The sequence below is a fragment of the Acanthopleuribacter pedis genome (assembly GCF_017377855.1).
In the GTDB taxonomy this organism is placed as follows: domain Bacteria; phylum Acidobacteriota; class Holophagae; order Acanthopleuribacterales; family Acanthopleuribacteraceae; genus Acanthopleuribacter; species Acanthopleuribacter pedis.
In genome coordinates this window covers 403700-493473 of record NZ_JAFREP010000004.1, presented here as the reverse complement: position 1 = coordinate 493473, position 89774 = coordinate 403700, and the positions used below count along the sequence as shown (strand labels likewise).

General features: G+C 56.7%; 65 protein-coding genes and 12 tRNA genes (1 of these 77 cut by a window edge). 32 read left to right on the top strand and 45 right to left on the bottom strand.

What is annotated here, in order from left to right:
- Positions 1 to 1459 precede the first annotated feature (1459 nt).
- The 5 genes from J3U88_RS06760 to J3U88_RS06735 all read right to left on the bottom strand — a co-directional run bounded on the left by J3U88_RS06760 (position 1460) and on the right by J3U88_RS06735 (position 7439).
- Positions 1460 to 3376: a hypothetical protein gene (locus tag J3U88_RS06760; protein WP_207857759.1), complete on the bottom strand. Its 1917-nt coding sequence runs from the start codon at positions 3374 to 3376 to the stop codon at positions 1460 to 1462.
- A gap of 748 nt (positions 3377 to 4124) precedes the next feature.
- Entirely contained in the window at positions 4125 to 4817 is a 693-nt protein-coding gene (locus J3U88_RS06755) for an HPF/RaiA family ribosome-associated protein (RefSeq protein WP_207857758.1), read from the bottom strand.
- Between the two features lie 371 nt (positions 4818 to 5188).
- On the bottom strand, positions 5189 to 5629 hold the full coding sequence (locus J3U88_RS06750; RefSeq protein ID WP_207857757.1) for a globin family protein: 441 nt from the start codon (positions 5627 to 5629) through the stop codon (positions 5189 to 5191).
- A gap of 166 nt (positions 5630 to 5795) precedes the next feature.
- Positions 5796 to 6815: a DUF3179 domain-containing (seleno)protein gene (locus tag J3U88_RS06745; protein WP_279382484.1), complete on the bottom strand. Its 1020-nt coding sequence runs from the start codon at positions 6813 to 6815 to the stop codon at positions 5796 to 5798.
- Positions 6816 to 6899: 84 nt separating this feature from the next.
- On the bottom strand, positions 6900 to 7439 hold the full coding sequence (locus J3U88_RS06735) for an LOG family protein (protein WP_207857753.1): 540 nt from the start codon (positions 7437 to 7439) through the stop codon (positions 6900 to 6902).
- 839 nt (positions 7440 to 8278) lie between these two features.
- Between J3U88_RS06735 and J3U88_RS06730 the strand changes: the two genes are divergently transcribed.
- The gene (locus J3U88_RS06730; RefSeq protein ID WP_207857751.1) at positions 8279 to 10939 is read left to right on the top strand and encodes a putative bifunctional diguanylate cyclase/phosphodiesterase; all 2661 of its coding nucleotides are present in this window, start codon (positions 8279 to 8281) and stop codon (positions 10937 to 10939) included.
- A gap of 49 nt (positions 10940 to 10988) precedes the next feature.
- Complete coding sequence (locus tag J3U88_RS06725; protein WP_207857749.1) at positions 10989 to 12266, top strand: ATP-binding protein; 1278 nt, start codon at positions 10989 to 10991, stop codon at positions 12264 to 12266.
- Positions 12267 to 12272: 6 nt separating this feature from the next.
- Here J3U88_RS06725 and J3U88_RS06720 read toward each other — a convergent pair whose 3' ends face one another.
- Positions 12273 to 12989, bottom strand: coding sequence for an RluA family pseudouridine synthase (locus J3U88_RS06720; protein WP_207857748.1), 717 nt, complete (start codon positions 12987 to 12989; stop codon positions 12273 to 12275).
- A gap of 551 nt (positions 12990 to 13540) precedes the next feature.
- Here J3U88_RS06720 and J3U88_RS06715 point away from each other — a divergent pair.
- From J3U88_RS06715 to J3U88_RS06705, 3 genes are all read left to right on the top strand, one after another.
- Positions 13541 to 14650, top strand: a complete 1110-nt coding sequence (locus J3U88_RS06715; RefSeq protein WP_207857746.1) for a hypothetical protein — start codon at positions 13541 to 13543, stop codon at positions 14648 to 14650.
- Positions 14651 to 14676: 26 nt separating this feature from the next.
- Complete coding sequence (locus J3U88_RS06710; protein WP_207857744.1) at positions 14677 to 15807, top strand: hypothetical protein; 1131 nt, start codon at positions 14677 to 14679, stop codon at positions 15805 to 15807.
- A 439-nt stretch (positions 15808 to 16246) separates the two neighbouring features.
- Positions 16247 to 18016 carry a tetratricopeptide repeat protein gene (locus J3U88_RS06705; protein WP_207857742.1) on the top strand — a complete coding sequence of 590 codons (1770 nt, stop codon included), beginning with the start codon at positions 16247 to 16249 and terminating at the stop codon, positions 18014 to 18016.
- Here the strand turns inward: J3U88_RS06705 and J3U88_RS06700 are convergent.
- The 10 genes from J3U88_RS06700 to J3U88_RS06655 all read right to left on the bottom strand — a co-directional run bounded on the left by J3U88_RS06700 (position 18010) and on the right by J3U88_RS06655 (position 29074).
- Positions 18010 to 18531, bottom strand: a complete 522-nt coding sequence (locus J3U88_RS06700) for an acyl-CoA thioesterase (RefSeq protein WP_207857741.1) — start codon at positions 18529 to 18531, stop codon at positions 18010 to 18012. The genes J3U88_RS06705 and J3U88_RS06700 overlap by 7 nt on opposite strands.
- A 525-nt stretch (positions 18532 to 19056) precedes the next feature.
- The gene (gene cobA, locus J3U88_RS06695) at positions 19057 to 19827 is read right to left on the bottom strand and encodes a uroporphyrinogen-III C-methyltransferase (protein WP_207857739.1); all 771 of its coding nucleotides are present in this window, start codon (positions 19825 to 19827) and stop codon (positions 19057 to 19059) included.
- A gap of 67 nt (positions 19828 to 19894) precedes the next feature.
- Positions 19895 to 20599, bottom strand: coding sequence for an NAD(P)-dependent oxidoreductase (locus J3U88_RS06690; protein WP_207857738.1), 705 nt, complete (start codon positions 20597 to 20599; stop codon positions 19895 to 19897).
- Between the two features lie 67 nt (positions 20600 to 20666).
- Positions 20667 to 22511, bottom strand: a complete 1845-nt coding sequence (locus tag J3U88_RS06685; RefSeq protein ID WP_207857736.1) for an assimilatory sulfite reductase (NADPH) hemoprotein subunit — start codon at positions 22509 to 22511, stop codon at positions 20667 to 20669.
- Between the two features lie 183 nt (positions 22512 to 22694).
- Complete coding sequence (cysN, locus tag J3U88_RS06680; RefSeq protein WP_207857734.1) at positions 22695 to 24527, bottom strand: sulfate adenylyltransferase subunit CysN; 1833 nt, start codon at positions 24525 to 24527, stop codon at positions 22695 to 22697.
- 73 nt (positions 24528 to 24600) lie between these two features.
- Entirely contained in the window at positions 24601 to 25596 is a 996-nt protein-coding gene (cysD, locus tag J3U88_RS06675; protein ID WP_207857733.1) for a sulfate adenylyltransferase subunit CysD, read from the bottom strand.
- 42 nt (positions 25597 to 25638) lie between these two features.
- On the bottom strand, positions 25639 to 25932 hold the full coding sequence (locus J3U88_RS06670; RefSeq protein WP_207857732.1) for a DUF2061 domain-containing protein: 294 nt from the start codon (positions 25930 to 25932) through the stop codon (positions 25639 to 25641).
- Between the two features lie 273 nt (positions 25933 to 26205).
- Positions 26206 to 26982, bottom strand: coding sequence for a phosphoadenylyl-sulfate reductase (locus J3U88_RS06665; protein ID WP_279382483.1), 777 nt, complete (start codon positions 26980 to 26982; stop codon positions 26206 to 26208).
- 824 nt (positions 26983 to 27806) lie between these two features.
- Positions 27807 to 27992, bottom strand: a complete 186-nt coding sequence (locus J3U88_RS06660) for a hypothetical protein (protein WP_207857730.1) — start codon at positions 27990 to 27992, stop codon at positions 27807 to 27809.
- Between the two features lie 14 nt (positions 27993 to 28006).
- Positions 28007 to 29074, bottom strand: coding sequence for a tetratricopeptide repeat protein (locus J3U88_RS06655; protein WP_207857729.1), 1068 nt, complete (start codon positions 29072 to 29074; stop codon positions 28007 to 28009).
- Positions 29075 to 30365: 1291 nt separating this feature from the next.
- On the opposite strand from J3U88_RS06655, the gene J3U88_RS06650 reads away from it, so the two are divergent.
- Both J3U88_RS06650 and J3U88_RS06645 read left to right on the top strand, forming a co-directional pair.
- On the top strand, positions 30366 to 31133 hold the full coding sequence (locus tag J3U88_RS06650; protein ID WP_207857728.1) for a 3',5'-cyclic-nucleotide phosphodiesterase: 768 nt from the start codon (positions 30366 to 30368) through the stop codon (positions 31131 to 31133).
- A 192-nt stretch (positions 31134 to 31325) separates the two neighbouring features.
- On the top strand, positions 31326 to 33329 hold the full coding sequence (locus J3U88_RS06645) for a M23 family metallopeptidase (RefSeq protein WP_207857727.1): 2004 nt from the start codon (positions 31326 to 31328) through the stop codon (positions 33327 to 33329).
- Positions 33330 to 33342: 13 nt separating this feature from the next.
- On the opposite strand, the gene J3U88_RS06640 is transcribed toward J3U88_RS06645, so the two are convergent.
- Complete coding sequence (locus tag J3U88_RS06640) at positions 33343 to 37341, bottom strand: sensor histidine kinase (RefSeq protein WP_207857725.1); 3999 nt, start codon at positions 37339 to 37341, stop codon at positions 33343 to 33345.
- A gap of 683 nt (positions 37342 to 38024) precedes the next feature.
- Between J3U88_RS06640 and J3U88_RS06635 the strand changes: the two genes are divergently transcribed.
- Positions 38025 to 38552: a hypothetical protein gene (locus J3U88_RS06635; RefSeq protein ID WP_207857724.1), complete on the top strand. Its 528-nt coding sequence runs from the start codon at positions 38025 to 38027 to the stop codon at positions 38550 to 38552.
- 425 nt (positions 38553 to 38977) lie between these two features.
- Here the strand turns inward: J3U88_RS06635 and J3U88_RS06630 are convergent, their stop codons facing one another.
- The 11 genes from J3U88_RS06630 to J3U88_RS06580 form a co-directional block, all read right to left on the bottom strand.
- Complete coding sequence (locus tag J3U88_RS06630; protein ID WP_207857722.1) at positions 38978 to 41293, bottom strand: DUF5916 domain-containing protein; 2316 nt, start codon at positions 41291 to 41293, stop codon at positions 38978 to 38980.
- Between the two features lie 620 nt (positions 41294 to 41913).
- Complete coding sequence (locus J3U88_RS06625) at positions 41914 to 42528, bottom strand: hypothetical protein (RefSeq protein ID WP_207857720.1); 615 nt, start codon at positions 42526 to 42528, stop codon at positions 41914 to 41916.
- 3 nt (positions 42529 to 42531) lie between these two features.
- Positions 42532 to 42933, bottom strand: coding sequence for a type II secretion system protein (locus tag J3U88_RS06620; RefSeq protein WP_207857718.1), 402 nt, complete (start codon positions 42931 to 42933; stop codon positions 42532 to 42534).
- A gap of 11 nt (positions 42934 to 42944) precedes the next feature.
- A complete protein-coding gene (locus J3U88_RS06615; RefSeq protein ID WP_207857716.1) occupies positions 42945 to 43400 on the bottom strand; it encodes a prepilin-type N-terminal cleavage/methylation domain-containing protein in 456 nt (151 codons plus the stop codon).
- The gene (locus tag J3U88_RS06610; RefSeq protein ID WP_207857714.1) at positions 43397 to 45709 is read right to left on the bottom strand and encodes a cohesin domain-containing protein; all 2313 of its coding nucleotides are present in this window, start codon (positions 45707 to 45709) and stop codon (positions 43397 to 43399) included. Before J3U88_RS06610 ends, J3U88_RS06615 begins: the two co-directional genes overlap by 4 nt.
- A 15-nt stretch (positions 45710 to 45724) precedes the next feature.
- Complete coding sequence (locus J3U88_RS06605) at positions 45725 to 46333, bottom strand: hypothetical protein (protein ID WP_207857712.1); 609 nt, start codon at positions 46331 to 46333, stop codon at positions 45725 to 45727.
- Positions 46330 to 46890 (bottom strand): type 4a pilus biogenesis protein PilO, encoded by a 561-nt coding sequence (pilO, locus tag J3U88_RS06600; RefSeq protein WP_207857711.1) that lies wholly within the window; start codon positions 46888 to 46890, stop codon positions 46330 to 46332. Before pilO ends, J3U88_RS06605 begins: the two co-directional genes overlap by 4 nt.
- Positions 46887 to 47474, bottom strand: a complete 588-nt coding sequence (locus J3U88_RS06595) for a hypothetical protein (RefSeq protein ID WP_207857709.1) — start codon at positions 47472 to 47474, stop codon at positions 46887 to 46889. The genes pilO and J3U88_RS06595 overlap by 4 nt, the downstream gene beginning before the upstream one ends.
- Positions 47471 to 48277 carry a hypothetical protein gene (locus tag J3U88_RS06590; RefSeq protein ID WP_207857708.1) on the bottom strand — a complete coding sequence of 269 codons (807 nt, stop codon included), beginning with the start codon at positions 48275 to 48277 and terminating at the stop codon, positions 47471 to 47473. The genes J3U88_RS06595 and J3U88_RS06590 overlap by 4 nt, the downstream gene beginning before the upstream one ends.
- A 34-nt stretch (positions 48278 to 48311) precedes the next feature.
- Entirely contained in the window at positions 48312 to 49895 is a 1584-nt protein-coding gene (locus J3U88_RS06585; protein WP_207857707.1) for a GspE/PulE family protein, read from the bottom strand.
- A gap of 27 nt (positions 49896 to 49922) precedes the next feature.
- Positions 49923 to 51125, bottom strand: coding sequence for a type II secretion system F family protein (locus tag J3U88_RS06580; protein WP_207857706.1), 1203 nt, complete (start codon positions 51123 to 51125; stop codon positions 49923 to 49925).
- A gap of 432 nt (positions 51126 to 51557) precedes the next feature.
- On the opposite strand from J3U88_RS06580, the gene J3U88_RS06575 reads away from it, so the two are divergent.
- Positions 51558 to 51630, top strand: a tRNA-Thr gene (locus tag J3U88_RS06575).
- 1018 nt (positions 51631 to 52648) lie between these two features.
- Here J3U88_RS06575 and J3U88_RS06570 read toward each other — a convergent pair.
- Positions 52649 to 52918 carry an RNA recognition motif domain-containing protein gene (locus J3U88_RS06570; protein ID WP_207857705.1) on the bottom strand — a complete coding sequence of 90 codons (270 nt, stop codon included), beginning with the start codon at positions 52916 to 52918 and terminating at the stop codon, positions 52649 to 52651.
- A gap of 1263 nt (positions 52919 to 54181) precedes the next feature.
- Here J3U88_RS06570 and J3U88_RS06565 point away from each other — a divergent pair.
- Entirely contained in the window at positions 54182 to 54667 is a 486-nt protein-coding gene (locus tag J3U88_RS06565; RefSeq protein ID WP_207857704.1) for a hypothetical protein, read from the top strand.
- A gap of 145 nt (positions 54668 to 54812) precedes the next feature.
- Here J3U88_RS06565 and J3U88_RS35235 read toward each other — a convergent pair whose 3' ends face one another.
- The 5 genes from J3U88_RS35235 to J3U88_RS06545 form a co-directional block, all read right to left on the bottom strand.
- Positions 54813 to 55034, bottom strand: a complete 222-nt coding sequence (locus J3U88_RS35235) for a pentapeptide repeat-containing protein (protein WP_423842037.1) — start codon at positions 55032 to 55034, stop codon at positions 54813 to 54815.
- A gap of 68 nt (positions 55035 to 55102) precedes the next feature.
- On the bottom strand, positions 55103 to 55810 hold the full coding sequence (locus J3U88_RS06560; RefSeq protein ID WP_341535174.1) for an NAD-dependent epimerase/dehydratase family protein: 708 nt from the start codon (positions 55808 to 55810) through the stop codon (positions 55103 to 55105).
- A gap of 600 nt (positions 55811 to 56410) precedes the next feature.
- The gene (locus J3U88_RS06555) at positions 56411 to 56872 is read right to left on the bottom strand and encodes a hypothetical protein (RefSeq protein WP_207857702.1); all 462 of its coding nucleotides are present in this window, start codon (positions 56870 to 56872) and stop codon (positions 56411 to 56413) included.
- Positions 56873 to 56898: 26 nt separating this feature from the next.
- Positions 56899 to 57870, bottom strand: coding sequence for a 6-bladed beta-propeller (locus J3U88_RS06550; protein ID WP_207857701.1), 972 nt, complete (start codon positions 57868 to 57870; stop codon positions 56899 to 56901).
- Between the two features lie 174 nt (positions 57871 to 58044).
- Complete coding sequence (locus J3U88_RS06545) at positions 58045 to 58764, bottom strand: helix-turn-helix transcriptional regulator (RefSeq protein WP_243435806.1); 720 nt, start codon at positions 58762 to 58764, stop codon at positions 58045 to 58047.
- Between the two features lie 345 nt (positions 58765 to 59109).
- Here J3U88_RS06545 and J3U88_RS06540 point away from each other — a divergent pair, with 345 nt between their 5' ends.
- From J3U88_RS06540 to J3U88_RS06480, 13 genes are all read left to right on the top strand, one after another.
- Entirely contained in the window at positions 59110 to 60099 is a 990-nt protein-coding gene (locus tag J3U88_RS06540; protein ID WP_207857697.1) for an alpha/beta fold hydrolase, read from the top strand.
- A gap of 268 nt (positions 60100 to 60367) precedes the next feature.
- A tRNA-OTHER gene (locus tag J3U88_RS06535) sits at positions 60368 to 60453 on the top strand.
- Between the two features lie 7 nt (positions 60454 to 60460).
- Positions 60461 to 60535: transfer RNA gene (locus tag J3U88_RS06530), tRNA-Pro, on the top strand.
- A gap of 187 nt (positions 60536 to 60722) precedes the next feature.
- Positions 60723 to 60799: transfer RNA gene (locus J3U88_RS06525), tRNA-Asp, on the top strand.
- Positions 60800 to 60805: 6 nt separating this feature from the next.
- Positions 60806 to 60880 (top strand) — tRNA-Asn (locus J3U88_RS06520).
- Between the two features lie 4 nt (positions 60881 to 60884).
- A tRNA-Glu gene (locus tag J3U88_RS06515) sits at positions 60885 to 60958 on the top strand.
- A gap of 187 nt (positions 60959 to 61145) precedes the next feature.
- A tRNA-Arg gene (locus J3U88_RS06510) sits at positions 61146 to 61217 on the top strand.
- 46 nt (positions 61218 to 61263) lie between these two features.
- Positions 61264 to 61389 (top strand) — tRNA-Arg (locus J3U88_RS06505).
- A gap of 5 nt (positions 61390 to 61394) precedes the next feature.
- Positions 61395 to 61469 (top strand) — tRNA-Gly (locus J3U88_RS06500).
- 29 nt (positions 61470 to 61498) lie between these two features.
- Positions 61499 to 61575: transfer RNA gene (locus J3U88_RS06495), tRNA-Lys, on the top strand.
- A 43-nt stretch (positions 61576 to 61618) separates the two neighbouring features.
- Positions 61619 to 61690: transfer RNA gene (locus J3U88_RS06490), tRNA-Gly, on the top strand.
- Positions 61691 to 61721: 31 nt separating this feature from the next.
- Positions 61722 to 61798: transfer RNA gene (locus J3U88_RS06485), tRNA-Lys, on the top strand.
- A 441-nt stretch (positions 61799 to 62239) separates the two neighbouring features.
- Complete coding sequence (locus tag J3U88_RS06480) at positions 62240 to 63361, top strand: hypothetical protein (protein ID WP_207857695.1); 1122 nt, start codon at positions 62240 to 62242, stop codon at positions 63359 to 63361.
- A 167-nt stretch (positions 63362 to 63528) separates the two neighbouring features.
- Here J3U88_RS06480 and J3U88_RS06475 read toward each other — a convergent pair whose 3' ends face one another.
- From J3U88_RS06475 to J3U88_RS06465, 3 genes are all read right to left on the bottom strand, one after another.
- Positions 63529 to 64488 carry an FG-GAP-like repeat-containing protein gene (locus tag J3U88_RS06475; protein WP_207857694.1) on the bottom strand — a complete coding sequence of 320 codons (960 nt, stop codon included), beginning with the start codon at positions 64486 to 64488 and terminating at the stop codon, positions 63529 to 63531.
- Between the two features lie 468 nt (positions 64489 to 64956).
- On the bottom strand, positions 64957 to 66645 hold the full coding sequence (locus J3U88_RS06470) for an amidohydrolase (protein ID WP_207857693.1): 1689 nt from the start codon (positions 66643 to 66645) through the stop codon (positions 64957 to 64959).
- A gap of 57 nt (positions 66646 to 66702) precedes the next feature.
- Positions 66703 to 67167 (bottom strand): DUF6265 family protein, encoded by a 465-nt coding sequence (locus tag J3U88_RS06465; protein WP_207857692.1) that lies wholly within the window; start codon positions 67165 to 67167, stop codon positions 66703 to 66705.
- A 165-nt stretch (positions 67168 to 67332) separates the two neighbouring features.
- Between J3U88_RS06465 and J3U88_RS06460 the strand changes: the two genes are divergently transcribed.
- The 4 genes from J3U88_RS06460 (at position 67333) to J3U88_RS06445 (ending at position 70565) form a co-directional block, all read left to right on the top strand.
- Entirely contained in the window at positions 67333 to 67758 is a 426-nt protein-coding gene (locus J3U88_RS06460) for a hypothetical protein (protein ID WP_207857691.1), read from the top strand.
- Positions 67759 to 68108: 350 nt separating this feature from the next.
- Positions 68109 to 68594, top strand: a complete 486-nt coding sequence (locus J3U88_RS06455) for a CesT family type III secretion system chaperone (RefSeq protein WP_207857690.1) — start codon at positions 68109 to 68111, stop codon at positions 68592 to 68594.
- A gap of 94 nt (positions 68595 to 68688) precedes the next feature.
- Complete coding sequence (locus J3U88_RS06450; RefSeq protein WP_207857689.1) at positions 68689 to 70212, top strand: hypothetical protein; 1524 nt, start codon at positions 68689 to 68691, stop codon at positions 70210 to 70212.
- A gap of 77 nt (positions 70213 to 70289) precedes the next feature.
- A complete protein-coding gene (locus tag J3U88_RS06445; protein WP_207857688.1) occupies positions 70290 to 70565 on the top strand; it encodes a hypothetical protein in 276 nt (91 codons plus the stop codon).
- 202 nt (positions 70566 to 70767) lie between these two features.
- Here the strand turns inward: J3U88_RS06445 and J3U88_RS06440 are convergent, their stop codons facing one another.
- Together J3U88_RS06440 and J3U88_RS06435 are read right to left on the bottom strand one after the other, a co-directional pair.
- The gene (locus J3U88_RS06440; RefSeq protein WP_207857686.1) at positions 70768 to 71688 is read right to left on the bottom strand and encodes a M28 family peptidase; all 921 of its coding nucleotides are present in this window, start codon (positions 71686 to 71688) and stop codon (positions 70768 to 70770) included.
- Between the two features lie 90 nt (positions 71689 to 71778).
- Positions 71779 to 74010, bottom strand: coding sequence for a carbohydrate binding family 9 domain-containing protein (locus J3U88_RS06435; RefSeq protein WP_207857684.1), 2232 nt, complete (start codon positions 74008 to 74010; stop codon positions 71779 to 71781).
- Positions 74011 to 74173: 163 nt separating this feature from the next.
- On the opposite strand from J3U88_RS06435, the gene J3U88_RS06430 reads away from it, so the two are divergent.
- Positions 74174 to 74515, top strand: coding sequence for a metalloregulator ArsR/SmtB family transcription factor (locus J3U88_RS06430; protein WP_207857682.1), 342 nt, complete (start codon positions 74174 to 74176; stop codon positions 74513 to 74515).
- Between the two features lie 16 nt (positions 74516 to 74531).
- Complete coding sequence (locus tag J3U88_RS06425) at positions 74532 to 74855, top strand: hypothetical protein (RefSeq protein ID WP_207857680.1); 324 nt, start codon at positions 74532 to 74534, stop codon at positions 74853 to 74855.
- Positions 74856 to 74882: 27 nt separating this feature from the next.
- Here J3U88_RS06425 and upp read toward each other — a convergent pair whose 3' ends face one another.
- Entirely contained in the window at positions 74883 to 75509 is a 627-nt protein-coding gene (upp, locus tag J3U88_RS06420; RefSeq protein ID WP_207857678.1) for a uracil phosphoribosyltransferase, read from the bottom strand.
- Positions 75510 to 75637: 128 nt separating this feature from the next.
- On the opposite strand from upp, the gene J3U88_RS06415 reads away from it, so the two are divergent.
- Positions 75638 to 77002 carry an MFS transporter gene (locus J3U88_RS06415; RefSeq protein ID WP_207857676.1) on the top strand — a complete coding sequence of 455 codons (1365 nt, stop codon included), beginning with the start codon at positions 75638 to 75640 and terminating at the stop codon, positions 77000 to 77002.
- Here the strand turns inward: J3U88_RS06415 and J3U88_RS06410 are convergent.
- Entirely contained in the window at positions 76989 to 78188 is a 1200-nt protein-coding gene (locus tag J3U88_RS06410) for a Bcr/CflA family efflux MFS transporter (RefSeq protein ID WP_207857675.1), read from the bottom strand. The two genes, J3U88_RS06415 and J3U88_RS06410, sit on opposite strands and share 14 nt — an antisense overlap.
- Positions 78189 to 78303: 115 nt before the next feature.
- On the opposite strand from J3U88_RS06410, the gene J3U88_RS06405 reads away from it, so the two are divergent.
- Positions 78304 to 79224, top strand: coding sequence for a LysR family transcriptional regulator (locus J3U88_RS06405; RefSeq protein WP_207857673.1), 921 nt, complete (start codon positions 78304 to 78306; stop codon positions 79222 to 79224).
- Here the strand turns inward: J3U88_RS06405 and J3U88_RS06400 are convergent.
- Complete coding sequence (locus J3U88_RS06400) at positions 79217 to 79888, bottom strand: TVP38/TMEM64 family protein (protein ID WP_207857671.1); 672 nt, start codon at positions 79886 to 79888, stop codon at positions 79217 to 79219. The two genes, J3U88_RS06405 and J3U88_RS06400, sit on opposite strands and share 8 nt — an antisense overlap.
- A 473-nt stretch (positions 79889 to 80361) precedes the next feature.
- On the opposite strand from J3U88_RS06400, the gene J3U88_RS06395 reads away from it, so the two are divergent.
- Positions 80362 to 84837: a S8 family peptidase gene (locus J3U88_RS06395; protein WP_207857669.1), complete on the top strand. Its 4476-nt coding sequence runs from the start codon at positions 80362 to 80364 to the stop codon at positions 84835 to 84837.
- A 43-nt stretch (positions 84838 to 84880) separates the two neighbouring features.
- On the opposite strand, the gene J3U88_RS06390 is transcribed toward J3U88_RS06395, so the two are convergent.
- The 3 genes from J3U88_RS06390 to cmr5 form a co-directional block, all read right to left on the bottom strand.
- Positions 84881 to 87886, bottom strand: coding sequence for a PepSY domain-containing protein (locus J3U88_RS06390; protein WP_207857668.1), 3006 nt, complete (start codon positions 87884 to 87886; stop codon positions 84881 to 84883).
- A gap of 355 nt (positions 87887 to 88241) precedes the next feature.
- Complete coding sequence (cmr6, locus tag J3U88_RS06385; protein WP_207857667.1) at positions 88242 to 89372, bottom strand: type III-B CRISPR module RAMP protein Cmr6; 1131 nt, start codon at positions 89370 to 89372, stop codon at positions 88242 to 88244.
- Positions 89369 to 89774: the 3' portion of a type III-B CRISPR module-associated protein Cmr5 gene (gene cmr5, locus J3U88_RS06380; RefSeq protein ID WP_207857666.1), read on the bottom strand. It continues 23 nt past the right edge of the window; only the last 406 of its 429 coding nucleotides appear in the window; its start codon lies beyond the right edge, outside the window; its stop codon occupies positions 89369 to 89371. The genes cmr6 and cmr5 overlap by 4 nt, the downstream gene beginning before the upstream one ends.

Sequence of the window (89774 nt, the reverse complement as noted above, 5' to 3'; positions counted from 1 at the left end):
GAGGCATCGAATTCATAGCTGTAGCCGGTATAGCCGCCGTTGGCGTGTTGGATGGCCGACACGCGGCCAAGCGCCTCGTAATTCAGGGAAACCCGGTATCGCCGTGAGCCACCCAGGTCACGGTAAGGCACGCTGCTGAAATCGGTGTGTTCGATTTGGGGGATGAACACCTGGTATGTCTGTACCCGGTTGGCGCTGTCGAACGCGTCGTAGGTGATGGTTACCGGGTATTGGTGGTTGTTGAATTGGGTGGCCTCAATCAAACGACCGAGCGGGTCAAAGGTGAACGAAGAGAGCGGCTGTAAAACACCGGGTGCTTCCAGCGTGGAACCCAACTTCTCAACCAAACGCCCTGCATCGTCGTAACGAAACACCCGCCGCATTTTTTTGTCATTGATCCCGCCGTGGTATTGCTCCTCAAGCAGGCCGTCCGCATCGTAGTCGTAATGAATCGGGTGTTCGATTTCGGGATGGTTTTCGGCGACCAGGTCACCCAAGAGATTGGTGACCGTGACACGTTCCATGGATGGGTCGTCATAAGGCCGCGTGGTGATTTCCACACCGTTGGTGTGCGGCGCATAGTCAAAAATCACCGGTTGTCCGTTGGTTTCGGCACGCACCAGCCGTGTGGCGAGATCCGTTTCACTGGTCCTGGTTACCGTGGAAACCCGCGTCCCTGGGAGCCGGGGTTCAATCGGCAGGCTGCTGTAATCTCGGGTCCGCGCCACGGTCGTTTCGGTCACGACCGTGGCCCCGTCTGCCTTGGTTGCGTATTGGAAATCCGTTTGCAGCAACACCAAACCGTCCCGTATATCCTCGTGCTCGGCGCGGGTTGGTCGTCCATACACGTCAAGGTGGTAGGTCCAACGGCCGTTTTCCGCTTCCAGGGCTTCCTTGGTTCCGAGCGGTGAATAGCCATGGGTACGGGTGTAGATGTGGCTTGGCGAAGTTTGGCGCGTTTCCAGATGAACGCGGCCCCAATCATCCAGGGTCACCGTCTCAACCGGAACCCGTTCCGCGATGGTTCGCGTCGCAATCGGGAAAGGCTGATCCTCGGCCAGGCGGAGCCCTTGGCCCAATTCGTAAAAGGTCGCCGCCGTGGCGGGCAACGTCCCCGGCGGCGAGAACTCGGTCATCAACGGCGCGGTCGCGGGGACCTGAACGCTGGTCAAGCGAAGGTCGGCGTCGTAGCCGTAAACGGTGGTGACGCCGTTGATGGTTTCGTTGGCGATGGTCCCATCAAAATCGACGGTTCGCGAAATCGACTCACCCTCGGGCAAGCTAATGCTTGCCGCCTGGCCGTATTGGTAGCTGTTGTAGGTCGTCAGCCCACGTTGACCGAGGCGTTTGGCGGTGCGCAAACGCCCGCGATTGTTTCCCTCCTGGATGTAGCTGTAGCGCTCGGTGCGATAGGTGGTGCTGTCTTGCCAGTGTTCAACTTTGGTGGGGAAGGGGACGTTTACGCCCTCGTAGCGGTAGCTTGTTCGGCCAAGCAAGGTTTCGCGGTCGACCTCAACCAGCGTTTGTTGGTCGCTGGTGAGCAGGGCCAAGGCATATTGATGAAGGGTGGTGTTGTCATCCCAGCCGAAATTGGCGACAAAGCGGTGGTCATAATCGAATTCACGCACCAATGAAACGTTGCCACCACGGGCCTGGCGGGTGATCTTGACCGGTTGGAGAAATGCCTCGCGGAAGTTACCGGGTTGCCAATTCCCGCTTTCGAACCAGGAATAATCGTAGTTGGTGTCGAGCCATTGACCGTAATCTGTTGCGCGTATTGGCGAACGGCGCTGACCGAGACGTTGTCGCCCCCCGCGTGCGCGGCGATGCTCAGTTCCGGGGTGTAACGCCAGGATTCGTTGAGGGTCGTGCCACGGTATGAGGTTTGCTTGGCGCGCGGACGGCCAACCAGGTACCCATCCGTGAAAACCCGGTAGTTGGTTTCAAGAAGTGGGGTGTTGATGTAGGTGGTGGTGCGCTGGAAAGCATGGGCGCCGTTCGTTTGGGTAACGGTCACGTCCAGTGCGCCTTGACCGGTTGCGCTTTGCCGTTCTTCCTCAACCGACCACTGGCGGTAATCAAAAGCGTAACGGCCGCCACCGTGGCTGATCCCACTGATTCGGGTAAAAAACCGGTAGCGAGGTTCCAGCGTCACGCAATCATCAACACGGCGGTTTGTGCAATCACGCGCATCCGGTTGGAGGTACTCAAAACGTTGGGTGTCGTATTGGTAGTGAACGGTGCCACCGGTTGGCAGGGTCAAAGCCGTAAGTAGGGGCTTGCGCTCACCGACGTCTTCCATGGTGAAAACCGTTTCGTAACCCTCGGGCGTGATCACCTTGTGAAGCGTGGTGTGGGAAGTACCGCCCGCTGAGATCTGGCGGTAGGTGAACCGCTTCAGCAGCTTGGTGTTTTGTCCGGCTGCCAACGTAATGCGCTCAAGAAGATTGCCCTGGTAATGGAACACCAAACTTCGGCCGTTTTCGTCCGTGACCCTCTCTATGCGGGGAAAGTCGGGGAGCGTACCGTCTGGATCGGTTCCACCAACGTAATCAATGCGCAGCAACCGGCCGCTCGGCGACCAAATCTGTGTGGGGTAAAAGGTCACACTGCTTGCATTGGCTGGGTTGGTGACATAACGGGTTGCCCGATATTCGGTTTTCTGACCGTTCGGGTCCGAAAGCACATAGGGAAAATACGAAAACCCCTGCAAACTGGAGCCGTCCGAGCGTCGCCCGCGGCTGATTCGGCGAAGTTGGTCATCGATGAAGTGGACGTCGGCTTGGTTGGGCACGCAGCCACCTGCCGCGCAGTGATCCGAGGCGCCGCCGTCTTGCGGGTCTGCTTGGAATACGCCGTCGCGGCCGAAGGTGGTGACATTCCCGGCGGTGTCCACAAAACGAACCCGCTCCCAATCGCTCGAACCGGGGGCACCGTAGATTGCGTTGCGCGCGATGATATACCCGAAATGAAGGTTCCAACCCTCGCCGATCACGGAACCGGTGTCGGGTTCGTTCATCGGACAGAGCCGGAAACCACTTTCGTCATTGCAGACCTTTTGCTGGTAGGCCTTGTAAATCGGGCGAATGCTCAGCTCGGGAACACCGATTGGGTCAAGGCTAACCTGAAGTTTTCCGGTGAATTCGTTGACACTGGAATAGGGCGCGGCGATGTTAAGGCCCAGGTGATCCGCGTCGGAAGAAAGCGGAATCACGCCGGCCACGGTTCCGGTAACGGCGGGGTTCAGATGTTGGGTTTCCTCCTGAAACGCCAGATTAAATTGAAAAGGGCAAACAAAAAACAAAAGGCCCAACAGCAAACGAACGCGCGTACATGAGGCGGCACAGCGACGTTCAAAAATGAAATCGCGGGTCATAAAGGCTCCTAGCAGGTATAGGAAGATTTAGCTTAAGAAAGAAAAATAGAGGGGTGACCCATCGCTGGTTTGCCGGAGAAGCAGCCTAATGGATCAGAATCAAAGCCGGCCGGTGTGCCCACGGCGAACGATGGGTGGAAGCGAAAGGAAAAATGCGAGGCCTTCCAGTAGGCTGGGCGCAACGCGAGCGCGCACCTGACCGGGAAAAAGGACAAGGGCTTTGGCGTGTGATCTCCTTGGGAGAGATCGTTCTTTCCTTTGGGTGATTCCGAATATTAAACCCAAACAGAAAATAAACAGGCTAAGAATTTCGCAAAAAGATTGCCGATAGAAATTCGCAGCAAACAAAATAAATCTTTAAAACTGCTGCTTAATCGATCAGACCAACCACTAAAGTTGGATTATTTTCACCGCCCCATTCGTTTGCCGACCGAGCCCTTTTCGTGACAGCATCTATGGCCGACAAGGAGCCCTCATACAGGATGTCACGAATGATCGTCTCCTTGAGGGAGCCGACACGTTTTGGCCCCTCGCCGATTCATGGTTCGCGCCGTGCGGTGATGGAAAATCGCTTGAAACACTGCAAGCGAACGGATGCGTTGGCAACCGGGCACAAAAAAAGCGGGTTGTTCCTACCCATCATAGGGACAACCCGCGAGCGTCGAGAATACCGCGGCGTCATGCTGCTTTCATGACGCCCGGAGGAGCAATGCAAAAGGTTGGTGGCAACGCACGCCGGCGTCGCGGCTTAGCGCATCACTTCGATGCGATGGCGTTCAAACTTAGGGTCGGCGACCAATTTGCCAAAAGACGTGTCAATCAGGTCCTGCAACCACAGATCCAACTTGTTGCGACCGCGCTCGCTGTATTGCTCGAACGCGTTAAGCACCACTTCTTCCAGCAAATGACTTTGGTTAAAACCATGGCCGATCATGAGCGCGGCATGGGTGTCGTTTTCACAATAACGGGCGACCGCGGCGCCCAATTCCGGCTCCCAGGGCGTCAGCCCTTCGCGAAATGCACGGTAATCACCGGCTTCCACGGCCTGGTCCAAACGTTCCAATGACGCCGCATCCGGGGTTACCACCGGAACCTCGCCCATTTCAGGCGTTTTGTGGTAACGATGCTCGCCTGATAATTTGGCTTTGTAGGTTTTGACCTTCAACATCAACTTGCGGATGCAACGCAGGTAGGCACTGTGCATGTCCAGGTGCCGGTCACCGGTAAACAAGGTGTCGTTTGGCAAACGCAAAGCTGTTTTTACGTGGAACCCGCCCTTGGGATATTCGTGGATGTCAACGTGGAGGTCGGCAACGGGAAAATCGGCGACAAGATCTTCAAGCTTGCCGGCTTCGCCTTCAAGGCGCGTGCGATTGCGGCCGCCTAATTCGTAGTTGTGTGTGCGGAAAACAACCGTCATGTTGGTTTTGGTGGTGTTCATAGGGTCCCCTTTCTTGGTCGACGGATCGGCCGGTTGGTGTTCATCGCCGTAGCGGAGTGTTCACCCACCCATAGAGCACAGGCCGTGCCGGCTTCTCCTCACCAAATACAAACCCTTTATTTGTATATGCTTAAAGAAAAATCTCACGCTTTCCTCTGCTTAGGAAACCACGTTCAAGCCCGGTCCGCTTGGTAATTTTCCGCGATCAGCGTCATTTTCCGCACCCTACCACGGCAGGCGGATTCCTACGCATCCCATGGGTACCCTCCTGATTCACTCGGAACACCTAAGGAAAAAACCCAAAAAAAGGAAACAGAAAACACTTTAACAATCACAAACAATACTATTAAAGATAAATCATTTAGCCTAATTCATTCGAAAACACGAGATTCTCCGGCAACCCCGGATAGTCGCACCATGTAATCAATTCCCGTTTGTAATGCATGCCGCCATGCCTTCATGGTTCGGCTGTCGCAGTCAGGATCGAGCTCTTCAACCGTGGCCAGAAAACAGTTCATCCACATGTGAAAATGACGAACTTGCACATTGAGTCCATCCGGCCCGTGTTTTTCTGCAAGCTCTTCAAAACCAATGGGTATATCGGACTGAGAACCAACGTGAAGAATGGCCTGGAGCGAAATCTGAAGCATCTGGATTTGCCGCTCGATATCAATCCCATCGAACATATCGCGAATTTCCGGCGATTCATTCATAAAGCGGCTATAGAAGGTCCCCAGAAAAAATCGCCAACCGGCGTGACTTTCATTGGTAATACGTATCAAACTTTCATAAACGGGATGAGGTGGCCTCATGGCTTTTCCTTTTTGAAAAACCTTATCGAAGCACTATCCAAGAACCCTTAATTTTGTGGATATACCAGTATGGTCAGGCCCACAAACACCAAACAAGCCCTGAGACGCAGACGCCGAACCCGTTGGTTGCGGGTTCGGCGCTCCCATCCATTGAGCCCATGACGGATTAGCGACCGAGCAACGTCACCCCTTTGTGGTATTCGCTCCAGATGTACCAAAAGGTATCCATGCCGCCCAAGGGCGCCAACACCGTTTTGCCGTCGGCAAACCGACCCGTCGTTGGATCCAAGGCACCGTATTGGGGCGAAACCCAATCGACACCCTCTTTCTTGAGCTGAACGGCTTGACCCTGAACGACCAGCCGGTAGGCACGGGTCGACCGGTAAACAACGTCGTCGTCATGGCGAAACAAGACCACCGCCACCTTACCTGCTTTGCCAACCCAACCCCCCGCCAAGGTCTTGTGGCGAAGCGCGAAGACGGTTCCGTCCAATTTGAAACCGTATACCGGTTCTTTCAGTGGTAAACGTTTGTCAGGGTCTTTTACCGGTCGGAAGGGTTTGTCGTTGTGGAAGTAGTTGTCATAGGGATTGTCGGCGGAATGTACCTTGCCGTCGACCTGAAGGAGCATCGTCGCCGGATATTTTTCCAGCCAGGCATCCCAACGGGTTTTTTGCGAAATCGGTAATTCGATGAGGCCGCGCCCTTGCATGGGTCCGCCGACGGCCTCGGACGAAATCACCGCCCAAAACGAGTCTGTTTGGTCGTCCATCATCACCAGCGCGTTGTGGTAGAGCGCCCCGGACGTATTGAACTCAAGTACTTTTCCATCCACCTTGCGGTCGTACACGACGGCCGTATTGGCGAGGGGTCACCAGGTGGTGGCAATGGGTTTATCGCCGACGAAATCGTTAACGATTTCGTGTTTGTTGAGTAAGTTGATTGAATAGGCCTTGGCTTCGCCGCCGTGATACACACCGATCACCCACGCATCCGCGGGCATGTCGGCGTCTTTGCCCTGAACGAAGGTAGGCTGGTACACGGCGGGAATTTTGCCGCGATCCAACAGCTTGCTAAAGCCGGGTTGCTGCTTGAGATCTTCCAGGGTTCGAAAACCCGCTTCTTGCGCGGGAAGCGGCAACCCGAAAAAGGCCCCGACCAACAGCAGCGTCAGGTACTTCAACATAAAATTCTCCTCGGTTTGTGCCATTGAGGTCCAGACGGAAAACGCCGGCTCCCAGCGGTTTATTCCTCGCGGCGAAAAAAAACGTCACAAAGCAGCAATTCGCTTGGCCAATGCCGCGGGGGACGCAACGATTTCGTACATCGGCCGTTCGCTCTGGTACAAGAAGCCGGCCTGTTGCAGTTGGTCGAAAAAGGCCAGCAAGGTATCGTAGAAGCCGTCGGTGTTGACGAACCAAATGGGTTTGTCGTGGTAGCCGAGCTGACGCAAGGTGATCACTTCCAGCACCTCGTCCAGGGTACCCATCCCCCCGGCAAGCGTAATAAAGGCGTCGGAGCGTTCGATCATTTCGGTTTTTCGGTCGGCCATGCCGGTGGTAATGATCATTTCGTCGGCACCCTCAAAGGCAACCTCACGGGCGCGCAAACGCTCGGGAATCACACCGATCACCTCACCACCGCGGCGTTTCACCTGATCGGCAACCCGACCCATCATGCCCACGCGACCCCCGCCCCACATTAATCGGCACCCCTGATCCACAATCAGGTCACCGGTCTCATCAGCGGATTGAACATACTTGGCATCCAGGTTATTGCTCGAAGAACAAAAGACACATAGGGTTTTCATGTTGCGTGGTTCCTTCTCAGCCAAACGGGCTAACTGCTTTTTTGTCAAACACGCACCCAACCGCAAGGCCGGTGCGGCGGGGTCCTTGATGTGGGTTGATTCAAGCAAAAAGCAGGAATTGGGGCAAGCGGGGAAGCGCTTGCCGATGGGAGCTGCCCCAACCCTAGCCCGCAATTCTCACAAGAATTCGTCGCGAGAAACAGAACGCCTAGTGGGTACGAAGATTACGACCAAGAGACGGCACAGGGGTCCGACCCTTCGCGGGGCCGACCTTTCGCGGGGCCGACCTTTCGCGGGGCCGACCTTTCGCGGGGCCGACCCTTCGCGGGGCCGACCTTTCGCGGGGCCGACCTTTCGCGGGGCCGACCTTTCGCGGGGCCGACCTTTCGCGGGGCCGACCTTTCGCGGGGCCGACCTTTCGCGGGGCCGACCTTTCGGCGTAGCAGCTGAGGCGAAGACGGTTCGGCCGAGTAAGGCGGATGGCCGCCCCGCGGATGGCCGCCCCGCGGATGGCCGCCCCGCGGATGGCCGCCCCCTCCTAAACGCATGGCTTTCGGCTTCGTAGCAGAATTCCTTGTGAGAATTGCGGGCGAACCGGTTTTTCCGCCCATAAGTTAATGCACCAAGCCAAAATGACGACAGACATTACATGACCTGAAACCGAGAAGTTCGCACCCATGGGCATCACGCGAAATTTTCGGGCCGCGCGTTAACCCGCGTTTCCAACGCGATCCCCCATGGGTTCCCCCGGCGAACCATGTCGGTACCCATCGGTGAAAACCGTCGCGCGAATTTGACTCCGCCGCCGTGCAACCACGGCCTAAAAAGGGGCGTCCCGCTTGCTCTGGCGTTCAATTTCCAAAAAAACCCTGCTGTTGTTGCTCCTCCTGGTTTCCTTTCCGTTTATCGAGTTGGCGATCAGCCGCCATCACGGCCCCAAACTGTCGGATACCATGAGCCACACCTTGACGCAAAAGCGCCAGTGGAACGACATCCTCAATCGCATCTCGGACAACGCCGCCCAAATGGAACTCCATTACCGCCACGCGCTGCACCACGGAGACAAGGACACCGCCGAGGAGGCCCGGGACTTCTTTACCAAAATGGATGCCGCAAGCGTGGAACTCAACCAAATCACGCCCATGCCGGAACTGCGCCGCTTCCGTGATGCGGCCCGTCGCTACAACGACATGAACCGCGAAATGGTGCTGCGCCTTCAGGAGGTTCGCGCTCGGGACGTCGTTCCTCGCGAACAAGAAACAGCACTCGTGGAAGCACAAACCCGTTATGAACGCGAGCACCGGGCTTGGCTGGAAGCACGCAACGCGTTCATGGACGCGCAACGACGTGCCTTCCAAAAAGAGGTGGGTAACTGGACCACCAAAATCGGCCTCCTCGAGCAGGGCGCGGCCACCCTGTGGTTCCGCAGCCTGATTTTTCTCTCGTTACTCACGATGGTTTCCTTCGTGGTATTCCAAGTGCGCCGCGCGAAACTTTTGGCGGCGAACCAAGCGCTGGAAGCCGACCTCGCCCGCCAAAACGACACCTTGCAGGAAACCAACCGCCGCCTGGAAAGCGAAATTGAAGAACGCAACCTCGCCGAATGGGAAGTCCGCAAACGCCTGCACATGGAGGAAACCCTCGGCAAAGCATCCGGTATGCTAACCCTCCCCCACGCGCCGCGTTTTGACAGCTTCCTCGAACTGTTGGCCGAGGTCATGAGCGTGGATCACGCCTTCATCGCCTTGTTCAAGAAAGGCAAGCTGGAGATCGCCAACACCTTTCAATGGCACGCCCCGGAGGCCAACGGCGAGGCGGCGGTAAAGGCGTTTATCGGCCTGGAACTGATTCATTTTCCCTGGTGGTACGAACGGGTGCGTGCCAACGAACCCCTGGCGGCGGAGTCCCTGCGCGACCTTCCCGAATCGGCGGACGCGGAACGGACCTTTTTCAGCGAGATCGGGTTCAAAGCCTTTTTGTTTTTGCCGGTCCGCACGGTTGATGATGAAACCATCGGCTTTATCGGGTTCTTCGACATGCAAAACGAACAGACCTGGCCGTCGACGGGCATTCGCATGTTGTTTTTCGTCTCTGAACTGCTGGCCAACTATTTCGCCCGCCAAAAGGCCGAGGACCAACTGCGCCACGACGCGTTTTACGACCGCCTCACCGATCTGCCCAACCGTATTTTGTTCAAAAACCGCTTGGAACACGCCATTCAAAAGTGCAAGCGCTACCACGAATACAACTTTGCGGTGTTGTTCCTCGACCTCGACCGCTTCAAAGCCGTCAACGACACCATGGGCCACCTCGTCGGCGACCAGTTGCTGATCGAAGTCTCCGACCGTCTCAATGAAACCGTGCGGCCGGGCGACACCGTGGCCCGCCTCAGCGGCGATGAGTTCTCCATCCTCCTGGAGAACATCATGGAAATCGAGGAGGTCATTCGCGTTGTTCAGCGCATCGAGGTTTCTATCAAGGAACCCTTCCACCTCAAAGGCAAGGAGGTCCATATCTCCTGCAGCATCGGCTTGACCCAAGGCAATTTGGACTACAAAAGCGCGGAAGCCGTCATCCGTGACGCCGACATCGCCATGTACCGTGCCAAAACCTTGGGCAAGGCGCGTTACGCGGTATTTGACAAGGAAATGCACGAAAAAGCCGTCTCGGCGATGGACATCGAAAGCAGCCTGCGCACCGCGATTGAACGCGATGAATTCGAACTTTATTACCAACCCATTTTGTCTTCCGAAACCGACCGGGTCATCGGTGCCGAGGCACTGATTCGGTGGCGCAAAAGCGACGGCGGCATGATTTCCCCGGGTGAATTCATTCCCATCGCCGAGGAAACCGGCCTGATCCTGCCGATTGGGGAGTGGGCCCTGCGCACCGCCTGTCGCCAAGCCGTCGTTTGGCGCGACATGGGTTTGCCGGAAATCACCGTGGCCGTGAACATTTCCGCACGCCAATTACAACGCCAAGATTTGGCCCATGTCACCCAGGCATTGCTGGAAGAGGCGGGCCTTGAAGCACGTTTGCTGAAAATAGAACTCACCGAAAGCGCCGTGATGGCCGATGTGGACCATGCGATTGCTATCTTCAAGGATTTGGAGCGCATGAACATCAAGATTTCGGTGGACGACTTTGGTACCGGCTACTCATCGCTGGCCTACCTCAAACGTTTCCCGATCCATACCTTAAAAATTGACCGCTCATTTATCAACGGCATCCTCGATAATGAGGATGACCGCGCCATTATCGGTTCCATTATCGCCATGGCCCACAGCTTGAACCTACGGCTGGTGGCCGAGGGCGTTGAAACCGAGGCTCAGTACGAACTCTTGGGCAAACTGGGCTGTGATGAAATTCAGGGTTATTACTGTAGCCCACCCGTCCCCGCTGCTGACTTTGTCGCCTACGTGCAAAAAAACCACGAACTTCAACCAGCCAACAACACACCGCGGGGACAGCCCGTTTCCGAGGCGGCCGACACGCAGTGAGCGGCCCGTTTCGCGGCCGAGAACCCAGGTGGATAGGGGGTAACGGGAAATGGTGAATACGCAAGAACTACCCGAGGGATTGCGTTCGATTTTGGCCCAAGTCGGCGACGGTCCGCGCATTTCAGCCATGCTGCAATGCACGGATATGTTTCGCGAATTTTCACGAGACGACCTGCTTCTTGTCGCGGATCAAGCCCAAGTGGTGGTCGCCGAAATTGGTGTGTTTTTGATGCAGGAAGGCGAAACCATGCCCCGTCTTTTCCTGCTCGTCGAAGGACGACTCGACATTCTCAAAAAAAATGAGGCCGGCGGTATGCAGCGCATCACCGCGATTGAACCGGGCAGCGCGGTCGGTGAAATGGCGCTCCTCGACGGCCAACCCATTTCGGCCTCGATTCAAGTGGTCGCGCGCGCCACCCTGATCCTGTTCTCCGAATCCAACCTCAACTCCATGGCGGAGCGGGCGCCCGCCGTTTACATCAAAATCCTCAAAAAAATCGCCCGCCAGACCAGCTTGCGCCTGCGTCAAACCACCAACCTGCTCAACAAAAACTTGCAGCAAACCGCCGACCTCACCGAGGCCTTCCAGCTCGCCATGTCGCAAAGCAACCCCAAGGAACGGGAAGACTTGCTGGCGAGCATGAGCCACGAGTTGCGCACCCCCCTCAATGCCATTCTGGGGTACACGGAATTGGTGGAAGAAGAAATCATGGAAAGCAAAACGGTGGAAAACATCGGCGACTTGAAACGCATCCAGGTCGCCGGCCGCCACATGTTGAACCTGATTAACAACATCCTCGATTTTTCAAAAATGGAAGCCAAACGCATGGACCTACACGTGGAGTCCATTTCCGTGCCGACCCTACTCGAGGACATCAGCGGCATGGTCAAGCCGCTGGCACTGGTCAACGACAACCAGGTCCAGGTGATTTGCCCGGAAAACCTCAGCCGCATTGAAGCCGACACCCTCAAGGTTCGCCAAGCCCTCATCAACCTCATGAGCAACGCCTGTAAATTCACCGATCACGGCGAGGTCGTTTTGTCCGTCAGCGTGGTGGAGAGCGAGGGCAAGGACTACGTTTTGTTCGCCGTTTCGGACAACGGCATCGGTATGAGTCAGGATGAGGTCGCCCAATTGTTTCAGGAGTACAACCAAGTCGGCGAGGGTGGCAAACATACCGGCACCGGTCTGGGTTTGTACCTGAGCCGCAAATTCTGTCGCATGATGGGCGGCGACATTGAAGTGGTCAGCGAAAAAGGCGTGGGCACCACCTTCACCATGCGCCTCCCCGCCAAGCAGCCCGGTCGCATTCGCGCGGAACAATAAGCGGCGCTAACCATGTTCCTCGCTTGAGTCCCGTAACACTGCCGCGCGCACCTCGGCAAACCAATCGGACCAGGTCGCCGGCGCATCCTGCTCCCAGCGCATCGGCTCGCGTCGGGTCGGGTGTTCCAAGCCAAGCTGAAAGCAATGGAGGGCGAGGTTTTCGCCGTCGAAGCGACGCGTGGCGCGGTAGCGCAAATCACCCAACAACGGGAACCCCCGTGACGCGAATTGGACCCGAATTTGGTGGGGTCGGCCCGTTTCCAGTTCCACCGCCACTAGGGTCGTGTCCTTATGGTATGCAAGCGCCCGCCACCGCAGGGCCGCGTATTTCGCCTTGGGATTTTTTTGGGAGACCACCGAAACCACCCGCCCGGATTTGATGAGGTAATCTTCCCAACGTCCCGCGCCGTCCAAACGGCCTTGAAGTAGTGCCCAATAACGCTTATGGGGTGTGCGCGCCTGGAACTGGCGGGTAAGCCGGGCGGCGGCCTTGGAGGTTCGCGCCAGCACCATCAGGCCGGAAGCAGGACGATCCAAACGATGAACCAAACCCAAATAAACCTGGCCAGGCTTCTGATAAGTGTCTTTAACCCAGCTTTTTGCAAGGGTAAGCAGGTCGATATCACCCGTTTCGTCGGCTTGGGATAACAAGCCTGCCGGCTTGTTGACCACCAGTAGGTGATTGTCGTGGTAGACGACGGAAAGATTGGATCGTGATTTCAAAAGCACCTCCGCGGCCGCCCACCGGGGGCGCCGCGGGCATTTTACCGGGAAAGGGCGGCCGATACCACTGCCTAGCGCGGCACTTTGTCACGGCGGGCCTGCCGAAAAGGGGGCGAGGCCAAGAGAATTCCGGCTTGAATTCTCACGTCATAAACCTTTTATTCCCAATAAAAATCATCCTTTTGGTGATGTTCTTCGAAAAAAAAGACGATAGGAAAATCATGACTTCACATGGCTCTATTTAGGTTGGTGCGATGCGACCCGCAACAACACGCGGTCGTATTGCGAAATGGTCCGGGCTCCAGCCCGAACCCAACCCGAAAACCCGCCCACGAGCACCCGCGTCAGGACCCATTGTCTGGTCACCGAATCCCACCTTGAGTTGGTTTCATGGCACAAGCCGAAAAACGAAACACACACCACCCCAACCGGCCCAAGCCTGTTTTGGCCGTGGGTGACCCTGGGATTCTTCGGCTGCTTACACGGGACCCGTCGCCTCGGTCACCGTCCTTTACGCAACAGATCAATCCCCCAAAAGAAGGTGGAACCCCATGAGCACCCATTCTCCGTCGGAAGACCGGCCGAACCCCTCCCGCGGGGGAAAAATGGATCGGCGCACCGCCATCAAAGCCTCGCTAACTTCGGCGGCGGCGGCCGGCGCCACATTCCAACCCCAAGTTTTGGGTTTTGTCGAACCCCGCAAAAATTTATCCGGCGACGGCAATGGGATCTTTTCGTTTACGCCAACCAACGTCACCGACTGCAGCGGCATCCAAATTTCCGGGCGCGGTTTTGGTTTGGAACAAGCCAATGTCTGTGTCTTCACCAACCAACCAACCGTGCACACCACCCCGGTTTTCGTCGACGACCAGCACGTTCTGGCGCGGGTTGACATCGGCAACTACAGTGGTACGGACCGGTTGTACCTCCAACGCGGTCAGGGCGGCTACGAAACACCCACTTCGTTCCCCAACAACCTGCGGCCTCATGGCCGTTTCTGGGCATGGCGCTCCAACCAAACAGCTTACGTGGCGGTCAATGCCGTTCGCTACCGACAGCGCCCCGACCTCAACCCCGGTGAATTAATTTTTAACGGGGGCATGACCAATTCCTGGGTATCCACCCTGCTCAGCTTGCCGCTGAACGACACCTGTTGTCATCGCTTGCCGGTAGGCAGTTTTATTCGGTTCCACTTCTTTGCGCGCAACAGCAACGAGGGTATTGCCGCCAGCGGCGCTTTTTTCAACGACATCGAACTAGATGCCGTCACCCTCGCCGCCGCCGTCCTCAACGTGTTGAAGGCCACCGTCGCCTCGATTACCGGCCGCACCTTGCAAACCACGGTGGATGCTCGCCAAGGCGCCAACCAAGTCTGGGCCATTGTCAACTACGCCGATTTTTCCTTCACCGCGGGCAGCTTGGATTTGCGCATCAACACCCTCGGCGACAGCGAAACCTGTAGTTCGATTGCCTCCATGTCGGCGGGATACGACACCTTTGGCTCTTTCTCGGTACAACCGGGCAGCCTTGCCAAAAACAGCCTCTCGGGTTCGGCCGCGTCCGTCAGCGTCACCGATTCAGCCGTCTCCTGCAGCAACAGCTTCCCCGTCGGCCAATGCCCATCCATCGACGCCCAGTTCCCCGATTTCCTTTTTAATTAATCATCACACGGTTAAGGACTTCCATCATGCACGACCAGCAGCAAGACCCACGGCGGGAACCCAAAAAGTCATTGGCAACCATGGATCGCCGCACGGCCATCAAAGCTTCACTCACCTCAGCGGCCGCGGCCGGCGCCACCTTTCAACCCCAGGTGCTCGGGTTCGTGCAGCCCCGCAAAAATCTGTCCGGCGACGGCAACGGCATTTTCAGCTTTCGGCCCGCCGGCGCCACGGTTTGCGAAACCGTGCAAATTACCGGTCGCGGCTTCGGCTTGAACACCGCCAACGTCTTGTGCAGCACGCGCAACCCCGCCGTCCACTTTCAGACCGGCCAAGTCCTCGATCAGCGCATCCTCACCCAACCGCGTTTCGGGACCATCACGGTGCCGGGTCCCCTGAACGTCACCCTCGGTCAAGGTGGATTCGCCACCCCGACACCCAACGAATTTCCCGATACCCTGTTTCCCTACGGCCGTTTTTGGGCCTGGCGTGCCAACGGCGGCCCCGCCTACGTTTCCCAAGATCCCTTTGTCTTCCTTCCGCCAACCACGATGTCGGCCGGGGAACTGATTTTCGAAGGTCGCCGTGAAACAGCCCAAATTCGTACCTTGATTACTTTGCCACTGAATGACGATTGTTGTTTCGTGGCGCCCTACAACACCTTTGTTGCCTTCTCATTGAACATGCAAAACCACACCGCCGATCAGCAACTCGCCGCGCAGGGCCAATTCTGGGCACAGGCCGAATTCGGCCCCCGAGCACTTGCCAAGGCCATTGGCAGCGTGATTGTCTCTACCGTCCTTTCACTGACCGGCATTGAACTGACCTTCAGCACCCTCTCCCTTGCCGCCGACCGCGCCTACCTCGACATCAACCGCCCCGGTTTCACCTACGACACCGCCCACCTCGCCCTGCGCTTGAACACCAACGGCAGGGTCGAGGATTGCCGTCCGCCCGATTCCCAAAACTTCGACTCCGTATCGATGAACTCCCATAGCTTGGCTTCGCTTGGCATCAACTCACTTTCAGTCGATTCAGGCAGCGTCGCCTCCGTTTCCATGTCCGTCCCCAGCGAGGACCCCTGCACACCCAGCATCCAAGCCCAATGCGATTCCATGAGCATCGGCATCGATTACCCGCCGTTTCTTTTCCAGTAAGCATCGGTAAAATCTAAAATCGCTTACGGCCAAAAAGGGTGTCCGGTTGGGTGGTGTCTCATGCATCTTAGAAAACCAGGACCAACGCGGGGATAGATACGTCTTCATACCCGTTTCGTGAAGCCCGATAAAATCTCGGCTGATGGACCTACGATGGCGAGGATGTCCCGGTCCGGTCACCATTCCTTACCGATGGCAACCGTTCGCCCATGAAGCAGCATTCCTCGCATCTCGTGAAGCAACATTCCCGCACCTTTCTTCATGCTCACAGCCAACCACCAGGCTAAAATAAACAAAGCCAATCCAAATTCATCCGCTTTAACAGAGACTTGGTGTGACCCCGAAAAAAACCGGCAAATCTAGAAAACCCCCCTCCGTTCCAAAAGGACCTCAAGCCATCCTGGATGACCAACCGAAGGACACCCCACGACAGCACCACTTGGCGGCAATCGGCGGACTGTTCCTGCTGGTATTCGCGGTTTTTTGGCCCTGCCTGAGCCTGGGTTTTGTTTACGACGACGCCTTCCGCATGGAGGAGTTACCCTTCCTCAACCAAAATCCGGCACGGGCCCTGTTGCGTCCACGCGGTTTAACCTATGCCTTCCACCTACTCGATTACCGCATTTGGGGCGATCAAGCTTTTGGCTACCACCTCACCAACCTTATGCTCCACGCCCTCGCGGTGCTTTCCGTTTACGCGCTGATTTTTACCTGGCGCCGTCGCTTTTGGCTCGCCTTACTCACCGCCGCTTTTTTTGCCGTTAACCCCATTCACCTGGAAGTGGTGGTCAGCTTTGTGAACCGCAAAGATATCCTGGCTTTTATCGGCATCGCGCTCGGGTTAACCCTGCTGCTGCGCGCCCCCGCCAAATCCCCGTCCCACTTGTTTTTTGCGGGCTGTTGCTTTGCCGCGGCCTTCGCCGCCAAGGAAATCGCCGTGGTCGGGGTTTTCCTTTTTGGGGTTTGGTACCAATGGCAAGCCGGCCAAAAACCCTTCAACCGGCCCAACCTTCAAAAACCTTGGGTTTTAGGCGCGCTGTTCGCCCTGCCGCTCTTACTCGCTGTCGCCCTCGCCGCGCACCAGGGGTTGTTCCAAAACCAAGCCGTCCGCGAACTCTACGGCGGTGAAATACAGCATTACGGCGGCGTGCTATTGCAGGTGCTGGCCAATCTCCCGGTTCAATTACACCAAGTCTCGGGTTACGGCAATCTCGCCGCCGAGTATCCTCTTCGCCCTGATTACGACCGCGTCGCCTACGCCTTTGTCGGCGGCCTCCTTTTGCTGCTGTTCGCCGGTCTGATAATCTTCCGTCAACAAAAGCAGATCGCGGCAATCGCGGCGGCCTGGTTTTTCCTGACCTGGCTGCCCACGGCCAACTTCATCCCCTTAACCCCCTACTTCCTTGCCGACCGCTACCTTTACACGCCGTCCCTCGCCGCTGCGCTGGTTTTTGCCCATTTGGTTTTGGACGTCTCCGGTCTCAACCCAAAAAAGAATCCGACCGGGTTTGCCACCATAACCGGGCTTTTCTTGGCGACCTTCATCGGCATCAGCTTCCTGAACATCAAACATTGGCAATCGGAAGAAGCCCTGTGGCAAAACGCCATTAAAGAAGCGGGTTCCACCTACCGTGCCCACGTCATTCTCGGCAGTCTCGCCATGCAGGCCAATCGCATCGACGAAGCCGAAACCCATTACAAAGAGGCACTGATCATTCGCCCCAACGTCTACGAAACCCACCTGCGCTTGATGCTGGTGTACGCCAAAAACGACCGCTTCACCGAGGCGCTGCCCCACGCGGAGCGCGTCCTCAACCATATCCCCAACCAAGCCGAGGCGCTGCGAGTCACCGGCATGCAAGCCTTGCTCGACCAACGCTACGCCGATGCCGTGCAACCCTTCCGCAAATTGTTCGGCCAAGAACCAGGTCGCGCCGACGTGGCCAACAACCTGGCCTGGCTGCTCTCTGCCGCCCCCGACCCCAACCTCCACAGCATCAAAGAAGCGATTATCTACGCGGAAAAAGCCGTGGCGGCAAGCAACAGTACCAACCCGGCTTACCTCTACACGCTGGCGGTCGCCCTGGCCCGCGACCAACGCGGCGAAGAAGCCTTAAGCCGGCTCCAACAAGCGAAAACCCTCGCCGAGGCCCAGGGCAACCAACGCCTGCTGGACCAAATTAACCGCTTATTGGCCGGCCCTCAGTGAGGGAACGGCGGCGCATAATCATCATCCACGCCGATCTTGCGAATGTCGTTAAACCGCTCGCCCAACTCGCGGCGCAACTGTTTGCGCAGCGAGGCACAACGCCAACGCCGCTGTTCCACCGGCGTTTGCGGCTCTAAATGAGGCACGGCCGTGGGTTTCCCGTTCTCATCCACGGCAACCATGGTGAAGAAACAACTGTTGGCGTGGCGTTTGGTGCGTTTGGCAATGTTTTCGGTAATCACCTTAATGCCGATTTCCATCGACGAACGCCCCACATAATTCACCGCCGCCAAAAAGGTGACCAACTCGCCCACGTGGATCGCTTCCTTAAACAACACCTGATCCACCGACAAGGTCACCACATAAGTGCCGGCAAAACGGCTGGCACAGGCGTATGCCACTTGGTCCAACAACTTAAGAATCGCGCCCCCGTGCACATTGCCGGAAAAATTGGCCATATCGGGCGTCATCAACACCGTCATCGTCAACTGATGCTCAGGCTCCTGCCGTTCCATCCCGTCCCCCCGTGGTTTTTCCAAAATTCTACCACCGCGAACCCAGGCCGGCACAAACTGTCCCATTTAGCCCGCGTTTCTCACCAAGATTCGTCGCGAGGAGCTGAAACCGTTGTGAGTACGAAGTTTGCGACCTAGCCCGCATTTCTCACAAGGGTTCGTCGCGAGAAGTCGAAAGCCTTGTGAGTACGAAGATTACGACCGAGAGACGACATAGGCGTAGCAGCGCTACGGCGAAGGCGGCTCGACCGAGTAACCGAAATAATCGCATGGGTTGCCCCGTAGCAGAATTCCTTGTGAGAAATGCGGGCTAGGGAAAACGTAGGCGTGGCAGCGCCACGTCGAGGCTTTCCCGACCAAGTAAACGAAGTAATCGCAACGGTTTCAGTTCCGCGGCAGAACTGTTGGTGAGAAATGCGGGTTAGATAAACCATCGGCAGTCAAAAGCACGCAATGAACATGCGCAACCATTCGTCCTCCCGAGGGATCCAACCATTTATATACGGACCCTCGGGATACCGGGGCTTAGCCGGCGGCGACCCATTGGTCTTCCGCGGCGAATTGTTGGAGCTGCAGAAGGCGTTCCCGGACGGTGACGACCTCGCCGACGACGATGGTCGCCGGTGCCGCGATGTGGGCCGCGCGTTCGACGATGTCGGCCAAGGTACCGGTGGCGACCTTTTGGCCGGGGAGGGTGCCGCGCTCGATTAGGGCGACCGGGGTTTGTGCGTCGCGGCCGTGTTCCAACAACTTACCCACGATGGTTTCCAAACGCTCGACACCCATCAGGAACACCGCGGTGCCGATGCGCGCCGCCGCTTCCCAATCGATGTAGGCCGGCTTGCGGGTGCCCGGCTGGCCGGCAAACACACCGAACGAGGCCGAGATGCCGCGGTAGGTTACCGGGATGAGGGCCGACTCGGGTGCCGACACGCAGGAGGTCACGCCGGGAACCACTTCCCCTTGCACGCCGGCCTCGGCCAGCACCATCAGTTCCTCGCCGCCGCGACCGAAGACAAAGGGATCACCACCCTTGAGGCGCACCACGGTGCGGCCCGCTTGGGCGTGACCGATCATCAATGCAAAAATGCGCTCCTGCCGTTTCTGCATGTCGTCGCCTTTGTTTTTGCCGACGAAAATCTTCTCGGCCTTCACGGCGTAGTCAATCACCTCAGGATCAACCAAACGGTCGTAAAGTAAAATATCGGCCTGCTGCAACAAGCGGTACGCCCGCAGCGTCAACAAATCCGGCGCACCGGGGCCGGCACCAATCAAATAAACTTTTCCACTTTTCATATCGTCCTCGCTCTAGGCTGAAAAAACGGCGCGCGTGAAACCATCCCGAACGCGCCGAATCATGTGTTTAAACCACCAGTCGCTTGGGTCGTTCGACCGCTTCCGGCCACGGCAATCCCGCCGCGGCCAAATTCGCCTCCAGCAACGTCAACAAACGCTGCTCGGCGGTTGCCAGGTGGTTGCTCCGCACCAAGCCGGGGATGTTGGAATCTTGAACAGCACGCCAAAACACGCGTTTGTTTTTGAAGTCGCCCAAGTGGGGTTTGAGCCATTCCCGTTTCTCACCCAGCCAACTCGCCAAGCGGCCGGTGTCCTCGCCCAACAGATCGCGCTGAATGCGGCGTTTGATTTGACCGGCCATGGTGGGGCTGCGACCGGAACTGGAAATCGCCACTTGGATGGGACCGGAACGGGCAATGGCGGGCACAATGAAATTACACAGGGGTGGATCGTCGACGACGTTCACCAGGCGCTGCGCGGTTTCGGCCATCTCGAAAATGCGTTTGTTGACGGCGCGGTTGTCGGTTGCGGCAATCACCAAAAAGTAAGCGGCGTCCATGTCCTTTTCCTCGAAGGCGCGAGCGTGGTAGGTCAACCGTCCCTGCTCCGCCCAAACCGCGACGGCCGGTTTGGCCCAGGGCGCGATCACGGTCACCTTCGCCCCGGCCTCCAGCAGCGGTTCAATTTTTTGTTCACCGACCTCGCCGGCGCCAACCACCAAAGCGGCGCGGCCTCGCAGATCGATGAAAATAGGGTAAAACTCGGGTTTCACGGGGTCGTCTCCTTTTAACGCGCGCGGACGACACCGACGTTTGGCGCCGGTGCCGTCGCTTCAGGGGCTACACCAAAGCGGTCAGGTTCTTGAGCGGTTTGGCCAGCAAAGCGGCGGTCTCTTCCCGTTCTTTCAGGTAGGCCACCACGGCGCTTAAACCCTTACGGCGAATGAAGTAACCAAAGGTCTCCCCATCCTCACCCTCGGCGCGATGCCAGGAATAGAGGACGTTGATGAGCACGGCGACCTGGTCGCGCGGTACGGATTTGAGGTACACCAAATCGTTGTCGATGACGGGCTGACCCTGGTGGCGGCCGTCCTCGGTTCCGAGCAACTTGAACTGGTAGCGGTTGTTGCCGGAACCCACCAGGCCGATGGCTTTGGTCGCGGGGCGGAAGCACTGACGCTCACAACCGGTGATGCCGATGCTGGAGTCGTAATCGGCCCAGCCCAAACCTTCCAAGGCATCGATCAGTTCCGGTTCGAATTGCTCGGACTCGGTGTAGGCCAAGCGGCAGGTGGAGCGGCCGACGCAGGCGCCGGAGTTCTTGCGCAGCGTGCTGTAGGCGACGCCGTTGCGTTGGCCGTAGCCGTACTCGGCCAGAGCGGCTTCGAAGGCCGCGCGTTGCTCGCGGGCAATGCCGCTGAACACCAAATCTTGGTTGGGCGTAATAAACAGCGGGGTGTCGAACTTCAACGCCACCTCACGCGCCATGGTTTTGAGGCGACCATTGGGGGAGTTATCGATCAAACGACCGTTTTCAATGAAGGCACAGTAGGCGTCAAGCCCGGTGATGGGATCGACCTGCCAACCGTGGTGCAACTCGCGCGCGCCGACATCGTGATCTTCAATGGGGGCGCCCAGCTCAAAGTCGAGGATTTCGTGCATGCGGTCGCGGTACCAGTCAATGCCTTGCTTTTTGACGACGTACTTTAGGCGCGCCCAGTGACGATTGGCACGGTCGCCCCAGGTCTGGTGAACCTGGACCACGGCATCCATGGCGGCCAGCAGGTTCTCTTCATTGACCACGCCGACAGGTTTGCCCAACATGGCACCGGAGGGTTTGCCGTTTTTCTCACCCTGGCCGCCACCGATGTAAATTTGAAAACCGCTGACCTGGTTGTTCTCGATCACGGGGGAAACGCCCATGTCGTGGGTGCGCAACTCGGTGCAGTTGTCGTTTTCTAAAATCCCGTCGGCGTTGCGATGCACGGCGCCAAAGGCGATTTTGAATTTGCGGTTGAGCAGGCCGGGCCCGTATTCGAAGCGGGTTTTGCCTTTGACGGCCGCGGCCTCGGCGGCGTTGTCCTCGCGAATCTGGTTGGGATCGATGGCAAAAATTTGGATAAAGGGTTGCGCCGGAAGCTGGAAGTAGTCGGCCACCTTGGCGGCCCAGGCGTGGGCGTCAAAGTCGGGACTGTTGCGCGAGAAGGGGCAGGCCATCACGTTGCGCACGTTGTCGCCGCAACCGTTTAAGCTGAGCAGGCCTTGTTCGGCGGAACGCTGGATCAGCGGCACCACGTGTTCTTTTTTGATCCAGTGGAACTGGACGTTTTCGCGGGTGGTCAGGCGAATCGAGCCGTAACCCTCGGGGTTGGCGCCGTACTCGCTGCCGATGGCGTCAATCACGGCCCACTGTTGGGGGGTGATCGGACCGCCGCCGGGGATGCCCAGACGGATCATGTAAAACCAGTCTTTTTCCTTGCCGGTTTTGGCACGGTTAAATTCCAAATAGATGCCGTAGGACTTGGCCAATTGCTCGGATTCCCAAGCAATGTCTTGACGCTCGCCGTCGCGAATGTCGGCACCCAGGGTGCCGCGCATGCCGTCGGAGTTGCGTTTATTGTGTTCCTCTTTGCTCTGCTCTTCCAAGGGGGTACGTAACTGGGGTTCAAATGGCTTTTTACTCATGGGGGTCTTCTCCGCTTTTTGGGGAAATGTTGTGGGGGTCAACCGATGGATCTTGTCCGGGGGAAGGGTGGGCCGTCCGTTGCTCTCGCCCGCATTGCTTGCAGGAAATGCGGACGTGTCGCGATGCGACATCAGACGACCCACCCGAGGACCCGTTGCTCGCGGGCCGGGCGGACACGAAAACTAAATTTGGTACTCGGCTTGGGCCGGGCTAATCCGGCCGGCTTCCTCGAGTGCGGTTAAAATGCGGTCGACCACGACACCGGTCTCGATCTGTTCGACCTGTACGGTGTAGTCGGCGTCAACCACCTGGTTGCGTTGGTATTGCTGCCAGCGATCAAGTTGCTTGTTTTGGCCGCGCACGTGGTTGTAGAACCCGGATTGATCGTTGGCTTCGACCCAACCCAAGCCGGCATCGACGTGCACGACGAACCAAGCGTCGCCGCCGATGACGGAACGGGCCGCCTCACGGCTGGGGTTCTGCCACAGGTCGTCGACAACAATCGCGACCAGGCCGGCTTTGTTGAGCAGGGCGGCGTCCTCGGCCAAGCGAAACAGGTTGCGCGGCTCGCTCGAATCCAGGGTGTAGGCAAAACCGCCGCGCTCGAACAAGGCCCGCTCCAGTGCTTGGGCAATCTCCAGTTGTTTGGCGCCGACACGGCCGGTCACCCACAGGGTAAAGGGCTGCTGGTTGAAATGCAGCGCCCGTTCGCCGGAACTCAGCGCGCGCGTCTGGTGATCGCCGGCGTGGACATGACCGGCTTTGAGGATCATGCCCGCCGCCACGGTCAGGTTGGTCTGTTCATCGATGAGAATGAAGCTGCCGGTTTTGCGATTGTCTTGGTAGGCGTCAAAAAACAGCGGCTGCATGGTGGTGAGTTTTAGGCTGCCGATTTCGTTGAGGACCAACTGATCGCCGGCCACCTGTTCGGCCTCATCCACATCGACCTTGTATTGGACGGCTTCAACCACGACCCGCGTTTTGCGGCTGGTGTGTTTGAGGATGTAGGTACCGTTGAGCTGGAGCGGGGTGTGGTCCATCCACACCACCACGGCCTCAACATCGCGTGACACGGTGGCGGGCTGGTCGGGCGCCACCAACATATCGCCGCGGCTGATGTCGCGCTCGCCGTTGAGGGTCACGGTCACGGACATGGGTGCAAAAGCTTCGTCCAGCTCACCGTCGTAGGTCACGATGGAAGACACGGTCGCCCGTTCGTTGCCGGGATGGATCAGCACCTCGTCGCCCTTGCGCACAACACCGGACAGAAGTTGGCCGCTGTAACCGCGAAAGTTTTGGTTGGGGCGCGACACGTATTGGACCGGGAAGCGCAGTTCTTTCAGGTTGCGACCCACGCCGACCGGCGTGGTTTCCAGGAAATGCAACAGGCTCGGTCCCTCGTACCAAGGCATGTTCTCGCTTTGGGTAACCACGTTATCACCGAGCAAGGCGCTGATGGGCACGTATTGCGGGGGATGAATGCCGAGTTGGTCGACAAAAACATCGAAATCGGCACGGATCTGTTCAAAGACCGCGACATCGTAATCGACCAGGTCCATTTTGTTCACGGCCACCACCAGGCGTGGGGTGCCCAGCAGGGCCGCGATAAAGGCGTGGCGTTTGGATTGGGTGCGCACACCGTGACGGGCGTCGATCAGGACAATCGCCAGGTCGGCGGTGGAAGCACCCGTCGCCATGTTGCGCGTGTATTGCTCGTGGCCGGGGGTGTCGGCGATGATGAATTTCCGTTTCGGTGTCGCAAAAAAGCGGTAGGCGACATCGATGGTAATACCTTGTTCGCGTTCGGCTTTGAGGCCGTCGGTTAGCAAGGCCCAGTCCAACTGGTTGCCGTCAACCTTGGCTTTGGCCTCAAGCGCGGAGATTTGGTCCTCGAGCAGGCCTTTGGCGTCGTACAGCAAACGCCCGATCAGCGTCGATTTACCGTCATCGACACTGCCCGCGGTGGAAAACCGCAACAACTCTTGTTCTTCTTTTTGGGCAATTAATGAAGTCACTTTATCCTCGTTTGATGGCGGGCGCCCGCACGGGCGCCCGAATTTGCCTTATCCCGATGGGTTGGCGAAAGCGTTAGAAATAACCCTCGCGTTTTTTGCGTTCCATGGCGTCGTCACTGGAATGGTCGATCACGCGGTTGGCGCGTTCGGAGGTACGCACCTCAAACATTTCCTGGATGATGTCGCCGACCGTGGTCGCATCAGAGCGAATCGCGCCGGTGCACGGGGAGCAGCCCAAGGAGCGGAAACGGGTTTTGACGGTTTTGATGGGACCGCGCAGCCGTTCACGGAACGGGAAGTTATCAACGGGGATCAAGGTCCCGCCGGCGTCGATCACCTCGCGTTCCCGTGCGAAGTAAAGCGGAACGATGGGAATGTTTTCCAGTTCGATGTACTGCCAAATATCGAGTTCGGTCCAGTTGGACAGAGGGAACACGCGAATCGATTCGCCCTCGCGAATGTGGCCGTTGAACAAGCTCCACAACTCGGGGCGCTGATTTTTGGGATCCCACTGGCCGAAACGGTCGCGAAAACTGAAGATACGTTCCTTGGCGCGCGACTTTTCCTCATCGCGGCGCGCGCCACCGAAAGCGGCGTCGTACCCACCGGCGGCCAAGCCGTCCAGCAAGGCTTTGGTTTTGAGTTGACCGCAGCAGGCGGCGGTTCCCAGATCGTAGGGGTTGGCGCCGTCTTTAATCGCGGCTTGGTTGCCGTAAACCCGCAGATCGAGGTTCTGTTCGCGGGTGAACTGATCGCGGAATTCGTACATTTCCTTGTACTTGTAGGAGGTGTCGATGTGGAGCAGCGGGAACGGGACGCGGCCCGGATAAAATGCTTTTTGAGCCAGGCGAACCAGCACCGAACTGTCTTTGCCCACCGAATACAGCATGACCGGGTTTTCGAATTCGCTGACCACCTCGCGCATGATGTGGATGCTTTCCGCTTCCAGTTGGCGCAGGTGGGAGAGCCGGTACTGATCGGGGAGGGCACGGGCCGGGGATTGCGATTTGGCAGTCAGAAGCCGAAAGGAAGAGGCCTTTTTTTCGACGGGTGCGAGCGTATCAAGCATTGAAATCTCCATGGTGTTCAAAACATTGCTGATGGGGTGGCCTTAGCGACCACAGGGTTCCGGTTGCGGCGTCTCGGTCACGGGGGCCCGTTCTCGGGCCGGAACCGCCTCGCCGGAGGCGTCACCCGCCGTGGTGAATTTTGGGGGGATCTTTGCCCAGAAGCGCTCGTGGACAAAGTAGAGGATCATTTTTGCGACGGCCTCAAGACCGCCGACCGACGCGGCGATGGTCCATTCGCCGGTTAACCAGTAAACAAGCGTGAAGGTGGCCGCGGTGGCGCAAATCCGCCAAGAGACCGCCTTCATCGCGGATCGAGAAATCGAATCATTGGACACGGTAAAACCTCGTGGATGCGAAAGCTGGGGTGGGTCCCGGCAGGAACCTGGCCCGTCATTCGCGGTTTCACGGCTCGAAAAAGAGATAAGATCGCACCAAGCCGTTCATTTCAAGATGTTTGAATCAATCCAACAGCAAGATAATTCAGGGTAGAGAACGTCCGACCCACCTTTCTCAGGACGCATCCTTGTGAGAAAGGCGGGCGAGTCACCGGCCCTTGGGGCGGGACGGCGCGGGGAGAACAGCACCCTTGTCGGGGGTTTCGGACCTGGTTATTCCACCAGAACCGGAACGCGCCGCGTGACTTTGCCGTTGACAATGTGAATGCCGCACTCGCTTTGCTCGCGAGGTTCCCACCACCAGCGACCGGAACGGGGATCGTCATCCGGTTCGACCGCGCGGGTGCAGGGTGCGCACCCAATGCTGGGGAAGCCGCGGTCGTGAAGTGGGTTGTAGGGCACGTCGTGGCGGATTAGGAAGTCGCGAACATCTTCTTCGCGCCATGCCGCCAGTGGATTGATTTTGACGAGGTTGTTACCCGCATCCCATTCGACGAAATCGATGGCGGTGCGGTTGAGCGATTGATCGCGGCGCAACCCGGTAATCCAGGCCTTTTTGCCGTCAAGCGCCCGCTTGAGGGGTTGAATCTTGCGAACCGCGCAACATTTTTTGCGCAGGTCGACCGATTCGCGGAAGAGGTTGGTGCCGTGTTCGTTGACCATTTCCTCTACCTTGCCGGCGTCGGGGAAAAAAACACGCAGGTCGACGTCGTAACGGCGTCGGGTTTCATTGAGCAGGTCGTGGGTTTCGCCAAACAGCCGACCGGTATCCAGGGTAATGACCGGGATCCGGGCCGCGTGTTCGGCGATCAGGTGGGTGAGCACTTGGTCTTCGGCGCCGAGTGACGAGGCCAGAACGACATCGTTACCAAATTCGCGCCAAGCCCAGGCAATCAGTACGCCTGGTTCCAATTCGGCGGTTTCCCGCCGCCATTGCTCGACCTTATCTTGGAGTGTCATGTCCGCGTTCTCCTTGTGTGTTGTGAGCAATTGTTGGGGTGATTTGCAGTTGAGCAGACCGCAAACCCTACCGGTTAATTTCGTTACAACCTGCTGTTAAACAGGTTAACCGCATAGGAGGGGGAATCCCCGCCCGGTTGGGGGACCGGACGGGGCTCGATTCCGAGCACAAGGCGTTCGCAGGACTTGGGGGGAGCAGAACGCTCCTGTCCTCGGAATCGCAATCGGGGGTCGACTGTTCAGTGGTATTCGGATTGAGAAAAAGGCCCAAAAACTAAAAAAGCCCTTCTCGGGAATCGAGAAAGGCTTTAACGCTTACCTGGTGGGCGGTCGTCTATTTGACGAAGTGCGTTTCCCGAATACCGACGAACGAGTCGTGCATACAGCAACAACAACAGCAACAGGGGCAAGCTTGATTCATTACGTTGCGTTGTTGAAGTGCCATGGTGAAACCTCATGGTAAGTTTGATGACCGAAGTATAGGCTTGTTTCTTCGCAAGTCAAGTAGTTTTTTCGTAAGGAAGTGATGAGAAAACCGGTTTTAGCGTGGATCGCCTGAGGTTTTGAGGAATCGGTCCGGCTTTTTGGATGAGCGGTTGACCGCCTGAAATGCCCGGTTGTCGGCATCCCCCTCGATTTGCAAAACCGCGCTTTTGGCAACACAACCTTGCCCCCCTGAACCACTTCCGCGAACAAGCAGGTGCCCACAAACTTGCGTTTTTCAAGGCGAAGCAACGGCACCATCCGCGTCGGGAATGCTTGAGTCCAACCGAAGGTTGGGCGACAGAGGGCACGGCGCCCATTCGCATCCGCCAACCCTAAAACCCTGATAAAAAACGTGTTACGCACCAATCCTATTCGGAACACCGATCCGCTGTACCCTCCTCGAGGATCAGATTCCGAGGATCAAACACGGCCCGCGCCAGAGCGGCCAGATCGCCCAGAGCGACTTCATCCACCTCGTCCTGAAAGAAGGCGGCGCCCTCAATCAAATCATTCTTCCGCAAACGCGCCTCACACAAAGATCCCTTCTCGGTCATAAACCTACTCCCGGTTACAAATCATCGAACAAACTGGGTTGTTCGGCTTCCACCGCTTCTTTTTTGGGTTTCGCGAAGCTGGTGCTGGGAATTTCCAAGCCCAGCGTTTTGAGGATGTTGTAGTAACGGTCCAACTCGCTTTCGGTGAATTGAAACAGGCCGCTTTCGTCCGTGGGTGGGTGCATCGGCAAAACACCGGACTTGGCCCGCTTGAGGATCCGTTTCAAAGGGATATGGTAATGCTTGGCAATGGATTGCAAGGTGCGTGGTGCGAGGTTTTCCGGCTTGGTCTCGCGGAAGTCAAAGTGTTCCTCGACCATTTCCCGGGTGTAATCCATGTCCACCAGCCATGCCCTGCGTAACTCCGGGGTCGGGTCCTCACCCAATTTACAACGTGCTTGGGCCAAGCCCACCAGCGCCATCGGGTGATTGGGCTCCTGTTCCAAAATACGCTCCAACGTCTCGCGCGCCCGTTTGCTGTTGTCCAGGTAAAGCCAAATTTCACTCAAGCCCAGTCGGGGTTCCACCTTGTCGGGATGGGCGGCAACGTAGGCTTCAAAAACCGCGACACATTCGGCCGCTTTTCGCCAGGAACGCAAGGCCACGATTTTGAGTTCAAAGGCCAACTCGTTGTCGGGATCCAAATGATGCACCCAATCCAAACGGCCGAGCGCGGCGGCGAAGTCACGACGACTGATATGGGACAGCGCTTGATCCAAAAAGAGTTTGACACGGGCGGCGCGTGATTTGCGAAAGGTCGTCCGTTCCGGGTATTTGAAGTGGATCACCGTGGTGGGCAAGAGGTCCGGCAAATCCGTCGAATCAAGGCCTTTGGCCGAAACCGCCTTGGCCATGCAGGCTTCCTCAAAAAATTCTTCCAGGAGTTGCACCTGCTTGTCGGGGATCTTGAGCGCGGCGTCCCGTTTGGCGACGTAGCGCTTCACAAAGCGCGACACCATCGCCTGGGCGTCGTCGACCACCAAACGCACGATTTCACCGTCCTCGTGGGCCTCGTCCGCGGCGCGCACTTCCAACCATTCAAAAGCAGGGTCAACCTTGTGGGTTTCGATAATGGTCAGCAAAAAGGTTCCTCCAAGGCGGTGAGACCGCAATGACCCGCCTATTTTACACCGGCACCGGTCCGGGAACAGCGACTTTGATCCTCGGGTTAGCCCGCATTTCTCACAAGGATTCGTCGCGAGAAGCTGAAAGCCTTGTGAGTACGAAGATTACGACCAAGCCACGGCACAGGGGTCCGACCTATCGGGGTCCGACCATTCGGGGTCCGACCTATCGGGGTCCGACCATTCGGGGTCGCAGCAGAGGCGAAGGCGGATGGCCGCCCCGCGGATGGCCGCCCCCTCGTCATCGCATGGCTTGCCCCGCGGCAGAATTCCTTGTGAGAATTGCGGTTTCGTGACCTATACCCAAGCGGACCCGATCTCGATCCAATTCACAGGGTGACCGCACGTGCACGGGAAACGACAAAGCGAAAAATCACGCCTACCGGACACAAGACGCGCGACAATTTTTGACATAAAATCGCATTTTTCCCCAGATGCCTGCATATTTCAGATTGTGCGCTAGATCATGAAACAGGGGCGGGTATTTGACAGAAAGCTCGGGACCGAGCAACCTAAGACACAGGGGACGATGGGCTCACCAAACAGCCGGCCTGGAAACGGAGACGGGAACGCGGCGGTACTTCGCCATGCCGATGACGTTTCCCCCAAGGCCTGTTAAACCGAACCCAAACCGGTTTGTGTTAGGTGTTGCCAACCCGACCCCAGCTTGCCCCGCGTGAGAGAACAAGCTTTGTACCTTTAAGCCCGCATTTCTCACAAGGATTCGTCACGAGAAACTGAAAGCCTTGTGAGAACGAAGATGACGGCCGAGAGACGGTATAGGGGTCAGACCCTTCGCGGGGCCGCCCATTCGGCGTAGCAGCGCTACGGCGAAGGCGGCTCGACCGAGTAATGTGGAAGGCCGCTACCTCGTCATCGCATGGGTTGCCCCGTGGCAGAATTCCTTGTGAGAAATGCGGGTTAGAAGCGCGATAACGCGCGGAGGTTATAGGTTGCATCAGATGCGCGCTGGGCAAAAACGCAATTGGGCACACCCACCGGGTAAAGGTTTTGGCCGGGTCAGGCGATAAGCTTCCTGGTGACCTTCGTGTCAACCAACCCATTTGGTTTCAAAGCTTCAGACGCGGTTCTCGCAAGCACGGAACCGGCGGTTCCACGCCACCTCACTTCTCCCGTTGCTTTCGTTACAGAATCGGCGTTTTCCCATGGGCGGCAACATTGGGTGTTCCTTTTTGTGTTAAAATTCGTTCCAGAACATCTAAATACCTGTTTGTTCTTAGGTTGATTTATGAAGGTTGAAATCCTTGGTGCCTACGGCGGCAGCACTGATACTAGTTTTCTGACAAGCTTTCTCATTGATGATTTTCTCGCCCTTGATGCCGGCTGTTTGACCCAAACACTCAACTTGGACGGGCAGGTAAAAGTCACCGATATCTTAATTAGTCACACTCACTTAGATCACACTTTATCACTCGGATTTTTGGTCGATAACATGTTTGGCTTGCGCGACGAACCGCTCAAGATTTGGTCCGGCAAAGCCATGATCGAGGCCATGCAGCAACATATTTTTAACGAAGTTATTTGGCCTGATTTCACCCAATTGCCCAATGCCGAAGAAGCCACTATGGCCTTTCGCGAGGTCCTCCCCGAGATCACCTTTTCTGTTAGGCACCTGCGCATCACCGCGGTCCCGGTGAACCACGTGGTCCCCTGTTTTGCCTATTTTGTCGCGTCTACCGAAACCGGCGGCTGCATCCTATACACGGCCGACACCTCGACCACGGATCGCGTGTGGCAGGTCGCCAATGAAATTGATCGACTCGACGCCGTCATCGTCGACTGCTCCTTTCCCAACCACATGGACGATCTCGCCATTGCCAGCGGCCACATGACCCCGGCCATGCTGGCAGCCGATCTGAAGAAACTCAAACGCGATTGTAAAATCATGATTTATCACATCAAACCGATGTTTGAAGACCAAATGATCGCCGAGTTGACCGCGCTGAACATCCCCAACATCGATATGGGGATCCAGGGGAAAACCTACCACTTTTAGTCGGTGCATTCTCTGCAGCCTTTGTTCGGTAACCCATCGATTCGGCGCAAACCACCTGCACCAATGCATGGGACGACCTCCCCCTTCCCCATTTCTTCCCAAATGTGGGCACCCTCATGGGCACCTGGCAGGAGCTTTGCTACATTTGGGGGAAATTAGCTCCTCACCGTAAGATTCAAGCCAGGTGTCGTTATGTTATGCAATTTGTTTCGCCCCCGGTTGCGCTCACCCCTCGCGCCGTTTTTGTCGGTCGCACTTTTTTGGCTCAGCAGCTTACCCGTCCAAGCCCAAAACCCGCCACACCGCCCCCACACGGCCTGTTTGACGCCCGCCGCGCGCACCGCCTTCCTTCAAACGGTCACCGAACAACGCGACAAACGTCACCCCAACACGTCGTTGCTTCAAACCCAACAACCACCGCGCTTTGTGATACCCATTCGCTGTCGGGATAACGACGCCTGTTACGCGGTCAGCAATTATGTCGACCACAACGCCGGGTTCCCCGACCAAGTCGTGGATTACCAAGGCGGCTCGCGCAGTTATGACTTGGCCAACGGTTACAACCACACCGGTACCGACTTTCTCCTGTGGCCCTTCTATTGGTCGCAAATGCAAGACAACGCCGCGGAAGTCGTTGCCGCCGCCTCCGGTGTGATCATCGCCAAACGCGACGGCTCCGACGACATGCATTGCAGCGCCGCATCCAATACTTCCTGGAACGCCGTCGCCGTCGAACATGCCGACGGTTCGGTCGCCTGGTACGGCCATTTCAAAAAAGGGAGTTTGACGGAAAAAAGCATCAATGACTGGGTTCGGCAGGGTGAATACCTCGGCGTTCCGGGCAGCTCGGGTTTTTCCGACGCCCCCCATCTGCACTTTGAAGTCCTGGACCGCGATGGAAATTTGGTGGACCCCTTCGCCGGCGACGACAACCCCACCACGACCCGGAGCTGGTGGCAGAACCAACCCGCTTATTTTGAATCGCAAATGATTCGTTTGATGACCCATTTCGATCCCCCGAAAATCGGCTGCCACGACCGCGAAGAGGTCAACCAACTCGATTATTTCCAGCCAGGTATGTCCGCCTTCGTGGGTGCCTATTTGAGAGATCAACGGGCGCACCAATTATTGGGTTTTCGGGTTCGTCGCCCTGACGGAACCCTGTTCCAAAGCTGGGATTTGCAACAAAGCGTCGATCACCTGCCGGTCACCTTCTGGTACTGGGAAGTCCATCTCCCCGTCGACGTGCCCCACGGGATTTGGCTGGTCGAGGTCGATCACCTCGGCGTAACGCTGTTGGATCATTTTTCCGTGGGGAACCTGACGGAACCGGACGTAACCGCCGTGGCGGTTTCGGAGACGGACACCCCGCCCGGCCAACCGGTAACCCTCCAATGGGACGTGGCCAACGCAACCGAGGTACGCTTGGCCGACGACCCGCGACGTTTCGGGCCCCAGGATAGTGTCACCCTCTTTCCGCTTGAAAGCAGCGAGATCACCCTCATCGCCGAGGGTCCCGGCGGCGCGGTTCGTGTCCCCGTCCCTGTCACCATTGCGGAACCCGCCCCTCGGATGATCGCGCACCTTACCCGCCCGAACGCCGGGTTCACCACGCGAATCGCGGTATTTAACAACAGTACCCGCATGCAAGAGGCCTTGTTGCAACCTTATTTGGCCGACGGCCAACCCCTACCGGCTTTTCGGGTCAATGTACCCGCCGGGGTCACCCTTGATTTCGACCAGCGCGAATTGTTTGGGCCCGACCCCGCGGCCTATTGCCGGCTAACCGCCTCAGAAGACTTGGTGTTCACCACCGCTTACGCCGCGGTTGACAAGGGTAGCCCGGCCTTCGTTGCGGAATCCCGTACCCTCGCCCAACGGTGGCGTTTGTTCCCCGGCGATTGGGACCAAGTCTGGGACGGGCTGGCGCTGGTCAATCCCCAGGCCGAATCGGTCCAGGTCAGCATCGAGTTGGTGAAACCGGACGGCGAGGTCACCGGCGTGTGGCGCCCGCAAACCCTTGCCGACTTACCCACCAACGGCAAAGCACTGTTGATTCTGGAAGAGCTGGGGGAGCGTCCTGAACCCGGCGACGCGATCCTTGTCCGCGCCGACGCCCCAATCGCGCTGCTCGCCTTGCGCGGGGATCGCAAGGGCTCTCGCTTCCTCTGGCAAAATTTAGCCCACGCGGAATAACCTTTCTTCCCGATTAACCATAGGTCGGTCGACTGCCTTTGTCGGCGCGCCGCGCACGCGGCAAGACCACGCGGAACCAAGTTAACCCGTCACTGTCGATCTCGGCGTCAATCGAACCCTTGTGTTGGGCCACAATGTCGTAACAAATCGAAAGCCCCAAACCAATGTGTCCACTGTTGGAACCTTTGGTGGTAAAGAACGGATTAAACATCTGCTCTTTGATCTCGGGAGAAAATGAGCCCCCGTTGTTGCCGACTTCGAACACCACGCGCCGGTCATCGCCGTGGGTGCGCAACCAAACCTGAGGCGAAACCTCATCGGATTCAGCATGTTTGGATTCGGTGGCCGCTTCAATCGCATTGTTGACCAGGTTGATGACCAACCGCCGTAAATCCTTGGGGTTGGCTTCCAAGTGGGTCAAGTTCTCGTCAAGCGCATAGTCAAAGGCCACATAAAACAACTCATCGCGCGCCCGAAAACCGCGATAAGCAAGCTGGGAAAACTCCCATACAATGCCGTTTAATTCCGTTTCCTGCCAGGTCCCCGAGGGACCGCGCACCAGGTCCATCATGCTTTGTACAATCGAAGCCGCGCGGGTTCCGTGTTTGTGGATCGTCTCCGCGTTGGCGATTAACTCCTCAAAAATCTGGCTCAACCGCTCCTGTTCCGCTTCATCCTGCGCCGCTTCCCGCCATGCTTCTTCCAGCTCGACAAGCAACTCACGCGAGACCTCCGCAAAGTTGGTCACGAAATTAAGCGGGTTGCGCATTTCATGGGCGATGCCGGTGGTTAAGGTCCCAAGCGACGCCATCTTCTCCTGGGTAATCAACTGTCGCTGGGTTCGCAGAATTTCAGAATTTTTGGCTTTCAGTTCTTCCATCATTTGCGCCTTAATCAGCGCGGAAGCCAAATGCTGGGACAGACGCGACAGACGCTGGTTATCCTGAATATCAAAGGCCTCGGCGTCGCCGTAGTGAAAGAAAATCAGAAAACCCAACACGCGCTCGGAAACACCCACGCCCAAACAAAGCAAAACTTTGGGTTCGCGGAACTTACTCAAACTGGGTTCATCGCGCCAGCCGGGAAAGGAGCGCAACACGGTAATGCCGGGGATCAGGCGCCGCCCGTTATTGGTGAACTGGCGAATCAACGTATCCTCGGTCAAGAAATCGGTCGCCGAGGGGACCTCTTTAAAGCCCGAACCGGCCACGGCCAAAAAGCGCTCACTGCGCCCGTCGCGCAAAAGAAACAGCGCCGCCTCGGCGTTGGAAAAAAGGCCCAAACTCTTGTCGGTGACGGTTTGCAGCAAGGGTTTAATTTCGAGTTGTTCGTTGATCGCCAACACAATCTGTTCCACCAACATCATCTCGTTGTTGGATTTTTTGAGCTGGTGGTTGCTCTCTTCAAGTTGTTGGGTCCGCGCCGCCAATTTGTGCTCCAGCGACTGGGTAAATTCATCCTTGAAGCGATCATTCTGGCGTAATTGCTCGTTTAGATTCCGCTCCAAAACCAATTTTTGGCGCAAGGTTTGATAAGCCAAGGCGACCAACATACAGGCCGGCAAGGCGTACAGAACGAAGGCCCACCATCTGAGCCACGGCGGTGGCGGCATGCTGATCCGCAGCGACGATTCCTCGGTACGCCAATGGCCGTCGCGGTGTTCGGCACGAACCTTAAACACGTAGTCACCAGATTTCAGGTTGGTATAGGTTGCGACGGCCCGATTCGGCTTGTGAACCTGCCATCCATCGTCCCAACCTTCTAATTTACTGTAGAAAAGAATCGGCTCTTCCAGCGGCGCGCCTGGCAAAGCAAACTCAAAGGACACGCGCCGATCACGATAGGACAAGGTGACGGGTTGCGCCCCACGCGCATGATTCAGCGATTCAGCGGAGGGAAAATCCGCCGGTGAACGATCATTGAGGGTAAAACCCGTAAACATCACGCCGCCAGGTTTTTCCGACGCCGAGAAACGGCGCGTATCAACCAGGTTAAAACCGTTGAGACCGCCGAACCATAACAAGCCGTCCCCGCTCGCGTGGATCGCCGAGGTTGAGAATTCACGTCCCTGGAGATTGTCAATCGCGGAAAAGGTGCGCACCCGGCCGGCAGATAAATCGATGGTGGCAAGCCCTGCATTGCCCGACAACCACAGGCGCTCCTGGTGATCGTGATAGAGCGCGTTGACCGCCCAGTTGTCAAACCGCAGGTGTTTGGGCAAGGCCTTCACGGAACCGGTGCCTGGGTTAAAGCGAATCAAACCGCGATCCAAGCCGCCCAACCACAAATCCTGTTCATTGACATATACCACCTGGCTCAAAGCATTGGTTGGGGGCGAGTGGGGATTCTTGGGATCATAACGAAAGTTCCGGGCGATACCCGTCCCCGTGTCATAACAATACAAACCGGAATCCTGGGTTGTTACCCACAAGCGGCCCTGGTCGTCACCTGCCATGTCTGTCACAAAAACACTGAGTGGGTCACCTTGGGTCTCGGTGTCCGACACGAAGGCAACGTCCTGCGTTTCCAGATCAACCCAGGCCAAACCACGGCCGTACACGGCCACCCACATACGCCCTTGGTAGGCGCGTAAGGCGGAAATCACAACCGCGGTGTCCTCACTACTCTGCTGAAAAGGGACGCGTTTGGCGACGCCTGTTGCGGGTTCAATCCGCCATAAACCGTTTCCAGAAGACACCCAGAGTCGGCCGGCGGGATCACCTTGCATTTTTTCGAAGCGCTGTTCGCGAAAAACATGTTGAAGCGCGGGATCCCTCGGGACAAATGGCACAAAGCCACCACCGCCGCGATCCCAGCGGAACACCCCGTGTTCCGAAGTCAACCAAGAATTTCCGGCAGCATCCGTGCCAAAACCACTGACCCGTCCCAAGGGCATTCCCTCGGCGGCACCCACCACCGGCACGGTGGTGTAACACTGAACCGCGCGAAAGGACGGAGACAACACGGCCAACCCGCTTTCCACGGTGCCAATCCAAAGCTGCTCCGCGCGATCTCGGTAGAGTGAATAAACGACATCCCCCGGCAGTGATCGAAGCCGCAAGGGATCGCGCTTAAAGCGCCGGAAGGTCGGGTGTTCAGCCAGCATGTTCTCACCCAGAACCAGCCCGTTTTCAGTACCAATCCAAAGGCGATCACCCGGCGCGGGTTGGAGCGACCATACCGAGTCCCCTTGACCCGCGTCAAACGTGGAAAAAGAAGCAAAGGCGCCACTTGCAACGGTGTAACGAACGAGGCCGTGGTTGTTGGTTCCCAACCACAAAAAGCCACGGGGGTCGGCACTCAAGGTATAGATATCCAAGCGGATCTCGGCGTTCTGAAAATGCGCGCCCAACTCCGTCGTGTTCGGGTCGTACCGTAATAAATGGTGTTCACCACCGAGCCAGATGCCACCCGCATCATCCTCGGCCATGGTGCGTATCTTGAGATTGTCGAGAATTTTCCCGGCAGCAGACGAAACCGGTACCGGCTGAAAAACGCCCCGCTTCCGGTCCAACACACAAACCCCGGTTTCAGTCGCAACCCACACCTGATCGCGGCGGTCAACCATCATGAAATTCACCTGATCCGAGGGCAAACCCGAGGTTTGGTCATGAACGGAATAATGGGTAAAAGTCCCACGTTCGCGCTCAAAGCAACTCACCCCGCGCGATTGGGTACCAATCCAAATGTTGCCGGCACGGTCCTCGGCCAAACTGTAAATAAAACTTTCGGGCAACCCATCGCGCGCGGAGCGATACACGGTAAATTCGCGACCATCGAAACGGTTGAGCCCGTCCTGGGTGGCAAACCACATGAAGCCGAAACGATCTTGCAAGATACTGTAAATCGTACTTTGGGAAAGGCCGTCATCCACCGACAGGGTGTGAAAATTGAGCGAAGCCTCGGGCGGAACCCAGCGTGTCTCTTGCACGTCGGCACCCAATACAAAGGTCTGGAGCAACAGGTAAAACCAAAGAAACCCATGGCCTACGTTCTTTGGTCGGTTTTCCATAAACGGCGTTTATTCCTCAAGCGGCACCCTAGGGCGCGATCTCACATATGTGTAAAGGATAAGTGTTTAGCGCCAAGTTAACACAAGCGCATCATGGAAGAAAGCAAGGAATGCGGGGTGCCGATTCAGCAGCCCGTTTCGAGGGGAACCTCTCACCTGGGCGGATCGGTATCCATCCAACCGGCGCGGTCGTTCCAACCGCCGCCGGCTTTCGAGTATCTGGAAAATAGGCCGATCTCAAAAGAACAAACAGTACAAACCAGGGCATCGAAACAATGAACCGGCAAGTCTCCCGACCGGGCACTACACCCGACCCATCCACAATAAAAACAAGCAGTTGACCAACCAGCCCGATTCAACCACGGCTGGGAGCAGGAAAACATAAGCCTCGCGCTCCTTTTCCGTTCCGTATGAAAATAGTGCGCGACGCGCCCATTCGCAAAGGATCCTCCTCAATGCGCCTAACGCAACAGAAGAGCAAGTCCGTTTTCAAGATAATTGACTCTTTCAGGTAACAGCAGAGACAGCGCGAACTACTGATTTGCCACAAGATATTCCCTTTTCAGGAGCAAACCGAAGGTAATCCGCCAACAAACCGTACTTTCGTTGCGAATACGCGCTTTCCTTTGGGTGAAAAAATGGCATAATACCATGTAGATTATTGCTATGAGGTATATTCACACATGTCTGACGTTCAAAACGAAGAGCGCATTTTTGCCGCGGACGAGATGCAGATTCGCAAAGTCGAAGATGACTGGGATGAACCGACCTTGCTTTCACAGGAAGGTATTTTTTTCCTTAAAGATGTTGTCAAAGCGCTTGATCTGAGTCCCGTCAAACTCAAAAAAGAAGCGAAAGAATGCGAAGATTCCTGGGAAGAGATGGGTATTCGCAAAACCTGGACGCACTGGATTGTCCGCATGAAGGTGTTTTCAAAGTGGTACGAAAAGCGTCGCCCAAATCGCATTCAACGCGTGAATCCTGAATGGGACGGTAACGAATTGCTTCAACAAAGAGGCAAGTTCTTCCTTACCGAGGTCTGTGAAAAGATTCCCTTTTCTTCGCATCAGATCCGCTACCAAGCGAAAAAGAACAAAAACGCCAAAATCGAATACGGCATTTGGAAAGAACCAGAATACAGTGCTTTTGTTGTTCAGATGGAGGTTTTTTCCAAATGGGTACGCAAACTCTGGGCAGGCGATTTTTCCTAATCACCCGGCCCCACCCGTTTTCCAAACGCGGATTGAGAGAAGCAGTGGCTCCTGCTTCGCCTCAATCCGCGTTTTTTATTGGGCCGAACCACGTCCTTTTGAACGCACCGCGTACCGACACAACCCCGCGTGCCGGGTATCCGCCGAGCGGCGTCCCTTGATCCATCCAGGCTAGCCCGCATTTCTCACAAGGAATTCTGATACGAAGCCGAAAGCCATGCAATTACGAGGGGGCGGCCATCCGCGGGGCGGCCTTCCTCGGGGCGGCCATCCGCATGACTCAGTCGAACAATACGCAACGTAGCGCTGCTGCGCCGAAGGGCCCCGCCGCGAAGGGTCGGCCCCGCTCCGTTTGCGCTTGGTCATAATCTCCGGACGCACAAGGCTTTCAGCTTCTCGCGACGAACCCTCGTGAGAAATGCGGGCTAGTCAACCAGATAGGAAAACTTTAAAAACACCTGATTGCCCGTGTTCTGCAAATCATCGTTTCGACTGATGCGCGGTCCTCTCGGACCCATTTCGAGAAAGCGGTTGTCGTAATTGCCGTTATAGCCCAAGTAAAAGGCGGTCCAGGGATTGACCTGGTAGGTTAGTAAGAGATCGCCGTTTATGCCACGCCGCCGTGTGGCGGTTGATAGTGCCGCATTGGCACGGATTGATTCGTAATCCCCGATTAACCGCAGCCGCAAGCGACGATTAAACTGCCAATTCAACTTAAGCCGGCTGCTGCGTTGGGACACAATATCGCCACGCCCCATCTGGTCGTCCAACTGATAATAAATCAGTTCCTGCTCCACACGCAGTTGGCTGATCGGCCGCCAGGTGAACTCGCCGTAAAACGAAATTGAATCACCGTTGCTGATCCCAATCTCGTCGGTGGCACCGTAATTCACATCTTCGCCAAATTCGATAAAGGCAAAGGTGGAAAACTTGCGCGCAATGGATGTCTGGATCGATGCACCGAGGTAACCCGTGCGGAAGGTGGTATTTTCAGGAACGCCCAACTCGCCTTCACGCAAGGTCTCCCAACGGGTTCGGCCGTACAGAAAGGCCGTGGTTCGCCCTGCACCTTCTACCACCAAGCCGGGCGTGAAAATTTTATCCAGCTCAAGACCCGATTGATCCTCGGTGTATTCGGTTTCCAAATTAAAGCCCCAGGCATTAAAAGGCATATTGTCCGGGCGGAAGCGGTAGGTGCTAAAGCTGTTGAGGCTGCGGTTGTCCGGGCGGTGTTCACGACCTAAAAACGCAAGGGGTGAACTGAAATTTTCGCCAATGTCGATGTAACGCACGGCGGTGGTGAAGTAATTGCCTTGGCGGCGAAACTCAACCCGAACCGCGCTATCATTTTCGCTTTCGGCAGGCGCCACTTCCTCGCCATCCTCGTCCAACTCGCTCGGAAAGGTCACGTTACTGCGTACCGCTTGAAAGCCGACAGACCACTTCGGGTTGAGGCGAAACCGGCCGTCGAACGAATAGATCCGCGCCCGCTCGCCGGCAAACTCGGTATGGGAATAAAACACGCCCAGGTGGCCCTGGTTCAAAACATCGTATTTGAAACGAAGGATCCCGTGGTTGGCGTTGTCATCAAAACCCACCTCGTCGGGTTGCAAGGTTTCGCCTCGCGAGGTGTCGTTGATGAGCAGAGCCCCAAGCGTCGTTTTGCCGAGTTTTCCCGTCAAGCGGGCACCGACTTCCGGCTCACCGATACGACGGGTAAAAGACAAGTTAATCGGTAACCGAAACACATCTCTGTTTTCGGTAAAGAACGGACGCAGTTCGGGGAACCGCAATTCAAAGCGGTTGTTCACGGTAACCTGGGGCGCGTCGGACTCGACCTGACTAAAATCGGGATTGGCGGTTAAATCCAAAACCAGGGACTCGCGGAACACGATTTTCCCGTCGGCGCCCGCCTTGTGATCGCCGTCGTCACGGATGTATTCGGCCATGCCACTGGGGCCTTCCAACACTTTGAAGGAGCGAGAAGCCACGTAGGGTAAAAACTGGTAATTGGTTTGCGAGCCGGCTTGCGTTTGAAAACGCAACCGTCCCGCTTGATTCAGGCGGCCCTGCACCGATCGCAGGTATTGCGGCCAGTGAACATCTTCACTCAGGCGCACAATATTGCGGCTAAACATCACGCCCCATTCTTGTTCCGGCTTCGAGGCAAACCGCAAACTGCGAAAGGGAATCGCCATCAGCACCATAAAACCTTTTTTGGTCAGGGTCCCCTCGGAGCGCCAAATGGTGTGAAAGGAACGATCTTCACCGACCGATTCAATGTAAATGCCGTCGCGCTGGACCCCGCGTGCGTTGCAGGTAAACACATAAGCGCGGCGCTGATCGTTGTAGGTATCCAGCAACAGGCTGACGGTATCGTCCTCACCCACTTCCTCGCGCGGCGCCATGCCGTGGCGAATCGCATCGGGCGCCTCGTCAAAAACCACAAACACGGCGTAAAACGCGTGGCTGTCGTAACCTAAATAAACCTCGGTACGTTGCGTTGCCGGCTCGCCCTCACGCGGCGAACGTTGGGAGAAACCGGTGGACTGAATCATGGTCGCGGCCAGCTCACTGCTCGGTCGCATGCCGGCAAAATCAGCCAGCTCGGGCGGGCGGGTTAAAAGGGGAATCTCCAGGTCGGTTCCCGCGAAGGCCCACGCGGACCCGGGACAGAGCAGCAAACACGCGCCCAGCAACCATGCGACCATCGTTCTCGCCATGCTTTTTTGGTTTCTCACCCTGGTTAATCCTCAATCCAACAGCGCTTTAGCAGAAATTCACGGTTCACCGCGCCGAGGCATGCGTTCTATCACGAGACACCCATGGGGTCTGTCCCTGTTCCGTCAAAAGATGCAACCTTCTCAGAAGGACCTGGACGGGGCGTTGATCCCGTTGATGAAGTGATTTTGAGAAGGATTTGTCAACGAAGCTCGGTTTTTTTCGGTCGTGGGGGTGCATTCGAAAACCGCGATAACCGCATTGTTTTCAAAGGCCGCGCCTTTACCATCCGCGTCTGGCCCTTGTGACGTCCGCCCCTTACCACCAACCCAAAGGTTCGTTGCAGTTAATCCACACCCAAAATCCAGAAAAGAAACCCTTTAGGCTTACTCTTTCGCAGGGGATTCGCTTTTCGTTGGGTGTGAATTTGCGCCACTGGAGTATAGCCGATTTTTTTCGTCGCAACCAGTTGAACCCGTGAAAATTGAGCTTAATGTGAGCAAGGAAGCGCTCACCCGCGCGGATTTGAAATGCGCCGTGTAAATCCACGGTGCCCATGCACCGAAAACCCCTTTGGCCCCCCGGGAACCCGGGTGGAGAATGGGGGCCAAACCGCCCATCTCGGCGGGTCGCGCCGAAATTAGGGGGTTTCGATCAGTTTGTTGATCCCGGGAACACCCGATTCGGGCTCGGGAATGGCTGAAAACAGCCAATCCGCGTAAATACGCGATTCTTGGAACTCGGTTAACCCTTCCTCATCCGACTTAGAACGAATCCCGGTGATTTGCCGGCTGTTGATCTGAAAGGCCGACTGCCGTTCCGGTTCATTTTCCGAATTGCGCTCTTCCTGAACCAAATCTTGGTTCACCTCATCCCCGCCCACGGTCTCCAGCAACCGCCGCGAAGCGCGGTTAAGTTGCCTGACACCGCGCAAGTCGGTGGGGTCCAAGTAGACCAAGGTCCACTCGCCGTCCTCGGTCATGGGGTCGGTATACAACTTGCGCAGGAAACGCGGTTCCTGATCGTTAAGCTCGTCCAAGTCCGAAGGAAAACGGCCGTACTTAATATAGAAGCGTCGGATACCGTCGGCGATGTGTTTCCCGCGGTACATCAGTTCTTGCTCCAACATCCGTTGCCGTGCGGTGCGCAACGGCTGAACCGCCATCGACAGCGCCAAGCTAAGCGTGGTCACCGCGATCACCGCGACCAACAACATGTGACCCTTGCGGCGGGTCGGCCGAAACATCCCGCGCATGCTTCACCACTCGTAATAGAAGGTGCCGTCGAGCGCGCGTTCATCGCTGCCGCTGCGCACATCAAACACGCCCGGCTCGTAACTGCTGTCCTCGTCGCTGTACTCCGATTCGAGTACCTCTTCCCAGGTATCGGCGGAACGGGTGATCGGATCAACCGGAAAATCGCGAAGGTAACCCTCGTCCACCAAGGATTGTAGGCTGTCCGGGTAACGGCCTTTGTCAACGTTGTACTGATCGAGCGTCAACCGAATTTGGGCCAAGTTATGCCGCAAAACCGTTTCCCGCGATTTGCGCGCCGTGTTTTTGTGGGTGGAGGTCGCCAGTCCCGCCAGCATACCCAGCACCGTTAACACGATGATCAATTCCAGCACGGTAAAAGCGCGCCGTCCTCTGTTGTGCCACATGGGTTTCCCTCCTACCATTCGCCGTAGTCTTCGCCGTCCAGCGACACACCGTCGCTCAACGAGTAGACGTCAAACACATTCTCACGACCCCAGCTCTGTGTGTCGGGTTCGTCCTGCACCGAACGCATGCCCCATTCCCGCTCACCGGTCATGGGATCAACCGGAATGCGGCGCAGGAAACGAACCGTCTGGCCGGGATCCTTTTTAAAGGGTACCCCGTCCACCAATTGCTCAAAATCCTTGGGATATCCAAACTGACGCAGATCGCGCACCTCAATCAACCCCTCGTCATGGGCTTTCTTGAAGCGATCAATCGCCGTTCGCATCTCCAAAAGCGCGCGCCGCAATTCCACCTCTTTCTGACGCTTCACCATGTGGCGCGTCGTCGGGAACACCGCCGAAGCCAGCACACCCAACACCACCATGGCCAGGATCAGTTCGAGGAGGGTAAAGCCGCGCCGTTTCACGGGTTCACCTCATAGGTCGCGCTCAACCCCTCGGCCGGCAACAATTCACCCTCGGCGTTTTGCAAGGCCAATTTGATCATTTCCAACTGGCCGTCGCCCGGTTGCTTGGCGCGGAACACAATTTCGGCCAAAATGCCGGAACCGCTAAAGGGTTCGGCCGTGGTCCGTTGCGCCAATACCAAGCTCAGGCGGCCCCGTGAATTATTCCAGGCCGGTCGCAATAAGGGCTGCTGACCACGGGCATCGAAGAACTGACCGATCTGCACCGACTCCGCCTGCAATACCTCGGGGTCAAAGCCGACCACAATTTCACCCGACGACATGGCCTCGACATTGGTCATGAACAGTTGTACCTCAATCACATCGTCCTGACGGCCACTGAGGTTGGGCGGCATGAAGGACAACATGGCCGGCGAGGGCAATGCTTCTTCCGGTTGCGGCTCGTCCGGCGCGTCGTCGCCATTCTCCTCCGGCGGCGGCTCGGACCCCACCGGATACGCCGGTTTAAGCGCTTCCGGTTCTTCCACCGAGGGGCCGCCGCTTGAACGCGGAATCAGGGTGCCGTTCTCGCGCTCCTGTCTTTCCTCCGCCGCTTCTTTGGCCTTGGCGTACAAGGACGACAGACGCAAGCTGCCAACCTCGTAAGGAGCGCGGTCGTTTTCATTGATATCGGAATCGCGGATGATGATCGGGCGAATCGTCATGATGATGTCGGTTTGGGAAATGGTTTTCTCATCGTTGGAAAACAAGCGACCCAATACCGGGATATCGGAAAGGCCGGGAATCCCACTCAATGATTTGCGTTCGTCGTTATTCAACAAGCCGGCCATCACGTTGGTTTCTCCATCCCGCAAACGAATGGTCGTGGTCACCTGGCGTTGCCCTAAGACGGGCTGTAATCCGGCGGATAACACGGATGTCACGCTCAGTTCCATAACCAAGGTAATTTCCTGGTTGAAGTGAACACGCGGCTCAACCTTGATGTTGATGCCCACATCGTTGTAGTTAAACGAGGTCAAGGCCTGGTCACCGACATTGTTAAAACCTTGGTTCCCCGCCAGTTGCGCGCTGGTAAACGAGGTACTGGCAATCGGGATACTCTGCCCGATCTGGATGCTCGCTTTTTCACCACTGGTCACCCGCATCGTCGGGTTGGCAACCTGAGTTGAGTCGCCGTGCTCTTTGAGGAAATCAATCGCCAGCGCGGGCACAACGGTCAGGTAATCGTTGCTGTTCAGGCTGGGGAAAATCCCCCGCAAGCCGTTGGCGTCCGCATCGTCGTCGCTGCGGTCCAGCGGATCGGCAACCACCCCGGCCCGGTACAGCGGCGAGTTCTGGTTGACCGGATTCACCGGCAAAATACCCAGGCGACGGGAGCGGCTTTTGTTAACTTCCAAAAGTTCGACTTCCAGGATCACTTCCGGCTTGGACTTGTCGTTGGCGACAATAATCTGTTCGGCCAGGGCGATTTGTTCTTCCGTACCCTTAACCGTGATCGCGTTCAGCGATTCGTTTTCCGCGTATTCCTTAATCCCACCCAAACGCTGCAAGTGCTGTTTCAAATCCTTGGGCGTGATGTTGGAAAGGTAGAAAGTGCGGATAATTTGGTTGTCGTAGCGGTCGCGATTGTTTTTGTTGTCTTCCAAAATCACCATTGTGTTGTCGTCGATCACCTTAAAAAAGTGGCGGTTCAAGACCATTAAGGTATCGAGCGCCTTGAGGAAATCGAGATTGCGCAGATCGAGGCTGATCTTTTCATCGCGGATTTTGGTGTCCACCACAATGTTGACATCGTAACCGCGACCCAGGGCCGTGTAGATGTCGCGCACCGAGGTGGGTTTGCTGAAAATCAAATCGAGCGCACCCCAGGTACGCGGATTAAGTTGCGGAAGGTTCCCGCTGCCAATGCGATTGGCCGACTCACGACTTTCGCGACGTTCTTCGGCCAGCGCTTTTTCCTGTTCCTGAATCCGCTCGGCCAGCAACCGCGCCTGGCCGTTGCTGGGATCCAGGTTCAGCACCAGTTGGGTTTCGAACTTGGCCTCACCGAGCTGACCCCGCTCGTAGTAATAATTGGCTTTGCGCAGGTGGTCCAGCGCGGCTTTAACCCGCGACCGCTCCAACTCCAATTTGGCTTTGGTGCTTTTGGGATCGTCCTCCAGCACTTCCTGCCAGAGTACGTAGGCTTGGTCCCAATTCTCTCGTTCCGTCGCGTTCAACGCGTCACGGACACTTTTACGTTGAATGCAGCCTCCCGTAATCATCGCGACCACGAGTAGGCCGACGAGGAGGCTTGATTGATAGCGCATGACTGCTCCCGTCATCTATTCAGACTCCAAATTGATCTCGATGCGTTCATTTTGGCGGGTGAACACGAGTTGGACCGTGGGATATTGGAAATCCATCAGTTGGTATTGTTGATCAAAAGTTTCGCCAAGGCCGACCACCAGCAGTTCCTCGTTGAGTTGCACCGCGAATTGGATCAGGCCGTCGTCGTGGCTGGCCAGCACACCGAGCACCTTGCCGGGAAAGGTCGGTTTGGGCGGGGCCGCCGCTTCCGTTTCTTCTTCCGCCGCGGCCTGGGCTTGCGCCTCGACCACCGCCGCCACCCGCGCCTCTTCCAACTCGGCTTGGCGGCGTTGGTGTTCAGCTACCACGCGGGGATCGGGTCCCCCGAACAAAAAGGGATTGCGTTCGGCATCTTCACCTTCACCCACGCCGGCTTCTTTCGGGGCAAAGTTCAATTCAGGCAAACGTTTAATGATTTCCATCGACTTCTCGGCCCGGCTCCGATCCGCGGCATTGACCAGGCTCGGGCCGCCGCTGAAGACGCCGATCTCCGAGGCCCCGCCACCGAAATGCACGTAGAGGTTGCCGAGCACCAAGATTCCGACCACCGCCAACATGACCTTCACACGTTTCTGCTCGTTCATGGGGCGCCGCCTTCAAAATAGGTTGCCAACGAAAGCTCCACATCCACCGCGTTGGCGCGTTCGCTTTCGCCCTGAATCGCCAAACGGGTGATGATCAGGAACATATCCGAAGTTTCCACCTTTTCGACAAAAGCGCGAATGTCGCGATAGCGCCCACGTAGCGGCAGGTCGATTTCGTACAGTTCGAGTTGATCTTCTTTTAAGGGTCGCGTTTTGTAGCGAACCTGATCGAGCGCCAAGCCGTGTTCGGCCGCTTGGCCCGCGAGAAAATCGGAGATCGCCACCACCCGTTCGTCCTTTTGCTTGAGGAAATCGCGACGGAAACGCGTCATCTCGCTCAGGTTGTTGCGGTAGCGTTCCAGTTGTTTGTTGACCAAACCGGAATCCAACTCGCGGCGATCCAATTCCAGCCGCTGCATTTCCAAACGGGATTCGCTATTTTCCAAGATGTGTTGCTCTTCCTGGATCCCAAACGACCAAATCCCCACGCACACCAGCGCCAAGAACCCGGCCGTAACCGCCTGGTAAACCTTGTTGTACAGGAAGTTCTCCATCATGAGCGTCCCCCTTGTTTGCGGTAGGAAAAGGAAATCTCAAAAGTGATTAAGCCGCCGTCCGCCTTCTCGTAGCGCTCCGCTTCAAATTGGACCGCGCGAAAGGCCGGGTGTTCTTGCAAGGCGCGTATGAATTCCAGTTGGCTTTGTTTGGCGCGCGCCTCCGCCTCGAGCACTATTTTTTGGGCACCGTCACTCTGGCGCCGCCGTGACTGGCGCGGTTTAATCGCCAGAATGCGCACGTTGGCGGGAAGTTGTTCTCCCAAATCATCCAGCAGTCCGCCCCAATGGGTGTCAAAACCCGCTTGAATGCTTTGGAACTGGCTGACCTTTTTGCGGTATTCCACCAGGTTGATCTCCGCCAACTCTTTGAGCGCCCGTGCCTGGTTCCGGTCCAGTTCACGACCCTGATCCTCGATGCTGTCGATTTCCGCGTGGGTCAGGGTATTGCGGTGCTTCAACTGATTCCAATGAAACAGCAAGGCCGCGGCCAGCACCAGCAGCAGCGGATTGATCAACCACAAACCGTAAAGCGATTTGCTAGGCCGTTTAAAAGGGTTCGGCGAAAAGTTGACGGAACCGTTCATGCCCGTCCCCCTGCCGCCGCGAGACTGGGTTGCTGAAGCAAGGCCTGGAAACGCGCGAGGCTGTTGCCGCCGAGTTGGGGCACCAAGGTGGTGTCGCGGAATCGCCCCAGTTCAGCGCGCATTGTGGCCAATTGGTCCTGGTGATCTTCCGTCAGCGCCAACAACTTCACCGCGCGTTGCGCCGGTGTCGGTTGCATAAAACCCTCCCAATCGGAGTGAACCAAGGTTTGGATATCGAGCTGTCCGTCTGCCGCCAGGGGGAGACGTCGTGTGCGGAACTGAACAAAACCGCCCTTTTCGTCCATTTCAACCAGAAGGTAAACCTCCCGATAGATTCCGATGGTCACCGCGTTCCAGCCCAACTTGGTTTCGCTGAGCAAGGTTGTCAGCAGGCCGCCAATGTGACCGAGCTGCACACCTTTGTTCTCAAAGAAGGCATAAACCCCTTCAATCCAAGGCTTGGGAAGCGCCATGGTCAGATAGGTCAATTCTTCACTGAGCGGGAAAAAGCGGACCTCGGCGGTCTCCACCGAAAAATTGAGGTAGTGCCTCAGGCCAAATTGCAGGAAGGCACGCGGGTCCTTCTCCGGCTTGTCCAGCTTCAAGCGAAGCGGGTGCAGCAGATCGTCCATAATCAGCAAACCCAGGCGTTTCTCGCCAAAGGCGCGTTCATCGACCATTTCTTCCAAATCATGGGGCGTCGGCAGTTCCCCGCGACAGGTCATCTCACGCGACCAGCCGCCTTGATGGCTGCCGAAACACTGATTGGTATTGAGGTAAATCCAGGCGTTTTTGGTTTTCATGTAGTTGGTCCTGAGGGCGTTGGTTCCATTCGGGTTACTCGATAAAGGTCACTTTGTTGATTTCGTGCAGGCTGGTCACGCCCTGTTTCAGATTGTCGATAGCGGATTGGCGCAGAAACACCATGCCGCTGCGAATCGCCAGCTCTTTGAGCTCACGGATCGGGCGCCGTTCGAGAATCGCCTCGCGCACCTCGTCGTTGAGGCGCAAGGCCTCGGCGATCACCGTCCGTCCGCGGTATCCGGTGCCGTGGCAGGCCATACAACCGCGCCCCTCGTAAAGGGTAACGCCCCGCAGCGTGGCCGGGTCAATCGCCGACATGTCCAATTCTTCCGCCGTGGGTTCGTAGGGACGGCGGCACTGTTTGCAAATCAAACGGATAAGGCGTTGCGCCAGCACCACGTTTAAGGCCGACACAAAGTTGTAGAGGTCGACCCCCATGTTGACAAAACGGCCGATCACATCGATCACGTTGTTGGCGTGAACCGTGGTAAAGACCAGGTGACCCGTCAGCGCCGACTGAATCGCAATTTGCGCCGTTTCCGTGTCACGAATCTCACCCACCATGATTTTGTCCGGGTCGTGGCGCAGGATCGAACGCAGACCGCGCGCGAAGGTAAGCTGTTTCTTTTCGTTGATCGGGATCTGGGTAATACCGGACAACTGGTATTCAACCGGGTCCTCAATCGTAATGATTTTGTCCTCGGTATTGCGAATTTCGGAAATACAGGCATACAGCGTGGTGGTTTTACCGGAACCGGTCGGCCCGGTCACCAACACCATGCCATAGGGTTCCCGAATGCTTTGCCGGAAGTCACGCAGAACTTGACCCTCAAAACCGAGGTTCGGCAGGTTCAGGTTTTTGAGATCGGAATTGGCCGATTCTTTATCGAGGATACGGATGACCGCGTTTTCGCCGTGGATGGTCGGCATGATCGACACACGAAAGTCGATGGCGCGCCCTTTGATCTTGAGCTTAAACCGACCATCCTGAGGAACCCGCTTCTCCGCGATGTCCAATTCACTCATCACCTTGATGCGCGAGATCAAGGTGGTGTGGTACTTGCGGTCGAGCGGCTGCATCGCCTCGTAGAGCACGCCGTCGATACGAAACTTGATCAAGACTTTGTCGGCTTCCGATTCAATATGAATATCGGAAGCGCGTCGTTCGAGCGCATTGTAAATGGTGGTATCCACCAAACGGACGAGGGGTGAACCGTCGCGGCCCAGTTTATCGAGATCGATTTCGTCTTCGCCAATGTCGTCGTCTTCACCCGTCGATTGAAAGCCACTCGTCGCTTTTTCCAAAATTTTCTGGGAGCTTTCCGACTCATCGAGGATCGCGTCGATACGCACCTTCGGGGCGACCACCAGGGTGATGCGTTTTTTGGCCAGCAGCTCCAGTTCCTCAATTTGGTTCAGCAGTCCTTCATCGCCAAACGCCAATTTGAGTTGGTTCCCCTCCTGACCAAGCGGCACAACCTTGAACCGCGACATCAACTGAAAAGGGATGAGCGCGAGGGTTTCGCGGTCGAGTTTGAAACCCGCCAAGTCGGTGAACGGTAGTTTGTGCGCTTCCGCCAACGCGTGTGCTTGTTCGACGGCAATGGGTTCGGCCATAAAAAGAACACTCCTGGGGCGAGTCGCTTAGCGACCCATAAGTTCGTAGCTGTTAAACATCGGCAGGTACATCGCGAGCACGAGGAAGGCGATGAGGAGGCCGACAAACAGCAGGACGACCGGCGCGATCAGGTTGGAAATCATTTCGAGCATGTCTTCCGCTTGCTCCTCGCCGTTGTCGGCAAGGTAATCGAGCATTTCTTCGAGCGTGCCTGTCTCCTCGCCGACACGCACCATTTCACCTACCGAATCCCCGAGGAAGGTATGTTCCTCGAGCGCTTCTTGGAACTTGTTGCCGGACTCGACGTCGGCCTGAACCGACTTGAGTTGAATCGCAAGGGCACGCGAGGGAATGGCATTGGAAAGGATGCCGATCGCCTGAGTGAGCGGCACGCCGCCGTTGAGCAACAGCCGCAGGGTGCGGGCAAAAATGTTTTGATTCTGCAGGGTCCACAGGGTGCCGATCAGGGGCAGGCGCCGCAGCAGATTTTCAAGGGTGATGATGCCTTTTTCGGTTTGGGAGGCGACCACCGCGGCAATCACCACCACGAGGCCGGCGACAGAAAACGTGGTGAAATAAGCGTTGATCCATTCGGAGAAGGTCACCACCATTTGGGTCGACCAGGGCAGGGCCTCGTTGCTGTTTTCGTACATCGAGGCGAACTCGGGCATGGCACGAGTTAACATTATATATAGGGCACCCATGGCGGCCAGCAGCAAGATGGCGGGATAGGTAAGCGATTGCATGAACTTTTTGCGGGTGCGGCGTAGGCGTTCTTCTTGCACGATAAACCGTTCGAGCACCTCGACCAGGTTGCCGGATTGTTCGCCGGCGGAGAGCAGCGCCGGGTAATAACGGGGGATAAGGTCGGAGAACGAAGCAAAGGCTTCGGAGAGGGAGACCCCTTTGGTAATTTTTTCGCGGATTTGTTCCAGCAGGTCGCGCAGGTTGGACTTCTTCATGCGGCGCAACAGGATATCGATGCTTTCGAGCACGGGCAAGCCGGCTTTGAGCAGGCCGCGGAATTCGCGATTGAAGAGGATAAAGCGGCGGGCGGGGATTTTGCGGCGCAACCCAAAGCCGCCGAGATCGTACTGGGGTTTAACGGAAAAGACGAAATACCCCTCGTTGGTGTAGTGGCTTTTCACGGATTGGAGGGAGGTGCCGTGGACGACACGTTCGGTGATCTCACCTTCCCCGGAACCGAGTTTCACTTTAAATTGGGCCATAGGTGTTTTTTTCCTGCAAGATGGTGCAAGCGAGCACGATGCGCACAGCGCGCGGAATGGAACGAGGCGGTGCAGAGACAGAGATGAGACGCACGGCACCGCAACAAAGACGAAAAAAGGATCGGCCTCGCGGCAAAAAAGCCGGCGTTTGCGCCACGGGTGAACCCCAAGACGGGGCCGTGGACCCAAAACAAATGTCAGACGAGGCCAAGTCGGGGCATTGTACCATTGTTTTCGGTCGGTTAGGCGGCGAACCACCAAAGGCCCGCAAAGCAAGAGTTGCCAGGCCCGAACGCGGAAGGGCCGAACGCGGATGCGCTGAACGCGGATGCGCTGAACGCGGATGCGCTGAACGCGGATGCGCTGAACGCGGATGCGCCCCAAAAAAGGGTTCGCCCGATCTATGAAGGTAGTGTAAGATAGGCCGGTCGCGCCGCCATAGCTCAGTTGGTAGAGTGACGGATTCGTAACCCGTAGGTCCCCAGTTCGACTCTGGGTGGCGGCACTTTAGAAGAAATATCGCGAACTTTGGTCGCTTTTCGGAAGCCAGCCCTTATCGGCTGGCTTTTCTGTCTTCACACCAACTTAAACAACTATATTAAAAAGACTTAATCGCCAGAACGAAACAAGCGCGCCGCCTTCATCCCACCAAAACCGGCCTGCTTTGTGGTTACCAAAACAGCGCGAAATACGGCCGAATTTCTGCCCGATTTCGGTACTTTATCGGTTTTATCGGAAAGCAAACCCATTTTTGGTTACAACCAGATAACCTTGGTTATGACCAAAAACCAAAAAGTTCGAAACGGGTTCGCCCCAGCGGTTTTGGTTTCTGACGACCGAGTTCGAAAACAACGCGGCAAGCTGGAGCCAACCAGCAAAAGTTAGTCATTTTCCAAACCTCGCCATCTAAACAAGCTACGACCCGATACACCAAATAGCCCCTCAACGAGAACCAGGGTTTGACCCCGCCTCCCGCTAAAAAGGGAAAATTCGTTGAACCAGCTAGTACAGGACTGACCATTGAACACCCCCTCTAAACCGGGAATGGATTCTCATGCCCTTTAAAATGCAGTGCTCCTATCGAGGTTTCGGCAGGTTAGGGTTACACGTGGCTCAATTTCCGATGCAAATCTTGCGATTTAGTGGCTCACTTTTGGCTGCAATCCACCAGCCCAAATCGGTTCGAAGAGATTCTCGCCCTCTGATGGTCCACTGAATCGGGGAAGCCCCATTATTCTTTTCGGGAAAACAAGAGATAATTCAACCAAGCGGTGTTTTGAAATAATATCGCCCATTTTTTTGACACTCAAATCTTAATCGAAACTATTCTATGTGACCGGGATATATCTCACTGAATAGATCTTGAAAAGAGTCGAAAGGCTCGGTCAGTTTATAAAATCTTTCGGCGTGTTCCTGGTTAGCATAGGCATGATTTAGGTACGGGGTCTTGAAATGAAAAACGCCGCAATCGTCAATACGATTACGGCGTTTTTACACTTTTTCGCTAGATCAGCGGTAAATGATTACCATGCGTTGGCATGCTGGCGAGGCTGACGCTCGCGAGCCTCATTTACATTCAGATTACGGCCATCTAATAGAGCCCCATTAAGGTTTTCAATGGCATCTAATGCCTGATCTCTTTCCGTGAATTTAACAAATCCGAAACCGCGAGAACGACCGGTTTCCCGATCCGTAACAATGTGGACATCTTCAACATTGCCATAGACCTCTGTAGCCTCACGCAATTCAACTTCTCCGGTGTTCCAGCTTAGGTTTCCGACAAATAATTTCATTCAATTTCTCCAAGAATTCTTCAAAGGGTTACGGTTAGAACATGAGAACATTCAGCATGGCTCTCGATCCAGACCTTGTGATTTTTTGGGCCAGTTGGCTACGAACTTCATAGGGTTTTAATGATATCCCTGATTATTGATTCAGATGGTTTAAAAACCACTGAAGGAAGATTACTTCCAAAATTGCCGAGCCAAAACTATCCCTTTAAAGAAGATTCCGAAGAAAACAAAAAGGAAAACTAATAAATGAAACGACCTAAACTGGAAACTCTCAACTCACGACGGACACCTTCAATGTTTCGCTCCCAGCATACAAACTCAATACATTTTCAGGTGTGTTTTATACTGAAGCTTCTCCCGAGAAAACTATCTGGGATCATTTTTTGAAGCGGGGAAGCACCTCAGCAAGCTCAGCCATCCTATCGGAAGAACGCTTGCGAGTCAAGGTGAATCAAAAGACCTTCTCTTGATTAGACGATCAAACCAAAGAGCAGAGTGTTGGATAAAAGTGAAACGGGGGAACCGCGACGTGTGGGCAGGGGTATCGCTTGAAAGAGTTTGGTACCTCCGATCCCAATAGTCGAAATGACAAAGTTTCAAAACCACTGAATCAAGAGAGCGAGCACTTTCCCCACAACCGAGCTCACAGCAAATCTCTGGAAATTCAATTCTCCCGGCCTGATTTGTCTCCTCTTCCTGAATTTATTCTCCAGCCAAACAAGACCGTTGCCCACCCCAGGGTCCAAACTGACGCCGTCTCAAGGTATCTTCATCGAATTTAACGGAATCTCTGTTCTCATCGACGAGCCGGCCAACAAGATGAGCCTAGGTTAGAGCTCCAGGGAAACACACCCTTGATTCGAGCCAGTTAGATAGCGCTCTAAGCCTTCACCTTCCAGATCTTTTCATTTTTCGTTCCGAACTATTCTGCTACCATTTCGTCCAGCCCGCGAGGGCTCTGGCACTTTGGGTTCGGTGGTTTGAGATGGATCTGTACCAAAAGGGACTTCGGTTTTTATCTGCTCAGGGTGCATATTTCCCAAAAGAAATATCGCGCCGGGCAGTTCGAAGCGGAAAAAATCGCTGCACTTTTTAAAAAAGCGCGAACTTTGGTCGCGTATCGGAAGCCAGCCTTTACCGGCCGGCTTATTTGTCATCACGACCACCTAAACAGCCGCATTAAAGGGACTTAACCGCAAGGGCAAGCACGGCGCCTGTATCCCATAAAAACACGGGATTGTTCAAACTGCCCGCGAGGTGCAAATGGAGCAACGTACAAATTTAAATAGGTTTCTAACTGGTGTAATTTTGACTGCCGCGATTTGGGTCGCGATTTTTATCCCCTTTACTTTAAAGTCATTTTCCGAGAAACCGGAATCGCCTTTTTTGTTTTTATGGTCTCATACGCGAATGGATTTTTTGCCGGATTACCTTTCGTTTCCTTCCTTCCTTGAGCTACATATCTTCACATGGGTGCTCGCGATTGGGGTTGTTTTCACGAAGATACTCCAAAGAACAGCCAAAAAAGGCGCTGAAATCGTCGAGGGCGCAGCTACGGTTTATTGGAAGCCAAGTCACGAGAGGAAGCACAAAACCTACGCTCTTGTTTTTTTGGCAGAGGCATTTTTCGTCAGCGGACTGATCGTATTTCTGCTTTTTCCGAAGCTGACCTTTATTCAATCGATGCTTGCTCCGGTTATCTTTGCGGTGCTTGTCGCTGGGTTGTACATCCTTAGCGAGAGCATGTAAAACACATAGCCGGCCCGCATTTCTCACAAGGAATTCTGCTACGAAGCCGAGAGCCTTGCGATTACGAGGGGGCAGCCTTCCGCGGGGCGGCCTTCCGCGGGGCGGCCATCCGCATTACGCGGTCGAGCCGCCTTCGCCTCAACTGCTACGCCGAATGGTCGGCCCCCGAATGGTCGGCCCCCGAATGGTCGGCCCCCGAATGGTCGGACCCCGATAGGCCGACCCCCGATAGGTCGACCCCCGATAGGTCGGACCCCGAATGGTCGGACCCCGAATGGTCGGACCCCTGTGCCGTCTCTCGGTCGTCAGCTTCGTACTCACAAGGCTTTATGCTTTTTGGGACCTTTGCTGAGACACCTACCAACACCAGAATGCCCACCCCAAAACAGCCACGCCCTTATTAGGCCGAGGCAATGTTTCCGGGCAGGCACCTACTCAGAGGTCAAGTATTGCAAAGGCATCGTCTTTGGGCTGGTAGTTTAAACGCTCGCGGGCCGTGGTCAGATCCAATCGTTTGTAGCGGTTGTTGGAAACACCGTTGACGATCAGGAACTGGATGCTCGGTGTATCAATGCAAAGGCGCAGTAATTGATTGGCATCCCTGGGACTCAGGTAGGCCGCACGGTCACGGTGGGTCGTGCAATTTAAAAGGGTTAACTCGGGAAGGTAGTTGGCAATGCGTACCGCCACATTCGATAGGTTGTGCTGATACGCAAAATAGGCGCCCATCGCCTCTCCACTGCACTTGCTTACGCCGTAAAGATTGCCTGGCCGAACAGGCTGTCGCTCCTCTGTTTGAACATCGCTGGGATAACCCTCGTTCACCTGGGCACTCGACGCAAAAACAAACCGGGAAACACCTGATTCATAAGCGGCTTGAAGCATATGGTAGGTGCCGACAATGTTGACGGCAACCAGGGGTTCAAACGGGGCATCGGGCAAGGGAATTCCCGCCAGATGGAGAACCGCATCCACGCCGTCACAAGCGCGCCGGCAAGCGCTGAGATCGGTGATGTCCAAAGGCACCCTTTCTCCCTGAATGCCGGCAAGGGCGTGGGTCTGTTGATCGGCCATGCGGAGCTCATAATGCTCTTGCATGGCATGGCAAAATCGGGTACCGATGGTTCCATTAGCACCGGTCACCAAAAGTTTCGTTTTTCGGCTCAAGAAATCACTTCCTCTAATAGTATTAACGCACCAACCATTTATTTACAAATAACCTCTGGATTAAAACACCTTACCATAAACGCTTAGATGTTCAAAGTATCCAACCCCAGACAACAAAAAAACACAAAACACAAAATATCCACCCCCTACTTTGTTCTCCACAAGCAACTGGCTCAAACCTAAGAAGCGCGATAACTCGCGGCGATTTTGGCTAAACCTCTGGGCTGCAACGGTCTGTGAAAATGCTCACCGCACCCAATGGGTGCGCTTCCGCTTTCCCCAAACCATTTCGCTCCAGATCTTTAGCAAAAATCCCTCGCTCTTATCGCGCTTCTTAGGTCAAAACACACAAAGCCCAACGCTCACCACTTCTTTTCACAATAGCTTTATATGCAAACAGAAGGGTTAAAACCTAAAAAAGGGCGAATCGGGTGGGTTCAGTCGCAACAGATATTGGGCGGAATTTGTTGGAAAAGTCGAGACAATAGCCGGGGGAGGGACAAAATCTGAAAGCCCAACCCCCTGCTACCATGAGATACAAAAACGGGGCGCGTCAACTTGGCCCCGCCATTTCTTTTAGGCGCCGGCGAGGATTTTAAAATAGAGCCTTTTTAGGAAACGCTCATCCATGTTCAAACTGGGAAGGTTCGCGATGATGACCCGCTCCCGATTCAAAATATAGTAGTGGCCGCTTTCGGTGTTCCCCGTTTTCTTCCAATAACCAGGATCCATCTTGATCTTTACAAAGGAGAGGTTGTACATCTTCTCTAATCGATTCGCGGCGGCTAAACCTTGGTCGTCCGTGTAAAAAATATAGAGGTTGGCGATATCAAACTCTTCGGCCATTTCCTTGAAATAAGAAACCTCTTGATAACCGGCCACACAAGAAGGGGTCGCCCCTTTCTCCAAAACAACCACAATGCTCGGGTTCTTATCCTGAATAATATGGGGCGCCACAAAACCGTCGCCTTCGGTAAAGGCGAAGCAAGACATCACAAACAGAATGTTTACAACCGAAAAACCCATTACCATTTTCATTTTTTCTTCCTTCAGCATCCTTCTTGCTATTCCCAAGTAAATCCCTTCAACGTGTATACGGGCCATACCTCTTCTTCATCCTCTCGATGCTCAAGGAAATAAACCTTCGAACCATGTGGCCCCAAGAAAACACCATCAAAACGAAAAGCGGGCTTCGTGAGCGTTCCATCAAGACCCACGCGCGCAATCACACTTTTGAAACCCAAGCTGGTCGAAGAATCCGGGGTCATGTAAAAGACCAAAAATTCTTTTTCGTTGTATTTCCACAAACCATAGAAACGAGAAAAGGAGTTCCAGTAACCCATGATCGCTTTTCGCGTACGCTCCTTGGGTAAGCCCTTCTTCGATTGAACCCAATCGGGAGCTGAGAAGTTGATTTTCCCAACAGGCTTAAAGTCATTGGAGTAAGTGTAAATCGTTGGCTCTAGTTGGCCGATTACATGAATGTTCTCATCTTCTGCTACAAAATGTTGGGCGCCACGAAACTGAACCTTTGCATTCACTTCAGAAATCGGACCAAACATGGAATTCTCATCACAAAGTTTATTATCAACAAGCTTACATAAAACGTCACCTCTTTGTGAATGGCCTTGCTCATTCCGCTTCAAGTGCTTGAGCAAAGTAACAAATACGTTCCCTTTTGACGTAGCGTCAACATTAACTTGATAACCCATCTCTCTATTGACATAAGCTCCAGATGCATCAAACATTTGCAACGCGGCGTTGAAGTCAGTCACATAATAGTTCGCGCCATTAAAGACAACCCGCGAAGGGGAATATAATTCGCCCGGATTCTGGCCATGTTTTCCAAATTTCCGAATCAGCTTGCCGGCTTGGTCGAAATGAAAAACGGTACTCTCCGACAACATCGTAATACTTCCATCCGAATGCATCTTCATTTTACCCGGATAAAAGCTTATCTCTCTCTTGATGGGAATTCGCTTTTCAACATCTAACGTCGGCTCTTGAAACATTAAAAACATACAAAGCAAGTACATGTCAGACCTCTCAAACAAGTATCATTTCTCGTCAATAATACGCTTTTAGGGTAACCTGGACAAGCAACTTCGCGCGCGGACTGAATCCTTACAACTCAGGTTTCCGTGCCCCGAGACCACACCAAGGAAACACGAACAAGGCGGACTGATCGAAACGGGACACCCAAGGTGGACTCAGGACGGCAGCGGCCCTAGCGGCCGAATACCCTTCTTGAAGGGCGCATTTCTCCGTCGAAAAGTTCCACCTTCAACATATTCCGGCTCGCTAATGCGGTCCATGCGGAAATGCCGAAAGTCGTCACGCGCGGGATCCCAAGCGACCAAGTACCACAACGGCGGCAAGATCAACATCGCCTGGGGTTCCACAAGCCTTTTGGTCACAATACCTTTCGCATCGCGGTATTGAAAACGCAAAGGGTGTCGCCCAAGAAAAGCGGTCTCGAATGCCGGCAGCAAGCAGGGGTCCATCACCCCCATATCGGATGTATCGACGCGCGGTGAGAGTTCACCGATGTACAAACATTCCAGGAAGCGACGTAAATCTTGGATTTTGTCCGGCGGCAAGGCTTTTTCTATTTTGGCGAGTCCGGCATCGGCAAGCCTTGAAAAAGGCAAGCCACCCGCCGCACGTACCGCGGCCACACTGATCAGCAACGCAAAAACCTCGGCAACCGAAAGACGCGCGGTGGTTTGGACGGATTGCGGATCGAGCCTGAGGCCGCCCCCGCGTCCCGGTTCGGCATGAATGACAAAACCCGCCTCTCGCAAGGCACCGATATCTCGCAGCAAGGTGCGTCTGGAGGCACCCACTTCTTTGGCTAGATCGGCAATGGTCGCCGTTCCGTTGCGGCGGAGAAGGCGCACAATGGCGTCTTGTCTTTGGTGAACATTCATGACCCAAGCATAGCATTCAACCTAACAAGCGCGATAAATCGCGGTGGTTTTCGCTAAACCTCTGGGCTGCAACGGCCTGTGAAAATGCTCACTGCACCCAGCGGGTGCAGTTCCGCTTTTCCCAAGCCATTTCGCTCCAGATCTTTAGCCAAAACCCCTCGCTCATATCGCGCCTCTTAGGTTCAATGGTGTCAGGATTTGGCACCTTTTGGTCTTAGGTTAAGTGCTGTCTCAAGTGCTCCTGCACTGTCCCAACAACTCACCGCCATCAACCCGAGATATCAGCCGCGGCCAAACCAACAACGGTGTTCGCTGCTTGTCTCGACATGACCAAAAGGACATAAAATGTTTTATCCAAACGACTTTCCCCAACCCACCCTCATTTCAGTTAACGAGGTCACCCTCGAAGTTTTTGAAGCGGGACAAGAACACGCGGGCAATCCGATTGTGCTTTGCCACGGCTGGCCGGAGCATGCTTTTTCTTGGCGCTACCAAATGCCGGCACTCGCCGCGGCCGGTTACCACGTGATCGTACCCAATCAACGGGGTTACGGCCGGTCATCCTGCCCGGGCGAGGTAACCGATTACGACCTGGTCCACCTCTCGGGTGACCTGGTCGCTTTGCTGGATCACTTCGGTTACGAGAAGGCGACCTTTATCGGTCATGACTGGGGCGCCTTTGTCGTTTGGGGCCTCGCCATGTTGCACCCCGGCCGCGTCAAAAACCTGATCAACCTCAGCCTGCCTTATCTCGCGCGCGGCGAGAAGCCATGGGTTGCTTTCCTCGAAGAAATCGCCGGGCGTGACCACTACATGGTCCACGTTAACCGGCACCCCGGCGTGGTTGACGCCGTGCTGGAGGAGAACACCGCCCAATTTCTTCGCAATATGTACCGAAAAAACATACCGACCCGAGAACCTCGGCCAGGGGTCGCGCTCAGCCATATCGCAAGGGCGGAAGAACCGGACGGGGCAGCGATCATGAGCGATGAGGAATTGGCGGTGTTTGTCTCAGCTTTTGAGGAAACAGGTTTTACGAGCAGCATCAACTGGTACCGAAACTTGGATCGCAATTGGCACCTCCTGGCCGATGTGGACCCGATCATCAAACACCCCGCGCTCATGATCTATGGCGAACGCGATGAGATCCAAAAAAATGAGCAACTCACCGAGTTCGTACCCAACGTAACGGTACTGAGCTTGGACGCCGGCCATTGGATCCAACAAGAAAGGCCGCAAGAAACCACCAAGGCCGTTTTGGACTGGCTGCACCAACAGGAAAGCGAACTCAGGCGACGAAAAAAGCGCCAAAAGGCGAGCGGAAAGGACAAATAACTGGAAAGCCGCCACACCTGAATTAAAAAAGCACCCAGATGCCACCAAGACAACAGGCTCGCCCGAAATAGAATTAGATAGGACCATATCCAAAAGGATAAACCACAAGAAAAGTCACAATACACAGAATCAACATAAGTCTATTTTTATCAACAACTTTCGCAACATCGCTATTTTTGGCACCGGTCGTGAAATAGCCCTCCCTGCCCGCCGCAACGACAATCGGGCAGGTTTCAGGGCTCATTGACAACTGAATCAAAAATATCTTGGAAGGTACCGCCGAATGGACGGCAAGTGGTCTTGAAAACCATGGGCGCGTGTCAAAGCCGCGGGGTTCGATCCCTCTACCTTCCTTAAATATCTAGGTGTAGGGCAGTCTGGTCAGCCTCCGTGCCTTGGACGCACGATGTCGTTGGTTCGAATCCAACCACCTAGCCCGCATTTCTCACAAGGAATTCTGCTACGAAGCCGAAACCCATGCGATTACTTCGCTTACTCGGTCGAGCCGCCTTCGCCGTAGCGCTGCTACGCCTGTGCCGTCTCTCCGTCGTAATCTTCGTACTCACAAGGCTTTCTGCTTCTCGCTACGAATCCTTGTGAGAAATACGGGCATGACCATTTACCGGGCTGTAGCATAACGGCTAAATGCACTTGGTTGTCTCCCAAGGTGATGTGGGTTCGAATCCCATCGGTCCGGCCAATTTATTGGCTTGTAGCATAAGGGTAATGCATCTGCCTGTTAAGCAGAAAGATGGTGGTTCGAATCCACCCGAGTCAGCCAATTTGCTCCTACGTTTCGTGGTTAAGACGTCGGGTTTTCATCCCGAAAACCGGAGTTCGAGTCTCCGTGGGAGTACCAAACATGAGGCCGGTTACCCAACCGGTCCACTCATTTTTACTTGTGCAAGGAACATGACCCCCAAGGGGATCAGGAAGTGCAACGTTCAACGGAAGAAAACGTCCCCGACCGGGGAGGGTTCGAATTCTGCCGGCGCTGTAACTCTAGGTGCAACCGAGGGCTGCATTAACAGAGGCACAACTTTTCCGCGCTTGTGGCCAAGTGGAAAGGCATCGGTCTTCGAAGCCGACGACCGTAGGTTCGAATCCTACCAAGCGCATTCGAAATCGCACCGCTCACCCAGCGACCCGATTTCAACAACATAAGCCCGTGTGGCCAAACTGGAAAGGCACTTCCCGGCGAAGGAAGCGACGAGCCCGCTTTTCTCAACAGCTTTTTGACAGGCAGACGAGAAAAGCGGGCGACACGTTCGAATCGTCTCACGGGCACCAATTTCGCGGATGTCGTATAACGGCGATTACACCTGATTGCCGATCAGGAGATGTGGGTTCGATTCCCGCCATCCGCTCCACAATAGGGAACATCACCCTACAAAATCACGGATCTGTAGCAAAATTGCGTAATGCACTCGGTTTTTACCCGAGGGATTGAAGGTTCGAGTCCTTCCAGGTCCACCACTTCCTTTTCTTGTCCGGCTCGAGGCCTGGGCCAACCCTTTTCGCGGATGTCGTATAACGGCTATTATTCCCGGCTTCCATCCAGGAGATGTGGGTTCGATTCCCGCCATCCGCTCTACCTAGGGAACATCACCCTGCACGATCACGGATCTGTAGCAAAATTGCGTAATGCACTCGGTTTTTACCCGAGGGATTGAAGGTTCGAGTCCTTCCAGGTCCACCACTTCCTTTTTACAACCAAACCGTCAAACGCCTCACCCGCATTGCTTACAACGAATCCTGCTACGAATTTTTGGGAGAAATGCGGGCTAAGGTCTGAGGACAAGCCTGGCCAAAACCCACCAGAGGCACCAGGTGGTCCAGCAGCACCGACCTGGCCGCTCCTTTCGCTTGATCCCTGGTTAAACGAGACGGTCACCCCCTGACGCGCTCAAAAAAGAGCTCCCTGAAACCCGCCTCCCCTTGAGGGAACCAGGAGGACCGGCGCCACTGACCCACGCCCGCACGCTTTCGGCATTCGTCTTGCTGAGTTTTGCGTTGCGCACAAGCCTCGGCTTCGCAACAATTTACCCCACCGAACAGCAGAATTCCCGAGCGACGGCGACTGTGCCCCAGCCATTCCGTCTCGCAAGGAAAACACCCACGGGAATCAGGAGAGACGATCTTGCGCAAACCCTATTTAGGTTTCTTGGTCCTTTTCTCTTTCAGCACCTTTACAACAGCCGGAATCGACATCATAACCACGGTTGAAGAGATGTGCATCGGCCGCGATTTTGAAAAAGCCGGCGAACTTGCGGTTTCTATTACGGATGACGACTTTGCCGATGCATCCCCCGACACGCCGCTTTACCTGACCTGGACACTGGCTAAAAACACAACCTTGGCGGAAACCCTCGTAGATACCGCATCGGAACAAGGCAACCACACGCCAATCAACCTAGCCGCACGACGCGTGTCGACAACCGACGAACCACCGCGCCTATCTATGCGCCAGGATGCGGTGCAAATCGTGCGGTGGCGTCGCGGCGAACACCGCATCTGGCTGCGTATCAACCAAAGCAGCACCGAATGGCTGTCTCACAACGGCGAGACTAGTGCCCCTTCCTTGGATCACCAAGTGTTTTTCGAAATCGGAATCGACCCAGCGACATCCCTTGAACGAAACCAAAACCAGAATGCCAACGCGGACGCCAATCGATTTACTTCAGGACAAACCGCGTGCACCCTGCTTTTCGTCAACCTGACCGCCACAAGCCTGCAAACGGAGGGTCAATTGAGCGAAACCGGCCTGGCCGCCGACCCGTCCCTCTTTGACGAAACAACCCAAGGCGTCACCACGGCGCTCGATCCATCCGAAATCCAATGGGGCAACCCGCTCGGCGTTTGGTTTGGCATCGATTATTACGTGGGACGCGGCATCCTATGCGAAACGCTTGCATTCGAGGAATCGGTTCTGTCGGGTCCTCTGCCTGAAAGCAACGGCACGGGCACCTTGATTCTCGCCAGCCCCGGCGCGGTCGACGGCCCCATCACGGTTACCTGGTTTGATGCAAATGCCGCGACACTGGGCTCACTTGAACTCGCCCCCTTACGGCCGCGGGGATCGGTGGCGCACCCCATGTTCAACTGGCCCAACCTTCAGGAAGCCGCATCGCTTCAAGTGGTGGCGAGGGGCGAGCTCTTGGCGACAATTATCATGGACGACGGCCGCCAATGGTCCCTGCAGTCCTTGGATCCGAGGCCGCCCAGTCGCATCGTCCGTCCAAAACCCGTCATGCGCCGATAGCGCAAACCAAAAGAAAAGGTCTTTTCTGGAAGCACACTTCATCGCAAGCAATCGCTTCCAGGCAAGACCCGCCTCTAGCCCGCATTTCAGGCGAGAAATCGTCGTGAGAAATGCGGGCTGGGGTTCCCGAAGGACCGGCTTCGGTCCTTCGGGAACCTGTTTCAAACTTATTCGTTACGCAGCCACCCGCCCAAGAGGTAATGGGTGTAGTTCCAGTCACGGGCAACAATTCGGCCGCCGCCCTGGTCGTAAAACGAATTGTTGTGGAAGGGATAAAGCAGCATTTCACCGGCCGCGTTGCGCACCACCAAATCATCCGTCCCATTGTTGGTCCAGTTGCCCACGAAATAGTGGGTAAAGTCCCAACCATGGCCGACAACGGTCCCACCGTTTTGCTCATAGAAGGTACCGCGATCAAAGGGATAAAGCAGCAACTCACCCGCGGCGGTGCGAACCACCAAATCCGGGGTACCGTTACCGGTCCACTCACCAACAAAATAATGGGTAAAGTTCCAGCCATTGCCAACACGGATCCCATTGCCCTGGTCGTAGAAGGTGTTGTTAACGAAGGGGTAAAGCAACAAGTCACCGGCCTGGTTTCGAACGATTAAGTCGTCGGTGCCGTTGCCGGCCCATTTGCCGACGAAGTAATGGGTGAAGTCCCAACCGTTGCCGACCCGACGACCACCGTTGTGGCCGTAAAAAGTACCGTTGCGGAAGGGATACAGCAACAAATCGCCGGCCTGATTACGAACGATCAGATCGTCTGTCCCATCACCGGTCCAGTCGCCGACAAAGTAATGGGTGTAGTTAAAGCCGTGCCCCACCACTTGACCACCGTTGTGCTCATAGAAGGTGCCGTCACGAAAAGGGTACAGCAGCAACTCGCCTAGCTCATTGCGAACAATCAGATCGTCGTTGCCGTCACCAGTCCAGTTTCCAACCAGGTAATGGGTGAAGTCCCAACCATTACCAACTCGTTTTCCATCATCAAAAGAACCGTCGCGGAAGGGAAAAAACACAAGGTCACCCTCAGCATTGCGGACGACCAAGTCGTCAATCGGTTGCGCAAGAGCAGAAAACCCAGCGAGCGAACACAGCAAGGACAAGATGATCATTTTTTTCATCACCAAAAGACCCCTATTTTTTATTTTTCTCATATCAGCCAATTTTCACAAAGGGCATCAAGAAAGGACAACGCCCTTCCATTCATGAACGATAGGCACTTTTAAAAGCGCCTGTTTACAACGACAGCATACGCCGAAGCACAAGGTCTCCACAAGGGCATTTTTACGCAAAGAAGACTTCTTACCTAGGTCTTGTTAATTACCTGAAGAGCCATTGGCTATTTTCAGACCCAAACCCATACCCGGCTCAATGCCGACCAAAAGTTAAGGTTCTCTCCCATAGGGGCGGGGTCTTGGCGGGATCTGCTTTTACGCGGGCATCTCTGGTGATCGGTCCACGTGGTCGTGTCCGATACAGCGCCTGGAAGCGGCGCCTGGAAGCGGCGCCTGGAAGCGGCGACGGAGGAGGTACCGCGTTTGGTGAACGCGTGCAAACAGATCGACGCCCCCTAAGCGGAAGGACACCGGTTACATCGTAGCTGACCCGCCCCCGGCGACCTGGGTTACCAAACGGCCGCCGACCCACACCTTTAGCACGCGAATGGAAGCCAGTTCCTCGGCCGGAACCCGAGTTGGGTCGCGGTCCAGGGCAATGAAATCGGCGTGTTTGCCCTTGGCCAAGGTACCCAGGCGTGCCTCTTGAAAGGCGGCGTGGGCGCCGGCCGCGGTCATGCCGTGTAAACTTTCCATCACCGACAGGGCCTGATCCGGGTACCAACCGGCCGGGGGTTCGCCGTTTAACTTGCGCCGTGTAACGGCAAAATACAGGGTTTGCATCGGCTGCCAGGGCTCGCCCGGTAGGTCGGAATTGAGGGCGAGTCGGCCGCCCGCGGCCAAAATTTTTCGCCAGGCGTAGGCTTCGCGAATGCGATCCGGCCCAAGTCGGGCTTCGGCCCAGCCGCTGTCGCCGACGGCGTGGCTCGGTTGCATGGAGGAGATGACCCCAAGCTTGGCGGCCCGGGTATAGTAATCGGGCAACACGACCTGCGCGTGTTCGATGCGCCAACGATGGTCCGGCGTATCCTTTAGCGCGGCCTCGTAAATATCGAGCACACGCCGGTTGGCCTCGTCGCCGATGGCGTGGACCGCCATTTGGAACCCTTTCTCAGCCGCGTTTTCGGCCAGCCAGGTGACCGCCTCGGGAGCGATCCGCTCGGTGGGATGGGCTTTGTCCGGGTGGTCGTGGTAAGGCTTGGCAAGCAGCGCGGTGCGCGAGCCGAGCGAACCGTCGTAAAACACTTTGATGGAACGGACGGTGAAAAAATCGGAGGAATCGAGCAGCGGACCTTGCGCGAACCATTGTTCCATTAGGGGACGGTCGTTGCCGTTGAGCATGCCGTAAACGCGAATAGGAAGCTTGCCGGACGCGGCCAATTCGCGAAAGGCGGCCAACTGTTCACCGTCCATCCCAGCCTCGTGAACCGCGGTTACCCCGGCGGCGGCGAGGGTGTTCAATCCGGTCAGGATCGCCGCGCGGGTGGCGGCGGGATCGAGCGCCGGGATGTGTTGGTTCACCAAATAACGCGCATTGGTCAACAAAACACCAGTGGCACTTTGGTCGTCCCGCCGCAAAATGGTGCCGCCCTCGGGGTTGGGCGTGGCCGCGTCAATGCCGGCAACGGCCAGGGCTGAGGCGTTGTAAAAAGCGGCAAACCCATGCAGTGAACTGAGTGCGACGGGATTCTCGGGGTAGGCGGCGTCCAGAGCGGCGCGGTCAGGGTACCCTTGCGAGGCCCAAACCCCTTCGTCCCAGCCATGGCCAATCAACCAAACACCTGGCTCGGGTTTGGGATAGCGCTGCTTCAAAATGGCGATCATGGCGTCAACGGTGGTGGTGCCGCGCAGGTCGGCTTTTATCAGGTTCTCGCCCAGTTCGCGCACGTGCACATGAGAATCAATCATTCCCGGCAAAACGGTGGCACCGGCCAGGTCCACCTTAGCCGCGTCAGGGTAGTGTTTTAGCAAGCCCTCGTCGCCCAAGTCGAGAATACGCCCCTCGGCCACGGCCATCACGTCGAAGCGTAACGCGCCCTCCAAGGACAGAATGCTGCCCCCGTGGTACAAGGTCACGGCAGGCTCGACGACGCTAGGCGCCGGCGAATGACAGGCGCAAAGCAGCAACACGACCGACAAGCCGGCAAACAAACGGATCAACATGAATCACCTCAATATAATGGGCTTCTTGGTTTACGGAACAAATGACTTACCAATAACTCAGGGCTTCGATGCCTGCTTGTCCCAACACCAGTGGCTTTTTTTCGGTTCGGCCACACTGCCGATCCAAGCACAAAGCCGCGCGCCCTCGCGCACGTAGGTAATCACCTGGGGAAAATCGTGGTCGGCATTTTGGAACACCACCTCGTTCGCGGTTTGTTTCACCAACTTAAACGCGGTCGGACTTTTTCCTCTGGGTTGGGCCACATAATAAACGCCGTCCTCCCGTTGCTCGATGCGTAGGTACTCAAAAAAGGGCCGCCCCGGTTTGCGCATGTCGCGATTCATACCAAGCATCAAACCATCGGCCGCGGTCGTCCAATGCTCCTCGGTGGTACCCGCCTCGTTTTTCCAAACACCGGTCAAATTTTGGGTGAGGGAATCCCAGGAAACAGTGGGTTCGCCGGCAACAATCAGCGGTGTTACCAAAACCACCAGCCACGAGAAAGGAAAAAGTCGGTTCATTGTGCCACTCCTATCGAAAATCTAGTTATGGGATGGGAAAAGCCAAAAAGGCAGTTGGGCAACCATAGGCGCATCGATACAGTGGTGCGTATTTCGCTTGCCGACCGCAACATCCAAAGCCTAATCTGTAAGTGAATCATCACTCAGTTTCACAAAGAGGTGGCCGTGTTTACCCTTGCCTTGATCCTAAATACCCTTTGGTTTTCCATGGGATTTTACACCTTTTCCATCAACCACCGCGTTTTTGCGAAGGTGGTGGTACCTCGAGCGCAACGGGACACCCCGGTCTTTGAGATTCTGGCCGAATCAGGCCGCTTCCTCGGCGGTATGAACTTCGCCTTCGCCCTGTGTAACCTGTCCCTGCTGTTGCTGCCGAACCTCTTCCCGGATGCACAACAACGGGCGTTTTTGCTGTTTTTCTTCGCGGTTACCCATGGGTCCCAATTCGCCTTTAACGTACCGGTGGCCATGGAGAACCGCCGCGGCGGCGGGGTGTGGCCGGTCCTCAAAGGCACGATGTTGTTCATTTTCGTAACGGACCTGTTGATGACCCTTGTCAATGCCGGCATCGGTATCGCCTATCTCCTTTAGTCGAAAGCAGGGCAGGTCGCTTTTTGGGACAAGCCGGGTCAAGTCGCCGATGATTCCCAAAAAACGGGTTGCAGTTCGCCCCCCAAGAACAATCGAGCCACCACGTAAAAACCACCAAATAACCAAGAAAGGACCATATCAAAAAGCCGGTAAAAAATTTTCAAGCGACAGAATGGCGCATTTTGCTATGATGCCGTAAACGTTGCCGCACGAAAAAACAACCAAACTCAAATGGCTGCCTTTTCGAGGGTTATCATTTTTCCCGCCAACACGCTATCCACACAGGCAGCCCGAAAAGCGACACGCGCGCACTTTTTCTCGGCAACCAAATTTGCGGCAAGAGGTACAGCATGCAGACGACGATTGAAACGGTCAACAGCTGGCTCAGCGATATCGGTACGCAGATCGGCACAGCGATCCAGCTTGATGAAAACGGCCTAGTAACTTTGTCCTACAGTGGCGATTTGGACTTATCCGTTGAGTTCAACAAACTCAATGAGTATTTGTATTTTTACGCAACGGTCGGCAATGCCCAGGGGCGGGACCGCACCGAACTGTTCCAAGACCTCCTGAAAAGGAACCTGTTTAGTCATGAAACGGAAGGCGGCGCCATCGGGTATGACGACCAAAGCGACCAGGTGATCTACAGCAAACGCTTTAACCCGCTCTCATTTGAAAGTGACAGCTTCATCAAAACGCTTGAAGCGTTCGCCATGCGCGCGGCCAAGCTCAAAGCCCAGCTCAATGAGGGCACAGGCGAAGCGAGTTCCGAGGAAGCGACACCAAGCGAAATCCCCGCGGGCGGCATGATGAATCCAGGGTTCCTGAAGGCTTGATCGGCCTAGAGTGCCAAAAAACGCTTAGCCAAACCATCACGCGGTATAGAGCCGCGGTAAAAAGACATGGCCGATTTTAGATGGAGGATCACCAATGCTAAACGGACCACAAGGAACCCGCGTACGGGGCCAAGGTGTTCACCAAACGCCGCAACACTTACAAAATCCTTTCGGGCAGTTCCAGCAACGCACGCCCCAAGACCACGTTTCGGTCGGCCTGCGGACCCGAACCCCACCCGACGACCTGGTGCTGCAACAGCCCACGCTTCAGAATGTTAACCAAAATCCACCCATCGTTACGGTACAGCAACACATCTCGCCCAACCCCTTGACGCTGAACCCTTCGACGACCTCTTTATCGATGGATGACGAGGTTCTGGACTCACCCACCTTGTCCTCGCAGCAAAGCATTGATGAGGACAACAATCCCCCACCCCCGATGCTGAAACTGACGTCCACCAAATCGGAAATCGATGAAGATTTCACCCCACAGTCACCCAAAATGTTGAATCTGGGTGTCGACGATGAATCCTTCCAATCCCCGCGCATTCTCACCTTTGATGACAGCCTGCCCACGACCCGCCCCCCGCTCAGTTTAATGGACAGTGAGGATATGCAGAAATACGGCGTGCGGCAACGCCAGGAATCGGACGTCCAAATCGGTTGGCAGCAACCCACACCAACGACGAACAACGAAACAACAACGACCAAACTGGAAGATAATCGTTTGACCCTGGATCAGGAATGGCCGTCGAACGACCTGCAAGAATTCAAACAGACGTTTAAGATGACACCCAAGCAAGCCTTCGACATTATTAACAAGCACCTCAAAATTCCTCAGGAACACATGGACAAAGTGACCTTCACGCCCATGGGTGGCAACCGCTTTGAGTTCGATGTAGACGGCGCGGGTCCCATCAAAAACATTAACGTGAAGTTCTACCACCGGGACAACGAAATGATGCTTCAGCTCGCCAAGCTAGACCCAAAAGTCCAAGGTGGCGACATCATGAAAGGGGCCTTCCAGGGTTTGCTGGAAGTCGTCGACAAAACCAAGCAGCCGTGGAAAATGATCATGGACGCCAATATCACGGTTGGCAGTTACGCTTGGCCGAAATACGGCTTCACCCCCACGCCGAATAAAGGATTCCCAGAAATCGCCAGCAAGGCCTATGAACGACTTCAACCCCTTAAAGAACTCATTGACGACATGGTCCTTGGCAAGATCACGGTAAGTGACCAGCCTGACAAAAAGACCTTGAAAAATATCAGCAAAGAACTCGATCAAATCATGCAAGCGATCACGAAAGCAGCCAAACTGGACCCGCCCGACACCAAGGTCATCCGCAAACTCGCCAATATGAAAACCGATATAAGTTTCCTGGTTAAGGCGGATGTTAAAGAGCTTGGGTTCGACAACGTCCCCGACTTCTTCTCCAAACTCAAAGAAACAGCGGGCGATAAAAGTATCACCATTGGTAAAGCAGCCTTGTTAAACCAAAGTTACCAAGCCGAATTCGACACCAAAGGTGACCGCAAAATCATGATGAACTACATCAGTAGTAAGTCCACCATGAGCGATAAAATTAACTACGTTAAGGACAAATTAGGTTTTTAGACCAAAACATCCTTCCACCGGAACCAGGCGATTCTTGGCGGTACAATGCCGCAACCCCTTAAAAAAGGACATACGACATGGAAGACCGTTTCTTGTTCTACGAAGATGAAGATGGCAGACGCAGCGACAAAAACATCCATGAAGGCATTATGGATGACGAAGCAAGCGAGACACTTAACGCCCTGGAAATCATTCAGGATCACCTGAATGAGGGGGGCAGTTTGGAAGACGGCGTCAACCTCTATGGCGACCCCCTTCTCAAAAAAGGATTTGCAGAGGGAATCGTTACCCCGCAATGGATCCAACAAACACTGACCGAGCTGGAATCCATCGGCGAAGCGGCGGAAGCCTGAGGAACCCCACGGCCTTCGCCTACCGGATCAATCCAAGTAGGCGGAGAAGGTCGACAACGCTGGAAAATGGGCCGGGTCGCATTGCATCACGACTCGGCCCCATTCTTTTCTTGGCAAGGCCGCGAGATGCGACGGACTCAAGCCGCTCAAAAGTAACGTGCCGTCGCCAAAAGCGCGCTTCGGAATAAAGCCTACCATCTCGTTACCCCCGGCTTCCTTGTTCCATTACCCGAGCAACCAACAGGCGCGTGCCTGCCTGCAGGAAATCGAAATCGATGGTGTCGACGGTATCGCTGGGTTGGTGGTAGTGGGGATTGCGGAATTCGGCGGTGTCGGTCCACATCAGCGCCGGAATCGAACTTTCCCAAAACGGCGCGTGGTCGCTGCGATGCAAAACGGGGAAAAACTGCTCAACCCCCAGCTTCACCTTCAATCCCAGCACGGAAAAACCGGGGCAGTAGGTGGCCGCAACCCGCATCAACCGATCATTGACGCGATTGGAATGCCGGTTACTGAGGACGGCCAAAAACTCGGCGCGATCCGAAACCGGCAGGTTCATCGGCAGCCCCGTGGGCAAGGTCTGGGATCCTTCTTCATGACTGCAGAAACCCAACATTTCCAAGATGTGGACCTCGCGAATGGGGTAGGGTTTGTCGCGATCATATTCGGCCACAAACTCGCGGCTGCCCAATAACCCGTCTTCCTCGCGATTGAACAGTACAAAACCAATCGGCGGCACCGACCCCGAGCCGGCCACCACACGGGCACATTCCATCAGCGCCACCACGGCGCTGCCGTTGTCATCGGCACCCGGACAATTCGGCACGGTATCGTAGTGGGCGCCAACCAAAACCAGCGGGGTTTCGGCGGGAAGCCGCGGCAAGGCCACCACGTTGCGATAGCTGCCCTGAAACAGGACCCGATAACCCAAATCACCGAGTTCTTGGGCGAGCCAATCGCCAATGCGATGGTTGGCTTCCTGTTCAGCATGGTAATGGCGGGGAACGGCCAAGGTGATGAGCTGTTGCTCCAGCCGTTCCCGGGAAACGGTCGCGACCAACCGCTGTATTTCTTGATCCGGTTCAAACGGCTTGCGCCGATCCGATTGCGTCACAAACATCATGACCGCTCCTGTTTATTGAAATCGACAAACCTCGGCGGAGACATCAAACCACCGGCCCGCCAAGTCCGCCCCAAAGCGATCATCCCATCGCTAGCGCTGAAACGCGTAGGACATCTTCAAAAAGATTTGGCGACCGGTGCGCTCGTAATGGTTTAACTCGGATAATTCGCGATCATCCCCATACCCCAAAAAGGCCACCGATTGCCAATTCAGCTTGTAGGCCAGCAACGCGGAACCGGTAAAAAAGCCGCTCCGTTCATCAACCTCATCCACGTACAGCAACGGATCGCGTTCCGTTTCCACGCGCTGGCCAATCAACCGGAAATAAGTGCGCGCATTAAAGAAGTAGGTGCCGCGCAGCCGCGCCACCCAAGCCTGGAACAGGCGTTGCGAATCACCGGCGCCGTCGTTTATGTCCAAATCGCGGTAGTTGCTGTTGAACTCAAGCTGGGTGGCGTTCCCCGGTCGAAAAGTCACATTGAACTCGCCGGTAAACCCCGTGCCCAAACGCTCATTGGCAAAGTCGACCTCATCACCGACAATCCCATTCAAGTAAACCCGTGACAAAAAACCACCCGGCCGAAAGTCCGCGGTGAAAAAGAAGCGGTCGCGGGTAAAGGTGCCACCGCCCGCGCGCACCTCCTCGCGGGCAAAGCGGTAGCGCATAAAAGAGTTGTAACGCCCACTCATACCGCAGCCGGCGGAGAATAACTGGGTCAACAAGGCACCGTCGCGGTCGGCGCTGTAATCGGTAAAACTGAAGATGCGCAAACGGTGAATGAAACGTCCGGTGAAACGAAAGGTCCGCCCCATTTCGCCGAACCCCTTGCGGTAATCCACCTGGGGCACAAAACCATTGTCGGCGCGGAATTCGCGCGCGAAGTCGTTGTACGCCAAGTACCAATCGATGGTGCTGGTACGGTGATGCCAACTCAGCCGAAGACCGTGCCCCGAAAGCGAACGACCGTCGAAATCATCGCTCAAGTCCAATTGCTCCGGGGTCTCACCCACGCTGAACAGGTATTGGGCGGTGACCTCATCGGAATCGGTTGGGCGCCAAGAGGCGTCAGGCCCGAACAAGGTGTTGCGTCCCCCAATTTCGGTATCGCGATGGGTCACCAAAAAACCGGCGAAGGATTCGCCCATATCATGGCGCGCCCGAATAATCGCCACGTCGGAATCGTAGTCCTGGTCCACCAAAGACGACCCGTTGGCGCCCGGCACAATGCTCACACCACCACCGCGATCCTGGCCCACCAAGGCGGTAAAGGCGGTTTTGCCCAGGCGACCGGTCGCCCGCGAACCCCATTTCGGCGCGGTCATGGTTCGGGTGTAGACGGCGCGAATCGGGGTTGAAAAGAGGTCGATCCCTTCTAAGAAGAAGGGCCGTCGCTCGGGAAAAAACAATGCAAAACGCTCATTCGCCGATATTTGCGCGGTGTCCGACTCTACCTGGGAGAAGTCGGGGTTAATGGTTAAATCAAGCGCCATGTTTTGGTTGGGTACCCACTTCACGTCCAGGCCGGGTTCGTAATCGGGATCCTCGGCAACCAGCTCGCCACCAAGATCGCCCTCGGACCGCGCCTGTTCAATCGCCGAAACAAAAGGCGCCAACACCAAATTGCCGCCACGGGGCAACTTGGTCAGACCGTGCAGGGGCTTCACATTGCAAATAAAGCAGTTGCGTTCGCGCGACAAACGCGAGGTGAACATTTGGTAGCGGAAATCGCGCGGGCGGTTGCGGTACAACATAATGCCCCAGGTTTGCGGGTCGCCTTGTTTGTAACGCAAGGTCGCGAAGGGAATTTTGAGTTCCAAGACCCAACCGTCCTCGGTGATTTCGGCCTCGGATTCCCAGAAAAAGTTGGGCGAGGAATCTTCGCCCGAGGCGTCGTTGGAAACCGCGTCGTATTGAATCCCCCGGGGATTGGCCAAAAACATCACGGCGGAACGGCCGTCGTTGTCGGCATCAACAATGATGCCGCCGTAATCGGTGTAGGAAGGCACATTGTCGCGGTCCCCCATGGGCGCGCGAATCGCGCCGGGGTCGGGATCGTAAAAATACAGACCGACATACAAATGTTGGTCATCGTAGGTGAGGTAACCCTGACTGCGTACCTTGGGCGCGATATTGTCGCCGGGATTGGTTTCAACCCAACCCTCAATCGGGACAACATCGCGCCAGCCGGCGTCCGACAAATCGCCGTCGATGGTAATGGCACCTCCCGAACGGCGAATTTGAAACGCATCAGCCAACCCATGCGACGGTGCCACATCAGCAGCCCCCGTTCCCAGCATGAGCCACAACAGAACCCCCACCATAAGGCGCCTCCCAGAATGGAGCGTGTAAAAAGAAAGCTTATCGTGAAGGTATACGCAAAAAATTGGGGGAAGGATGCCTTGCCGATGAAGAAAGCGGCTTGACTTTACTTAGCGCGTTAGCTAATTTTTAAAATTAGCCAACTCGCTAAGTATAAGAGGGACCGTGACACACCCTAGTCGTGCTGAACAAGAACTGGAAGCCATGGATTTGGTCTTCAAGGCCTTGGCCCACGCCTCCCGGCGACACATCCTCGTCGTTTTGCACGCGCGCGGCGGGCGCATGACGGCCGGTGACATCGCCAAACGGTTCGCTTGCAGTTGGCCGACCACCACCCGACATTTGCGCAAACTCGAGGAGGCCGGTTTGGTCACCACGGCCAAATCCGGCCGCGAAAACAGTTACCTGCTCAACCAAGACCGTTTAACGGCCGTCGCCGGCGGCTGGCTGGCTTGGTTTCAGCAACCCGCGTTGGTTAACCCAAAGACGCCGTCGGAAACCGCATAACGAAAAGGAGGATCTCATGCAACCCCAAACCGCTTTTGCGATGTACAAACCCCACCCGGGCCAAGAAGAAACCCTTATGGCGCTGGTCAAAAAACACCTGCCCACCTTGCGCGAATTCGGCTTGGTTACGGACCGCGACGCCTACCTAGCCCGCTCGCAAGACGGCACCTTCATCGAAATCTTCGAATGGAAATCGGCGGACAGCGCCCGCGCGGCCCACGAACATCCCGGCGTCGCGGCCATTTGGGAAGCCATGGGTGCGGTCGCCGATTTCCCCGGCATGTCGGCCTTGCCGGAAGCCGCCGGTCCCTTTCCCAACTTCGAAAGCCTGGCCCTTTAGCAGGCCGTTTCGCCGGTGGGCGAGCCCTTATTTGGTACCGAAAATTTTGTCGCCGGCGTCGCCCAAACCGGGCAAGATGTAGCCGATCTCGTTAAGGCGCTCGTCCAAGGCGGCGGCATAAATCGCCACATCCGGGTGGGCTTCTTCCATGGCCTTGACACCCTCGGGCGCGGCCACCAGGACCAAGGCACGAATACGGCTACAGCCCGCTTGTTTTAATTGGTTAACCGCTTCGATGAGGGAACCACCGGTTGCCAACATCGGGTCAATCACCAGCGCCAAACGCGCCTCGATTTGCGAGGTGAACTTGCAATAATAAGCGGTCGGCTCCAGGGTTTCCTCGTTGCGGAACAAACCCACCACACTCACCCGCGCACTGGGAATCAAATCGAGCACGCCGTCCATCATGCCGAGTCCGGCACGCAGAATCGGCACCACGGTAATTTTCTTGCCTTGCAAACGGTCGACCTCAACCGGGCCGGCCCAGCCTTCCACGGTGTGGGGCCCCACTTCTAAATCCTTGGTGGCCTCATAGGTCAGCAAACGCGCCACCTCGGCGGTTAACTCGCGAAAATCTTTGGTGGAAATGTCTTTGTCGCGCATGAGCCCGAGCTTGTGCCGGACCAGGGGATGACGGACCTCGAAAAACGGCATGGGCGCCTCCAGGGTGGAATCGGTGTGTTCGTGCAACTTAGCAAGGCGGCGGCCGCAAAACAAGCCCCACGACGCATCCAATCCGCGGTGGGCAACGAATATGCGAGCAGGTGCAATGGGAGGTACCCATGCTGACGGCGCCACCGCCCCGTTCGGTCCAAGCCGGCTATGGGGCCGCGGAAATCGGCATCACGGCCGGCGAATTTTTTATTCAGGTTACCCTGCTCAAGTTTTACGTGGATACGGTCGGACTCAGCCCCGGCCTGGCGGGGCTTGCGCTGAGCCTTGCCGTGGTGTGGGACGCGGTTTCCGATCCCTTGATGGGCTACCTCTCCGACCGTACCCGCTTGGCGGCGGGTCGGCGCCGTCCCTACCTCCCGCTGGGCGCCGTCGGCCTGGCCCTGACCTTCGTCCTCTTGTTCAGCCCGCCCGACAACCTCAGCCAAACAGCGGCCTTCTCCTGGCTACTGGGTTCCTACGTCCTGCTCAACACGGCGATGACGGTGATCGCGGTTCCCCACCTGGCCTTGGCGGCGGACATGACGCCCAACCCACGCGACCGAACCGCCCTGTTCGGCTGGCGGTTTCTGTTTGCCAACATCGGCCTGATCACGGCGATCCTGGTACCCGGCCTGGTGGCGGCGGAAAACGCGGCAACCGGCGCGGCCACGCGTACACAGGTCCTGGTGATCGCGGGCCTGGTGGTGGCAACAGCCCTCCTGTCCTTTCGCGCCACCCGCGGCTACGACCACCCGGCACAAGCGACCCACCCCCAAAACATGCGGCTCGCGTGGCAGGCGGCCTCGGCACCCTTGCGCAACCGCGCCTTTCTGCTGCCGGCCGCGGCTTTTGTGCTGGGCTCCATCGGCCGCACCCTCAACAGTGCCATCGCCCTCTTTTACTACCAGGTCCGCCTGCACCTGGACGAACAAACGATGTTCCTCAAGGTCTTGTTGCCGTTCACCCTGGTGGTCGCCGTTTCGATCATCGGCTGGGTCGCCGCGGCCAAGCGGGTCGGCAAAAAATGGCCGGCGGTGGTCGGCATCGGTTTTCTGGGCGTCTCCACCGTCATCGTCTACCCGCTGTTCCCGGTTGGCCAGGCCCTACCACCGGCGATTTACGGCGTGGTGGCGGGCCTGCTCATCGGGGCCGTTTTTCTTCTGGACGCCATGGTCTCCGACGCGGCCGACCTGGACCATCTCCGTCGCGGCCAAACGGATCAAGGCATATACTTCGGTTACTGGCGCATGGCGGCGAAGGTGGCCCGCGCCCTGGGCCTGGCCCTCAGCGGGTTTTTGTTGGAATGGATTGGTTTCCAGCAAGGCGCGCCAACCCAAAGCGAAGCAACGGCGCAAGGTTTGGCGATCCTGTTCGGCCCGGTGGTCGGGGCCTTTTTTATCGCGGCGGCTTTGCTGCTACCGGCCTGGCCGCTCAGCGTGGCGAAGGAACGCCAAATCAGCCGCTTGGTGGTACAACGCCTTAACCGGCGTTAACCGCTTCACCAACCACCTCGGTGCGACGGCTGCCTAGCGAAGGCCACAGCAACCCGAACGCCCCGCAGGCGGCGATGGCAATGCCCAGCACCACCACATCCACGGTGAACAAACCCAGGACGGCGGTTACCACCGCGGCGGCTACAAACCGGAAACAACCGTGCAAAGCCGAGGCGGTACCGGCCTGATTACCAAAAGGTTCCATCGCACCGGACATGGCGGCGGGGGTCACCGCGGCAACGCCCATGGTGGTCAATGCCATGGGGACCAGCAACACCCAGATTTGGTCGCCGAGGAGCGCGCCGCCAATCACCATCAAACCACCACCCACGGCCACCGCGCCGGTTCCGGCCAGAGCCAGCGAGCGGTTATCCATGCGGGCCGCCAACTTTTTGGCGACGATGCTGCCGATCATGTAGGTCACCGCATTGGCACCAAACAACATGCCGTACAGGTCGGGCGTAAAACCCATGCCGTCGACAATCAACGCGGACGAGGTGCTGATAAAGGCGAACAAGGCACAGGAGGCCAAACCGCCGAGCATGGTGAAAAATACAAAAGACGGGTGGCGGGAAACACCGAGGTACGCCCGTGCAACCGGACCCACGCCCAATCGCTGCCGGGCGGGCGGCGCGGTTTCCGGCAAGGCGAAAAACAGCAGCGCGGACAAAGCGGCACCAAACACCACCAAAAAGTAGAAGGACGCACGCCAACTGAAATGGGTCTCCAACATGCCGCCGATGACGGGGGCAATGATCGGCGCCAAAGCCATGGCCGAGGCAACCGAGGCCAACAAACGGGTGCCTTCACTGCCCTTGGCGACATCGCGCACCACGGCTTGGGCAACAACGGAACCGGCACAGGCGCCAAGTCCCTGCAAGAGGCGGCCGAACAGAAGCACCTCGATGTTGGTGGCAAAAGCACAAATCAGGTTGGCGACCAGGTAAATGGCCAAACCGACGAGCAAGGGTTTGCGACGGCCGAAGCGGTCGGCAAGGGGCCCGTAAATAAGCTGGCCAAAGGCGAAGCTGAGAATAAAGACGCTGACGGTGAGGCCGATGGTTCCGGGCGAAACATTCATCGCCACGGCAAGGGCGGGCATGGAAGGCAGGTAAATGTCGACGGAAAGCGCCGTCATCCCGGCCATCAGGGTTAACAGGAAAAAAAGGTTGCGATGCTGCTGCACAAGGACCTCCCGGTTCCATCATCGTTTGAGGTCCCCATTCTCCGCGACGCTGGTATTAATGAAAAGCTGATTGTCTTTATACTCGTGATAGGCTTTCTTTATAGCGGAGGGTTCCATGGACATTTCACTGGCTGATCTAAAAGCGTTTCGTGAGGTAGCGCGCCTGGGCAAAGTTTCCGCCGCGGCGCGCGTGCTAAACCTGAGCCAACCCACGGTGAGTTGGACGATGAAAAAGCTGGAGCGCGAGCTGGGCAAACCCTTACTGGTGCGCGGTAACCGGGGCGTCACCCTCACGCGGGCGGGCAAGGCCTTGTTGGAACACACGGGTAACCTGATCCAGGAATTCCAAAATCTGAGCGACGAAATTCAGACGGACAGCGAGGAAGTACGCGGCACCTACACCCTCGGCGTTTACGCGATGCTGGGTACTTACACCTTGCCCTGCTTTCTGCCGCAACTGCTGATGGACTACCCGGCCTTGGAACTGCGCCTGACCCACGATCTCTCGCGCAACATAGCCGAGGCGGTCATCAACCGAAACTTGGATTTCGGCATTGTGGTCAATCCGCCGGCACACCAGGATCTGGTCATCCGCAAGCTGTACAACGACTTCATCGGTTACTGGACCCACCAGCAACCAAACGGTTTGCAGGATTTAACGGGACCCGACAGCGTGCTGTGGCTACCGCCGAACCTTCGTCAAAGCGAAACCTTGTTGGGGGAAGCCAAACGACGGGGCTTCCTCAAGCAAACACGGTTCCGTTACAGCACAGACCTAGGCGTCATTCACCACATGATCGCGGCGGGCGGCGGCGCGGGTTTATTGCCGGCCACGATTGCGCTGGCTTTTCCCGGCAGCCCGGTGGAACCGATCCCGAATACGCCCTCGTACCACGATGTGATTTGTTTGGTGTACCGCCACGACCGCCCCAAAACCCGCGCGGCCGAGGTGGTGATCCGCGCTATTTCGGAAGCGGATTATCAGGGCATCGACCGCACCGCGGAGGGTGCGCTCAATTGGATGCAGGCTAATTAAAGGCGGAGCGGCGGTCGCGGGATAATTTGGTTCGCGAAAAAATCAACCAAGCAGTGCCGAATAAGGTCGCCAAACCAATTGCGGTAAAAATAGCGGGCATCGGATTGGCCAGGCTGCTGATCGAACCCGCGTAGGTTGCAATCACCGCGTAGGGCACACAACTGAGACTCCAGGCCGCGGTGAATTTCAGCAACGGCATGCGCGTCAACCCGGCCAAACAGGCGGTGACCTCGGGCAATACGGGCAAGGCGCGCGCCAGCAAAATCATGATCACGCCGTATTCCAGAAAGGTCTCTTTCGCGCTGTCTCGTTCTTTTTGATCTTTGATGAGCAGGGCAACCAGGGGTTCCCCTTTGAGATAAGCGAGCGTGTAACCGGTAAAAGCGGCCAGTGCGGAGCCGGTAATCGCCACAGCGGCGCCCGCAACCGGGCCGAGAAAATGGCCGGCAAGGATCATAATCGTCAGGGTCGGCACCGCCACGAACAAATCGGCAAACAACAGCAGGATCACCAAGAGGCCGACATACAAAGGCGCCACGGTATCCGCGTGGGCCAGCCAAGCCTGGATGTTGTCCACCGTAAGGATCCCGGTGAATTTCAGCACCAGCAACATCGCGGTGAAAAACAAAAACAGCATCAGCATGATTTTTAGCAACGGTCGCATGGTTTCCCCCCGTGGTTCCGCTCCAGTTTACCGGCGCGCCGGCGCGGTCCAGGGTTCATCCAGCCGGCAGCACGCTTTCTACAATAGCGGTCTATCCGCTCTTCCGTCACCAAGAACCGCGACAAACGGCCGCCCATGGGATCTAGAAAGCGCCCGACCCGGCAATCATGTCTTTATCCGCCGCGCGAGAAAAAAACGCACCACGACCAACAACATCCCTTACATCAAACATTTGCAACCAAGACCGGCATCACTGAAGACCTAAAACCGGCCTCGTCCCCACGCCAACCGGGCCTTTTGGAAACGGGCACTAAACCTGCTTTTAATTAAGTCATGTCGCTTTGGGTCATGCCGCCGCGATGCCGCGGCGGCAGGCGACGTTTCAAGCATCTATCTTATTAAATCCTTGCTTCTTCTTGTCTTAGTTGAACTTACCCATACTTTCCAGCCGTTCAATTAAGGAGCACTTTGCCATGACCCCGATTCCACGGGCCGCTCGAGCTCGTTTATTAACCTTGCCCATCATCCTTGCGATATCCGTTCTTTTTTGTTTTCCCCTGTCCGCACAATTCACCAAGGACCAACCCGGCGCTGACGGTTGGCTGGTCCAACTGGAAGGCGCCCCCCTTGCCCGACACCTGAAACATGCCCCGGCACGAAACAAAAAAGCGGCGCTGGACCAGCGCGCCCACCTGGCCGGTATTCGCCAACAGGTTCTCGGTAACCTGAAACAGGCAGATGTGGCATTTGTCGAAAAACAACGCTACGAAACCTTGATCCACGCGGTGGCGATTGAGGCTGACGCGGCGACGGCGGCGCGGATTCGCGATTTACCCGGCGTGATTGCGGTCAGTCCCAACCAGCGACGCCACGTGCGCCCGACCGCGATCACCCGCATGGCGGCACCCGCACAACAAACCAAGGAAACCCCCGACACCAACCGGGGTGAAGGCCGGGTGATCGCGATCATCGATACCGGCGTTGACTACAGCCACCCCGATCTGGGTGGTGGGTTTGGGCCGGAGTTTAAGGTCATCGGCGGTTACGACTTTGTCGACAACGACAGCGATCCCATGGACGGGCATTGGCACGGAACCCACGTTGCCGGCATTGCCGCGGGTGACGGCCAGGTCAAGGGAATCGCCCCCAAGGCCAAGTTACTCGCCTACCGCGTGCTCGGCCCGTTCGGCGGCCTGGACACCGACATCATTGCGGCTCTAGAACGCGCCGCCGACCCGGACCAGAACCCGCTAACCGATGACGCCGCCGACGTGGTCAACCTCAGCCTGGGCGGACCCGGCCACGCCGACGATATCCTCAGCAAAGCGGTCGACGCCGCGGTGGAAATCGGCATGGTGGTTGTGGTCGCGGCCGGCAACAACGGCAACCAGCGCTACCGCGTCGACAGCCCCGGCTCGGCGCGGCTTGCGGTAACCGTGGCCGCCCTGGATCAAGCGGGCGCGGTCGCAGGCTATTCCTCATTCGGCCCCGGCCGACCCCAAATCGCCAAGCCGGATCTGGCGGCACTAGGCACCCTCACCTCCACCATGCCGGGCAACCAATACGGTGAGGCAAGCGGCACCTCCATGGCGTCACCGGCGGTCGCAGGCGCGGCGGCGGCCATTCTGCAACGTTTCCCCGATTTCACCCCGGAACAGGTCAAACAACGGTTAATGACCACCAGCGAACCGGTCGGCGACGCACCTTTTTACGCGGCGGGCAGCGGCGCGCTGCGTTTGGACGCGGTCCTCAACAACAGGCTCCAAGTGGAAAGCACGCGAACCTACCTTGGCCGCATCAACCAAAAAACGGCATCCTGGCAACAAGGTGTTTCGCTCAGGATCACCAACCACGCTGAGGAGGCGCACACCGTCACCCTGTCCCCACGCGCGCAACGCCCGCTCGGGGTTTCGGTCACGGCAACACTCTCCGAAACCACCCTGCGCCTGGGCCCCGGCGAAACGGAAACCGTCACGGCGACGATCACCGTCGACAACCGCCGCGGCGAATACAGCCGCAAACACGGTTGGTTTTTTCAGCTACCCATCCAAGTCTCAACCGACGGGCAAAACCAACGCGTCGCTTTGTTCGCCGACAAGTACCTGAAGGTTGACCTGGTTCCAAAAGACAACCAGAGCATCATCCTGCACGCGGGAACAATTGGCGAGGATCTCTCGCCCGACGAGGACTTTTTCGGTTCCCAAGACCTGTTCGCCGAGCCGGGCCCGCAATCGATTCTGGTTCACGCTTCCGCGTTTGTCGGCCAAAACGCGACACGCGATTATGTTTGGTACAAGGAAATCGAGGTTGAGAATGATACGCGGATTACTTTTGACCCGGCCGATTGCACCAACACCTGGTCGCCGCGATTTATCGGTTTGGACGGCCGCGAACAAACCTTCACCCACCAAAACCTGTTGGTTCATCACCTTGCCTACCCGCGCCCTCGCGGCGGTGCCCTCCACGACACCAACAACAAGTTTCCCCAGGAAGTACGCACCACCGACCTGCCGGCGTACCTCGACCTCACCGCCATGGCCCTGGTGGACCTGGGCGCCAATCGGGTCGCCCTGATGGGGGCCCCGCTGCGCAACTTCGGTGACGAACCCAGCCCTGTTTTTGATGTGCGCGACTTTGTCAAAATTCCCGTCGACCTGGACCTCGCCGCGGCCGCCGACGCGAGTTCACTGTACCTGGAAGTTAACTCAGACCGCGGTCATTGGTTTTTCGGCAATCGCATCATCCAACCGATTCCCGATCCCGAGGGTGACCCACGCGAGCACCACCTCAAAGGCCGCCAAAACCTGGAACTCTATGTGCCGGCCGATTGGTCCTCGCTGCTGCCGCGGCGTAAGGGCAACGAGGCGCAACATCTTGGTTTTTGGCTGTCGACGGAATCGGTACGCAACGGCGTCAGCGGCGGCAGCATCACCCCGATCTACCAGGTAACCGAGAAGGGGACACTCCTGGCCCACCGACGACGCGGCCCGGAAGATGTTTGGCCGCTCACCGAGGGGACACCGCGCACAAGGATCAACCTCAACGGCGGCAATCCGATCCCGCACCTGGGCTTGGCATTTGATCCCGACCGCTTGCGTTTGGTTCTCGACAGCTTGCGTTTCGCCGACATGGCCGTCAATTCAGACGGCATCGGCGCGGGCGCCGCATTCCAAATCACGGTCATCCGCGACGACAGGGTCCTGGTCGATCAGGAGAACCTGTGGGCCGTCCTTGAACGCGCAACCGACTGGGGGCCTGGCGATTACGAGATCCACCTAACTATCGGCGGCGCATCAGCAAGGTACCGCGCCCGTTACGACGGTGAAACTCGCCACCACGCGGCTTCCCCGGTTGTGGGTCGCGCCGCCTACAGCGACGGCCGATTGACCCTGGATTTCTTGGATCGGGCTACCCACCAGCCGGACGATCCCGATTTCACCTTTGATGAAACCAACCTGGTGGTGGCCGTCGCCGCTCGCCGCGGCGGGGAAACGGACTGGCAACCCTTGGATATCACCCGCGATCCAAACCAAGTGGGCCGGTACCATTGCCAACCACCCGTTCCCGCTCTGGATCAGCGAATCGACCTGCAGGTCACCGCCCTGGACCCGCGCACCGGTGGAGAAACGGAACTGATCGTGCCCGGTTACTTGCACCGCGGCCACGCGACCCTGATCCCCTGGGTCGTCAACAACGAACGGTTCCAAAACCAACTCGCTTTTTTTAACGGCACGGACCAAACCCAAACCGTGCAGCTAACCGCCGCCGCCGACAGCGGCGAAACCCGCCGGCGCACCATCATCTTACCCGCGCACAGCCTGCAAACGCCCAGCCCGCAACACCTCTTCCCCGGCTTGGACCGCTACAGTTTGCGCATGGTCGCGGAAGACATCAACGTGCGCTGCGCCTTCACCACCCGCAATCACAACGCGGCACCGGCGCAAACCACGGGCCTCCCGGAAAACCAATGGTCACCGGAACTGACTTTCGGTTACCTGGCCCGCGATCTGATTCCGGCCCTGGTCTTAACGGCACCGGCCCAAACGGGAACCACACCAGACGATGAACGGGTTGATCTTGTTCTGAGCGGTGCCGGCGGGGAAATCGGCCGCCACAGCCTAACCCTAACCGAGGGACGGCCCGGTGCGTTCACCTTGGCGCAATTCTTCGACGCGGATCGCTTCGAAACCACCATGCACCTGCGCGCGACCACTGAAAGCGGCGCGCCCCTGGCCGGCACGGTGTTCAGTTTTAACGAACAGCGCGCACCGGCGATGGCGACGGCCTTGTCCTGGCGAACGGGTGTTGCCACGGAACAACTCATTCCCTGGGTGGTTGCCAATGATCGCTGGGTCAGTGAGATCACCCTGGTCAATCGCGGCCCCCGCATGGCAAAGGCTGTTTTCACCGCTTATCCCAGTGAAGACACGGCACCCATCACCATCACCCGCCCGATTGAGCGTGGTTTAACGGTTCTCCACGCGGCCGATTTGTTTCCGTTCGGAAAAGGCTACACCCTGACTTTGCAGGGCTTGCACGGCGATCTCGACGTGACCTACACCACCCTGGCCACCAACAACAGGGGCCTGCCGTCGCCCAGCATGACGACCGCGGTCAAAGACGAGGAACGCGGGCCTATCCTCGATTTCGCCCTGGTTCCCCGCCACGGTTTCTCCGCCATGGTGGTCACGGCACCCCGTGCCGAAACCGAAAGCGAGGTGCTGGTGACGGTCTTCCGCGGCGACGGCGGCAGGTTGGAAACAACGCGAACCTTGTCGGTCGGCCGTCCCTTGGTCCTACCGCTTGAAGACTTTTTACCACTCGGCGCAGAGGACGAAACGGTCGCGGTTCGCGTCCAGTCGCGCGCCGACCTGCCCCTCGCCGGGACGGTGTTTCACTTCAATGAGGCGGGCGAAGCCTCCATGAGCAAAGCCGCCCGTTTCCATTAGACAAGAGCGGCCGCAACCCCATTTAGTGGTTGCGGCTGTTTTTTTACGGTGCTTGGGGATGGTGAATTTCGATTTGTTGACCCGGCAAGATGGTTAAGGCGCGCGACGGGTCGTTGGTTTGCAAGGAGCCGACAACGAAATCGCCGCGAAGCTCAAGGGAACGCAAACCGGATTCTAACGAGATGACCCGCTGCTCACCGACGGCCATTTCCAACGTTTCAACTCGGGTTTCGCCGTCCTCATACACATGGGTCAGCACCACGGAGCCGGGAATCTTGGCCTTAAAAAGAGAAAGGCTGCCGGCGGGCTGCACGAACAAGGCGTGGGTCACCAAACCCTCGGCGGCGGCCCCGTCGAGGGTGCTGTTGCCGTGATCTCCGCTTAACCCGAAAAAACGCAGCGGCTTGTCGCTACGTGCCACCAGGGTGTGGACCGCGTCACCCTCGACCTGAATCCGCGGCGCATCGGTGGGAAACGCAAACACACCGCCTTTGATGTTCAGGCCCAAGCTTTTGCCGCGTGGGGGAATGCGCACGGTTTCCTCGGCAAAGATGCGACCTTCCGCCCCGTAAACCACCAGGTTGACATCGGCATCCGCGTCGTTGGGATTCACCACGGCGAAACCGTTCCAATCCAGTTCACCGGTGGCCAGGTTGATCGGTTGCAGCGCGCGAACTTGGTCGGGTAAGGCGGCCACCGCGGCCACGGCCGCCTCGCCGCGGTCCGCGCGGTAACCGTAAAGCTGGAAGCTGTTGACGGCCTGATCAGATCGGATACGCACCCAGGCGACCCGTTCCTCCGAATCCGTGTCGTCAAACAAACCGGGCTCGCCGGCGGGACCCTCGGCCAAGAAACCGACCCATTTTTGGAAAGGCGCCAACCCAAACGGGGCATCATCCCGCAAGAGCCGGCTTAGATCGCCGCCGCGTTCGCCTATTAACTCAATTTCCAGATTGATTTCCCGATTCACCGGATTCACCAACACCCAACCCGACCAAAAGCGCGCGCGGTCGGCGGGAACATGGGGCAACACGAAGGTCTGCCCGCTCGCGCCCAGGGCGGCAAGCGGCAAAGCGGCCGATTCACGACCGGTCGTATCGTCGATGTGGCGACTGAGCAAGCTGTGGCCGGCCAAGGGTAAACTGCTTTCAAGGCGCAACCAGCGCTGACCGTCGCCCGCGGGAACCAAAGTGAGGGATGCACCCGCGGCCAGGATATGGGTTTCGCGAGCTTGTTCCGCGAAGGCGCCGTCCGCGTCGCTGTAGGTGGTCACGATGATGGTGGCCGCCTCACGGTTAGGATTGGCAACGGCAACCTGGCTTTGCCAAGAAGCTGAAGCGGGGGGAATGTGGGCGCTGACGTAGGTGTAGGCCGCAACGGGATCGACGAGATTTTGGCGCGCGAAGGCGTTTTGAAACACGCGGGCGTGCGGTCCCTCCGGGTACAACCGCGCGGCGGTGGCGACAATCGCGGCGCTCCATTGCGGGGCGGTGACACCGCGACCCAAACCAAACATGCTTTCGATCACGATTTGGTCGACCTGCTCGCGGGGAATCCCGCGCCGCATCAGTTCCAACAAAGCTTGGAAGGCACCGGTCGACCAAATTTGACCGTGCTCGTGCCTGAAGTAGGTCATTTCGGGGTCGTATTTCTGTTCAAAGTCGTTGAGCAGGCGGCCGGCCCAACAGCCACCAAAAGCATCCCAAGCAAACACCCATTCGGGGCGCACTTGCAATCCCTGCAGCGAGCGCAAACTCCAGCTGCCCGCCCAGTAATCGCCGAACCCTTCACCGAGCATGAAGGTATCGCCGCCGCCGGAGAAGAAACCCGGCGCCACATCGAACTGAATCGCATGGCCGTACTCGTGGATGATGACGTCGGCATCCTCGTTGTCGTCCACGCAGCCGTGCCCAAAAGCGATGGTGTTTTGGGTACTGGTGTAAACAGAATCATCGTTGCCGAAGCGGCCGTCGGCGTCGACTGAAATGGGACCGTCCTGAATGCCGGTCGCGCCGACGAAACCGAGCTTTTGCAGGTAACGCTGGTTTTCGTCGATGTGGTAGTAACTCATGGCGTCGTTAAAGCCTTGTTGCCCGCGCGCGAACTGCCAAAAACCGTCCGCCGTGGTGGTCGGCGCGGTGTTAGGCGCCTCGAAATCCACGATTTGCACCCAGGGCCCGGACAGATGGAAACGCCCCTCCGCGGTGCTGATATCGCGCAGGGTACGCAGGAAATAAGCGTCGGCAAAAGCCTCGGGCGGCGATGCGTCGGTGAGGTCGAAGTCGCCAAGCGTGGTGATCGGATCGGGATCGAACAGGGTGGCGCTGCCGTCGGCGCGTTTGGCGGGGCGCGCCGGCGCCGTACGCAAAGCGCGTTGGGTGCGGAACCAAGCCACGGCCTCGGCGCGGTTGCGGGGCGGGAGCTCGGCGGCTTGGCGTGGCTCGCCGCGGCCGTGGTAACGCTGACGGTTGTGGGTGTTCAACACGGCGCCGTCGACGGCGTCAACAAACACGGCCCAATCGCCTTGGGGTTCGCTCGTCAAGATTTCCACCAGCCAAACCAAACGCGGACGGCCGTCGACATATAGGTAACGGCGTGCGGCACGGGGTTCGGCGCCAAGGTCGCCGCGCACATCCAAATCCTGCCAGGCGATTTCGAGGGCGTCGTCTGCATTGAGCAGGTTTTTCGCGGCCCGGCGCGGTGGAAGGCGGCTTTGCTCAGGCAGAAAACCCTGGTATTGCAGGCCGTCGCGTTTGTTGAGGGAAACCGTCGCTTCTTCACCGTGGACGGGAATCCCGTCGAGGACGCGGGTAAAGGTGAAATGATGGCCGAGCAAACTTTCTTTGTGGCGGGTCAAGCGCCAGATACGACGCCCCTCGGGGTCGGCGGGCCGGTTTCGCCGCAGCCAAGCCCATGCTTGGTCGGTGGCGTTCTGGAGGACGACGGAGGCCGCCGCGTCTCGCTCGGTTGCCGCGGGCGGTTCAAGGGCGGGCGACGCGGCCGAAAGCCAAGCGACGCAAAGGAACAGGGTCATCAAGCGGTAGTTCATCAATATTTCTCCTCGGAACCTGAATCGTGCCGTGTCACGGGCAGACGACACGAGAGATCTGACCGACACCAACAGGATACGGTCGCAACATGCAAAACCACCACGGCAAAAAAGGAGGCCGAATGGATGGTGTCAAGGAACCCGCGGCACGAGGGAAAAGGGTCGGTGAAGGTGCGATGGAAAGGTGCCGGAACGGGCGGTGGTTTTTGCGGGATGGGACGCAACGGTGGCGGGGGGCCACCGATTGCTTGCCTGAACAACGATCCGAGGGAAGAGATTACCCAAAAAAGAACAGCCCGGGTGTGTTTTTCCCAAAACACACCCGGACCGCAATCAAAACGGGTTCCCCGTCAGCTTAGGAATCAGGTTTGGCCTGACAACCGTATTGGTCGAGTAACTTCTGAACCTTGGCGATTCGCTCAAGCTGCTTGTTGCCCTTTTTCTTTTTCTTCTTTTTGGTTTTGGGGGCGGCATCCTGCAAAGCCTTCATTTTCAGCAAGACACGGCACATCAAGGCGGGTTCGTTTTGCCAGCGCCCGGCCTCAATCGCTTGCAGCCAGGGCACGCATGGGTCGGGAAGCTCCCCGGCCAGTTCTTCCAGTTCAAGGTCCAACGGATCCATCGCGGCCCGACGCCGCGCATCCGCCTCGGCTTGTACAGCCGCTTCCCGCTTCATCAACCAACTGGTTTCCAGCTTTTTTGAACGCTTCATGCGGCCATAACCCACGCCCGTTTTTGCGCCGGCGCCGGCCCAGGTCAAAGCCGCCTCGATCCAGTCGTTGAGCATGACCGCGTCCCCTTCTTCCAAGGGCACCCGCGGCAGCCAACCGAACAAAAAAGGCGCTTGCTCGGCGGTCACCAAAAAAGGGATGGGGATGGGGGAACGCCAGTCGCCGGGTGGATCATCCGGGCTCCAATTCCCAAAATGGGGTGTGATGACATCCACCTTAAGGTCGACCGCTTTGATCGGGAGCGCGTCGAGAAAGCAAACGGAACCGGCGGATAAGCCGCTGTCTTTGCCGTCTCGAGGACCGAGCAATCGCGAAACGGTGGCTTTGGCAATCCCCTCCGCCTCGGCCCAAGCCCGGACCATGCCCTTTACGGAACTCCCCGGCAAATAAGGCGCGGGCAAAGTCGGGTGCCAGGTGAAACCAATCTCAAGGGGATGGGCGCGCCCCGTGCCGGAAACAAAGGTGGACGCGGTTTGGAAGATCCGCCAGGCACCTTTTCGCGCTTCGATCAGTGCGATGCGTCGGTCGCGTTGCTCCTCAAACTGCGCCGTGTCTTCAAGTTTTTGGGCGGCAACCTGGTTCGCCCAATCAAATTTGGGGTTTGCACTTTGACGCTCGGCCTTGAGCGACCAATCGCCGCCGGGCGTTTGCTCCCAGGTGTTGCAAAACTTGTCGAACCAGAGGCCGAGATGCCCGTCGGGATGAAACGAAACCGAGTCCTTGCCCGCGGCGGCGGTGTACAAAGGTCGCATCATTCCGGCACCGCCTCGGTTGGGATCGCCGCCCGGCAGAACTTTTTATGCCAGGTCAACCAAGCAATCGCTTCAGCCTGTGCCAAGGTGTAGTCGGCCTGATTACCCTCAATCACTTGTTGCAGCAGGTACTTGCCGTCGGCATTTTTTCGGTGCGGGTACACACCGTCATTGTCCCGGCACAACCAGCCACTTAAGTTCGCGACCAGCTTTTGGTGTGCTTTTTCCTCGGCAGATTCTGGTTTGGCGCCGGCGGCGGCGAGTTCGCCGGCCACGGCCTGGCCCAATCCATTGATCAAAATCGCCGGGCCGAGGCGTTCCACGTAGGCCCGGTAACGCGAACACAAGGCGGCTGATCCATCACCTTCCGGTAAGGCCTTGACACATCGCAGGGCGTCAGAGGCT

Coding starts and splice junctions, on each gene's coding strand:
- J3U88_RS06650 (WP_207857728.1), top strand. CDS start 30,366: ATGAAGGTTGAAATCCTTGGTGCCTACGGCGGCAGCACTGATACTAGT.
- J3U88_RS06405 (WP_207857673.1), top strand. CDS start 78,304: ATGGACATTTCACTGGCTGATCTAAAAGCGTTTCGTGAGGTAGCGCGC.
- J3U88_RS06450 (WP_207857689.1), top strand. CDS start 68,689: ATGCTAAACGGACCACAAGGAACCCGCGTACGGGGCCAAGGTGTTCAC.
- J3U88_RS06645 (WP_207857727.1), top strand. CDS start 31,326: ATGTTATGCAATTTGTTTCGCCCCCGGTTGCGCTCACCCCTCGCGCCG.
- J3U88_RS06445 (WP_207857688.1), top strand. CDS start 70,290: ATGGAAGACCGTTTCTTGTTCTACGAAGATGAAGATGGCAGACGCAGC.
- J3U88_RS06625 (WP_207857720.1), bottom strand. CDS start 42,528: ATGCGCGGGATGTTTCGGCCGACCCGCCGCAAGGGTCACATGTTGTTG.
- J3U88_RS06425 (WP_207857680.1), top strand. CDS start 74,532: ATGCAACCCCAAACCGCTTTTGCGATGTACAAACCCCACCCGGGCCAA.
- J3U88_RS06400 (WP_207857671.1), bottom strand. CDS start 79,888: ATGCGACCGTTGCTAAAAATCATGCTGATGCTGTTTTTGTTTTTCACC.
- J3U88_RS06435 (WP_207857684.1), bottom strand. CDS start 74,010: ATGGTGGGGGTTCTGTTGTGGCTCATGCTGGGAACGGGGGCTGCTGAT.
- J3U88_RS06735 (WP_207857753.1), bottom strand. CDS start 7,439: ATGAAAACCCTATGTGTCTTTTGTTCTTCGAGCAATAACCTGGATGCC.
- cobA (WP_207857739.1), bottom strand. CDS start 19,827: ATGAAAAGTGGAAAAGTTTATTTGATTGGTGCCGGCCCCGGTGCGCCG.
- J3U88_RS06700 (WP_207857741.1), bottom strand. CDS start 18,531: ATGGAACGGCAGGAGCCTGAGCATCAGTTGACGATGACGGTGTTGATG.
- J3U88_RS06710 (WP_207857744.1), top strand. CDS start 14,677: ATGCACGACCAGCAGCAAGACCCACGGCGGGAACCCAAAAAGTCATTG.
- J3U88_RS06660 (WP_207857730.1), bottom strand. CDS start 27,992: ATGACCGAGAAGGGATCTTTGTGTGAGGCGCGTTTGCGGAAGAATGAT.
- J3U88_RS06640 (WP_207857725.1), bottom strand. CDS start 37,341: ATGGAAAACCGACCAAAGAACGTAGGCCATGGGTTTCTTTGGTTTTAC.
- J3U88_RS06760 (WP_207857759.1), bottom strand. CDS start 3,376: ATGACCCGCGATTTCATTTTTGAACGTCGCTGTGCCGCCTCATGTACG.
- J3U88_RS06580 (WP_207857706.1), bottom strand. CDS start 51,125: ATGGCCCAATTTAAAGTGAAACTCGGTTCCGGGGAAGGTGAGATCACC.
- J3U88_RS06605 (WP_207857712.1), bottom strand. CDS start 46,333: ATGAACGAGCAGAAACGTGTGAAGGTCATGTTGGCGGTGGTCGGAATC.
- J3U88_RS06585 (WP_207857707.1), bottom strand. CDS start 49,895: ATGGCCGAACCCATTGCCGTCGAACAAGCACACGCGTTGGCGGAAGCG.
- J3U88_RS06635 (WP_207857724.1), top strand. CDS start 38,025: ATGTCTGACGTTCAAAACGAAGAGCGCATTTTTGCCGCGGACGAGATG.
- pilO (WP_207857711.1), bottom strand. CDS start 46,890: ATGATGGAGAACTTCCTGTACAACAAGGTTTACCAGGCGGTTACGGCC.
- J3U88_RS06610 (WP_207857714.1), bottom strand. CDS start 45,709: ATGCGCTATCAATCAAGCCTCCTCGTCGGCCTACTCGTGGTCGCGATG.
- J3U88_RS06470 (WP_207857693.1), bottom strand. CDS start 66,645: ATGTTGATCCGTTTGTTTGCCGGCTTGTCGGTCGTGTTGCTGCTTTGC.
- J3U88_RS06685 (WP_207857736.1), bottom strand. CDS start 22,511: ATGAGTAAAAAGCCATTTGAACCCCAGTTACGTACCCCCTTGGAAGAG.
- cysD (WP_207857733.1), bottom strand. CDS start 25,596: ATGCTTGATACGCTCGCACCCGTCGAAAAAAAGGCCTCTTCCTTTCGG.
- J3U88_RS06755 (WP_207857758.1), bottom strand. CDS start 4,817: ATGAACACCACCAAAACCAACATGACGGTTGTTTTCCGCACACACAAC.
- J3U88_RS06750 (WP_207857757.1), bottom strand. CDS start 5,629: ATGAGGCCACCTCATCCCGTTTATGAAAGTTTGATACGTATTACCAAT.
- J3U88_RS06620 (WP_207857718.1), bottom strand. CDS start 42,933: ATGTGGCACAACAGAGGACGGCGCGCTTTTACCGTGCTGGAATTGATC.
- J3U88_RS06455 (WP_207857690.1), top strand. CDS start 68,109: ATGCAGACGACGATTGAAACGGTCAACAGCTGGCTCAGCGATATCGGT.
- J3U88_RS06715 (WP_207857746.1), top strand. CDS start 13,541: ATGAGCACCCATTCTCCGTCGGAAGACCGGCCGAACCCCTCCCGCGGG.
- J3U88_RS06590 (WP_207857708.1), bottom strand. CDS start 48,277: ATGAAAACCAAAAACGCCTGGATTTACCTCAATACCAATCAGTGTTTC.
- J3U88_RS06570 (WP_207857705.1), bottom strand. CDS start 52,918: ATGAAATTATTTGTCGGAAACCTAAGCTGGAACACCGGAGAAGTTGAA.
- J3U88_RS06475 (WP_207857694.1), bottom strand. CDS start 64,488: ATGAAAAAAATGATCATCTTGTCCTTGCTGTGTTCGCTCGCTGGGTTT.
- J3U88_RS06390 (WP_207857668.1), bottom strand. CDS start 87,886: ATGAACTACCGCTTGATGACCCTGTTCCTTTGCGTCGCTTGGCTTTCG.
- J3U88_RS06415 (WP_207857676.1), top strand. CDS start 75,638: ATGCTGACGGCGCCACCGCCCCGTTCGGTCCAAGCCGGCTATGGGGCC.
- upp (WP_207857678.1), bottom strand. CDS start 75,509: ATGCCGTTTTTCGAGGTCCGTCATCCCCTGGTCCGGCACAAGCTCGGG.
- J3U88_RS06555 (WP_207857702.1), bottom strand. CDS start 56,872: ATGAAAATGGTAATGGGTTTTTCGGTTGTAAACATTCTGTTTGTGATG.
- J3U88_RS06545 (WP_243435806.1), bottom strand. CDS start 58,764: ATGAATGTTCACCAAAGACAAGACGCCATTGTGCGCCTTCTCCGCCGC.
- J3U88_RS06465 (WP_207857692.1), bottom strand. CDS start 67,167: ATGAACCGACTTTTTCCTTTCTCGTGGCTGGTGGTTTTGGTAACACCG.
- J3U88_RS06725 (WP_207857749.1), top strand. CDS start 10,989: ATGGTGAATACGCAAGAACTACCCGAGGGATTGCGTTCGATTTTGGCC.
- J3U88_RS06440 (WP_207857686.1), bottom strand. CDS start 71,688: ATGATGTTTGTGACGCAATCGGATCGGCGCAAGCCGTTTGAACCGGAT.
- J3U88_RS06565 (WP_207857704.1), top strand. CDS start 54,182: ATGGAGCAACGTACAAATTTAAATAGGTTTCTAACTGGTGTAATTTTG.
- J3U88_RS06540 (WP_207857697.1), top strand. CDS start 59,110: ATGTTTTATCCAAACGACTTTCCCCAACCCACCCTCATTTCAGTTAAC.
- J3U88_RS06395 (WP_207857669.1), top strand. CDS start 80,362: ATGACCCCGATTCCACGGGCCGCTCGAGCTCGTTTATTAACCTTGCCC.
- cmr6 (WP_207857667.1), bottom strand. CDS start 89,372: ATGATGCGACCTTTGTACACCGCCGCCGCGGGCAAGGACTCGGTTTCG.
- J3U88_RS06550 (WP_207857701.1), bottom strand. CDS start 57,870: ATGTACTTGCTTTGTATGTTTTTAATGTTTCAAGAGCCGACGTTAGAT.
- J3U88_RS06595 (WP_207857709.1), bottom strand. CDS start 47,474: ATGAACGGTTCCGTCAACTTTTCGCCGAACCCTTTTAAACGGCCTAGC.